Consider the following 82357-nt stretch of genomic DNA (forward strand, 5'->3'; position numbering starts at 1 on the left):
GGACCGCATCACGCATCTTCAACACCGGCGACACCGTCACCTACCAGGGCAAGAAGTACACCGCCCAATGGTGGACCCGCAACCAGACCCCGGGCGACCCCTACGGCCCGTGGAAACTCGTCGGCTGACCCGACGGTAGTGCAACCCGGGGCCGCCTTCCACGCGAAGGCGGCCCCGGTCGTCGTTACCCCCAGGTGTACGGCGCGCTGTATCGCGTGCCTCACGGCGGCGCCGCCCCGGCGACCCGCCGGCGCGGCATTCGCGCCACAATCGGGTCTTGCCGATGTCGGGTCGCCCTGATGGCACCCGATCGTTACTCCTGTTGGGACGGCTGGTTTGGCGGATGCGGTGACGCCGTGGTGGCAGGCGGTCGACGAGGCCGTCGAGTCGCTCGTCGCGGCCCTGACGGCGGCGGCCGCCCGCGCCGGCGACCGCGACGGCCGCAAACGCCCGCGGGGCGCCCCGCGGCCGAAGCGCCGTGCCAAGAGCACACGCCGCCAGCTGGCCGAGGTCATGCGCTCCCACCGCCTGGCCCCAGGGGTTACCGCGGACCGCACCACGATCGCGGCCCTGTTCGCCGGGCATCGCGGGCTCGTCACCGATCCGGTGCTCGTCGTCGCCGTGGCTCAGGCCGCCGCCATCATCGCCGGCCGCAAACTCACCACGCGGGAGGTCACCCGCCTGCGCTCGGCCAGCACCCGGATAGCCAAGCTCATCGCCCGCGCGGAGGCCGCCGACCGCGCCGCCGCCCCTTCCGCTCCGCTCTCGCCCACACCGACGCTTCCACCTCCCTCGTCCCCCTCGACGCCCACCGTGCCGGCTCCCCCGGTACCTTCACAGCGCCCGTCAGCGGCTTCCGGCGGACCTCGGCACACCCGCCCTCGCCGTCACGGCCGGCGACGCCGGCAATGGCTGGCCGCCTCGGCGGCAGTGCTGATCGCCGCCACCGTCTCCCTCGTCGCCGTCCCGGTCGCACGCTCGGGCCCGTCGAACACGTGCCAGGCCGACGGCGTCATCACCGCACCGCTCCACGGTCAGCCGGTACCGATGACTCCGGCGCTCGACTTCGACGAGGTGCACGGGTCCGTGCGGCGTGCCGACCAGCGCGGCCGCACCTACTACTGGGCCACCGCCGGCTCCGCCGCCGACCGCCCGGCATCCGGCGGCACCAGCGTGCGCTGGCGGTTCGACACCGGCGACACCTGGCACGCCTGCGCCGTCACCTTCCCGGCAACCGCCCGCGACGACGTGCGCACCGCGGCGGTCGCGACCATCCTGGCCGGCCACCCCGTACGCCTGCAGGCATGCCTGTGGCGCGACCACCCGTACCGGCAACAATGCACCACCGTCGGCGACCCGCTGCCGGCTACCGGCCCGGGCAACTGAGTGCGCTCGCCGCCCGCTCCGGCGGGAACGTCACGGCCCACGTCGGCACCTGACCGATGCCGTCGCTATGTCCGACCGGTCGTGCTGGCCGTCGCGGTCATCCGGTCAGCGAGTCCGCCTCGCCCCGCGCCGCCTCGGCTTCTGCGGTCGCGGCGGCCGCCTCGTCGTGGCGACCGGCGGCGCTCAGGTGTTCGGCGTGGCAGGCCAGCGCGCGTGCCAGATCGCGCAGGTGGGACTGCGGATACCGCTCGGCAAGGGATCGCCAGATGGGCAGCGCCTGCTCGTCCGCCGCCACCGCATCTTCCCACCGGCGTACCTTGTGCAGGCTGTCCGCCGTGCGCAGCAACGCCCGCGCGACCTCCGGGCTGGCCGAGCCATAGAGCGCCGGCGCGATCCGGCGCTCGATCTCGAGCGACTCCTCGGCCGCGGCCAACGCCTCGTCGTGCCGCCCGAGCCAGCCGTGAATCTCCGACACCGAACGCAGCGCCGCGGCGAGCCGCTGCGAGCGTTCCGCCGAGCCGGTCGACCCCGAGTCGCGACAGACATTGGCGGCCCGTCTGGCCGCGTCCAGGGCTTCGCCGTACCGGCCGAGCGTCACGAGCCCCGAGGCGAGGATGACCAGCGCCCGGCTGTACGCCGTCGTCCGGCTGCCGGCGACCTCCTTGCGTGCCGCCCGGTACAGCTCGACCGCCTCCTGCGCGGCCTGCAGCGCCTCGTCGTGACGGTCGGCCTGGGAAAGGCTGACGGACAGGTTCGTCAGCGCGTGGCCGAGCCCATCGGCTCGTCCACCCGGGTTGTTCCGGTCCACCCCGCGAAGCATCTCCACCGCCTGCCGATCGACGGCGAGGGCATCGGCGTACCGGCCGAGACGGTCGAGCTGAACCGCGAAGTTGCTGGTCGCTGTCCCCAACGCCGACCGGTACGAGCCCGGATGACGATCCTCGAGCTCGTCGTACACGTCGACCGCCTCGTCGGCGGCGCGCAGGGCCTCCTCGCGGCGGCCCAGCTGGCTCAGCCGGCGCGCCAGCGCGTCCAGCGCTGCGGCCAGCTTCGGCTGGTACGCGTCCGGCTCGGCGCTCGCCATCCGGCGCGCCAGGGCGACCTGCATGGCCTCCATGCGCGCGTCCGCCGGCTCGGCCGGAGCCGGCACTGCGCGAGCCGGCACCGCCCGGGACGGCCGCCGCGCTGCCGACTCGTCGCCACCAACGCCGACTGCGGCGGCGGCCTTCTCGCGATGACGATCTGCTCGCCGCCGCGCCGGCGCCGCGGCGGCCGGATACGCTTCCGGCTCCACGACCGTGAGCCACTCGGCCGCCCGCGGGCGGTAGCCGTGCCGCTTGAACAGGCCGTGCACAATCGCCGCCGTGTGGCCGGCACCATAGACGACGGCCACGTCGATCCGCTCCGCCGACCGGTCCCGGTCGATGGCCGACAACGCCGCGAGCAGCCGCTCGTCCCGCCTGCCGCCGAACACATCGTCGAACTGCTGCGCCAGCTCATGGTCGTCGAACGCCTCCTGCTGGGCGTCCGGAAGGTCGCTCAGCTCGACCTGCGGCCCGAGCAGATGCCGACGGCCACCGAAGAACTGCATCACGGCCACGAACGGCATGACGCACCACAGGACGATCCGCGTTCGCCAGGGAAGAGTCCGCCAGCCCTGCGCGAACTCGTCCGCGGTCACATCCGGTTTGATCAACGGCACGCCGAGCGACCCGTACGCGATATTGTCGACCACCAGGTGCGAACGCTTGTTCGCCGGCATCAACCGGTACGTCAGGGTAATCGCCCAGCCGAGCGCCGACCGCCCACTGACGCCCTCGACCACCAGCAGGTCGCAGCGCCGCAACCGTTCGGCCACGTCGGCGTAGAATCGCGGGCTCGCCACATGCAACATCGGGAACACGATGAACTGCAACTCGGCACCCGGGCGGCGCAGCCGCAGCACGGCCGACCGCGTGCCGATGACGCTGTGCTCGATGATCTGCACCCCGTCCTCCCCCGAAGATCCCGGGCCGGCCCCGCGCCGAGCCGGGTCTCAAGGACAGTGTCGCGTGCCGATGCGAGCCGGCACGTCCCGCAAGCAACGCCCGCGGCACTGTCTCCAGCTCAACGGCTGAGCCGCGCCGCACCACAAAGCCCCCGTACGCGGCCCTTTACCACGGCCGAGCCGAGCGACTCCACAATTCGCGGCGCGGCGGCGTTCTAGAAAGCGAGGGAGCCCGACGTGGGGAGCGGCCTGTGACGTTTGACGAGTTCGTCGGTGCGCAGCTGGGCGCGTTGTTGCGCTACGCGACCGTGGTGACGTGTGACCCGCACCTGGCCGAGGACATCGTGCAGGACGTCCTGGTGCGGGCGCAGTCACGGTGGGGACGCATCGGCGCCGTGGAACAGCCCGAGGCGTACGTGCGTCGGATGCTGCTCAACGAGTTCCTCTCCTGGCGACGCCGAGCGACGCGACGAGCGACGCCGGTGCGACAAGAGACGCTGGACGCCGCGGCGCCGACTGTCGAGGATCCGGCGAGTCTGCTGGTGAAGCGGGACGCTGTCGTTGCGATGATCGCGGCGCTGCCGCCACGCCAACGCGCGGTGATCGCGCTGCGGTTCTATGAGGGATCCACGGACGCCGAGATCGCAGAGATGCTCGGCTGCAGTGAGGCAACGGTACGCAGCCACGCCTCGCGAGCGTTGGCAACGCTGCGCCGCCCCGAAGCACTGGCACGGACCATCCTGGCTGGAGGAGACACAAGGTGATCACAGACAAGGAGATCCAGGCCGCTCTCGAACGTGTGGCGTCGCGCGCACCCGACCCCTCGCGGGTCCGGGCCGGACTGGACGCGCGGGCGCGGGTGCACCGGCAGCGCCGGGCATTGCTCGTGGCCGGCGGCGCCGTGGCCACGGCGAGCGTGCTCGGTCTGCCCGCAGCGGCGCTGTGGCTCGACACTGCCGGTCAGGACGCCGCGGGCGCACCCGACGACGTGCCAGTCGAGCCCGACGTGCGGACCGCCCCAAACCTTGGAGCCGCCATGCCGGAGCCGGCCGCCGCGCCGGGCAACCTACGTATCCCGCTGCGCTACCGGCCCACGTGGTTGCCGGAGGGGTACGTGGAGGCGTCCAGGGAGGCCAGCCTGCGCGGCGGTGCCCCGGACTACCAGGTGCGCGAGTGGATGCGGGCGGAGGACGCCGCCACGATGCCCGACGGCAACCACGACCGCGCCCCGTTCGTCCGGCTGATGCTGGTATCGGCGAGCGAATGGCCGATCGGCGACTGGCGGCTGCCGGTCACCGTGAACGGCGTGGCGGGCGGGTTGTCCCCCAAGGAAGGCCAGACCCCGCAGGTCGTCTGGCCGGTCGCGGAGGGGCTCCAACTGGCCACTATGGTTCAGGGAGTCGGGGACGACTCCCTGGTGGCGCAATGGGTCGCCCGCTCCGTTGAGGCCGACAGTGTGACCGCGGTCGATTCTCCGCTCGACTTCGGCTGGCTGCCCGACTCGATCCAGGGATCGCACCGCATCGCCGTTTCGTACCCGGCCGAGACGTGGACGGCGACACTGTCGGTCATCCGCGACCGTCAGCAGGTTGCCGGAGCCGTCCTCGGTCCGGCGGTCACGGCGCCGTCGGCCGACGGCAGCCCGGCGTCGGTCCGGGGGCGGCAGGGCCTCGTGCACAGCTTCGACACGGGCGGCGGATGGGCGTACGTCGAACTCGCACAGGGCATGCGACTCGCGGTGACCGTCATGCAGCCGACGAGCCGGGAGGAACTGTTGCGCGTCATCGCCGAACTCAAGATCGGTACGACGCCGTATCTCGGCTGGCTCGGCCGGCGTTAGACGGCCCCTCCCCGGTGCGACCCGGCTACGAGGCGTAGGGCTGTGAGCTGGTCAGCCGGTCGAGTCCAGCCAACGTCGCGGCGTCGGCGGATGATGCGACATCTCTTTGTGCGGACATCGCATCGCGGACGGCGGCGCCGGCTCCACCGGCGCCGCACGCAGCGCCGGATAGGTGCCGGCGATGCGGCCAATCAGGAGCCCTGCGAACGGAGCGCCCAAGACTTCGCTCACTGCCGGGCCGCCGGCGCTGTTCAACATTGCCGTCCACCGGCAACCACCACGCGACGCGGTTGCCGGTGATCGCCGATGCGCCCCGCCGGTCGTCGGCGGACGCTGAAGATTCACGCGGCGGTCAGGCGGAGGAGGACAGTGACGATGACGACCGGTACGGCGCCGGATGCCCGAGACACTCGTACGTCCGTCCGCGAAACCGCGCGAGAAGGAGCCACGATGATCAACAATAGGCTCGGCCCCGCGCTCGCGCTCGGATCCGCTGCGACGACGCAACGACCCGCTCGGGTGGCCCTTGGCCCTGACGCCGGCCCGGCAACCGCCGGACCCACAGCGATCGGCCTCGACATCGGCAGCGCCTACACGCGGATCTGGGCATCCGGCCGGCCCATGGTGCACGCCCGCACCGGCTACGGCCCCGCCGCGTACGGACCGATACGACACGGGCGGATCACCGACCCGGCCACCGTGCACACGATGCTGACCGGTCTGTGCGCCGGAGATGCCCGGCGACCGTCGCCCGGCGCGATCGTTGTCGCCTGCCGTCCTGCCCAGACTGCCGCGGGCGACGAGCAGGCATTACGCCAGACGATCGAGGCCGCGCTGGCGCCGAAGCGACTGCTGTTCATCGACACCGTTCGGGCAGCCGCCATCGGCTCAGGCGCGCCGGCTGGGCCGCTGCTGGTCGTCGACGTCGGCGTCGAGTTGGTGGAAGCCGCGGTGCTGGCCAGAGGCGTCGTCGTCGCGTTACGCCACGAATTGGATGCCGATGCCGCGACCGGGCTGAACGCCGACGACATGGTGGCAGCCGCCGTCATCGATCTCCTGCAACGCTTGCGTCGCCTGCCGTTGGGGCGGCAAGCCGCTGCGGCTGCGGAACGCCGCGGGCTGCTGCTCGTCGGTGGCGGCGCCACCAGGCCTCGGCTGGCCGCCCAGATCGCCGCCGCCGTGGATGTCCCCGTCTGCCGACCTGCCGCACCCCACCTCGTCGCCGCCCGCGGGGCCGGCCTGGCCGCGCTCGCCGCCCTTCGTCGCGCCGCGATGTGCCCCTGAGCAACACACATCCGCCCGACGACGGCGCTGTTCCGTTGTCATGAACCTCGCCCAAGTCCGATAGTCCAGAACCTCATCCGCCGTGTCGCCCCCTGGAGTACCTCGTGAACGTCGAACGCAGCTCGCTGCCCGGTATCGGACGCAGCTACCGCTTCACCACCGCACAGGGCCGCTGCGTCGGCGTCATCGTTCACCGCAACGACGGCCGATACGACCTCGCGATCAACGACCCGGACAATGCCGACCGCGGGTGCAGCATCCGGCTTACCCGCGTTGAAGCGGCCACGCTCGCCGGGTTGCTCAGCATCGTTGACCTCGCGGACATCAACATCGTCACCACCGACGCGCAAGCCTGACGCGGCCGACACGACTGGGTCCCGGCCCCAGCATCCTCGTCGGCCGCAACATCGACGTGCTTCGGCCGGCTGCCGGCGCGCGGCTCGGACTCAGCGCTGGTGTACCGCTCCGACTCAGCGCCGACGCGCGGCTCGATGTCCGTACGTATCTGTGTGCGACTGGGCCCCGGCGTCGGCGCTCGCGTTGGCGCCAGCGTCGGCATCCACCTCGGCCTCGGTGGCCGGCTCGGACGCCGTGCCAAGGTGCTGCCTCGCGCCTGTGTCGGGGTGCGATTCGGGATCGGCCCGGGCCAGGCGGGGTTCGGTCAGCAGCAGGGCCACGGCGGCGGCTGTGATGAGGGCGCCCGCGAGGGCGACGGCATGGACGCCCATGCGGTCGATGATCAAACCGCCGAGGAAGGAGCCGGTGGCGATGCCGACGTTGAAGGCGGAGCCCGTGCCGGCCGAGGCAAGGTCGGTGCTGCCGGGCGCGACCTGCAGCGTGCGGTTTTGGACGGCCGCTGCCATGGCGCTGAACGCAAAGCCGCCCAGGGCCAGGGCGGCGATCGCGGCTGGCTTCAGGGTGCCGAGGGAATACAGGGCCAGCAGGGCCACGGCGACGAGCGCCATCGGGGTGACGAGGGCCAACCATGGGTACCGATCGAGAAATCGGCCGACCACGACGGTGCCGAGGAATCCGGCTGTGCCGGTCACGAGCAGGACCGGGCCGAGCGTCGCGGGCGCGAAGCCGGTGACGTCCAGCAGATAAGGCGTCACATACGTCTGTGCGGTCACCGCGCCGGTCACGCCGATCGCGGTGCAGAGCACGAGCAGGAGATATCGCCGCGCATTGGGAGCGCCGCCGCGCGAGGCGGTCTCGGACTGGGGGGTCCTGCGGCCCGGAAGCAGGGTCACCACGACGGCGCACGTGGCGACGCCGATCGCCGCCATGACCAGGAACGCGAAGCGCCAGCCGGCCTGCTGGCCCAGCCAGGTGCCGATCGGCACGCCGAGCACCGGGGCGAGGGCGGCACCCATGGACATACGCGCCACGGTGCGGCCGCGCTGCGACGGCGGGAACAGGCCGGTGGCGGTGGAGCCGACGACGGACCAGAACAGCGCCTGGGTGAGCCCGACGACGAGCCGCGCGCCGAGCAGCACGCCGTAGCCGGGGGCGAGCGCGGTGACCAGCGTCGCGGCGGAGAACACGCCGAGCGTGACGCCGAGCAGCAGGCGGCGCGGGACCCGCTGGGTGAGCCGGGCGAGGGGCATCGACATGAGAACGACCACCGCGGCGTATCCCGTCATCAACAGGCCGACCTGTGATCTGGACCGGTGCAGGTCGTCGGCCATGAGGGTGAGTAGCCCGACGGGCAGGACCTCTGTGGTGACGAACGTGAATGTCGAGATTGACAGGGCGGCCAGGGCCAGGTTTGCGCGTCGGTGTTCGAGCATCAGAGCTCTCCCGTCCGAGGATGATTCCGACTAACCGCCGAACGGTGGTAGCATCCCACACATGGAATCGACGGACAACCCGGATCTCCGCCTCGTCGGCGGACACCCCGCGCTCGATCTGATCAACACGGTCGAGCCGCGGGTGCCGGGTGCCGCGCCGGAGAAGGAGCACCTCAACACCCCGCAGGAGCTGCTCGACTGGGCCGTGCGGGCCCGTGTCGTGCGCGCGGACGAGGTGCCCCGGATCCAGGACGCGTGGCGTGGCGAGCAGGCACTGGCCGCGGCGCTGGCGATCCGGGAGGCCCTGTATGCGGCGGTGATGATCCGCCTCGACCAGAACCTGGGTTCGAGGCTGCCGTATCAGGCATCACTGGAGCAGCTCGCGACGCGTTACGCCGCCGCGGCGGCCAGGGCGAGGCTCGCGCTGGCGTTCGGGGTGGTCGCGGCGGCCAACCTGAAGTTCGGGGAGATCGCGGAGTTCGCTGTCCAGGACCGCCTCGCGCAGGCCGCCATCGACCTGCTGACCACCGAGAACATCGACGCCTTCCGGGTGTGCCCGCTCGACGACGGCGGCTGCGGCTGGGTGTTCCTCGACCGCAGCCGCAATCATTCGCGACGATGGTGCGCGATGGCCGACTGCGGTGCGCGCGTGAAGGCCCGCCGGCTCACCAGCCGCCGGCGAGCCGCCCAGTAGGAGCAGACAGCTACCACCAAAATGCCTTACGATGGGAGCATGAGCATGGCACTCGTCCGCTGCGACTTCTTCTCCGACACACTCGGGTTCGGCACGTCCATGACCGTGCTGCTGCCGGAATCGACGACCGGGCAGATCGGCGTGGGCGGTAGCAGTCGCACCGGCGAGTTCCCGACCCTCTATCTCCTGCACGGCCTCAGCGACGACGACACGGTCTGGACGCGCCGCACCGCGCTCGAGCGATACGTGGCCGAGATGGGCCTCGCCGTCGTAATGCCCCAGGTGCAGCGAAGTTTCTACACCGACGAGGTGTGGGGCCGTCCATATTGGACGTTCGTGGCCGAGGAACTGCCGCGCGCGGCCCGCGGTTTCTTCCGGCTCTCCGACGACCCGGCGAAGACGTTCGTGGCGGGCCTTTCCATGGGTGGGTATGGTGCGCTCAAGCTCGCGCTGCGCCACCCCGACAGGTTCGGCGCCGCCGCCAGCCTCTCCGGCGTGCTCGATCTCGCCGGCCGGATCCCCGACCTGGACCGGCCCGAGGACCCGCGGATGTGGCAGCGCATCTTCGGCGACCCGCCGGCCATCGAGGGGACCGACGACGACCTGTTCCACCTGCTCGGCACGGTCTCCCAACCGCCGCCGCTCTACGTCACCTGCGGCACCGAGGACGTCCTGTATTCGTCGAACTTGCTGTTCCGCGACGCATGCGTCGAGCACGGCATCCCGCTGACGACGGACTTCTCCCCCGGAGCGCACGACTGGGCCTTCTGGGACGACAAGATCCGCGACGTCCTCGCCTGGCTGCCGCTGCAATGATCCCCTACCCCCAGCTGAGCGCCTGGCTGACAGCAACATAGACGAGCGAACCTGCAGAGCCACGCGAGTTGTAGGGCTACGCGGAGGCGCGTGGCCGAATGGCCAACTGGGATCCGAGCCGCGCGGCTGGCTCGCAGACACAGGAGTGACGTCGCCCGGCACGGTTCTGAGGCGAGGCCGGCCGGGGTGTAGCCGGCGAGGGCACAACCGAGTCGAAGGCTGGGCGGAGACGAAGGGAGCGGGGCCGCCCGGTTGGAATCTTGGGTCCAACGGTGGCGACCCCGTTGCGGGCTACGCGGCCTCGTGCACTGCGGGGGCTGGCAACAGTTCGCGCTCTCGTGAGCGAACATAGGCTGATGTGAGCGTTAGTATCGTCGGGTGAAGCTGGCCGAGTGGGCGCGCCGAGGCGGTGTGCATCGGCAGACCGCGTACCGCTGGTTTCGTGAGGGGACCATGCCGGTACCCGCTCGACGGTTCCCGTCCGGCACGATCATGGTTGATGTGGCCGGGACCGCCCCGCAGGGTCGGGTGGTCGTCTATGCCCGGGTGTCGTCGGCCGGCCGGCGAGCCGACCTGGACCGGCAGGTCGCCCGAGTGACCGCCTGGGCCACCGGGCAGGACATGCTGGTCTCGCGCGTGGTAGCTGAGGTCGGCTCGGCGCTGAACGGGCGGCGCGAGCAGTTCCTCGCGTCGCTGCGTGACCCTGGCGTGTCGACGATCGTGGTCGAGCACCGGGACCGGTTCGCCCGGTTCGGCGCCGACGACGTCGAGGCCGCGCTCGCTGCGCAGGGCCGGCGGCTGCTAGTTGTCGACCCGGCCGTGGTCGACGACGACCTGGTCGGTGACGTCACCGAGATCCTGACCGGCCGGTGTGCCCGGCTGTATGGCCGCCGGGCGGCGGCGAACCGGGCCAGCCGGGCCGTCGCGGCGGCGACGGCGACGGCGGAGGAGGACCTGTCGTGAAGCGGTACGAGCCGCCGGCCGGTTGGGTCGTGCAGGCGTACAAGTTCGCCCTCGACCCGGGCGGTACGCAGACCGGGAGCCTGCGCCGTAACACCGGCGCGGCCCGGTTCGTCTACAACCACATGCTGCGGCGGGTCTGCGCAGTAAAGTTGCAGCGCGCCGCCGAGGCCAGCTACGGGGTGCCCGAGGCCGACCGCACGCCGTGGCAGGGCTGGTCCCTGCCGGACCTGCGCCGCACCTGGAACGAGATCAAACAGTGGGTGGCGCCCTGGTGGGCAGAGTGCTCCAAGGAGGCGTTCAACACCGGCCTGGCGAACCTGTCCGCCGCCCTGGGCAACTGGCACGCCTCCCGCACCGGTGCCCGCAAGGGCCGCCGGATGGGCTGGCCGCGCCCCAAGCGGAAGCACGCCCAGCGGTCCGCCCGGTTCACCACCGGCGCGATCCGGGTCGACCCTGACTATCGGCATGTGGTGCTGCCCCGGCTGGGCCGCATCCGCACCCACGAGTCCACCCGCAAGCTGGCCCGCCGGGTGCGGGCAGGCACCGCACAGATCCTGTCCGCCACCGTCAGCGAGACCGCCGGCCGGTGGTTCTGCTCGTTCCAGGTCGCCGTGCGCCGCGACCACAGCCGCCCGGCGCACGCGCCGAGGGCCGGCCGGGTCGTCGGGGTGGACGCCGGGGTCAAGCACCTGGCGGTGCTGTCCACCGGCGAACTCGTGCCCAACCCGGCGCCGTTCAAAGCCGCGCTGCAGAAACTCGGGAAAGCACAACGCCGCGCCGCGCGCCGGATCGGACCGTACGACCCGGCCACCAGACGCAGACGCACTGCGTCGAACCGGTGGCAGCGGGCACAGGCGGCGGTGACCCGACTGCACGCCACGGTCGCGGCTGTCCGCGCGGACTCGTGGCACCAGCTCACCACCCGGCTGGCACAGCAGTTCGACACCGTCGTGGTCGAGGACCTGCACGTGGCCGGCATGGTCCGCAACCGCAAGCTGGCCAGATCCCTGGCCGACGCCGCCCCGGCGACCCTGCGCCGGCACCTCAGCTACAAGACCCGCTGGTACGGCAGCACGCTGCACGTCGCCGACCGGTGGTACCCCAGCTCCAAGACATGCTCGGCCTGCAAGACGGCGAAACCCAAGCTGTCACTGGCTGAGCGCACCTTCAACTGCACCACCTGCGGGCTGTCCTTGGACCGGGACGTCAACGCCGCACGGAACCTTGCCGCGCTCGTGCGGCACGTCGACCTGGAGTTGCCGGGCGACGCAAAAACAGGACGTGGAGCCTACGTAAGACCCGTAAGACCTGCACCCGCAGGCGGGGCAGCGTGCGACGAAACGTCAAGGCCCTCAGGGGCCAACGCCGGCCGGCAACGGACGGCTGCCGACCGTGAGCTGACATTTACTCACTGAAAGGCAACGGTGGGGGCGGGCTTCGTGGTGGTGGCCGGTTGGGGTTCCCAGGCGGGGCGGCCCGTTCGGACCAGCAGCAGGACCAGGGCGGCGCCGGCCAGGGCTACCCAGCCGGCCACGGTTACCACGTGGTTCACCGCGTCCGCGGCGGCGGCGTGGGTGGACGCCGGGGTGGTGGGGTGGTGGGCGGTCAGGCGGTTGGTGAAGATCGAGCCGAAGACTGCCACGCCCAGCGCGAAGCCCAGCTGGCGGAACGTGTTCACGGCGCCGCCGGCCATGCCGCTGCGTTCGTGGGGAACGGCGGCCAGGGCGGCCGAGGCCATCGTCGGCAGGACCGCGGCCACGCCCAAGCCTACGACCACGAGGCCGGGGATCAGGGCGGTGCCGGTGCTGGTCGGCGTCAGGCGGGCCTGCAGGAGGGCGCCGGCTCCGATGAGGATGAGGCCGAGGCCGATCGTCCAGCGAGGGGCGATCCGCTGGAAGAGGCGGCCGCCGGCGCCGCCGACCAGGAAGGAGGCTGCGGACATGGGCAGGGCGCCCAGGAGGCCGGCCTCTACGGGGCCCTTGCCCAGGAACTGCTGTAGCCAGACCGTGGTGAAGGGGAGGTAGGCGAACGCGGCGGCCTGTGCGAGTACGGCGGCGGTCATGAGGACGGCGAAGGACGGCCGGGCCAGGGAGAACAGCCGCAGGTCGAGCATGGGGTGGGCGGTGCGGCGCTCGATGGCGATGAAGGCGACCAGGGCCGCGGCGGCGACGCCGAACACGGTCAGGGTTGACGCGGACGTCCAGCCGGCGTCGCCGCCGCGGATGAGGGCGAACGTCACGGCGGCGGCGCTGATGGTGAAGGTGACGGTGCCGGGGAGGTCGAGGCAGGCGTCGGCGCGGCCGCGGGACTCGGTGACGCCGCGGAGCGTGAACCACAGGGCCAGGACGCTGACCGGGAGGTTGACCAGGAAGATCCAGCGCCAGCCCAGGTGCTCGGTGAGCAGGCCGCCGGCGATCGGGCCGGCCGCGGCGGCGGCGCCGTTGACGGCGCCCCAGATGCCGAAGGCCACGCCGCGATCGCGGCCGGTGTAGGCGACGCTGAGGATCGCCACCGTCGTGGCCAGCATCGCGGCGCCGCCGAGGCCCTGCAGGAAGCGGGCGGCGACGAGGAGCCCAGCGTTGGGGGCCAGCGCGCACAGCAACGAGGCCAGGGCGAAGACGACGGTACCGCCGAGGTAGACCCGGCGGCGGCCGTGCCGGTCGGCCAGGGCGCCGGAGGCCAGGAGCACGGCGGCGAGCGCCAGGGCGTAGCCGTCGAGGACCCACTGCAGGCCGCCGAGGGTGGCGTCCAGGTCGCGGGCGACGGCGGGCAGGGCGACGGTCACGATCGTGACGTCGACGAGGAGCATGAAGGTGCCGATGGAGACGGCGATCAGGGCAGACCACTTTCGCATGCCGTCGAATGTGGGGCTGGCGCCCGGTTCCCGGTACTCGTGGCGGCCACTCTGGCGGATTCCGACAGGCGATAGAGTCCGCTGGTGGAACTCGACACGCTCGACCTGAGTATCGTCGACGGGCTACGGCTGGACGGGCGGGTGCCGTTCAGCACGCTCGCCGAGGTGCTGGGAGTCTCCGATCAGACGGTCGCCCGGCGGTACCGCCGGCTGTGCACCGAGGCCGGTCTGCGCGTCGCGGGGCTGCCCGACGGGGCTCGGCTCGGGTACGACAGGTGGCTCATCCGGCTGCAGACCACGCCCGACAGCGCGGCCGCGATCGCCGAGGCCCTCGCCCGGCGGCCGGACACGACGTGGGTGACGCTCACCTCGGGCGGCACGGAGGTGATCTGCGTCGTGCAGAACCCGGGCACCGCCGACCGCGACGCGCTGCTGCTGCAGAAGCTGCCGCGCACCCCGCGGGTGGTGTCGGTGCGCGCGCACTGCCTGATGCACCAGTTCGCCGGTGGGGCCGAGGGTGACACGCGCATGACGCGACTGTCGGCCGAGCAGATGGACCGGCTGCGGCCGGCGCCGCCGGCCCCGGACGCGGTGCCGGCGCTGAGCGACGCCGACCGGCCGCTGCTGGCCGCGCTGAGCCGCGACGGGCGGCTCGGCTACCCGCAGCTGGCCGCGGCGACCGGCTGGTCGGAGTCGACGGTCCGCCGCCGGCTGGAGCACCTGCGCGGGACCGGCGCGGTGTTCTTCGACGTGGAGGTGGAACCGTCGCTGTTCGGGTACAACGCCCGGTTCCTGCTGTGGCTCAGCGTCGCACCGGCGCACCTGGAGGCGGTTGGCCGGGCGATGGCCGAGCACCCCGAGGTGGTCTTCGCCGCCGCGACGACCGGCGAGACCAACCTCGTGGCCACGGTGATCTGCCGCGACATGGCCGGGCTGTACGAGTACGTCACGCGTCGGGTCGGGCCACTGCCGGGCGTGGACCGGCTGGAGTCGGCGCCATCGATCCGGCACGTCAAGCAAGTCGGCGCATTACCTTGAGGCGACCGGCCGCGGAGGCGATCGCGGGATTGGCCGTACAGCAAGCGACCTGGACCATTCGTCTTCTTGCCTTTGTCAATGGGCGTGGGACGATCACCTCCCATGGAGCGCATCAGTGTGCCCTTCACGGGCGACGGCGCCGGATGCGGCGATCTGACCTGGGGCCAGCAGCAGGTGTGGCGGGCTATGGTCGAGGTGAACACGTCGATGAGCATGGGCGGTGTCGTGCCGGTCCTGGACGGGCGCACCGTCGACGACTTCGCCGGCGAGCTGCGGTTCTTCATGAGCCGGTACCCCGCGATGCGCAGCCTGCTGCGCTTCGCCCCCGACGGCGCGACGACCCAGGAGATCCTCGGCTCGGGCGAGGCCTTCCTGGAGGTGCACACCGCCGCGTCCGCCGACGGCGCCGGGGCGCTCGCCGCCGAGGTGTACGCGGGCTGGAAGGCGCGCAACTTCGACTACGCGCACGAGTGGCCGATCCGCATGGCCGTGGTCCGCGCCGGCGAGGGCGGCCCGATCACGCACGTGGTCGTCATGGTCTGCCACATCGCCGCGGACGGCAGCGGGCTGGCCATGATGGTCAGCGAGCTGGCCGAGCGGGACACGATCGGCTCGCACGCGGCGACGGGCCCGCTGGAGATCGCCGCCGCGCAGCGCGCCTCCGGACGGCACACCGACAACGCGATGCGGTACTGGGAGGCGCAGCTGCGCGCGATCGAGCCGCAGCGCTTCGCCGGGTACGCGAAGCCGGAGGGCGCACGGTTCCGCCAGGTGGTGTGGCGCTCCCCCGCGCTGTACCTGGCGAGCGAACGGCTGGCCGCCCGGCTGTCGGTCGACGCCGCGCCGGTGCTGCTGGCGGCGTACGGCGTCGCCTTCGGCCGGGTCGCCGGCGGCGGGCCGTTCGCCTCGCAGGTCATCGTGAGCAACCGGTTCCGCCCCGGCCTGGCCGACGTGGTCTCCCCGCTCGCCCAGAACGGCCTGGTCGTCTTCGACGTGCGGGGCGTCACGGCGGCCGAGGCGGTGTCCCGGGCCCGCCAGGCGTCGATGAGCGCGTCGAAGTACGCCTACTACGACCCCGGCACCCGACTGGCGCTCATCGACCGCATCGGCAAGGAGCGCGGCGAGCCGATCGACCTGGCGGTGTTCTACAACGACCGGCGGATCAGCGAACGGCCGCCGGCCGAGGCGCTGGACGAGGCCGCGCTGCCCGCCAGCGAGATGGTCTCGGAGACCCCGATGCCGTACTTCAACGAGAAGCTGATGATCAACGTCGACGACGTCCCGGACACGGTCCAGATCACCACCGAGGTCGACACCGCCTACCTGCCGATCGGGGACCTGCGCCGGCTGCTGCAGCAGATGGAGGACTTCACCGTCGCCGCCGCCCTCGACCCGGGGTCGCCCACCTTCTGACGTGCGCATCCGCCCGCGAGGGAAGATGTCTGCATGGAAGTCACCTGGTGGGGCCATGCGACCGTGGCGATCCGTGAGCGCGGGGTCACGATCCTGACCGATCCGGTGCTGCGCAACCGGCTGGCACACCTGCACCGGCGGCGCGGGCCGCGGCCGGTGCTGGCCCACCCGCCGGACGCGGTCGTCGTGTCGCACCTGCACTCCGACCACTGCGACCTGCCGTCGCTGCGGATGCTGCCGCGCGCCACCCGGCTCATCGTGCCCCGCGGTGCGGCCGCCTTCCTGCGCGCCCGGCTCGGCGAGCGCGACTTCACCGAGCTGCGCGCCGGGGAGGAGACCTCGGTCGGCGCGGTGACGGTGCGGGCGGTGCCGGCCGCGCACGACGGCGGGCGCACGCCGAAGTCGCGCATCCGTGCGGTGGCGCTCGGCTACGTGGTCGGCGGCGAGCGGTCGGCGTGGTTCGGCGGCGACACCGGGCTGTTCGACGAGATGAAGGAGATCGGGCCGGTCGACCTGGCGCTGGTACCGGTGTGGGGCTGGGGCTGGACGCTCGGGCCCGGCCACCTCGACCCGGCCGGCGCCGCCGAGGCGATGCGGCTCGTCGGGCCGGCCAAGGCGGTGCCGATCCACTGGGGCACCCTGTGGCCGGTCGGCTGCCGGAGGGTACGGCCGGACCGGTTCGTGCGGCCCGGCGACGAGTTCGCCGCGCACACCCGCACGGCCTCACCGGCGACCGACGTGCGCGTGCTCGCACCCGGCGAGAGCCTGACGCTTTGGTGATCACGTTCGGGGGGCTGGTCGCCGCGCTCGCGGTGACCTTCGCGGTGGTGGCGATCGGCTCAACGGTGCCGGTGCTGCCGACCGGCGCGGCGGTCAGCGCGACCGCCGTCCTGGCCGCGCACTACAACCCGCTGGCGCTGCCCGTCGTGGTCGCCGTGGGCGGGCTCGGGGCGTACCTTGGCGACGCCGTCACCTTCGCCATCTGCCGCGCCGGCGGCGAGGCCCTCACCCGGCGGCTGCGGCTGCTGCGCCAGCCGTGGCGGCTCGCCGGCGCGGTGCGGGAGCGGCTGCGGCGGCGGCCGGTGAGCGCCCTGCTGGTGTCCCGGCTGGTGCCCGGCGGCCGGATCCCGGTGCTGCTCACGGCGGCGATCGTGGGGCTGTCCTGGCGTACCTTCATCGTCTCCAACGTCGCCGCGTGCGCCCTGTGGGCCGGCACGTACTCCGCGATCGGACTGCTCAGCCGCAACGTGTTTCCGCAGCCGTGGCAGGGCGTGGCCGCCGCGATCGTGATCGTCCTCGCCGCCGGTCAGATCGCCGGGTGGGTCGAGCGGCGCCGGCAGAGCCGGGCCGGCGTCGGCAGCGAGGCCGACGTCAGGCCATAGTCAGGCCACAGCCTCGACGTAGATGGTCTCGTCGTTGCGCAGCACCTGGTCGAGTTCGGCGACGTCGGGGCGGGCGCCCTCGCGGAAGGCCCGCACGGCGATCGCGTCCTCGGCGAAGCCGGCCGACGTCAGCGCGTGGCGCAGCTCCTCGAGGTCGTAGAGCCAGCGGTGGCCGTACACGTAGAAGAGCTGGTTGAACATGAACGCCCCGCGCTCCGGCATGGCGGGCGCGACCCCGCTCAGCGCGCGGTTCATGCGCCGGCGGTGCTTGCCGAAGAAGCCGTCGTCGTTGACGTAGCTCTCGGCGTACACCCGCAGGTCGGGCGTGGTGAGCCGGAGCAGGCCGCCGGGGCGCAGGATGCGCCGGACCTCGGTCAGCCAGGCGATGCCGGCGTGCAGCGTCACGTGCTCGATGAGGTGCTCGGCGTAGACCCAGTCGACGGTGTCGTCGGCGACCGGCAGCGTCCCGGTGATGTCCATCTCGGCGAAGTAGGCCGCGTCGTCGATCCGGTAGACCTGCCCGGGCCCGGTGCGGGCGCCGTCCGCCGCGATCAGCGAGACGAGGTCGGTGCCCAGGGCCTGCGGGTGGCGGGTCTTGAACGCGGCGAACTCGATGCCGGTCAGGCCGAGCCGGTCGAAGTGCGAGCGGTCCAGCACCGCCGCGCTCAGCTCCAGCGACAGCTTCTCGACGCGGGCGAGGTCCTCGGTGAACCGGTCGACCGTGGCCGCGAGCTCCTGCGGGTCCTCCCAGTTCCAGGGCCGTAACGCGCCGTCAGCCATCTAGCCTGGTCCTCCTGGGGCGCGCTGGGGCAGAGTTCCAACGATCTAAACACCTCGAACTCTGCCGGACAAGGGAGGGTCCTCGTCGAGCGGCCGGAGCACGGGGGCGCGCAGCCCGAGGTCGTCGAGCCAGGCGACCAGCTGGTCGTGGATCGCGACCGGACCGCGGGGCTCGGCCGACAGCAGCGGCCAGTCGGCCGGGTGGACCAGCACCGCCTCGGTCTGCCAGCCGCCGATCCCGCCGTGCGAGCCGACGAGCTCCTCGAACGCGGCGACCTCCTCGGTGCCGGGGTCGACGCGGCTGAGCACGACCAGGTCCCCGACGTGCGCCATGGCCTGGTGGGCGAGCAGGTCGGCGGCGGCGGACGGGCCGTAGGGCACCAGCGGGTCCTCGCCCTCGACGCGCCCGTCGCGCAGCAGGTGGCGGCCGGCCGGGCCGATGGCGAGCGGGCCGTCCGGGCCTTCGGCGACGACCAGGCCGATGCCGGGGTGCTTGGCCAGGCCCTCGACCAGGCCGGGGCGCAGCGCCTCGACGGTGGCCAGGTCGGCGCGGCCGGGGACGTCGGTGAGGTACAGCATGGCCAGGTTTCCCGAGGCGATCGTGACCACCTCGCCGCGCGGGCGGTTCGCGGCCGGTCCGGAGCGGAGCGGAGGTCGCGTGACCGGGCCGCACGAGCGGGTCTGGTTCGACACCCCGGCGAGCAGCGTGTTGGCCCGGCCCCAGTCCTCGTCGTCGGGGCCGCCGGTCCTCGTCTGCAGGGCCTCACTACCGTTGCCGGCCAGGTCGGCGACGAGGCGTTCGAGCGTCACGCCGTGCCGCTGGCTGAACGTCGCACCCTGGCTCTGCCCGTGGTCGGAGAGCACGACGATCCGGTAGTCACGGCCGGCCACCCGGGCCAGCTTGTGCAGGGTGCCCAGCACCCGGTCGAGCCCTTCGAGGGTCTGCATGGCCTCGGGGCGCAGCGGCCCGGCGTGGTGCGCGACCTCGTCGTAGTCGACGAAGTCACAGTAGACGACCGGCGCGCCGCGGCTCATCTGCTCGGCGATGAGCGAGACGTTGAGGTCGCGCAGCAGCACGTTGGTGACCGCGCGCAGGGCCACGTAGGCGGCCGTGCGCGGCACCCTGGGGTACACGTTGCGAAACCGCTGCCGGCGCGCCTGCTGGATCTCCTTGAGCATCTCGCCGACCGACAGCACGATCGCGCGGGCGAAGCCGTAGGGGCTGGCCACGAACGCGAGGTAACCGCGGGCGGAGCGTCCCGGCAGGGCGGCATTGCTGAACGTCAGCAGACTCACCGGCGCATCGCCGGAGAACACGTTGCTGATGCTCACCCCGCCGTCGGCGAGCAGCCCGCGGCCGGTGGAGATGCGGGCCTCGACGTCGGCGGCGTCGCGCGGGCGGTTGGTCACGACCAGCCGGGCGCCGTCCTTCTCGTACCACCGGAACGCCGGGATCTGCGTGCGGTCGCCGTGCATGATGCCGGCCTGGCTGGCCGGAGTGGTCGCCGGCATGCCGGTGTGCCAGGGCACCATCGCGTGCGTGCCGGTGCGCAGCCACTTGCCGAGGTTGGGCAGGTTGCCGGCCTTGACCGCCCACGACAGCAGCGGCGCGGAGAGGCCGTCGATCTGGACGATGAGCAGGCCGGGCTCGGTGGCGGGGATGCCGCGGTGCCGCCGCGCCATCTGCCGCAGCGCCTGGCCGAGGAAGACGTCCTCGCTGCCGGCGTCGGCGAGCCAGTTGACCAGCGCGGTGAGCGCGGCGGCGAACCAGCTCGCGATCCAGGCGTCGGCGAACGAGTCGACGCTGACGCCCTGGCCCAGGCGCAGCGCGGTGAACAGCACGACGGCCTGGATGACCACGCCCAGGGCGAGCACGCCCACGCCGCCGACGACGACCGCGATGCCGAGCAGCACCAGGCGCATCAGCGTGCCGATGACCGCGAGCAGTATCGTGAGCTCGACGAGGGCCGCCGGGCCGCCACTGGCGCGCACGCCGGGCAGCAGCCAGAAGGTGACGGCCAGGACGACGAAGCTGGTCAGGCCGGAGCGCAGCAGCGATTTGCCCCACGCGACCGTGAGCCGCCAGTCCCGCAGCAGCCGGATCGCGAAACGCACCCGCTGCCTGACGACCCCCACGCCCCAAGATTACGGCCGCGGGGGTCACCGGTCCGATAACCGGTCGGAGTGACCCCGGTCGCACCGCATCCGATCAGACCGGCACAAGTCGGGCGTCAGGCCGGCATAAGAACCGACATGGTGACGAATTCACTGCGAGAATGGGGAGCATGGACGGGAAGCTCGAGGTGGAACGCAAGTACCGGGTGCCGGACGGCTTCGCACTGCCCGACCTGACCGGGATCGGGGGTGTCGCGACCGTCGGCGAGCCCGACGACCAGCGGCTCGACGCCGTGTACTACGACACCGAGGGCCTGCGCCTGGCCCGGGGCCGAGTCACGCTGCGCCGCCGCAGCGGCGGCAACGACGCCGGTTGGCACCTCAAGCGCCCGGTCGGCGGGGAGCGCAGCGAGCTGCAGGTCCCGGCGAAGAACCGGCACCGCACCCCGCCGCGCGCGGTGACCGACCAGGTCCGGGCGCTCGCCCGCGGCGAGGAACTGACCCCCGTGGCGCGGATCCGCACCCACCGCGTGGAGCGGGCCCTGCGCGCCGCCGACGGCAGCACCGTCGCGCTCGTCGCCGACGACCGGGTGCGCACCGAGTCGCTACGCGGCGGCGCCGCCCGCAAGTGGCACGAGCTGGAAATCGAGCTCGTCGACGGCCCCGGCGAGGCCCTCGCCCGGCTCGACGCGGCGCTGCGCAAGGCCGGCGCGCGCCCGGCGAAGAGCCCGTCGAAACTCGCCGAGGCCCTCGGCCGGGACTACCCGGCGCCGGACCACACCCGCCCGCGCGGCTCCAAGGCCCGCCGCGCGCTGGCCGCCTACCTGGCCACGCAGCGCGACGCGCTCGTCGAGCAGGACCCGCACGTGCGCGACGGCGACGCCGAGGCGGTGCACAAGATGCGCGTGGCGACCCGGCGGCTGCGCTCCACCCTGCGCTCGTTCGCCCCCGTCCTGTCCGGCGACCTCGACGCCCTGCACGACGAGATCAAGTGGGTCACCGGCCTGCTCGGCGAGGTCCGCGACTGCGACGTGATGGCCGAGCGCCTGGCCGGCCTCGTCGCCGCCGAGCCGGCCGAGCTGGTCGTCGGCCCGGTGGCGGCGCGCATCACCTCGCTGCTGGCCGAGCGGGCCGCCGAGGCGCGCCAGACGCTCACCGCGGGCCTGGACAGCGAGCGGTACACCACGCTGCTCAACGACATCGACGCGCTCGTGACGCGCACGGCCGAGCCCGACCGCATCCCGCCCCGCCGCCTCATGCGCCGCGCCCACCGGGCCCTGCGCCGCGCCGACGCCCGGCTCGCCTCGGCCACCCGCGCGCAGGCCCGGGCCGCCAAACGGCCGCCGGCGCCGGGCGAGCCGACCGCCGACCAGCTGCTACACGCGGCGCGCAAGGCCTACAAGCGGGCCAGGTATGCGGTGGAGCTGGTGGTCCCGCTGGCCGGCAAGCGCGCCACGACGCTCGCCGGCCGGCTCACCGATATGCAGGACATGCTCGGCGCCCACCAGGACGCCCTGGTCACCTGTGACCTGCTGCGCGATTACGCGCTCAGCGCCCACGGGGCCGGGGAGAACGCCTTCACGTACGGCCTGCTGCACGCCCGCACCGGCGAGCACGGCCGGCAGGCCCTGGACGCCCTGCCCAAGACCAGCCGCCGGGCCCGGCGCGCGGAGCGGGCGCTGTTCGGGTGAGCACCGGGTGACAGAAGGTGCGCGGGTTCGATAGGGTTCGAAGTCCGCGCCCTCCACAACCCCGGGTTGACCAGTGCAGCTGCAGATCCACCTCGAAGCCCTCGGCGACGGTCCGGCACCCGACATCGACACCCTGCTCAGCCTGCAGCAGTGGCTGACCGGCGAGCGCGACGTCGTGCAGTCCGAGATCGGGCTGGCGATGGCCGATCGGCCCGGCGAGCTCGGCGCCGCCGTCGAGATCATCAGCCTCGTGCTCGGCACCGGACTGTCGGTCGGGCAGCTGCTGCTCGCGGTGTCCAACTGGCGGCGCACCCGGCCGGCCGCGCCGACGGTCGTGCTGACCCGGACCGACCCCGACGGCGTGTCGGTGCGCATCGAGTCCGCCGACCCGGCGGCCGTCGCCGCCGCGGCCCGGGCGCTCGACGGCTGAGCGGTGGCGGAGCTGGCCGACCCGCGCGCGTCGCGGGCAGTGCTCGTCGGTGGGGCGCGGTACGCGTCGCTACCCGAGGTACCGGCGATCACCCGCAACCTCAACGGACTCGCCGGGGCGCTGCAGGACCCCGACCTGTGGGGGCTGGCGCCCGAGCACTGCACGGTGCTGGCCGACCCCGACGACGCCCGGGAGGTCGGCCGGGTGCTGCGGCGGGCCGCCGACGAGACCGCCGCGGAGGGGATGCTCGTCGTCTACTTCGCCGGCCACGGGCTGGTCGACCCGATCGACGGCAGCCTGGTGCTGGGCCTTCGGGACACGGATCCGGCGGTACCGTACGAGGCCGGCCTGCCCTTCGAGCACATCCGCCGGGCGGTGGCCGGCAGCCGGGCGCGGCGCCGCCTGGTGATCCTGGACTGCTGCTACGCCGGACGGGCTACCGGCCACCTCGCCGCCGACGAGACCGGCACCCGGATGGTCGCCGACCAGGCCGGCACCGACGAGACCTGCCTGCTGGTCTCGGCGCCGCGCAACCGCACCGCGCAGGCCCCGCCCGGCGAGCCGTACACGGCCTTCACCGGCGAGCTGCTGCGGGTGCTGCGCGGCGGCCTGCCCGACCGGCCCGCGGTCCTCGATGTGCGCACCGTCTGGCGGGAGGTCACCAACCGGCTGCGCGAGCGCGGGTTCGAGCTGCCCGAGCTGCGCTCCGCCGGCGACGAGCTGCTGTTGGTGCGCAACGCCGCCCGGCACCACCGCGACCTCGTCGGCCGGATCGTGGTGGCCACCGCCGCCGTCGAGGACCGCGACCTGCGCCAGGCGGCGGTGCTGATCCTGCGCCACGACCGCACCCGCGGCGCCGTCGGCGTGCGGATCAACCGGCCGACCGCCGATCCGCTGCCGGCCGACATCCCGCAGGGCTGGCGGCGGCTGCTGACCACGCCGGCGGTGCTGTTCGACGCGGGCCCGCTGAGCCGCTACGAGGGGTTCATCGCCGTCGCCCGGCTGCGCCCCGACGTGGAGCCGCCGCTGCGGTACCGGCCGGTCCGCGACCGGCTCGGCGTGATCGCGCTGTCGGCCGACCCGGAGCCGCTCGCCCCGGTGATCGCCGGGCTGCGGCTGTTCTCCGGCTACCTCGGCTGGGGCCCCGAGCAGCTGGAGGCCGACCTCGACGGCGGGCTGCTGCTGCTCAGCGACGCCGAGGTGCGCGAGGCGCTGTCGAGCCGCCCGCGCGACCTGTGGACGACCCTGCACGCCCGGGCCGGAGGGGAGTAGGTGATGGAGGGCAGGCTGATCGACGAGATCGTCTCCGCCATCCGCCACGGCGGGACGATCACGCTGATCCTGGGCGCCGGGATGACCATGCCCGCGGTGCCCGGGCTGGAGGAGCTCATCGAGCTGGCCGACCGCTACGCCGCCGGCCTCGGCGATGACGGCGAGCTGACCCAGGCGCTGCGCCAGGCCCGGGAGTCGCTGCCGCCGCATGCGCTGCCGATCGAGGTGTACCTCGCGTACCGGCGCGTCTTCACCGCCCGCCGCTCCTCCGGCGAGTTCGACGTCGTGGCGCAGCAGGCGGTCCTGGCCGGCTACCGCGCCCCCGACCTGGCCTCCTCCCCCCTGGCCACGCACGGCATCTGGCAGCGCGTCGACCTGCGCCTCGGCGAGCGGGTCGAGAACAGCCTGGACTGGTGGGAGCTGCCGGCCGGGATACGCGCCGTGGGCCGGCTGCTGGCGGGGCGCCCCGAGGAGTTCGGCAACGGCCTGCTCACCACCAACTTCGACCCGCTCTTCGAGGTCGCGGTCCGGCACACCGGCCGGCAGGCGGTGAGCGTCCCGGTCTCCCCCGACGGACGCCCGGACCGCCGCCCCGAGGGCGACGGCGCCGTGCAGGTGTTCCACCTCCACGGCTTCTGGCGCCCGGTCAGCGAGGAGACCCGCTCGCCGCTGCTGCACGACCCCGCCCCCGACGCGACGGTGCCGGAGGCCACGTCCCAGGCCCTGGCCGAGCTCATCACCGGCGACGTGGTGGTCGTCGTGGGGTACAGCGGCTGGGACGACGTCGTCACCGGCGCCCTGCGCGCGGTCGGCGCGGCCCGTCCGGTGCGGGTGCTGTGGGCGCTGCACGACGCCGCCCCGCTGCGGCTGCCCGACCGGCTGGCCGGGCTCGTCACCTTCTACAGCGACATCGACGGCGACCGCCTGTTCACCGGCCTCGCCGACCGGCTCGAGGTCCCGCCGGCCGGCCCGCGCGTAGACCCCCGCCGCCGGGTGCGGCACCTGGAGTGGGAGCGTGAGCTGTTCTCCCAGCCCGGCAACACCGCCCCGGACGGCGTACTCCCCCTGCTGCGCCAGCTGGAGCGCCGCTACGGCTGGGGCGTGGACTGGGCCAACGAGCCGCAGCGGCCCCGCCTGCTCTTCTGGCCGGTCCGGCTGCGCGCCCGCGCGTCGCTCATCAACGCCGTGCAGGCCCTCACCGCCGCCGCGCTCAGCGCCCGCGGCGTGCGCGTGGCGATCTGCCTCGACGACTTCGGCGTCACCGGCCGCGACGAGCTCATGGCCGCGTTCACCGCCGACCTTCGCCGCTGGATGCGCCGCGTCGACCCGGCGGCCGCGCCGCGGGTGGCGTCGCTGCAGGACTACGTCGACTCCGTGCCGGCCCGCTCCGCGGAGTCGCTGCTGCGCCCGACCGACCCGTGGTCGGTGGCGCGCATCTTCTACGGCGAGCGCAACCCGTCGCTGTACAGCGTCCTGGCCGCGATCAAGGTCGTGCCGCATCTCGCCCTGCACGACCTGGAGCGCAACGCCGGCACGATCGTGCAGACCCTGCTCAGCAAGGACGCCAACCGCCTGCTCACCCCGCTCACCAACTGGTCCTACCTGCACCACCTCCTGGAGACCGAGCCGGCCGCCGAGGTCATGGCCTACGCGGGCAGCGACGAGCGGCTACTGTGGGAGCAGTTCCGCGAGCACTTCGGCCTCGGCGGGACGCTGCTCTACAACCCGTACATCAAGAACCTCACGAACGAGTCGCGCATGGTCCGCTGGACCACCGCGGCGGAGCTGCGCACCTACCTGACCTCGACGCGGGGCCTGCCGGGCTGGGGCGAGGAGGGCGGCTACGTCCACTGGCTGGTCCAGAACGCCTTCCTGCTGCCGCGCTACCTGACCGGCGCCGATTTCCCGGAGGCGGGCGGGTACCGCCTGGACTCCTGGGCGGCGTTCGCCGCCGCCCTCGAAGGGGGCGTGCCCGTCCTCGACCTCCTGGCCGAGGACATCTCGGCGTTCTACCTGCCCGCGGCCTGAGCGGATATCCGGATATGTCGGGCGCTGCGCGCCGCGACATATCGGACATTTCGCATATGTGCGGATCGTCGCATCCGGCATCGCGCGTGGCACGTTCGTGGGCTCGCCGGGGCGGCCGGGTGCAGGTAGCGTTTGCGGTATGACCGTGGGGGTCCTGTCGACGAGCGGCATCGACCGTTGCGTGGCGCTGCTGGGCGAGGAGCTGACCGCGTACATCGCCGGCGCCGCCACCGTGAGCGAGTTCAACCGTTGGCGCGCCGATCGTCGCCGGCGAGCCGAGATGGCCGGCCGGCTGAACGGGGCCGTCGAGGTGGCCGATGCGTTCGCGCGGGCCAACCGGCTCGGAGCGGCCGCGGGATGGCTGCGGGAGGTCGGGGCGGCCGGGGTCGAGGGGCGCTCGCCCGCCCGGCTGCTGCGCGAGGCGACCGGGGACACGCTCAAGCGCGTGGTCGACGCCGCCGAGCGGTTCACCCGGCGCTGACGGCCCAGCGCTGACCTGCCGCACGGTTCACCCGGGCAGATAACCCCTTCGCCCCCACCGCGGAGGGGTTTCATTCGGCCGTTACACCCCGGCGCCACACCGGTGCGCGGGAGGCTGTATATGTACTTCCCGGGTGGGATACCGCGCCAAGCTTGCGAAGGACGCGCCGTGGGCAACACGCTGCTCCTGCACCGCCTCGACATCGCCGGGCTGCTCGACCGGCTCGCCGCCGACGTGCGCGCCGGACGCCCGCCGGCCGGGGCGCCCTACCGGCACGTGAACGGGTTCACGAAGATCGTCGCCGCGGAGTACGGCGACGGCAGCCGGCTCACCCTGCACTACTGGCCGGCCGAACCGCGCGCCGGCGAACACGTCTCCCGGCCGCACGACCACCGGTTCCCGTTCAGCTCGATCCTGCTCGGCGGCCACCAGCACTTCATCGAGCTCGACGAGGTGCCGATCGGGGCGGCGGAGAGCACCGAATGGCGCCGCTTCACCTACCGGCCGTACGCCGGCGGAAGAATCGCCCACGTCGCCTATTCCGGAGCAATCGCGTTACGTCCGTTCCGGCTCGTCGAGCGGGCGCCCCTCGACGGCCAGTACGTCACCACGTCCACCATCGTGCATCAGGCCGTCACCGACCGGCGGCAGGCGTGCGCCACACTGGTCCTGCGCGGACCCCGGGAACGGCTCCGCTCGCAGGTCTACTACCGGCCCGACGAGCCACCGCCGCGCGGCGGCCTGCAGCTGGGCCGTCGCCTGGACCGCGCCGAGGTGGTCCGCCAGCTCGAGGACATGGCGGCCATGATCGCGTAGGGGGCTGCCGGTGCTGTCGCCACGGTTCGAGGAGGCGCTCGCGTTCGCGGCGCGGCACCACGGCGGGCAGGTCCGGCACAACACCGGCACGCCGTACGTCTCCCACCTCCTGGCGACGTGCGCGATCGTGCTCGAGGAGGGCGGCGGCGAGACCGCCGCGATCGGCGCGCTGCTGCACGACGTGCTCGAGGACCAGCCGACCGAGCGCGGGGCGCTGCGCGAGGCGTTCGGCGACGAGGTGTACCGAATCGTCCACGATTGCACCGACGCGGACGCCGCGCAACGGCGGCACCTGACCTGGTGGGAGCGCAAGAGGGAGCATCTGGGCCGGATGCGCTCGGAGGCCGGCGCGGAGTCGCTGCTCGTCATCGCCGCCGACAAGGTGTGCAGCCTGCAGTCCCTTGTGGACGATCTGCACCGATTCGGCCCGATGTTGTTCGAGCGCAGCGCGCGCACCGCGGACGAACTGCTGTGGAACTACCGGGAGGTCCTCGGCGTGGTCGAGCGCCGCCTCGGCGACCGGCCGGTCGTGGCCCGCCTGCGCCGCCTGGTCGAGGAGTTCGCGGCGCTTGCCGTTGATCCGCGGCGGTGACAAGATCTCTCGGTGCGGCTTGACCTCTCGGCGCTTTCGTCCTTCCACGGCTCGCTCATCACGCCCTACGACCCCGGTTACGAGGGCGCGCGCGTCCTGTTCAACACCCGGGTCCGGACCCGGCCGGCGCTGATCGCGCGGTGCGCGGACGCCGGCGACGTGGCGGCCGCGATCCGGTTCGCGCGCGCCAACGGGCTGCCGCTGTCAGTGCGCGGCGGCGGGCACCACGCCAGCGGCCTGTCCCTTGTGGAGGGTGGCGTGGTCGTCGACGTCGGCGCCATGCGCGACGTGGTGTTCGATCCTTCCGGCGGTACGGTGAAGGTCGGCCCCGGCATCGGCTGGCGCGACATCGACCAGGTCACCTACGCCGGGCACTCCTTCACCGGGCCTGACGGCCTGGAATACGGGCTGGCCGGCCCCGGCGGCGAGTGCCCGACGGTGAGCAACGCAGGCTACAGCCTCGGCGGCGGATACGGGCCGCTCGGGCGCACCTACGGCCTCGGCTGCGACCACATCCTCGAGGCCGAGCTGGTCGACGCGGAGGGCAACCTGCTGCGCGCCAGCGAGACCGAGCACCCGGACCTGTTCTGGGCGCTGCGCGGCGCGGGCGGGGCCGGGTTCGGGGTGGTGACGAGCCTCACGTACCGGCTCAACCCGCTGCCGAAGACGGTCGTGGGCGGGATCATCGCCTGGCCGTACGAGCGGGCCCGGGAGATCTTCCGCGCCTACCGCGACCTCTACGCGGGCCGCACCGACGACCGGCTCGCGCTGTGCCTGCTGCTGACCACCGAGCCCTACCCGGACGGCGAGCCGGTCATCGCCATGTACGGCATGTACGTCGGGCCGCCCGCCGAGGCCGAGGCGGCCTTCGCCCCGATCCACGCGCTCGGCGAGCCGCTGTTCAGCTCGATCGGCGAGACGAGCTACCTCGACATGATGACGGTCATGGGCGAGGAGATCGTGTACGGGCTGCAGTCCAAGTGGCTCGGGGGGTACTTCTCGGAGACGGGGTTCGACGAGGACGCCTTCGAGGTGCTCGTGGAGCGCTTCCGGCAGGCACCGTCGGGCTTCTCGATGGTGCGCTTCGACCTGCTCGCCGGTGGCGCGATCGCCCGCGTGCCGGCCGACGCGACGGCGTTCGTGCACCGCTCGGCGCTGCACTACGTCTCGATCATCGCGCAGTGGCCCGGCGACGAGGAGACCGACGCCAACGTGACGTGGGTCGACGACTTCGCTGAGGCGCTCCGCCCGCATCTGACCGGCGAGGTGTACCAGAACTACGCCGACCGCGACCTGCAGGACTGGCCCGCGGCGTACTACGGCGCGAACTACCCGCGGCTGCAGGCGGTCAAGCAGGCGTACGACCCGGGCGACGTCTTCCACACGCCGCAGTCGATCAGGCTGCCGTGACCGCGACGGCCTCCAACTCGCGGGCGAAGCGCTCGACGGCGGCGGGGGCGATGGCGTGGGTGTCGGCCCAGATGCCCAGCTGCACCGCGTCTTCGGCGGCGTCGACCTGCAGGTAGAGGCGGCCGTCGTAGGTTGGCAGCTCGCGCTCCCAGCGCACGGTGGTGCGCGGCAGCGCGGCCCGGGCCTGCGCCCCGTCCGGTGCGGGGCCGGGCGCGGACGGGCCGCGGCGGTCGTTGACGAAGCACGACAGGTCGATCGTCGCGCCGCGCTCGGCGGCGAGGCCGTCGAGCATCGCGCGGTGCTCGGCCGGATCGTAGTAGCCGTGCAGATACGCCGCGGTCGCCGACTTCCACACCCGCGCGACGAGCTCGTCGAACGGCACCGGCGCCGCACCCGGCCCGGGGTCGACGACGACCAGGCCGGGCTGGGTCAGGTGGCACACCGCGTCCGCGCAGTCGGGCCGGAACCGGTTGCTCACCAGCACCTGCGCGACGACGGGGCGGATGCCGGTGACCCGCGCGAGGGCGACCGCGTACGCGGCGAGCAGCGCGTGCCCGGTCTCGGCCCGGGTCCGCGCGGCGATCGCCCGCAGGGCCAGGTGCAGCGCCGGGGAGCGGCAGACGAGCTCTCGGAAGCGCGGCGTGCGCGGGTCGTCGGAGCCCGGCAGCCGGGCGGGCGGGACGTCGGCGAGGAGGCTCCGCCAGTACCGGATGGACTTCGCACTCTGCTTCCGGCCGGCCGGCGAGTGCTGCCGGGCGGCGAGCTCGAGCGGCGCCAGCCCGGACGGCGGCGGCGGGTGCTCGGCGCCGCGGTGGGCGAGGTCGCGCACGATCGCGTCGATGCCGAAGCCGTCGACGGCGAGGTGGCTGTACTGCACGACGAGGTGCGACGGCGCGCCGTCGCGCACGACCACGCCCATCCTGATCGGGTACTCGCGCTCGAGGTCGAAGGGCGTGAACTCGTACCGGCCGCGGAGAGCCTCGGCCTCGGCTTCGGTGGGCCCGTCGACGAGGTCGAGGTGGACGGTGCCGGTGGCGTCGACGACCTGCCGGACCGGGTCCCCGCCGGCGTCGAGGACGAACCGGGTGCGCAGCGCCTGGTGGCGGCCGACGAGGTACTCCAGGAGCCCGGCGTACTCCGCCACCGTCGCCGACGGCGGGAGCGCGAGGACGCCGCCGATGTTCAGCGTGCGCCCGGTGCGCCGCATCGTATGCCAGATCTCGCGCTGCCCCCAGGTCAATTCCCCCTCGCCGGAACCCTCGCCGTGAAAGGTCACGGGCAGGCGCGTCGCGACACCCTCGAACATTGACGGGCTCCAAGCTGGACGGACGATTTGAAAGGGTGCGGGAAGGGGGCCTCAGGGCTTGTTTTCGAGCACCCGCGCCGAAGCCTATCGCCTGCCGGGCAACACGAGAAGCTTGCGGTATTGATCGACTCAATCATCGTAAGCTACCGAACGGTATGCCCGATTCTCGCCCAAATCATTGAATAGTACGAAGCCGCGACCTGCCGGTTGACACGATCCGAAAGCCGGGCGATGCTTCTTTTGGTCATCGAATACGGTAGCTCCGTGAATGGCCATCTTTCTCGGCGTGCCGCGATTACATCCGACCGGTCGGTGGAAATCGCCGCCGCCGCACGCGTGCATGCCGCACCGTCGGCGTGCGCGCCCGTCCAAGGAGGTGAACATGTCGGACACGAAGCACAAGGTCGTCTCGGGCCGCAAGGTGGTCTCGGGCCGCAAGGCGGTCTCGGGCCGCGCTGCGGTCTCGGGCCGCAAGGCCGTCTCGGGCCGCGCTGCGGTCTCGGGCCGCAAGGTCGTCTCGGGCTGACCGAATCCCCGCGGGCGGCCTCCCTCGGGGCCGCCCGCCCCCGACCCGGAGTCCACTGTGGAGGCGGCGTGAAGACCTACCCGGCCACCGTCGGCCAGCTTTCGGTCTGGCGCGACATCGAGAAGATGCCGGCCGGCCGGACCTGGGAGGCCAACCTGACCTTCGTCTGGGACCTGCCCCCGGACGCGCCGGCAGAGGAGGCGGATGTCTGGCGCGCGCTGGCCCGGCTCGCGCTGCGCCACGGATCCCTGCGCACCCGGTACGTCGTGGACGACGCCCGGATGCCGCGCCAGTGGCTGTCCGACGACGGCAAGGCGGAGCTCCTCGAGCAGATCCGGCAGGGCACCGCCGACGTCGCCGAGCGGGCCGAACTCGAGGCACGGGAGCTGCAGCGGGCCGTCGACGTCACCCGCGAGCTGCCCTGGCGGGCCTGGCTGCTGCTCGACGCCGGGCGGCCGGCGCAGGTGCTGGTCATCGTCAACCACATGGCCGCCGACGGCGCCGCGGCGCTCGTGATGCAGGAGGACTTCCTGCGCCTGCTCGGCGGCGAGGAGCTGCCGCCGGCCCCCGGGCCGCTGGAAATGGCGCTGGAGCAGCAGACGGACGGCGGCGGCGGGCGGCTGCGCACCGCCGAGCGGTACTGGCGGCGCACGCTCGCGGCGGCGCCCCGGCTCGCGGACGACGCCTGCGAACCCGAGCGGGTCGGCGCCACGCTGCACACCGGCCTGCCCATGCCGGCCGCGCACGACGCCGCCGCCAAGTTGGGCGTGAGCCTGGCCACCGTGCTGCTCACGGCGTATCACCGGGCCCTGTGCACGGCGACCGGCGAGCTCGCGCACCTGTTCTTCCCGATGTCGTCCAACCGCTACGACGAGCGGCACGCCAGCGTGGTGACGAGCCTGAACCAGTGGGTACCGCTGCTGCTGGACCTCGACCCCGCCGAGCCGTTCGACGCCGCGGCGACGAAGGCACACTTCAAGTCGTTCAACGCGCTGAAGAACGGCTTCTGCTCCCCCGACGCGATCGTGGCGATCCGCGCGGAGCACGCGGACGCCGACCCCGGCTACTACTACAACCCGATACTGGCCCCGCCCGGCTTCCCTTCCGAGGACACCCCGGCGCCGGCCACGGTGGAGTGGTACGACCCGGCCCGCACAACGGGCCCGGGCTTCTACGTGATCGCCCGGGGCCTGACTTCCCTTGACCTGATCCTGCGCGTGAACCGCCCCGGCTGGAACCGCCCGCGCGTGGCGACGTTCCTGCACGCGATCGCCCGCGAACTGTCCCCGATCGGTGTCGATTCGCCGCCTATTTGATTGCTGCCCGGCAATTCCGGAAGCAATCCGCGCGAACCGTAGGGTGACGGATAGGGTGCCCGGACTGCTTGCCCCGCAAGAGCTTCCCGGCCTGCAGTTAATTGAAATAGTGGTGGTTGACTTCGGTGCGGGCGGGGGCGATGCTGCATTCGGTCGTCGATTCGGGTGCGGATGAATGGGCGGCCGGGCACACTCGCGTGCATTCAAATGCGCGGGAGTCGCCTCTCGATCGGCCCGGCAGCCGGGCGCGCACGGTTTCGCACCGGGCGCGGTTCGGACCGGCCGCCGGCCACCGAAATATCGGATAAGCCCGGACGCGCCAGCGTCTGGACTTATCCGATATTTCGTAAATGCACCAAGACCCGGAGTCGTCGAGCGCGAGGCAAGGCTGGAACCAGCCGAGCCTCGCGCCACATCGGCGACAAAGACCTCAGTCGCGCAGCGAGCGGCCGGTCTTGGTGAGGAACACGTCGTCGAGGGTCGGGCGGTGCAGCTCGATCGTGGACAGCGGCACCCCGGCGCCCTCGAGGGCGCGCATGATCTGCGGGATCGCGGTGTCTCCGGCATCGACGTTGAGGCGCAGCTCGCCGTCGTCGCGGATCTCGACGCCGCGGGCGAAGGGCTGGTCCGTGAGCACCTCGGCGGCCTTCTCCGACAGCTCGCCGACGCCGACGGTGACCACGTCGCCGGAGATCTCGCGCTTGAGCTCGTCGGGCGTGCCCTCGGCGACGATCTCGCCGTGGTCGATGATGGCGATGCGGTCGCAGAGGGCGTCGGCCTCGTCGAGGTAGTGCGTGGTGATGAAGACCGTCATGCCCTCTTCGCGCAGCCGGCGGATCTCGTCCCACATGTGGGCGCGGCTCTGCGGGTCCAGGCCCGTGGTCGGCTCGTCGAGGAACAGCACCTGCGGGCGGTGGATGATGCCGAGGGCGATGTCGACGCGGCGGCGCTGGCCGCCGGAGTACGTCTTGCACTTGCGGTCGGCGAACTCGGTGAGGTCGAAGGCGGCGAGCGCCTCCTCGGCGCGCGTGGCGGCCTCGGCGCGGCTCATGCCGTACATGCGGGCCTGCAGGATCAGCTCCTCGCGGGCGGTGACGTCGTCGGTGGTACCGCCGCCCTGCGCCACGAAGCCGATGCTGCGCCGCACCTGGGCCTGTTCGGTGCGCAGGTTCGCCCCGGCGATGGTGGCCTCGCCGTCGTCGGGCGGGATGAGCGTGGCGAGCATGCGCAGGGTCGTGGTCTTGCCGGCGCCGTTGGGGCCGAGGAAGCCGAAGATCTCGCCCTCGGCGACGTCCAGGTCGATGCCCTTCACGGCGTCGACGCTGGTGGTCTGCCGCTTCTGCCGGGTCTTGTAGGACTTCTTGAGCCCCTTGGTCTTGATCATCGAGTGTCCCCTAACCTACTTGACCGAGCGCGCGAAGAGGCTGGCCGACCAGGCGACCGCGGCGATGACGACCGCACCGCAGAACACGAGGCTGCCCCACACGTGCGTGTCGCCGGGGTGGCCGGCGTAGAGGGCGCGCATGCCGGTGACGGCCCAGTTGAACGGGTTGTAGTCGGCGATGGTGCGCAGCCACAGCGGGGCGAGTGCGAGCGGCAGCAGGGTGCCGGACAGCAGCATCAGCGGCTGGGCCACGTTGTTGATGACCTGGCCGAGCACGTTGGGGTTGTTCACCTTGATGGCGATGCCGTACGAGATGGACGCCGCCGCCAGGCTGATCAGCGCCAGGATCGCGTAGCCGAGCAGGATGTTGCCGATGTTGGTGATGAGGCCGAACGGCAGCGACAGCACGGTGATGAGTACCGACTGCACGATGACCGTGACCACGTCGCGCAGCGCGCGGCCGAGCAGCAGCGCGACCCGGCTGACGGTGGTGACCCGGGAGCGCTCGATGACGCCGTTGGCGAGGTCGCCGAGCAGGCCGAAGCCGACGTAGAGGCCGCCGCCGATGGCGAGGGCGACCAGCATGCCGGGGACGTAGACGCGGTAGGCGTCGATCATCGAGGTGGCGCCCATCGATTGCAGGGCCGGCTTGAGCAGCGGGGCGAACAGGATGAGGTACACCACCGGCTGCGCGATGCCGAGGAAGACCCACAGCGGCGAGCGGACCATGAGCAGGATGTGGCGCTGGAAGATGAGCCAGGTGTCGCGAAGTACTTTCACTCGTATCGCCTCAATCGTTGTGGTGTGCCTCGAGGATGGCCGCGGCCGCCTCCGCTCCCCCGCCGGCCAGCAGCCGGTCGCCCTCCGCCCGGGCGGCCGCGGCGTAGGCCGGGTCGTCGAGCAGGCGCAGCAGGGCGGCCCGCAGCGCGTCCGGGCGGGTGTGGTCGAAGGAGACCCGCAGCCCGGCGCCGGCGTCCCGCACGGCGTTGGCGTTGAGCGCCTGATCGCCCTTGATCGGCGCGACGACGAGCGGGACCCCGTGCACCAGCGCCTCGGAGAGGGTGTTGAGTCCGCCGTGCGCGACGACCGCGTGCAGGTGCGGCAGCAGTTCCAGCACCGGCACGCGGCGGCGCACGAGCACGTGGCCGGCCGGCTCGGCGAGGGTGCCGTCGGGCGCGACGACGACGGCCTGCACCCGCTCGCCCAGCGGCGCGAGGGCCTCGGCGACGCGCTGGTAGAACCCCTTCGCCAGGTCCATCGACAGGGTGCCCATGGTGACCAGGACGTGCCGGCGGCCCGGGTCGAGCCAGTCGAACGGGAAGTCCGGATCGGGCGCGCGGTCGGCGATCGCCGGGCCGACGAGGTCCACATCGGACGGTAGCTCGGCCGGATCGCCGGCGAGCGCGCCGGCGGTGAACGCGATGACGCCGTGCGGGGAGAAGCGCAGGTCGTGCGGCGGAGTGCCCGGCATGCCGGCGGCGCTCCACGCGCCCGCCATCTGCTCGCCGATCCACGCCTCGACGCGGGGCAGCGCGCGGCGGAACGGTCGGGTCAGCTCCATGGTCGTCTGCGCGACGGAGACCCAGCGCAGCCCGTGCGCATGCGCGACGATCGCGCCGGCGATCGCGTGCTGGTCCACGACGAGCACGTCCGGGGCGAAATCGGCGACAGCCGCCTCGACGCCCTTCCGGGTGCTCTTCGCGTGCGGGACGATGTAGCCCTCCCACCGCGAGCGGGTCGCGTCGAGCCCACGCTCGGCCTGCCCGCGGTGCGCCCGCAGCGGGATCGGGTGGATCCGCGCGTCCTCGCCGACCAGCGGCCGCAGGAACGACTCCGAGCCGGCCCACAGCACCTCGTGGCCCCGGCGCAGCAGGGCCTCGGCGACCGCCGCCATCGGGTTGACGTGCCCGGTGAGTGGCAAGGACAAGAACAAGAACCGGCTCATGCCGGAACCTCCGCTCCGCTCCGGCAGCGGCATGAGCTGAACCTGCGCTTCCGATGAGCGGCCCCTCCGCTTCGCTCCGGACCGCTCATGGTGCACCGCCGGAAGCGTCCACATAGGACGCCACGTCGGCGACGCTCAGCGTCAGCAGCGCCTCCAGCTCCAGCCCGGACACCCACCCGGCGAGGTCGACGCCGGGGCCGAACTGGGCGGCCAGCCGCTCGCCGAGCGCGGCGAGCTCGATGCTGTCGAGGAACAGGTCGCCGTCGAGCCGGGTCGCCGGGCCGATGCCGGCCAGCCACTCCGCGTCCTCGCCGGTCACCTGGCGCAGCAGCTCGGCGACCGCCAGCTGCGTCGGCGTCGGCGTCGTCATGCTCAGTCCCCGGCCGGTAATGTCGCGGGCTTCACCGCGCGGACCGCGCCGTACGTCACCGCGCCGGTGCTGAAGCCCTTGAGCATCAGCGGCCCGGCGTAGAAGAAGCCGAGCACGTCCACGCCGCGGTCGCGGGCCAGGTCGCGCATCATGGCGCGGCCGTTGTCCAGCTCGCGCACCTGCGCGAAGGTCGGCTCCCAGGAGTTGGCCACGTTGGCGCTCCAGTCCACGATGGACACCTCGCCGAAGCCGGCCGCGCGGGCCAGCCGCTCGTGCTCCTCCAGCGAGGAGAAGCTGGGCATCACCTGGTGGCGCAGGATCTGGTCGACGACACGGTGCTCCTCGGCGCTGAGCTCGCCGTCGCGCACCGACCAGGTGGCGATGGCGAGCACGCCGCCGGGGCGCAGCAGCCGCATGGCCTCGGCGAAGAACGCGGCGCGGTCGGCGATGTGCATGAGGCTCTCGACGGCCCACAGCGCGTCGAACGACGCGTCCGGGAAGCCGTTGTCCAGCGCGTCGCGCTGGTGGAACCGCGCCCGCTCGGCGAGGCCGGCCGCGGCCGCCTTCTCGTTGGCGCGCGCGGCCTGTGCGGCGCTGAGCGTGATGCCCTCGACGGTGCAGCCGAGGGGCCCGGCGAGGTACAGCGCGGGGCCGCCGATGCCGCAGCCGACGTCGAGCACGCGCGCGCCGGACGGGATGCCCGCGAACGCGACGAGCTCGCGCACCAGCCGGTCGGTCGCGGCGTGCCGCTCCTCGTCGCTGCCGGGGCGCTCGCCGGCGTCCCAGAAACCGTGGTGGACGTGCTCGCCCCACAGGTCCTCGTACAGGTCCAGCGTGGTGTCGTAATAGCGCTCGACCGCGGCGTTGAGCCCTGGGCCGGCGGGCGCGGACGGGTATGCAGAACCGGTATCGGCTTTCACAGTCGCAAATCTCCGAAAGAAGCAGCACCCGGAATGGGGACGCGGCCGGAAAGGCGGCGAGCCCGGCCATTGTATGAACCCAGCGCCGAAGCTTGTCAATGACCCGCGGAAGTTTCACGAACGCGCTCTCCAGGCCGCGCCACCAGCACACAGCGTTCACCCGGATACCCGCGCAGTCGGTATATCCGCAGTGCAGGAACCTAACGACCGTTCGACATCCCGTTGCTGACGGTAGCGACGAACTCGACCCGTACCGTCCGAACCTGCGGCTTATGTCCGATTGTGCAGAGTTCGCATAGGGCCGTGACCCGGCCTGACCTCAGCTTTCATGGAAATGCTGACCGTATCGATCCAAACGATTTTTCCCGGGAGGTCGCGTGACAGAACGGACATCCTGTCACATGGTCAGGTTGCCCACCCTTGTAAAACGGCTTTGATTGCGTAAGGTCTATCCCTAGTCGAGGTGCCAATTTCATGCGTTAAGCAGCCGGGTACTTGTGTTCGGGCAACGTTGACCGAGCCAGGCGCCACGAGCCCTCGGCATCTTCGCAGTGTGTTCATTCGGGGGTTGTGCACGCTGATCGGCGGCCAGTGTCGGCCGGCCCGGTCGGTGCGTACAACCCTGCGCGCGTTGCCCGAAGCGGGCCTTGGCGCGCCGGTCCGCCGTGCGGCGGTCGCGGCGCCCCCGGCCCGCCGATGAGTCACGCCCGCACGAGGAAAGGGGTTGCCCGTTGACCGCACCGGCCCTCGACCCGAGCTGGGTCGACGAGGTGCTGCTGGCGGACACCGCCGGCCGCCCCGCCGACCGGCCGGCGCTCGTCTTCGACGCCCCCGTCACTCGCGCGGAGCTGCGTCGTCTCGTCGAGCAGAAGCAGGCGGTGCTGGCCGCCGCCGGCATCGGCCGCAACGGGCCGGGCGACTCCGTGGCGCTGTGCCTGGCTCCGTCGCTGGCCTTCGTCGCCAACCTGCTCGCCTGCTGGCGCCTCGGCGCCCGGGCCACGCTGCTGGACCACCGGCTCACCCCGTTCGAGATCGACGCCGCCCTGCAGCGGCTGGCCCCGCAGGCGGTGGTGTCCGCCAAGCACGCCACCGGCGGGCCGCTGCGCGGGTTTCAGGACGTGCAGGAGCGCGTCGCCACCTACCCCGGCCGCCCGGCCGACACCCCGCACGCGCTGGTGCAGCTCAGCTCCGGCTCGACCGGCCCGTCGAAGGTCATCGCGCGCACCGCGGCCAACCTCGTCGAGGAGCTGGAGCGGTACGTGGCCATCGGCGCCGGCGTGCCGCAGCCGGGCGAGCGCATCGTCTGCCTGGCCTCGATGGTGCACGTGCTCGGGCTCGTCGGCGGCCTGCTGTACGGGCTGCACGCCGGCGCGCAGCTGGTGGTACCGGCGCGGATGACGGCCGACGGGATCCTCGCCGCCGTCGCGGCCGGGCCCGAGCCGACCACGCTGCTCGGCGTGCCCTTCCACATCGAGCTGCTCTCCTCCGGGCCGCGGCCGCCGCACCTGCCGCAGCTGACCGGGATGACCACCGGCGGCGAGCTGGTGCGCGCCGAGGTGCACGAGACCTTCACGGACCGCTTCGGCATCCGCCTGGGCAACATGTACGGCATGACCGAGGTCGGGGTCATCGCGACCGACCTCTTCGGCGAGCACCGCCCCGCCCTCACCCCCGCGCCCGGCCTCCGGGTGCGCGAGGAGGACGGCGAGCTGCTGGTGTCGCTGGCCGAGTCGCCGTACCTGGGCCTGGTCGACCCGACCCGCTGGGCCGACGGCTGGCTGCACACCCGCGACGCCGGCACGGTCGACCCCGCCACCGGCCGGTTCCGCATCCACGGCCGCAACGACTCGCAGGTCTCCGTCGGCGGGCTCAAGGTCGACCTCACCGAGGTCGAGCACACCCTCGCGGCGCTGCCCGGGGTGGCGTCCGCGGTCGTGACGTACGACAAGGCGATCCGCGGCATTGAGGCCTACGTGATGCTGCGCGAGGACACCACCGCGGACCAGGTGCAGGCGCTGCTCGCGCAGCGGCTGGCCGCCTTCAAGCGCCCGCGCGTGCTGCGCGTCGTCGAGCAGCTGCCCCGCACGGCCACCGGCAAGCTCGTCCGCGACCGCGCCCTGCTGGTCGCGGCGTCCGTGAAGGAAGGAAACGCCTGAGTATGAGCGACGAGACCACCACCGAGATCCGCCAGTTCTTACTGGACTCGCTGACCGAGATGAACTACAGCACCGACGACATCGACGACGACACCGCGCTCGGCCCGGCCGGCGCCGACCTGGAGTCGCTGTCGCTGGCCGAGCTCGCGGTTCGCGTCGAGGACCGATTCGGGGTGCGCTTCGACGACGACGAGGCCGAGAAGCTCGCCGGCATGACGGTCGGTGAGTTCATCGCCGCCGTCTCCGAGCGCCGGGCCGCCGCGGCGACCGCGGGCAGCTGAGCGTGACCGCTGCACCGTCCCGCGACGAGGTCGTCGCCATGCTGGCCACCTACGGTGACCGGCGGCCCGAGGACGTCGCCGAGGGGATCGACTCGCTGGAGCTGGCATGGCTGATCCATCAGCTGGAGCAGCACTACGGCACCGCGCTCGACCTGTCCGACGACGAGCTGGCCCGGATGTCCACCGTCGGCGGCGCCGTCGAGGTGCTGGCCGGGCTGAAGGTCGAGACGGGCTCCCGGTGAGGCCGTGATGACCGAGACGACCCGGCGTACCGCGGACGTGCTGATCACCGGCGTCGCCGTGCTCAGCGCGTTCGGCCGGGGCATGGGCGCGCTCGCCGCCGGGCTGGACGCCGGCGCGCCGGCGTTCGCGCCCGTCGGCCGCTTCGACGTGACCGGCCGGCGGGTCGGCGTGGCCGCGACCCTGCCGGGCTCGCCGGACCTCGCCGCCGAGCTGGCCGCGCTCGTCGACGAGGCGTGCGACGAGGCGAAGCTGAGCACGGCCGAGCGGGCCGCCGCGCCGCTGTTCCTGGCGGTGCACGGCGACCCGCGGCTGGCCCGCTCGGCGCCCGCGGACCGGCCCCGCCACGGCGGCGCCGCGTTCGCGTCCGCCCTTGCCGCGGGCGCCGGGCTCGGCGCGCCCCGCGCGTACACCTCCGCCTGCGTCGCGGCGAGCACCGCGATCGCCGACGCGGCCGGGATCATCGCCCGCGGCGAGGCCGCGCGGGTCGTCGTCGCCGGGGGCTACCTCGTGGAGGCCGACCAGTTCGCGCTCTTCGACGCCGGCCGCGCGTTCGCCGCCGATGGGGCGGTCCGCCCGTTCAGCTCGCACCGGCGCGGCCTGCTGCTCGGCGACGGCGCCGGCGCCGTGGTCCTCGAGTCGGCCGCCGCGGCCCGCGACCGCGCCGTCGTACCGCTGGCGACCCTGGCCGGCTGGGGCCGGGCCGGGGACGCCCATCACCCGTGCCAGCCGCACCCGCAGGGGCGCGGGATGGCCCGGGCGATCGCCATGGCGCTGCGCCGCGGCGGGATCGGGCCGGACGAGGTCGGCTACGTCAACGCGCACGGCTCCGGCACCGCCCAGAGCGACGCGGCGGAGGCCGAGGCGCTGCGCGCGGCGCTGGGCGGGCACGCCGCCGCCGTGCCCGTGTCGTCCACGAAGGCCCTGCACGGCCAGGCCCTGGAGGCCTCGGGCGTGCTGGAGCTCGCGGTGACGCTGCACGCGCTGCGCGGCGGACGGCTGCCGGTCAACGCCGGCTACCTCGCCCCCGACGAGCAGTGCCCGCTCAACCTCGTGCTCGACGCCGCACGGCCCGCCGCGCCGGCCTACGCGCTGAGCCTCAACGCCGCCTTCGGCGGCGCCAACACCGCGCTGCTGCTGGGCGCAGAAGCATGAGCGGTTTAGGAGCGCGCGTGACGGCGGCCGGCCTGGAGGTGCTCGCCGCCGCGGGATGGCCCGGTCCCGGCGACGCCGAACCGCCGCGGCTGGCCGGCTTCGTCCACTCGAACTTCAACCCGATCGTCGCGGCCGTCGCCGGCCGCTGCCTGGCGGAGCTACCCGAGGGCGCCCTACCGGACGGCGACGGCTCGGGCACCGCCATCGTGCTGGTCAGCGACCTCGGCGACGTCGAGAGCGCGGCGCACGTCGCGCGGGCCGTCGACACCGGTGCCCGGGTCGGGCCGCTGTTCTTCTTCCAGTCCGTGCCCAACGCCGTGCTCGGCCACGTCGCCGCGCGCCACGCGCTGACCGGGCCGGTCGCCTGCGTGTGCGACGCCGCGTCCGGGCTGGACGTGGCCCGCGGACTGCTCGCCGACGGCGACGCCGGCCGGGTGCTGCTCATCGAACTCGACCACGACGAGACCGGCGAGACCGCGGCCGCGGTGCTCGTCGCCCACGGAGGCACATCATGAACGCTCACGCGGCGGTCACCGGCATCGGGCTGGTGACGCCGGTCGGGGGTACCGGCGCCGAGGTCTTCGACGCCATGTGCGAGGGCCGTTCCGGGCTGTCCAGGCCGCCGGCGGACCACCCCCTCGCGGGCTCGGTCGACGTGGCCGCGTTCGGCCCGCCGATCGACCCGCTCGAGGTGCTGCCCGGGCCGGACGCGCGCCTCGTCGACCGGTACATCGTGATGGCGCTGCGCGCCGCCGAGCTCGCGCTCGCCGACGCCGGGATCGAGGTCGGCCGGGACGTGGACCCGTACCGGATCGCGGTGATCCTGTCCGGCACCGGCGGCCTCGCCACGCTCGACGCCCAGGCGGTGCAGCGCGACAAGAAGGGCCGGGCCGGGGTCAGCCCCTACCTGCTGCCCGGGATGCTGCCGAACATGGGCGCGGCCCGGGTCGCCATGAAGTACGGCCTGCAGGGCTACAGCTCCTCGATCGGCACCGCCTGCGCCGCCGGCGCCCAGTCGATCGGCGAGGGCCTGCGGCTGCTGCGCGCCGGCGAGGCCGACGTCGTGGTCTGCGGGTGCAGCGAGGCACCGCTGTTCCCCACGCTCGCCGACACGTTCGGCAACGCACGCGCGCTGGCCCGCGGCTGGGCCGACCCGGCCGAGGCGAGCCGGCCGTTCGACCGGCGCCGCAACGGCCTGGTGCTCGGCGAGGGCGCCGGCGTATTCGTCCTGGAGCGGCCCGAACACGCCGACGCCCGCCGCGCCGCCCGCCACGCCGACCTGCTCGGCTGGGGCGCCACCAACGACGCGCACCACCCGACGACCCCCCGCCCCGACGGCTCCGCCGCCGCCGAGTGCATGCGCCGCGCCGTCGCCGACGCCGGGCTCGCCCCGGCCGACATCGGATACGTCAACGCGCACGGCACCTCCACGAAGCTCGGCGACGTCGCCGAGGCGCTCGCGATCCGCGCCGTGTTCGGGCCCGAGTCGCCGCCGGTCAGCTCCACCAAGGGCGTCACCGGGCACATGCTCGGCGCCTCCGGGGTGGCCGAGGCCGCGGTGACGGTGGAGGCGCTGCGCCGCGGGGTGCTGCCGCCGACGCACAACCTCGACGAGCCCGACCCGGCCTGCGACCTGGACCACCTGCGCGTGGCCCGGCCCGCACCGGTGACCCACGCGCTGTCCAACTCCTTCGGCTTCGGCGGCCACAACGTGAGCCTCGTCCTCGGACCGCCGAGCTCGCCGTGGGCCAAGGCCTGATCCGCCCGAACCACAAACCCCGAAAGGGAAGCTGGCAATGCAGATCCTCGACACGGACCACATCGAGTTGTACGTCGGCGACGCGCGCGCGGCGGCCGGCCAGCTGTGCGCATCGTACGGCTTCCACGTCTACGGGCAGGGCGGCCCGGAGACCGGCCTGACCGGCCAGCGCAGCGTGCTGCTGGGGCAGCGCGACATCCGGATCCTGCTCACGTCCGGCCTCAGCAGCGGGCACCGGGCCAGCCGGTACGTGGCGCGGCACGGCGACGGCATCGCGGTCGTCGCGTTCGGCTGCACCGACGCGGAGGCGGCCTTCGCCGAGGCGGTCGCGGCCGGAGCGACCCCGGTCGAGGCGCCGAGGCGCATCGCGCACGGCGGCGCGTCGGTCGTCGTGGCGGAGGTGTCCGGCTTCGGCGACGTGACGCACCGGCTCGTGCAGCGCGACGGCGATACGCGGTTCCTGCCGGGCCTGCTCGACACGTCGATGGCGCCGGACGGGCCGGCCGATGGGGACCTGCTGCACGCGATCGACCACGCCGCGGTGTGCCTGCCGGCCGGCGAGCTCGACGCGACCGTCGCCTACTACCAGCGGGCGTTCGGCTTCGACATGATCTTCCAGGAGTACATCGAGGTCGGCGAGCAGGGCATGCAGTCCAAGGTGGTGCAGAGCCCGTCCGGCGGCGTGACGTTCACGCTCATCCAGCCGGACATCAGCCGCCGCGCCGGGCAGATCGACGACTTCCTCGCCTGGCACGAGGGCGCCGGCGTGCAGCACATCGCCTTCAGCACCGGCGACATCGTCGCCGCGGTGCGGGCCCTCGGCGCCCGGGGCGTGGAGTTCGCGCAGACCCCGGGCAGCTACTACGACATGCTCTCGGCCCGCCTCGGCGAGGTGGACGTGCCCGTCGACGACCTGCGGCCGCTCGGCATCCTCGTCGACCGCGACCACTGGGGCCAGATGTACCAGATCTTCGCGAAGTCGACACACATTCGGCGCACGTACTTCAACGAACTCATCGACCGCCACGGCGCGCGGACGTTCGGCACGAGCAACATCCCCGCGCTGTACGCGGCGAAAGAGCGAGAGCTGGCGGCGGTGCGCGACATCACTCTTTCTGAAGGGACCGCACTGTGACCATCCCGGTGACCCAGGACTTCGCGCTGTCGGAGCAGGAGCTGGCGTTGCTGCCCACCGACGAGGAGGTCGAGGCGTACGCGCGCAGCGGGTGGTACCTCACCCGCAAGCTCTTCACCGACGAGGAAGTCGACGAGCTGACCGCGGCCAGCGAGCGCTTCTACGCCGGCGCGCGCTCGCGGACCTTACCCGCGCGCCCGCCCCGGCTGGCCTACTGGCAGCCGGAGCACGGGCCGGTGCAGCGGCACAACGACTACATCCACTACGAGAGCGACGACATCGCGCGCATCCTGCGCAAGCCGATCATCGGCGCGGTCGCGGCCCGGCTGGCGCAGGCCGCGGAGATCCGCATCTTCCAGTCGACGCTCATCTACAAGCCGCCGATCGCCGGCGAGCCCTCCAACCTCGTGCCCTGGCACTTCGACCGCCACTACTGGCAGACGTGCACGTCCGACGACATGCTCACCGCGTTCATCCCGTTCCACGACTGCGACGTCGAGATGGGCACCATCACGATGGTCGACGGCAGCCACCGCTGGTCCGAGATCGGCGCCGACGACACGACCACGCGGCACTTCGCCGAGCGCGGCCGGGAGGACCTCGAGCGCATGCTCGAGCACAACGCGGCGCACAACCAGGCCGAGGTCCGCAAGATCCCGATGCTCATCCCCAAGGGGCACATGAGCTTCCACCACTGCCGCACGTACCACGGCAGCGGCGCCAACGTCAGCGCGCGCCCGCGCCGGGCGATCTCGTTCCACCTCCAGCCGGGCACGAACGAGTACCGCCCCTTCCACCTGTCCACCGGAGACGTCGTGACCTACAACCACGACGTGCTCGTGCGCCGTACCGCCGACGGCCGGCCGGACTACGCAGACCCCGAGTTCTGCCCCGTGTTGTGGCGGAACGCCGAGCACTGAAGGAGTTCACATGTCCCGCTATGACTGGGGTCAGCGGCACCCGGGCATCGACCGGTTGGAGGCGCTGATCGCCGACGCCCGCACCGAGGTCATCACCCACCCCATCTACGCCCGCCTGGACGGCCTGCCGGCCATCCGGACCTTCCTGGAGCACCACGTCTTCGCGGTGTGGGACTTCATGTCGCTGCTGAAGTCGTTACAGCGCAACCTCACCTGCGTCGAGGTGCCCTGGATCCCGACCGGCCCGACCGGCAGCCGCCGGCTCATCAACGACATCGTGCTGGTCGAGGAGAGCGACGAGCTGCGCGGCGGCTTCATCAGCCACTTCGAGCTCTACCTGCAGGGCATGACCGAGGCCGGCGCCGACCGCACCGTCATCGACAACTTCATCGACCTGCTGCGCGCCAAGACTCCGGTGCCGGCGGCGATGGAGCAGGCCGGCGTGCCGGCCGCGGCGGCCGAGTTCGTCGGGCTGACCTGGCACCTCATCGACACCGCGCCGATCCACTGCCAGGCCGCGGCGTTCGCCTTCGGCCGCGAGGACCTGATCCCGGACATGTTCCAGCAGGTCATCAAGGTCAACGAGCAGGATGGGCAGCTCGACACGTTCGTGGACTACCTGGCCCGGCACATCGAGGTCGACGGCGAGGAGCACACGCCGATGGCCATGCAGATGGTCACCGACCTGTGCGGCAACGACGAGGACAAGTGGAACGACTGCGCCGACACGATCAACCTCGCGCTCGCCGCGCGGGCGCGGCTGTGGAGCGGCATCCTCGCCGAGATCGAGGCCCGCGCCGGCGCCGAAGCCGTTGCGGCGTAAGGGGGACGTGACGTGACGCAGGTACGGGTGGATGCCGCCGGGCTGTACCGGACGGTCCGCCTGATCCGCCGCTTCGAGGAGCGGGCCATCGAGCTCGTCCGCGACGGCACGATCGTCGGCGGCATCCATCCGTACCTCGGGCAGGAGGCCATCGCGGCCGGCACCTGCGCCGCGCTGCGGCCCGGCGACGTCATCACCAGCACCCACCGCGGCCACGGCCACGTGCTGGCCAAGGGCGCGGACCCGGCGCGCGCGATGGCCGAGCTGGCCGGCCGGGCGACCGGGCTCAACCGCGGCCGCGGCGGCTCGATGCACGCCGCGGACTTCTCGCTGGGCATCCTCGGCGCCAACGCGATCGTCGGCGCCGCCGTGCCGATCGCCACGGGCGCCGCGTGGGCCGCGCGCCGGGCCGGGCTGGACCGCGTCGCCGTCACCTACTTCGGCGACGGAGCGGTCAGCCAGGGCGTGGTGCTGGAGACCTTCAACCTGGCGGCGCTGTGGCGGCTCCCGGTCGTGTTCGTGTGCGAGAACAACGGGTTCGCCACGACCACCCGGGTGTCGGAGGCGGTCGCCGGCAGCATCGCCGGACGCGCGCACGCGTTCGGCATTCCGGCGTCCACCGTAGACGGTTCGGACCCGGAGGCGGTACTGCACGAGGCTGCGACGGCCGTCGAGCGCGCCCGGTCCGGCGGTGGGCCGTCGCTGGTGGAGTGCGTCGCGTACCGCTTCGACGCCCACCACACCTGGGAGCACGCAGCCCGGCCGCGCTACCGCACCGACGAGGAGGTGGCGGCCGGCACGGCCCGGGACCCGGTGGAGATCCAGGGCGCGCGGGTCGCACCGGACGAGCGGGCCCGCATCGACGCCGAGGTCGAGTCCACGCTGGACCAGGCGGTCGACTTCGCCCGGCAGAGCCCGCACCCGGACCCGGCCGGTGCGCTGGAACACCTGTACGCGGACGGCCTGCGGGCCAGGGCGGGGACGTGAGATGCCGATCCTGTCGTACCTCAAGGCGCTCAACCGGGCCATCGCCGCGGAGATGGAGCGCGACCCGGCGGTGTGCGTGTTCGGCGAGGACGTGCGCGTCGCGGTGAGCAACGTGACCACCGGCCTGCACAAGAAGTTCGGCCCCGAACGGGTCGTGGACATGCCGATCTCGGAGCAGGCGTTCACGAGCTTCGCCACCGGCGCGGCGCTGTGCGGGCAACGGCCCCTGATCGAGTTCCAGATCCCGGCGCTGCTGTTCCTGGCCTTCGAGCAGATCGCCAACCAGGCGCACAAGTTCTCGCTGATGACCGGCGGGCAGGCCGCCGTGCCGGTCACCTACCTGCTGCCCAGCTCCGGCTCCCGGGGCGGCTGGGCCGGGCAGCACTCCGACCACCCGTACAGCCTCTTCGCCCACGTCGGCGTGAAGACCGTCGTGCCGTCCACCCCCGCCGACGCCTACGGGCTGCTGGTCTCCGCGATCCGCGACGACGACCCGGTCGTGGTGTTCGCCCCGGCCGGCGCGGTCGGGGTGCGCGCCGACGTCGACCTGGCCGCGCTCGCCCCGATCCCGCTCGGCGTCGGCCGGGTGCACCGCCACGGCGACGACGTGACCGTGGTCGCGGTCGGCCACCTCGTCCACGACGCGCTCGCCGTCGCCGAGGAGCTCGCCGGCACCGTCTCCGTGGAGGTCTTCGACCCGCGGACCCTGCACCCGTTCGACTGGGCCGGGCTGGCCGCGTCGCTGGAGCGCACCGGCCGGCTCGTCGTCGTCGACGACTCGAATCGCTCCTGCGGCATCGCCGGGGAGATCCTCGCCTCCGCCGCGGAGGGCATGCGGCTGGTCGCGCCGCCGCGGCGGGTCACCCGCCCGGACGCCGCGGTGCTGCCCTTCGCTCGCGAGCTGGACCTGGCGCTGCAGCCCAGCCGCGCCCAGATCCGCGCCGCCATCGAGGACGTCGCCAAGTTGGGCCAGGAGGGCTGAATGAGCGTCGCACTGGTCACCGGGGGCGGCGGCGGGATCGGCGCCGCGATCTGCGCGCGGCTCGCCGCGCTCGGGCACGCCGTCGTCGTCGCCGACCTCGACCTCGACGCCGCCGAGCGGGTCGCGAAGGAGGTCGGCGGCACCGCGGTGCGCACCGACGTCGCCGACCCGGCGGACAACGCCGCCATGGTGGCGCACGCGGTCGCCGCGCACGGGTCGCTGGACGTCGTCGTGCTCGCCGCCGGCATCCAGTCCGACGTGCCGCCCGACCCCGGCATCGACCCGGCCCGGTACCGCCGCGCCCTCGGGGTGAACCTCGACGGGGTGGTGTTCGGCGTCGACGCCGCGCTGCCGGCCCTGCCGGCCGGCGGGCAGGTCGTCGTGGTCGCCTCGCTCGCCGCGCTCGGGCCGGAGCAGGCCAATCCGGTGTACGCGCTGACCAAGGCCGCCGCCGTGGCCTACGTGCGGGCGATGTCGACGCCGCTGGCCCCGCGCGGCGTGCGCATCAACGCCGTCTGCCCCGGCTTCACCGACACCCCGTTCCTCGGCATCACCGCCCGCCTGCTGCGCAAGCAGAAGATGCCGTTGCTAAGCCCGGACGAGGTCGCCGCCGCCGTCGAGACGGTCGTCACGGGCTCCGGCACCGGCGAGGCCTGGGCGTTGGTGCCCGGCCGGCCCGCGCAGCGCTACGAGTTTCCCGACCTGCCGGTCGGCCTGCACGCCGACGGCACCGAGATCGTCCTGAAGCCCTTCATGTCGGCGAAATGAGGAGAAAGACCATGGCGTCCACGAACATCCGGGCGGCGCTGGCCGGCGACCCGAGCGTCGGTGCCGGGAACGTGCTGCACAAGCTGATCGAGCACGGCGCCCCGCTGGACGGCCCCGGCATGACGTTCGACACCCCGGTCGACGGCATCCCGGCATGGCAGGGCCTGACGCTCGGCGAGCTGTACACCCGGGCCGCCGCGCGGGCCGCGTGGCTGCACGCCGCCGGCATCCGCCGCCGCGACCCGGTGGCCGTCTACGTCACCAACGCCGCGGACTGCTTCCTCAACTGGATGGGCCTGACCTGGCTCGGCGCCATCCCGGCGCTGATGAACCCGAACATCCCGGGCGAGATCGCCGCCGAGTACATCCGCAAGCTGCGCGGGGTTGCCCTGCTCACCGACGCCGCGCATCGCGACCGGCTGGCCGGGCAGGACCTCGGCGGCATCGCCGTGCACGACGTGGCCGAGACCGGCTCCGCCGACCCGGCCGCGGCCCCGGTCGCGTTCCGGCACCACCCCGACGACCCGATCGCCATCACCCACTCCTCCGGCACCACCCGCATGCCGACCGCGGTCGTGCACTCGCACGCCAGCCTGTTCCACGCCACCCGGCGGATCCGGCTCAGCGGCCCCCGCGCGCAGGGCACCGAGCGCATCCTCAGCGCGCTGCCCGCGCCGCACGCGGCCGGCATCATGACCATCAACCACGCCCTGAGCAACCGCTCGGAGTTGCTGTTCCTGTCCCGGCAGGACGACGGCGCGGCGGTGCTGGACGCGATCGAGCGGTGGAAGCCCACCGGCGTGTTCGGCTTCGCGGTCACCTGGGCGGAGCTGGCCCGCTTCGACCTCGACGCGCACGAGCTGGACTCGGTGTCGCTGTGGTTCAACACCGGCGACTGCGCGCACGAGCCGCACATCCGGCACCTGGTGAACGTGGGCAGCCGCAACGTGGTCACCCGCGAGGGCGTCACCCGGGTCAAGGGCTCCAGCTTCGTCGACGGGCTCGGCTCCACCGAGATGGGCCACTCCGCCTTCCACATCACGCACCGCAACGACACCGAGCGCTACGGCCGCTGCGTCGGCCTCCCGCACGTCTTCGCCGACGTCGCGCTGCTGGACACCGAAACCGGCGAGCAGGTGCCGGTCGGCGCCGTCGGGCACTTCGGCCTCAAGTCGCCGACGCTCGCCCCCGGCTACTGGAACGACCACGTCAACACCTACCGCAACCGGCTCGCCGGCTACTACCTCACCGGCGACCTCATGTACCGCGACGAGGAGGGCTACTACTACCACGTCGACCGGGCCGTGGACTCCGTCGACCTCGGCGGCGGCGAGTGGCTCTACACCGCCATGTCGGAGGAGCGGATCCTGCGGGCGGTACCCGACGTGCGCGACTGCACCGTCGTGTCGGTGCGCACCGCCGAGGGCAAGGTCGTCACCGACGTCCTGCTGTCCCTGCACGCGGGCGCCGACCCGTCGGCCGACCACACCGAGGAGGTCCGCGGCGCGCTCACCCCGGCCGCCGGTGCGACGCTGCGGCGGGTCGTCGTCTTCCCCGACGACGACATCGTGGTCGGCCCGACCGGCAAGGTGCGCAAGTTCCTCATGCGCCAGCGGCACCTCGCCGAGATGGCGAATGCCTAGCCTGCAGGCGCCGCCCCACGAGCTCCGGCCGGCCACGCGCATCCCGGTGCGCTTCGCCGGCGAGGGTGCGGGTCTCGGGGAGCTCTCCTGGGGCCAGCGCGAGATCTGGCTGACGATGCTGCGGCAGCGCTCCTGGCTGCCCATCGGCGGCTGGTCGCGGCTGGCCCCGGGCACCACCCTCGACGACGTGGCCGACGAGCTGCGCTGGATCATGACGCGGTACCAGCCGATGCGCACCCGGCTGCGCTTCGCCGCCGACGGCCGGCCGCTGCAGAACGTCGCCGACCGCGGCACGATCGGCCTGGACGTGTACGACTGCCCGGACGACGCCGACCCCGAGGCGTTCGTCGTCGCGCTCGACGCACGCGACCGCGCCCGCGCGTACGACTTCGTCGAGGAGTGGCCGGTGCGCATGGGCGTGGTCCGGCACCGGGGCGCACCGACGCACCTGTCCACGGTGATGACCCACCTGGTCACCGACGGCCTCGGCGGGCGGATCTTCCTGGCCGAGGTCGCCGACCGGTGCGCCATCGACCCGATCACGGCGCCGGACACCGGCACGCCGCCGCTGGAGCAGGCCCGCTGGCAGGGCGGCCCGGCCGGGCTGCGGCAGAGCGCGTCCGCGCTGCGGCACTGGGAGCGGACCGTGCACCGGGTGCCGGCAGCCCTTCGGATGTCCGATGTGGACGGTCCGCGCTTCTACCGGGGCGAGCTGGTGTCCCGGGCACTGCCCCCGGCCCTGCACGTGCTGTCCGAGCGCGCCGACGCGGACTCCTCGCAGGTGCTCATGACGCTGCTCGCCCAGGCGGCCACGGCCGGCGGCGGGCCGGCGGTGCTGCGGCCGATGGTGAGCAACCGGTTCCGGCGCGGGTTCGCCACGGTGGTGGCCATGGTCGCCCAGCGCGGGATCTGCGCGGTGGACGTGGCCGGGGAACCGTTCGCCGAGGCGCTGCGGCGGGTCGGCGCGGGCGCGATGGCCGCCTACAAGTACGCGTACCTCGACCCGGACGCGGTGGCCGGGCTCTTCGCGCGCACGGGTGCGGATCCGGAGGCGGGCGTGTGGTTCAACGACCGCCGCGTCGGCACCCGGCAGGGCTTCGCCGGGCCGATGCCCACGCCCGGCGAGCTGCGCGCCGCGCCGCCGGGAGCCTTCCGCTGGACGGTGGCGCAGGACGACCCGTTCGACCCGCTCAGCGTCGACGTGGACGACGTGCCTGAGGGGTTTCTGCTGACCGTCTTCACCGACGCGGGCCGGCTCGCCCCGGCGCGCGCCGAGGCGCTGGTGCGCTCGGTGGAGGCACGCGCGGTACAAGAGGCGATCCGGCTTCTGGAGAGCGAGGACCAATGACCGGCCCGGAGCGAAGCGGAGGGGCCGGCCATCATGGGCTCAGGTCCCAGTCATGCCGCAGCCGGAGCGAAGCGGAGGTTCCGGCATGACCGCGTTGGCCTTGGTGGGCACGTTCGTGCCCGCCGACCGGGTCCCGATCGAGTCGTTTGCCGACGCGTTCGACCTCACCCCGATGCAGATCCGCGTGTTCCGCCGCTATCACAAGCTCGGCACGGGATCGCGCTCAACCGAGCCCCTCGAGGGCCTGCTGCGCCTGGCCCTCGCGGACCTGGCGTTGACGCCGGAGCAGTCGGCGCGGGTCCGCTACGTGCTCTACGCCCGATCGTTCCCGGTCGTCGTGCCGTACCCCCGCAACCCGCTGCACGAGGTGCTCGCCGAGGCCGGGCTCGGGCACGCCCAAGCGTTCTCGGTCGGGCAGCAGGCGTGCGCCTCGGGCCTGCTCGCCGTCGACCTAGCCGGGCGCCTGCTCGCCGGCGATGGCGACGACGCCCTCGCCATCGTGCTGGCCGGGGAGAAGGCGTTCACCAACGAGGCCAGGCTGGTGGTCGAGACCTCGATGTTCGGCGAGGGCGCGGCGGCGTGCCTGGTCTCCGCCTCCGGTGAGCGGGACCGGCTGTTGTCCTTCGTCGCCCGGCTGCGCGGGGAGTTCGACGGCGGGCATGACGAGGTGGCCGTGGAGTTCCAGCGCATCTACCACGACGCGCTCGGCGAGGCGGTCACCGCCGCGGTCGCCGAGGCCGGGATCGCGCTGGAGGACGTCGCGGTGATCCTGCCGCACAACGTCAACGCCATCGCGTGGCAGCGCACCTGCAAGCGGATCGGCTTCCCGCTCGAGCGGGTGCTGCTCGACCACGTCGCCGACTACGGCCACGTGTTCTGCGCCGACGCGTTCATCAACCACCGGACCGCGACCGAGCGCGGGCTGCTGCGGCCCGGGGACCGCTACGTCATCGCCGCCGCCGGGGCCGGGCGCGGCGCCACGTTCTCCGCCATGGTCTTCGAGCACTGATTCAGCACTGAAATCCGGAGGATCTACCGTGTCCGACATCGCGACCATCGACCCGGCGCTGCGCGAGCACGTCGTGGAGACGATCTGCGCCCTGCTTCCCCGCGTGCTCAAGCGGGAGGTGCCCGACGCGTCCGAGAGCACGACGCTGATGGACGACCTCGGGATGAGCTCGACCACCGGCCTGGAACTGGTGCTGGAGCTGGAGGACCGCCTGGAGCGGGAGATCAGCGTCGAGGACCTGGGCCGCGACGACTTCGAGACGGTCGGCACCCTCGCCAGCTACGTCGCCGGCAACCTGCTGCCGGAGGAGTGACGGTGCCAGGGGTGTCATGGGGTCTGCGCCGGGCGGTGGCGCGGCGGTTCGAGGGGCCGGCCGAGCAGGCCGCCGACGCCGCGCACACCGCGCTGCTGGCGACCTACCTGACCGACCTGCTGGAGCCGTACGGCCTGGGTCCCGCCGGCGGGACGGGCGACGGGCAGTCGTACGGCGAGATGGCGGCCGCGCTGCTGCCGGACGAGCCGGTGGACGCGCTGGTCCTCGCCTACGACATCCCCGACATCGCGCCCGGGCGGGCGACGGCGACGTACCTCAGCCACCTCTGCCCGGGCAGCCCGATGGCGTTCGCGGTGTCGGACCAGGGCCGCGCCGGCGCGCACACGGCGCTGCGGCTGCTGCACGACTACGCCCGGTCCGGCACGTACCCGCGCGGGCTGCTGATCGTCGCGGAGCAGGCGTCGCTGCCGTACGACCCGGGCGTGCCGGTGGAAGTGCCGGCCGCGCACTGCGCCGTCGCCGTCCACCTCGGACCGTCCACACTGGAGGCCGCCGTGCCGCGGATCCTTCCCGGCGTCGCGCCGGAGGACGTCGCCGGGCTGCTGGGCGACGTCGGCCCGGCGACGCTGGTGCTCGGCGGCCATCTGGCCGATCTCGACGCGAAGGCCGACACGATCGTGCTCGCCGACCCCGCGCAGCCGATGACCGGCGTCTGGGAGGCGCTGGCGTCCGTCGAGGGGCCCGTGGTGCTCGCCGACTACGACCCGGCGCTGCGGTACCTGTGCATCAGTTCGTTCGGGTGACGAACGGCCCTGGGCCGGCGAGGGCGACCGCGGCCCGGAAGCCGTCCGGCGCGGCGAGATCGGCCACGGCGTAGACGACGCCGTCGTGCTCGACGGGCGGCGGCGGGTCGCCGGCCACCGGCAGGGCCAGGCCGCGGGTGAGCCGGTCGCCGGCCGCCTTCACCACGGCCTCCTTGCGGGCCCACAGCCGTGCGAACTCCCCCGCGCCCCACCGCGCCACCAGGTCCGCCTCGGCCGGCGGGAAGAAGCGGCGGGCCATGGCCGCGAAGTTCAGCCCGGGCACCAGGTCCTGCAGGTCGACGCCGACGGGCCGCTCGTCCGTGACCGCGATCAGCGCGAGGTCGCCGGCGTGGGAGAGGTTGAACTGCAGGCGCTCTCCGTCTACGGCCGGCTTGCCGTTCGGACCGCGGACCCAGCGTCCCTCGCGGCCGCCCAGGCGCTGCGTGACGATGCGGCGCAGGACCGCGCGCGCGGCGACCTGGGCGCGGTTCGCCCCGCCGGGCAGCCCGCCGGTGTCGACCTCGCGGGTGTCGACGTGCCAGATGTCGACCGTGGTCACCGCGACAGCAGGCCGGCCAGGCGGCGCACGCCCTCGTCGATCTGCTCCGGCTCCAGGGCGCTGCATGACAGCCGGATCGCGTGCGTCCCGCCGCCGCCGACGTAGAAGAAGCGCATCGGCGTCCACAGCACGCCGTGCTCGCGGGCGGAGACCTCCAGCAGCTCCTCGCTCGCGTCCACCGGCACGTCGACGACGACGAAGAAGCCGCCGGTGGGGCGGTTCCAGCGCACCGGGGTGCCGTCGAAGTGCCGCCGCAGCGCGGCCAGCAGCGTGGCGAGATTGCGCCGGTAGAAGGCGATCTTCGCCTGGTTGGCGGTGCGCAGGCTGAACCCGCAGTCGATGAGCATGCCGCCGACGACGGCCTGGGACAGTGCCGAGGTGTTGACGGTCAGCATGCTCTTGACCGTGGACAGCTCCTCGGCGAGGAGGGTGTGCCGGCCGGCGGCGTCGACGACGGGCTGGTCGGCGACGAGGTAGCCGACGCGGGCGCCGGGGAAGTACGACTTGGCGAACGAGCCGAGGTAGATGACCCGCTGGTCGGCGTCGAGCGACTTGAGCGTGGGGCGGGGCTCGTCGTCGAGGCCGAACAGGCCGTAGGGGTCGTCCTCGAGGATCAGCAGGTCCTCGTCGGCGGCCGCGGCCAGCAGCGCCCGGCGCACCGGGACCGGCAGCGACACCCCGGACGGGTTGGCGAAGTTCGGCACAAGGTACAGCGCGCGGGGCCGCTTGCCGCGCGCCCGGGTGGCGGCGGCGACCTCGCGCACGGTCTCGGGTCGCAGCCCGTCGGCGGACTCGGGCACGCCGACGACCTCGACGCCGAGGATGCGCGCGGCGCCGGTGAGCCCGACATAGCACGGCTCGGCGGCGAGGACCACGTCGTCGGGGCCGGCGCACAGGCCGCGCAGCGCGATGACCATCGCCTCCTGGCAGCCGGTCGTCACCATCACCGCGGCCGCGGGGACCTGGATGTTCTCGTCGACGTCGAGCATCCGGGCGATGAGGTCGCCGACGTGGCCGTTGGTCCGGCCGTACTGGGTCAGCAGCTGCCGGCTCTGGGCCTGGCTCAGCCCGCGCTCGCGCAGGTGCGTGAGGTAGGCCTGGATGTGCTTGTCGATGTCGCTGACCGAGTGGAACTCGTCGAACGGGCGCCCGGCGGCCAGCGAGATCGCGGCGGGGAACCGGCCGGCGATCTCGTTGAGGAAGTTCATCGACGCCGACACGGGGTCGATGACCGACACGTGCAGTTCCTCGCGCGACAACGCCACCATTCAGGCATCGCCTCCCGTCAACGACGTCATCCGAAGCACGGTGCGGTCCAGCGAGGCCAGCGCCGGCCGCCCGGCCAGCGCCATCGCGTGGGCCAGCTCCTGCGTCGCGGTGCGCAGCACACCCGCCACGCCGTCCGCGCCCCCGGCGGCCAGCCCCCACAGCGGCGGGCGGCCGAGCAGCACCATGTGCGCGCCGAGGGCGAGCGCGGCGAGGGCGTCGGCGCCGCGGCGCACCCCGCCGTCGAACAGCACCGGGCACGCGCCGCCGACCGCGTCGACGACCTCCGCCAGGGCATCGAGGCTCGCCACCGCGCCGTCGAGCTGGCGCCCGCCGTGGTTGGACACCACGATCGCGTCGGCGCCGTGCTCGACCGCCAGGGCCGCGTCCTCGGCGGTCAGGATGCCCTTGAGTACCAGCGGCAGCCGGGTGCAGCCGCGCAGCCAGGCGAGGTCGCCCCAGGACAGCGAGGGGTCGAAGGAGTCGCTGGTGTGCCGGGCGATCGCGGAGTGCCCGGCGTCGCGCTCGTGCGCCGAGGCCATCACGGCCGGGTCGATGTTGACCGCCGCCACGCCGCCGCCGATCGCGAAGCCGTTTCGCATGTCGCGCCAGCGCCGACCCATCCGCGGCACGTCGACGGTGAGCATGATGGCGCCGTAGCCCGCCTGCTCGGCGCGCTGCGCCATGGACCGCATCACGTCGCGGCGCCGTAGCCAGTACAGCTGCAGCCACGGCCCGGTCGAGGACGCCTCGGCGATGTCCTCGATCGTGCGGCTGGCGAACATGGCCACAACAAACAGCGCGCCGGCCGCGCCCGCGCCCCGGGCCGTGGCGACCTCGCCCTCGGCGTCGATGAGCCGCTGGTACGCGGTCGGCGCGATCCCGATCGGCGTGGCGTAGCGCGTGCCGAACAGTGAGACGGTGGTGTCGACATCCGAGACGCCAGCGAGCATGCGCGGGCGCAGCCGGACCCGGTCGAAGGCGCGAAGGTTGGCCGCGAGGGTGCGCTCGTCCTCGGCGCCACCCTCGATGAAGTCCCACACGCCCGGCTCGACAAGCCCTTGCGCACGGCGGCTGAAATCCGATGCGGTGAGAAGGATCGGCCCGGTCTCCAGTTCTGTCACCGCCGGACCACCATAGGCGTTAGCCTATCGGTACCCGCCCGCTTCCCGCATGAGCCGAAAGGCCTACATGGCACCGGAGTATGCGCTTCGCTCCCCTGTCGGTGGCTCCGTGGACGGTCCGCTCGCCGGCCATCCGTGGCGCCGCTACGCCGTGCTCGGTGACAGCGTCGTGCAGCAGCCGGGCGGCTTCGCCGAGCTGGTGCGCGACGAGCTCGCCGCCGCCTGGTCCGGGTCGATCGGCGCGGGGCCGGGCCTGGCGTTTCTCAATCTGGGCCGGCGCAACCTGCGCGCCGCCGAGGTCCGCGCGATGCAACTTTCACCGGCGCTCGCGTTCGCGCCCGACCTCGCGCTCGTGGTCTGCGGCGCCAACGACGCGATGCGGCCCGGCTATGAGGCCCGCGCCGACGCCGTCGACGCCGAACTGGCCGGGATCGTCCGGCCGCTGCAGGAGGCCGGGGCACGCGTGATCACGGTGTCGGTGTTTGTGATGCGCGAGTACCCGCGGCTGCCCGCCTGGCTGGGGCCGGGCTTCGCGCGGCGGATGGCGCTGCTCGCGCGGCGCACCAACGCGCTCGCCGCGGCGCTGGGCACCGTCCACGTCGACCTGTCCGACCACCCCGCCATCGGCGACGGGGAGGCCCTCACGGGTGAGGATGGGCTGCACGGAAACGCGCACAGCCATAGGATCGCCGCTACGGCCGTGATCCAGCGGCTGGCCGCCGAGCTGTAGACTCCGTCGACAGGGGGTGCGATCCATGCCGCTCGACCCGCAGGTGCAGGCGATGCGCGACCGCAAGGAGCGCGACCAGGTCGCCCCGCTGTACACGATGAGCCTCGATGCGGCCCGCGCGGCCGACCTCGCCTCGATCCGGGCCGCCGGCGGCAGCCCCGAGAAGGTGCACGAGGTCGTCGACCACTGGCTGCCCGGCCCGGACGGCAAGCTGCTGCTGCGCGTCTACCGGCCCAGCGCCGAGCAGAAACTGCCGGTGCTCATGTATTTCTTCGGCGGCGGCTGGGTGCTCGGCACCGTCGACACCGCCGACGGCGTCGCCCGCAGCCTCGCCAACGCGGCCGGCTGCATCGTGGCCGTGCCCGGCTACCGGCTCGCGCCCGAGCACCCGTTCCCGGCCGCGATCGAGGACTGCTGGGCGGCCACCGAGTGGGTCGTCGACAACGCGGAGGCGCTGGGCGCCGACCCGGAGCGGATCGCGGTCGGCGGCGACAGCGCCGGCGGCAACCTGGCGGCCGGCCTGACCCTGATGGCGCAGGAGGCCGGCGGCCCGCGCCTGGCCGGCCAGCTGCTCGTCTACCCCAACACCGACCAGGTCGCCGACGACGAGTCGATGCGCACCATCGACGACCCCTACCTGTTCAACCATCACTCGGTCGAGTGGTACCGCTCGCATTACCTCACCGACCCCGACGACGCCTACAACCCGCTCGCCTCGCCGCTGCAGGCGGAGACCCTGGTGGGGCTGCCGCCGGCGCTGGTCATCACCGCCGAATACGACCCGCTGCGCGACCAGGGCGAACGCTACGCGGCCCGGCTCGCCCACGACGGCGTCCCCGTCGCCGTGACCCGCTACGAGGGCATGATCCACGGGTTCTTCGCCATGTCGGGCACCCTGGACGCGGGCAAGGTCGCCCTCGCCCAGGCCGCGAAGCAGCTGCGGATCTGGTTCGAGGCCTGACCCGGGCGCCCGCCACCCGGCTCGACGCGGCCCTCGCGGGCGCCGGTTTCCTGGCAGGGAGGGATTGATGCGCATTCGCCGGGCCAGGCGACCGGAACGCCGGCTGACCGGTCCGGCGTGGTGGTTCGTCGCCGGATACGGCCTGTCCGCCGTCGGCACCGGGCTGTGCTATCCGTTCCTGGCCATATATCTGCACCAGTTCCGCGGCCTGTCCGCCGGCGCGACGGCGGTGCTGCTGCTTGTCCTGGCCGGCGCCGCGGTGCCGATGTCGGTCTACGGTGGCTCGCTGGTCGACCGGCACTCGCCTCGCGCGGTGGCGATCGGCGCGCTGCTGGTACAGGCCATAGGGTGGCTGGCGCTGGCCGCCGGGTCCGGGTACGGCGCCGAACTGCTGGCGCTGCTCGTCATCGGCGTCGGCACCGGGCTGTTCCTCCCCGCGGTGATCCCGATCATCGCCCGGCTCAGCCCGACCGACGAGATCAAGGTCCGCACGATGTCGCTGCGGTACCTCCTGCTCAACGTCGGGCTGGGCCTGGGCGCCGGACTCGGCGGCCTCGTGCTCGACCCGGCGACCGACGCCAGATACCGGTGGCTGTTCGCGGCCGACGGCGTCAGCTGTGCCCTGTACGCCGTGCTCATCGCCGCTCTCGTGCGACTGCCTGCCGACACCGACCGGCCGGTGCGGGAAGGGGCGCGACCCGTCCGGTTCCGGCCCGGGCTCAACTTCGCGCTGCTGCTGCTCGCGCAACTGCTGCTCGTCACGTTCGGCCTCGCACAGATGGAAAGCGGCGTGCCGCTGGCCATCCGCGGCGAACTCGCCGGCTCCACCACCCTCGTCGGCGGGCTCTACACCATCGCTACGCTCGTCGTGCTCGCCGGGCAGCTGCCCGTGTCCCGCTGGGTGGAACGGGTGCACAAGACGCGCGCCCTGATCACCATGGGGCTGGCATGGGCAGGGGCCTGGCTGCTGGGTTACGCCGCGGGCGCATTGACCGGCGGGCCACGGGTGGCGCTGCTCGTCGTCATGACGGTCACGTTCGCGCTCGGCGAGTGCGCGTACAGCCCCGCGTTCTACACGCTGGTGGAGAAACTGGCGCCGGCCGGCACCCTGGGTCGTTCCAGCGGCGCGGCCTGGGCCACGTTCCAGGTGGGCAACACCATCGGTCCGCCGGTCGCCGTATACCTGGTCGGCAGCGCCGTACCGTTCTGGCTGGTCCTCAGCGCCGCCGCGACCGCCGCGGCGGCGCTGGTCCTGGTCGTCGACCGGCGGATGCACGCCACGCCCGCACCAGCGTTCGCCCTGCGATAGCACCGCTCATCGTCCCAATACGGTTCCTCCGTTGACGCCCACCAGTTGCCCGGTGATGAACGAGGCCTCGGGCGAGGCGAGGAAATGCACGGTGGACGCCACGTCCGCGGGCGTGCCGGCGCGCCCGACCAGGGTGCGCTCGACCCTGGCCCGGTGGAATTGCGGGTTCATCCGGTCGCCGAAGAACTCGGTGTCCGGCACATACCCGGGCAACACCAGGTTGGCGGTGGCCCCAGCGGGCCCCAGCTCCGCAGCGAGCCAGAAGATCCACGCGTGCAGCGCCGCCTTCGCCGCACCGTACGAGCCGCTGTAGCCGCTGCCCAGCTGGGCGCCGATCGAGCCTATGCCGATCACCCGGCCCTGCTCGGCCAGCTTCGGCCGCAGCGCGGCCACCAGCAGCACCGCGGTCAGCACATTCTGGTCGAAGTCGGCCCGCCACTCCCGGGCGATCGCGTCCAGTTCGGACGGTACCGCCGCGCTGGTGCCCCCGGCGCCGGCCACGATCACGTGCACCCGGTCCACCGCGCGGGCCACCCGCGCGGCACCGTCCGCCGTGCTCAGGTCGGCGGCGACCCAGGTCGCCGCAGGGCCCAGCGTCTCCGCCGCGGCGCGGAGCGCCGGCTCGCGCCGGCCCACCAGCACCACCCGATCGCCGCCCTCGGCGAACGTCGCGGCGACCGCCCGGCCGATGCCGGTACCGCCACCCGATACCACCACCGTACGGCCGCTCATGGCACAAGCATCGTTTTGATGTGCGCCGACGGGCCTCGCATCAGCGTCGCGAACACCTCGACGCCGTCGGCGAGGTCCCGCAGTTCCAGCCAGTCCTCGTCGACGTCGGCGGCAAGCGGCACGGCCGCCGCGAACTCCGCGGCGGTGTAGCAGAAGCTGCCCAGGACCGCCTTCTCGCCTCGGATCATCGCTCTGCAGTCCACATCGGACTCGGCGGCATGCAGGCCGAGCCAGACCGTGACACCGCCCGGATGCAGCAGGGCGACGGAGTCGGCCCGGGTCCCGGCCGTGCCCACGGTGTCCAGGATGACGTCGAAGGTGCCGGTCAGCCGCTGCCCGGTGCGCCCGGCGCCCGCCTTGACCGCGGTCGCCAGCCGCGGTTCGGCCAGGTCGGCGACGTGGATGCCGGTCAGGCCGCGGCTGCGGAGCACCAGCAGTACCGCGATGCCCAGCATGCCGGCGCCGATCACGCCGACCCGGGCGTCCGGGGCGAGCCGGTCGGCGACCAGGTTCGCGGCGTGCACGGCGTTGGCCATGGGTTCGACGAACGCTCCGCGCTGCGCGGACACACCGGCGGGCAGCGGGTGCGCGTTGGCCCGCGGCACGGCCACGTACTCCGCGAAGCCGCCCGCCCGGTGGATGCCGAGGATGCTGCGGTTGTCGCAGATGTTCGTCTTGCCGCGCCGGCAGTTGCCGCAACGGCCGCATGCCACCAGCGGATTGACCGTGACCAGAGTGCCGTCGTCGACCCGGTGCCCGGCAAACTCGTGGCCCATCACCAGCGGCGGCTTGCGGAACGGGCTCTGGGTGGCGAAGCCCTCCACCTCGGATCCGCAGACCCCGACCGCGGCCACCCGCACCAGCACCTCGTCGTCGGCCGGAGCCGGCACGTCGAGGTCGGTGACGACGAGTTCGAGTGGCCCGGCGTAGAGCAGCGCCCTCATGCGACACGCACATCCTTCCGCGCGCCGATGCGCGCACCGCTGTTGCTGTCAAACAGGCAGGCACCGCTCAGGTCGAGCAGCACCCGGCATTCGTCGTCGACGGCGAGGCCGGCGTCACCCGGTACCTTCGCGTAGTGCAGGTCCCGCACGGCGGCCGCGCCGAACTCCTCGCTGTTGGGGGCGAGCCCGAGCCGGAAACCGACCACGGTTTCGGCGCCCAGCCGTTCCACCACCGCCACCCGGGCCGGCAGGCCGGGGCCCGTCGCGGCGATCCGCACCTTCTCCGCCCGCACGCCCAGCAGCGCCGTACCGTCGGCCACCCCGGCGGCGGGCACGGTCGCACCGCCGTCGATCGCGGCCTGTCCGCCGTGGACCGTGACCGGCAGCAGGTTCATGGGCGGCGAACCGATGAACCGGGCCACGAAGGTGTTCGCCGGCTCGTCGTAGATCTCCTGCGGGGTCCCGCTCTGCTGCACGACACCGTCGTTGAGCAGGATGACGCGGGTGCCCATGGTCATCGCCTCGACCTGATCATGCGTGACATAGATGAAGCTCGCACCTACCCGCCGGTGCAGCGCCGTGATCTCGGTGCGCATCTGCGCCCGCAGCTTGGCGTCCAGGTTGGACAGCGGCTCGTCCAGCAGGTAGACGGACGGCTCGCGCACCAGGGCCCGGGCCAGTGCGACCCGCTGCCGCTGCCCGCCGGACAACGTGCGCGGCCGACGGTCGAGGTAGGGCGTGAGCTCCATGCTGGCGGCGATCTGCTCGATCCTTCCGGCGATCGCGGGGTCGCGCATCGCGCGCCAGCGCGCCACCATGCCGACGATCGGGATGTGTTGCCACCAGCGGAAGCGACTCATCAGCAGCGGGAAGGCGATGTTGGCCCGCACCGTCTTGTGCGGGTAGAGCGCGTAGGACTGGAAGACGAACGCGATGTTGCGCTGCTTGGGTTCCAGGTCGTTGACCCGTTGGCCGTCGAAGAGCAGGTCGCCGCCGGTGATGTCGATGAGCCCGGCGATCATGCGCAGCATGGTGGACTTTCCGCACCCGGACGGGCCGAGCAGCACGAGGAACTCCCGGTCCGGGATGTCCGTGGAGAACTCGTGGATGACCGGCGTGTCGCCGTAGGACTTCTGGATGCCCCGGAACGTGATGGCCGGCATGCCTACCCCTTCACCGAGCCGGAGGTGAGACCACTCACGATCCGGCGTTGGACCAGCAGGAAGAAGACGATCGCGGGGACGGTGAACACGAGCGCCGCGGAGAACACCGTCGACAGCGGGGTGATGAACTCCCCGATGAACGACGACAGGCCCTTGCTCGCCGGCCACTTCGTCGTGTCGCGGATGAAGGTCGAGGCGAACAGGTACTCGTTCCAGCCGTCGAAGAACGTGATGACCGCGGCCGCGGCCACCGACGGCACCACTAGCGGCAGCGTGACCTGCGAGAAGATGACGAACCGGGGTGCGCCGTCGACCCGGGCCGCCTCTTCGATCTCGTAGGGGACGCCGTCCATGGCCGACTTGATGATCCATACGGCGACCGGCATGGCGAATGCGGTGTTGGCCAGCACCAGGCCGAGCAGCCCGTTGATCAGCCCCAGCGTCACGAACAGCGTGTAGAGCGGCACGATCAGCAGCGCTTCGGGCAGCATCTGGGTGGCGAAGAGCGCGAAGCCGAGCACTCCACGGCCGTGGAAGCGCCGGTACCGGGACAGGCCGTAGCCGGCCAGCACCGCCAGCGTCAGGCTGAAGAACGTGGTGCCCGTCGCGACGACGGCGCTGTTGGTGAGCCAGCGCAGCAGCGGCACCCCGCTGCTGAAGACGTCGAAGATGCCGGGGAGCCGGTCCAGCCGCGCCCACAGGCTCTGCCCGCTGAACAGTTCCTCGCGGGTGGCCAGGGCGGTGTCGAGCATCCAGTAGACCGGGAAGCCGGAGATCACGATCAGCGCCAGGATCGCGAGCCACCGGCCCGGCCCCGCCCCGGTCAGCCGCTTCACAGCGCCTCCCGCCGCGTCGAGCGCCGCTCGACGACGAAGTAGACGACGGTGACCAGCAGGGACAGGCACAGCCCGAGCATGCCCAGCGCCGCTGCCCGGCCCAGGTCGGAGTTGGCGAACGCCTCCCGGTAGACATTGATGACCAGCGTGTTGGTGGCGTCGACCGGTCCGCCGCCGGTGAGCAGGTAAATGATCTCGAACCGGCGCAGTGACCAGATGGTCATCAGCAGCGCCGCGATGCGCAGCGTCGGCGCGATGTGGGGCAGCACGATCTCCTTGACCGTGGTGAACCGGTCCGCTCCGTCCACTCTGGCCGACTCCCGCACCTCGGCGGGCACCGACTGCAGGGCGGCCAGCACGACCAGCATGATGAACGGGAACACCTTCCAGACGCTGACCGCGGTCACCGACAGCAGTCCCAGGTCTGGGTCGATGAGCCAGCCCTGTTCCCCGATGCCGAGCACGGCGAGGCCCCGATTGGCCACCCCGTCACCGACGTTGAAGATCCAGGTGAACACGAGCACGACGGCGATCGACGGCACCGCCCAGGGCATCGTCAGGATGGCCCGCGCCACCGCCCGGCCGCGGAATCCGTTGTTGACGGCGAACGCCGCCACCGTCCCGAGCACCAACGACCCCAGCACCGTGCAGGTGGTGTAGAGGACGGTGGTGAGCACCGACGACGCGAACCGCTGGTCCACCAGCAGCTCGCGGTAGTTGTCCAGGCCGACGTACTCACCGCCGTCGGGGTTGAGCAGCTTGGTGTCGGTGAAGCTGAGCAGTACCCCGCGCAGCAGCGGGGTGGCGGTGAACACCAGCAGATAGACTGCCGCGCCACCGACGAACAGATACGGCGCGAGCCGCGATCGGGTGCTCATTCCCCTCCTTCCGGTCGTTCGCGGTAGGCGCCGCGGAACGGCGCCTACCGCGTCGGGCGTGGGACCGATCAGCTCCCGACCGCCGCCTTCGCCTCTTGGGCCGCCTTGGCCAGGGCTTCCTCGGGCGGGACGTTCTGCAGCAGTACCTTCTCGACCCACTGCAGGACGATGTGGCGGATCTGCGGGGTCTTGGCCTCGAACCCGTCCACCACGGCGTCGTGTGAGTACGGCGCGTTCTCCCGGTAGGCGGTGACCCACGGGTTGGCCTTCACGAACGCCTCGGGGACGGTCGTGTCGACGGCCACTGTCGAGGCGTTGCCGATGACCTCGGAGAGCTTCTGCTGCGGCTCCGGCTGGACCAGCCAGCGCAGGAAGTCCTTGGCCAGCTCCTTGTTCTTGGAGTTCTTGTTGACGACGAAGTAGATGCCGACCTGGCTGGTGTTCTTGCCCGGGAAGGGAAGCTTCGACGACATGATGGAGGTGCCCGGCACCTTGTCGCTGATCATCGCGGTCGGCGCGCCCGTCGCGTCGATCAGCATGGCCAGCTTGCCCTCCTTGAACTTAGTCCGGAAGGTCGAGGCGTCGTCGCCCACGGCGAACGCGCCGGAGTCGTAGACGGCCTTGTACGCCTTGAGCGCGGCGACGTTCTCCGGGCGGTCGATGGTGAGGGTCTTACCGTCGGACCAGCCGCCGCCGAAGCCCTGCGGCCAGTTGTTGAAGTCGATCCACCACGGGTTCTCCTCGGCGATGCGGTGGCGCACCGCGAAGCCGGTGATGCCGGTCTTCTCCTTGATGGTCTTCGCCGCCGTGACCAGTTCCTCGGGCGTGGTCGGTGGCTGGACCCCGGCCTGGGCCAGGATGTCCTTGTTCCACAGGAACGCGTAGGGCGCGATCTGGGCGGTGACGGCCAGCTGCTTGCCACGCCACTTGCCGCCCTCGTTGGTGGCGTTGAGCTTCACGTCCGGGCCGAAGACGCCGTCGAGCGGCTCCAGCACGCCCGCCTCGGCGAGCTCGGGCAGGAACGTGTCGGCGACGGCGAATACGTCGGGTCCGCCGCCCGCGGCGATCTGCGTCTTGATGGTGGTCTCGTAGTCGGCTCGGGTGATTTCCTGCTTGGTGAGCGTCGCCTTCGGGTTCTTCTGCTGATAGCCCTGGAAGGTCTCCCACATCTTGGCGCCGTAGCTCGGAGCGAGCAGGTCCCAGTGAGTGATCTCGAGGGTTCCGCCGTCCTGGGTGGACTTGGCGGGCTCTTCGGTGCCGCCGCATGCGGCCATCAGGCTCAGCACGGCCACAATCGCGGCCGCGGAAAGTGCGCGTCGGTATCTCAACATTCCTGTCCACCTCGAGTGGCAGTCGGTGTGTCGGTGGGACCCGGGACTTGGTCCACGACTGTAGACGCGGTGGCTCGATATAGGAACCCATGTTCAGATACATGAACGAATTGCCTGTTATCACAGCTCAGAGCAGCTGTATTGCTCGTTCCCAGGCGGTATGGGAACGGGCTCGATCAAGTCGGCGGAGCGGGTCCTGCAGACCCTGGACCTGGTCGCGCGGCACCCCGACGGGATCGACGCCAGCGGCGTCCGCACCGCCCTGAAGCCGCCCTGAAGCCGCCCTGAAGCTGCCCAGGAGCAGCCTGCACGGGCTGCTGCGGGTGCTGGCGGAGCGCGGCTACCTGTTCGTGGATCCGGACTCGCGGGTCTACCGGATCGGCGCCAGGCGGAAAACAGCGCGGGGCGGTGGCGGCGCCCGCCGGGACGCCGCCACCGCGGTCAGGGGCTGACCTCAGCTGCTCGCGTCGTACGGCGCCTCGATCTGCGTGGTCACCGTCTTGCCGTCGACCGTCCCGGTGGCCTTGACGGTCACGGTGCCGGCCGGCACCGACGCGCTGCGGGTGTTGAACGACTGGTATGCGGACTTGCCCGGGGCGACGCCGGTCACCGTCCGCGAGCCGAAGGGCGTGATCAGCTCGATGGTGAGCGGCACGCTGTCGTCGTTGCGGGCGTTGACGGAGACGTAGGCGTTGGCGCCGATGCTCTGCGTGCGGGCCTGGACGTCGACGGCGAACTCGAACGCCGGCGCGAGCTCCCGGTCGGCCCGCACGGCGTCGGCGACGACGCGGTCCTTCTCCGCCGCGGTGAAGACGCCCGCCGCGACGAAGGCCTCCGCCGTGCTGGTGACGGCCGCGACGAACCGGCTGTGGGTGGTGAAGGGCGCCTGGTCCCAGACCAGGTCGAGGAAGGTCGGGCCGCCGGTGCCCGGCGAGACCACGCCCGTCACCGGTACGTCGTAGTTCGGCAGGCCGTCGTTGCGGTTGCGGTTGGGCACTCCGGTGTCGATGGACCCGAACACGATCGTCGGCTCGACCCGGCGGAAGTACGACGAGACGGGCTGCGTGTCGCTGACGTAGTACGGCCGCAGGGTGAACCCGCCCGCCGTGAAGGTCGGGTCGCCCGCCGCCGTCGTGCTCGCGAGCGTGACCGCCGCCCGGGAGTAGTCGCCGTCCCGCTTGAGGTGGCGGTAGAGGGTCAGCTCGCGGAAGTTGCCGCCGCCCGGGTTGCCCAGGATCTGCAGGAGCACCGGGCCCCAGAAGACCGCCTGCGTGTCGGGGCGGTCCAGCGCGCGCTCGGTCCGGATGCTGAAGGGCATCCGGATCTCGACGGTGTCGCCCGGCGACCAGGTCCGGCTCAGCGTCAGGTAGGTGCCGGGCCGCGCGGTGACGTTCTGCGCGACCCCGTTGACCGTGACGAAGAAGCCCTGCTGCACCCAGCCCGGCACGCGCAGCTTGAGGTCGAGCGGGCCGCTGCCGTCGATGGTCAGCTTGGTCCGGTCCGCCCGGGGGTACGTCGTCTGCTGGGTGACGGTGAAGCCCTTCTCGGCCCAGGTCAGCGTCGAGGACGCGTAGAGGTTGACCCACAGCGTGCCGCCGTCGGCGGACCTGAAGTAGATCGTCTCCTGGTACTTGGTGTGGTTCTCCAGGCCGGTGCCGCCGCAGCAGGTGCCGGTGTTGCCGTAGCTGCGGGCGGTTCCCGGCGACAGCGGCTGGAAGTAGGTGACCTGCGGGTCGCCGGTGCTCGCGGTGTCGGCGCGCGACCCGGTGATCATGTTGAGCAGGCCCCGCTCGTAGTAGTCCATGTACGCGGCGTCGTGCTCGTGCAGGAACAGGTTGCGGGCCAGCTTGATCAGGTTGTACGTCGTGCAGGTCTCCGCGCCGCTCGTGGCGATCGCGTTGCCGATGTTGTCCCGGTTCTGGAACAGCTCGAGGTTGTTGTTGGAGCCGGGGTAGTTGCCGCTGGTGCCGCCGCTGGCGAACATCCGGTGCGGGACGACCATGCCGTAGAAGTTCTTAGCGGCCTTGAAGTACTCCTCCTCGCCGCTGTGCTCGTAGACGCGCAGGTATCCGACGAACTGCGGCACGTGCGTGTTGGCGTGCAGGCGCTCCGCGCGGCGGCGGCCGGGCCGGTTCTGCGGCGTGACGACGAGGATGTCGCGGTTCTCGACGCAGGCGCCGAACAGCGACTCGCGGTTGTCGAAGCACTTGGCGGTCTCCAGGTGCTTCGCCTCGCCGGTGATCGCGTAGATCTCCGGGAAGACCTCGTTCGCGCCACCGAACTCGCCGCCGATGTAGAGGTCCCACATGTAGTTGAGGTTGTCGCGGGTGAGCGGGCCGGGGTAGCCGGGGTAGTTCTTGTCCCCGATGGTCAGCGCGAGGTGCGCCCAGTCCGCCATCTTCACGACGATGTCGAGGGCCTGCGCGTTGTCCGTGTGGTAGTACGCGTCGAGCAGGCCGCGCATGATCTTGTGCTGGGTGTACCACGGCGCCCAGGTGTTGGTGGCCGCGTTGCCGCCGTAGACGGCCCACCGCGGCGGGCCGAGCCGCAGCACCGCGTCCTCCGGGATCGCGCCGAGGTAGCCGGGGTGGGTCGGGATCCAGTCGGCGGCCCCGGCGGTCGAGGCGGCCACAACGCCGGCGTCGCGGCCGTTGGGCGAGGCGTCCTTGAGGGCGGTGCCGTCCGTCTCGTCGAACTTGTACCACGCGATGTTGCCGCCTCCGGTGCTGCCGGCCGGCGAGTCCAGCAGCGACTGGACCTCCTGCCGGCTCAGCGCCCGGTCGAAGATGTGGAACTCGTCGATGGTGGCGTCCAGGAACGGGTCGCCGTACGCCGAACGCCCGATCCACCGGTTCCCGGGGTTGCCGAGGCGCGACGGGTTGAGGGTCATGTTCGTGTTCTGGCCGACCTGCTGACCGTTGACGTACAGCGTTCCGGTGTTCTGCGTCAGCGTGACGGCCAGGTGTACCCACTGGTTGGTCGGCAGCGCGGCGGTGCCGTTGATCTGCTGTTCCTGGCCGGATCCGCCGACGGTGATGGCGAAGCGCGGAATGTTGCCGGTCACGCCGGCGCGCGGGGTCAGGAACATGTTGACGGTCGTGCTCTGCCCAAAGTCGAACAACCGGGTCCAGGTCTGGGTGGACGCGAGGTTCACCCAGGCGGCGATGGTGAAGTCGGTGAGCTGGTTGATCGCCTCCTGCGGCAGTGTCACGTACTGCGCCTTGCTGGGTCCGTTCAGGCGCAACCCGTTGCCGAAGCGGCCCTGGACCCGGCCGATCTGCGGCGGCTGCGGATCCCCGCCGCCCGGGCCACCGTTGTTCATCCGGGCGGTGATCGCGTCCTGGCAGGCGGCGAGCTCGCGGACCATCCAGTCGAGTTTGGTCTTGTACACCGCCTCGCCCTGGTCGGCGTACGCCTGCGCGAGCGACGTCATGTAGTGGCCGGCCCAGTGGCCGCTGAGCAGCCCGCCGTCCTCCCAGCCGCCCGGCACCGAGACGCCCGCCGGGTTCGTCCGGCCGGCCTGGTTGTTGAACAGCACGAGGAAGCGCCGCTCGTCGTACTGCCGCAGGAAGTTCTTCGTCCGGTCGCGCTTCTCCTGCAGCAGGCCGTTGCCCAGCTTCACGTCGCGCAGCGGGAACGGCCTGACCGGTGCGGTGGCGCCGGGCCCGAGGTCGGCCGCGGCGGGCGTGGCCGCGGTCAGGTCGAGCGCGGCCGAGTCGATGGCGGTCGCCGCGTCGGCGAGGCCCGGCGCGATCACGCCGGCGCCGGCCGCCGCGGCCGCACCGAGAGCGGAAGCTTGAAGGAATTGACGTCGGTTGAGTGGAGCCTTGCCGGATCTGGCCACTGAAGGTCGTCCTTCCACGGAGTGTGTGCCGGGGTCGGGCCGCGATTGCCCGCTGCGTCCACATCGGACGGAGGCGCCCGAAGTGCGCCCTGGTGCGGGATCACGAAAGCCGGAGTCTGTGGTCACCCGATAGACCGAGTGTGAGCGCTCACTTCAGCACCGGTCAAGATTCAATGCCATCAAATTTGAGAAATCTCTATATGGAAGCCGGCCGCAAATGTTAGCGCTAACAGTCACCCCTCCGCCTGCGCGCCACCCGCCAACGCGGCCTGCCGGCCCTCCTGCCGGGCGCGGGCGAGCATCGCCGTCAGCCGTCGGCGGCGCCTGCGGACGACGGTGCGGATCGCGAGCACGAGTGCGGCGAGGACGGCGGCGAGGACGAGCTGCGGCCACGGCACGATCCAGCCGGTCACGTCGACGACCGTCGGGGTGGCCTGCAGGCCCGGCCCGGTGTCGCCGAGCACGGCCGGCGTGAGCGTCACCGTGGTCCGCACGCGGCCGAGGCCCCAGACGCCGCTGACGCGGGTGCCGACCGTGCGGCCGCCGCCCGGCAGCAGCTCCCCCGCGTCCACGGCCGCCGTGCGCCGGTGGGCGCCGAACAGCTCGGCGACCGCGGCGTCCGCGCGGGCGTCGACCCGCACGTTGCCGGTGTTGGCCACCGAGTAGGTGACGTGGACGGCGCCGGGCCGCAGCGGGTTCCAGGAGCGCTCGAACTGGGCGGTGAGGCGCTCGGCCGACAGGGCGGCCCGGGCGGTGCCGCTGGCCCGCAGCAGGACCCGGAAGCCGACGCGGCTCTCCACCTGGACCGTGCCGGAGCTGCTGAGGATCGACGCGGCGATGCCGGCCGGATGGTCGCCTGGGGTGGCGTTGCCCGGGACGGTGACGGTGAACGGCACCACCTTGGTCTCGTTCGCGGCGACGGTGACGGTGTGCTGCACGGCGATCCAGGTGCCGCCGTCCTTCGACGGCTGGTCGGAGGGCAGCATGTTGAAGCGGCCCTTCTCGGTGAGGTAGCCGTCGGCGGCGGAGAGGGCGAAGACCGCTTCGGTCTTGCTGAGGTTGCGCACGGCCAGGTGTTCCGTGACGACCTGTCCCGGATCGAGGGTGCGCTCGATCCAGCGCCGGCCGTCGGGGCCGCCCTGATCGGCCGGCTGGACCGTCCAGGTGACGGCGCTTGGGCTGGGGTCGGCGGCCGCCGCGGTCGGGGTGAGCGGGACGGCCAGGAGCCCGGCGGCGGCGAGCACCGCCAGGGCCCGGCGGGGGCGGTTGACCATCATGGCGGGGGTCCTTCGGCGACAGTGGTGGGCGGGGGCCTTGCGACCCCCGCCCACACCGGTTACTCGAACAGGGAGATCGTCAGGGTGGCGTGGTAGGAGCCGGCCGCGACGCTCGCCGGGGTGCGTAGGTAGAGATCGGCGTTCACGGCGTACGAGCCGCCGGCCACGGCCGCCGAGTCGAACGTCGAGACCAGCAGCTCCTGGTCCTTGAGACCGACGTTGTTGCCCGGCTGGGTCGGGTCGTCCAGCACGGTCACGACCTCCTCGCCCTCGGTGACCTGGCCGGTGTCGCCGCCGTCGATGAGGTGCGGCTTCCAGCCGAGGTGGTCGGCGGTGATGGGGGCCTGCCCGGCGCTGCCGGTGAAGTCGCTGGACGTGCCCAGCACGGCCCAGCTGGCCCCGGCCGGGACCTCCTCGGCAGTGCGGGTGTCGGTGACGGTCACCGTCGGCAGGACGCCGGTGAACTGCCGCACAAGCGCGGTGGATCCGTTCTCCTGCAGCGTGACGGCGTTGCCGGCGACGCTGAGGGCGAGGACGCCGGGCTGGTGCAGCTGGGAGATGTCAACGGCCACCTGGACGTCGCTGGAGTCGCCGTCCCCGGCTAGGGCGGCCGCGGGGAAGGCGGCCGCGCCGGCGAACACGGCGGCGGCGGTGACCAGGTGCAGGCGATGGCGTGCGTTCATGTGTCGAGCTCCAATCGGGGGGTCAGACGCCGCAGTTGAGCGCGGCGTGCTCGGAGGTGATGGAGGTGGTCACGACCTTGCCGTCGACCGTGCCGGTGGCGCGGACGGTGACCGTGCCGGCCGGCACCGACGCGCCGCGCACCGCGAAGGACTGGTACGCGTTGGCGCCGGCCGCGACAGCGGTGAAGGTGCGGTTGCCGTAGGGGGTCTCGACGGCGATGTCCACCGCCGAGGTGTGGTCATTGCGCGCCTGGACGGCGAGGTACGCCGAGCCGGCGATGCAGCGGGGCTGGACGGTGACCGTGACCGGCACGGTGACCGGCTTGGTGCCGGGGTCGTCGGCGAAGACCCGCCACTCGGTGATCGCGACCGCCGAGTAGGTGGTCCCGTTGCCGTTCGCGCTGATGGTGGCGCGCAGCCTCGACGTGGTGACCGGGTTGAAGGTGACGGTGTTGAACGCCGTGGTGCTGGTGCCGTAGGCGGAGGCGCCGGTGACGTCCTGCCACGCGGTGCCGTCCCAGTACTGCAGCTTCCACCCGTCGGGCTCGGCGACGCCGTCGCCGGTGCCGCGGTTGGAGTCCCGCCAGAACTTCAGCTCGGAGCCGGTGAGCCGGATCGGGCGGGTCCAGTCGTACTGGACCCACTGGGTCGCCGGCCGGGTGCCGGACCAGGTGCCCCAGATCTGCGCCTGGGCGGGGCTGGCCGGATCGGCGTTGTCGTTGAGCGCGGTGATGCTGTTCCAGGAGGCCGTGTAGGACGCGCTCGGCACCGCGATCGGCGCGACGTTGCCGGTGAGCGGGCCGGACAGGTCGGCGGGGATGGTGACCGTCTTGGCGGTCTCGGTGTTGCCGGCGTTGTCGGTCGCGCGGAACGACACGGTGTGCTTGCTGGTGTCGGGTGCGGCGACCGGGCCGGTGTACGTGGTCCACGCGCCGGTGTCCACGGCGTACTCGATGCGGGCGACGCCGGAGGTGGCGTCGGTCGCGGTGACGGCCACCGTCCTGGCGTTGCCGTCGACGGTGCCGGTGCTGGTCGGCGCGGTGGCGTCGATGCGCACCGGCAGGCTCGCCGGCGCCGAGACGTTGCCGGCCCGGTCGGTTGCGGTGGCGGTGACCGTGTGCTGGCCGTCGCCGGTGACGGTCACGTCGGTGTACCGCACCGGCGAGGCACTGACCGGCGCCCCACCGTCCACCTTGGACTCGATCGTCATCCGGCCGCCGCGGTCGTCGACGGCGGCGACTCGGACCTTGACCGCCGAGCGGAACCAGCCACCGGTGCCGGCACTGCCGCTCGGGGTGAGCGTCAGGGTCGGCGCCGTCACGTCACCCTCGGTGTCGGTGGGCGAGACGACGGTGACCTGGGTGGAGACCTTGCCGGCCGCGTAGCCCAGCACGCTGCCCTGGATGGTGAACTGGCGCGGGGCGGCGACGTCGTCGGCGGTGACCTTGTCCCAGTAGACCGGCACCTGCAGGGTCTCGGCGCCGAACGTCACCGGCACGGTGGCCGGCAGTTCGGTCTCGCCGACCTCGACCGTGATCGGCGGCGGGGTGACGGACTGTGGCTGGGCGGCGAGCACCTTCCACTCCTCGACCGCGACGCCCGAGTAGGTGCTGCCGTTCGTCGACGCGTCGAAGATCGCGCGGACCTGCGTGGTCGTCACCGGGTCGAACGTGGTGTTCTGGAAGCCCTGCGTGGAGGTGGGATATCCGCTGGGGTTGGGTACGTCGGCCCACTGCCCGGTGGCGAGGTTCCAGTACTGGATGCGCCACTTGGCCGGCGCGGCGACGCCGATCCCGCTGCCCTGCGGCTGGTCGTTCCAGAAGTCGATCTGGGAGCCGGCGATGCGCATCGGCTGGTCCCACGTGTACTGCACCCACTGCTGCGGCGGGTTGTTGGAGGTCCAGGTGCCCCACATGTCCGGCGGGAGCGGGTTGGCGCGCACGATCTCGTCGTTGAGCGCCTTCACCCAGTACTGCGTCGGCACGGGCTCGTTGGAGACGGTGACCTTCGCCTCCTGCGCGATGTTCGCCCGCGGCGTGCGGTCGCGCTCCTTCACCGGCGTCTGGTTGACCATCTTCATCCGCGGCGGCGTGAGAGTGTCGTCCCACTCGACCTTGTCGATGGCGACCGACCGGCGGAAGTGCCCGCCGCCCACGGCGTCGGCGGTGTGGTAGGTGATGTACCACTGGCCGTTGAACTCGAGGATGCCGGGGTGGCTCGTGGTCGAGGACACCGGCGTGAGGATGGTCCCCCGGTTGGTCCACGGTCCCTGCGGCGAGTTCGCGGTGGCGTAGGCGATGCAGGCGTGATAGTTGGCCGGGGTGCACGACGAGGTCGGGCCGGCGTTGTTGCCGGCGTAGGCCAGGTAGTAGGTGCTGCCGCGCTTGAAGATCCAGGGGGCCTCGAAGAAACCGGTCAGGCCGGTGATCGACTGCTGCGTGCCGATCGGGGTCTTCATGTCCTTGCCGAGCTCGAGCATGCGCAGGTTGCCGAAGGTGCCCCAGTAGATGTAGACGCGCTGGTTCGGGGCCTGGCCGTCGATGAAGATGGTCGGGTCGATGTTCTGGATGGTGTTCGCCGTGGGCACCCGCTGGGAGATGAGCGGCGAGCCGATGTAGTCGCTCCATGGCCCGGTCGGGGTGTCGGAGACGGCCAGGCCGATGGCGAACTTGTCCGACGCCGGGCTGTTGCGCTCGCTGACGGGGAGGTACCAGTAGTAGCGGCCGTCGACGCCCTGGATCATCTGCCCGGCGTAGGCGCGGCCGGACGTGGCCCAGGAGAACACCGTCTCCGGGCGCGTCAGTGCCGGGAAGTGGGTCCACTCCCCCGACTGGACGTCGGTGGTACGGAACGCGCCCCAGTCGTTCATGATGAAGTCGTTGGTGGTGGGGCCGGCCTGGTCATGGCCGGTGTAGATGTACAGCTGGTCCTTGCCGCTGTCGTTGCCGGGCGCGCCGGCGGGCACGACGACGGGGGCCGGGTCGGCGGAGTAGTAGCTGCCGTCGGCGAGGATCGGGTTGCCGACGTGGGTGAAGGTGTACGAGTCGGCGGCGTGGGCCGGTGCCGCGGGTGCGACGAGCAGCCCTACCGCGACCAGCCCTGCGGCTGCCGCTCTGCTGAACAGTTTCAAGATGCCGTTCTCCTCATTGGGGTGTGGTGGCGGCGCCGTCCGCCGGCGCCGCCACCAAGGGGAAGGGCTAGCCGCAGCTCGAGGCGTCGAATGGTGCCTCGATCTGCGTGGTGACCTGTTTGCCGTCGACGGTGCCGGTGACCCTCACCGTCGACGTCCCGGCCGCCACCGAGCCGGCGCGGGTGTTGAACGCCTGGTAGGCGGTCTTGCCGGGGGCGACCCCGGTGACCGCTCGCGAGCCGTACGGCGTGATCAGCTCGATGGTGAGCGGCACGCTGTCGGCGTTGCGGGCGTTGATCGACACGTAGGCGTTGCCGCCGATGCACTGCGAGCGGGCCTGGACCTCGACGTCGAACCGCGGCGCCGGCTGGTTCGGCACGTCGTAGACCTCCCATTCCTGCACGCCGGGCGAGCCCTTGCCGTCCTCGGTCCCGCTCGCGGTGAGCAGGGCCCGCAGCTTCGTGGTCGTGACCGCCTTGAAGGTGACGGTGTTCCACCCGGTCGCGGAGGTGCCGTAAGCGCTGGGCTGCTCGACGTCGGCCCAGGTGCCCTGTGCGGTCCAGTACTGCAGCTTCCAGGAGCTCGGCGGCGCGACACCGAGGCCCGACGCGTCGATGTCGTCGGTGAACCAGATGCGGCTGCGGTCGACGGTGACCGGCGACGCCCAGTCGAGCTGGATCCACTGCTCCCCGACCTGCGGCCAGGTGTTCCACACGTCGGTGTTCGGCCCGACCGGCCCGGTGGGCTGCACGCCGTCGTTGAGGTTGTCGACGGTGAGCCAGCCCGGCGTGTACGACGCGGACGCCGTGGCGGTGCGGGCGACGTTCACCGGCGCCTGGCCCGCCGGAACCTGCAGGGTGCCGATGGCGGACGTGTTGCCGGCCTTGTCCACCGCCCGGTAGTCGACCGTGGTGGCCGACGACCCGATCGGCACCGCGCCGGCGGCGGTGGTCCAGTCCTGGGTCACCACGCCACTGACGGTGAGCCGGTACTGCACCGCCCCGATCCCGGACAGCGCGTCGCTGCCGGTGATGGTCACCGACCGGCTGCCCTGGTCGAGGGCCGCCGTGGCCGTCGGCGCGGTCCGGTCGATGCCGATGGTGCGCTCGGTGACCGGCGAGACGTTGCCCGAGGCGTCGGTGGCCCGGGCCCGCACCAGCGTCGAGCCCTCCGCCGAGATCGTGACCGGTCCGGTGTACGCCTGGAACGTGCCGGTGCCGACGGCGATCTCGATGCGCGGTGACGGGTCCTTGTTGTCGGTCGCCGCGGCGGTCACGGTCACGTTGGAGCTGGTCCAGCCGCTCGCCGGGGACGGGTCGGCGGTCAGCGTAGTCACCGGCGGGGCGGTGTCCTGCGAGCCGCCGGCGCCGACCACAACCGTCGCGGTGGCCGTCTTGTCGGTGCCGGCCACCTGGCCGGTCACGTCGAAGGTGCCCTCCGCGGCGTACTTCGCCGGGTCGATCGCCGCCCAGGTGACCGCGATGCCGCTCTGCCGCGAGCCGTCGTTGTACCCGACGGTGACGCCGTTCGGCAGCACCGGCTTGACGCCCACCTTCGTGGTCACCGACACCGGGTCGATGGTGTTGATCTGCACCGGGTCGCCGCCGCGGACCCACACGTGGGCGGTGGCGGTCAGCGTGGTGCCGGTGACGAAGCCGGAGACGGTGAAGTCGCCGACGGCCGTCACCCTGACCGGGTCGATCGCGCCCCACGCCACCGCGACCGGCAGCCGGGTGCCGTCGGCGTAGGTGACGTCCACAGTGGACGGCAGGGTCGGCACGACGCCGACCTGGGTCCGCGCGTCGACGCCCTGGACCGAGCTGGCCGCGGCGGCGAAGACCCGCCACTCGGAGACGCCGACTGCCGAGTAGGCCGTGCCGGCGGCGTTGGGCAGGGCGTTGAACGTGGCCCGGAGCCGGGTCGTGGTGACCGGGTCGAACGAGACCTGGTTGGTGCGCCCGCGCACGGCCGGGTCGAAGCCCGTCGCGCCGGTCACGTCCCGCCAGGCCGCGCCGTCCCAGTACTGCAGCTTCCACGACTTCGGCACCGCGACGCCGCTGCCGCCGGTGGTGCTGTCCGACCAGAAGTCGATCGACGCGTGGTCGACGCGCACGGCCGACGGGAAGTCGTACTGCAGCCAGCGGGTGGCCGGCTCGTTGCCGGTCCAGGTGCCCCACAGGTCGGTCTGCGCGCCGCCGGTGAAGAACGCCGGCTTGCCGTCGTTGACCGCCTTGACGTCGTTCCACCCGGCGGTGTAGCTCGCCGACGGGGTCGCCGTGCCGGCCACGTTGATCTCGCCCTCGGACAGCGCGGTCGCGTCGACCACGACGTCCTTTGTGGACGTCGCCTGGCCGTTGCCGACCGTGAGCCGCAGGGTGTACCGGCCGGACCTGGTGAACCGGGCCACCGTGCTCGGCGAGTTCGCCGGGTCGAACGCGACCGACCCGCCGGCCGGCGCGTCGACGACCGACCAGGCGGACGTCAGCGGGGTGCCGGGGTCGCCGTCGTCCTGGGCGAGGCCGATGAGGCGGGCCGAGCCGGCCTGGCTGTACGAGGAGTCCAGCCACGCGTCGGCCAGCGGCGGGTTGTTGACCGCGGCGGGCGCCGCGACGCCGGTGCCGAACGCCTGGACCTCCTTGATGCCGGTCTTCGCGCCGGGGCTGTGCTGCACGGTGATGCGCAGCTTCTTGGCCTTGACGGAGGGGAACCGGACCTGGTTGAGGTTGCCGCGCGGGTAGGCTGGCGCCCGGTACTCGTTCGGCACCAGCTTCCAGCCGGAGCCGTCGTCGTAGGAGACCGTGAACTGGGCCGGCGGGGCGTAGCCCGGGACCGTCGCGGTCGTGGTGGTGTTGTAGAAGTACACCCGGACGTCGTCGATCTGCCGGTCGCCCTGCAGGTCGATGTCGATCGAGTCGGACGCGTTGGGCGAGCCGGCGGCACCCCAGAACGGCTCGTTGATGGTCGTGCCGTTGACGGCGCCGGCCGGTCCGCGGCCCGAGGCCGAGAATGTCGCGGTGGCCGGGCGGCCCTGGGCGAAGTTCTCCGAGCCGGTGCTGGCCGGGGCGATGTCGGCGCCCGCCTTGGCCATCACGTCGACGATCCGCGCGTCGGCGGGGTACGTGACGTCCTGCGGCGCCCGCACCGACAGCGCGGTGTGCGACAGGATCTGCACGCCGGGCGCGGCCTCGACGGTGCCGGTGGCCGGGTCGTACACGACCTTGCCGAGCTTGTCCGCGGTGAACGCGAGCTGCCCGTCGAGGTAGACGGAGTAGCCCTCGGGGACGTCGTTGCCGTAGTACCGTGTGCCGCCGGGCGCGTCCCACACGATCGTGAGGTCGCGGTCGCGGTAGCGGATGTTGTTGGCGGTGAAGTGATCCCAGCCGATGTTGATCGGGTCGAGCTCCACCTTCGCGTCGGAGCGCGGGCGCAGGCCCATCGCGTCCTCGATGACGGTGAAGTTCGTCGCGCCCAGGATCGTGTGGTGGATCCAGGAGCGGTAGCCGATGCTCTGCCCGGTGGCGGAGCCGTCGGCCCAGAACTCGTTCTGGTCCGGGTAGCGGTTGTCGCCGTTGTTCTGGTACTGCGCCCAGGCGTTCCAGTACAGCAGCTTCTTGTACCACTCGGCGTCGATGTAGCTCGTCGGGTAGTTGCGCAGCACCGACGAGAGCATCCGGAACGTCACGGTCGAGTTGATGACCGAGAAGTTGTTGCTGCCCGGATGGCCCGCCGCGGCCGCGGCCGCCTTGTCGGCCTGGTTGGCCGTGGTGAACGGGAAGATCGGGTACTGGGCGCTGTCGGCGAACAGCCGCAGGGCCTCGACGTAGGGCTGCGTGTAGTCGGGGTCGCCGGGCTTGGGCATCAGCCCGACCGAGAACGGGTAGTAGTTGTTGATCTCCTTCCACGGCACGAGCGTGTTGGAGGAGACCAGGCGGTGCTTGAGCAGGTTGCCGTAGAGCCCCATCTCGTCCGGGGTGCTGCGGACCGGCTCCCACAGGTACTGCAGGACCGCCGTCTTGATCCGCGCGGCGAGCGCCTCCATCTCGTCGGCCTTCGCCGTGTTGCCGGCGGTGCGGTACGCGGCCGCCGCGGCCTTGGCGTTTGAGTAGAGGTACGCGTTCTCGGCGCGGTCCATGTTCCCGGAGCGCCAGTCGAACGACACCGCGTCGGCGTCGTTGCCGGTCATCGCGCCCCAGTTGTACTCGATGAGACCGTTGCCGTCGGTGTCGTACGCCTGCTGCAGGCCCTTGACGTCGGCCTCGGCGTACTGGCCGAGGTTCTGCGCGATCGCCTTCGGCCCGCCGTGCAGCTGGTAGGAGCGCCAGGCGGCCTCGGAGATGTACTCCGTGTAGCTGTTCGACCAGTTCGCCGGGTCGCCGGGGTTGTCGACGTACTTCGAGCTCTTCGACACCTCACCCGCCGACACCCACGGCCCGTAGGAGAAGACCGGGTCACGGAAGTACTTGAGGTCGTCCACGAACATGCCGACGGTCAGCACGATCGCGTTGTTGTAGCCGAGCACGCCCTCCATCGACGTCGGGAACTGGTAGTCATTGCCCGGCAGGTCGGCGTCGAGGAAGTTGAACCGCATGAGCCACCAGCGGTAGAACAACGTCTTGTCGATGTTGTTCTCGGGCGTGTCCAGGTAGGGCACATTGTCCGCCCACCACTTGTTGTAGGCGGTGACGTGCTCGGTGTAGGCGGCCGCCGGGGACAGGCCGCGGTAGTGCTCGTACTCGGTGGCCGCGGCCGGCTGCTCCTTGGTGACGAAGCCCAGCTGCACCTTGGTCTTCACCGACCCGGACGCCGGCACCGCGACCGTCTGCCGCAGCGCGCCGTCGACCGGCGCGAACCCGTCGCCGGAGAAGCGCGGGAAGATCGTGGTGAGCTGGTTGAAGGCGCGCACCGCGCCGGTCAGCTCGCCGTTGTCCGTCGCGATCGTCCGCGCGAAGGGCGAGTTCGCGGTGAGGGTCACGTTCTTCGCGGCGCCGTTGGTGCTGGACACCTCGAGGTTGGTCACGGCGACGTTGGCGTCGGTGATGAACTTGGTCTCGATGATGCGCAGCCCGGCGGAGGTGTTGTTGAAGACGCCGCGGAAGTAGCTCGGCGTCTGCCTGCGCTGGGTGGCGTCCTCGGTGAGCGTGACGTCCGCGCCGTTCACCGACGCGGTGATGGTGTACGCCCCCTGCCCGCCGGCGATGGTCTCGATGTAGGCGACCTCGCCGCCGAAGCCCAGCGTGGCGGGCTGGTGGGTCTTCATGAACACGGCGCGGCCGCGGCTGAACAGGTACTGGTTCGCGTCCCCGTTCGACCCGCCCGGCTGGTTGCCGGTGCGGGCGAGCATGCGGTCGATCCAGAAGTCGTTGTCGGTGCTGGAGCCGGCGCCGGCGGCGACATCGGCGTCGAAGATGGCCTGGAGCTGGTTGCGGACGTGGTAGCCGGTGCGCTCGTCGGGAATCGGGTTCGCGGTGCCGGTGAAGACCGGATATGGGGTGTTGGCGTTCGGCGCCGCGTATGCGGGCACCTGGACGAGGGCGGTCAGCAGCAGGCCGGCGGCCGCGGCGGCGGCCGCGACGCGGGGCCGGACCCGAACGCGTTCGGGTATCGGTACCGCTGGCGTTCTCACGAACGGACACCTCTTCTCGGGATGTGTGCGCGATGCCGGCGTACCGGCGTTCATCGGCCTGCCGCTGATGGGGCGGGTGAGTTGGGCGGCGGGGCCGATGCGAACTCGTTGTCCGACAGGTCGCCGCGGGCGACCGGGTTGCCGTTGCGGGCCAGCACCTGCACCTGCGCCTCGTCGGACAGCAGCCAGAACAGGAAGCTCCACGCCTGGTCGGCCTTCTTGGAGTCCCGGCCGATGCCGATGTCGTCGCCGCCGTCCTCGTCGACGACGAACGGCAGCGCGTGCTTGGCGCCGTCGCGGGTGCCGGCCCGCACGGACCGCTGGTCGATGCGGGCGGCGAAGGGCAGCCGATCGACCCGGCCGGTGATGTCCTGGTACAGGCCCCGGCTGGTCCAGCCCGGCACGTCGGCGATGCCGCCGGTGAGTAGGTCGGGCAGCGCACCGGTGCGGGCCGCGGCGTCGATGCGCCCCGGGAACTCCGCGGCCGGGACGAGCGTCAGCTCGACCTGGTTGGCGTGGGTGGCGTTGTAGGCGTCGACCAGCAGGGTCGCGGGTACCTCGAGCGTGGCGGGGGTCCACAGCAACAGCCGGCCGCCGCTGTCGGCCCCGTCGACGGGGGCCGACCGCGGCTTGGGTGACCCGGTGCACGCCGCGGCGGCGAACGCGAACATTCCAACGACAATGATCGATGCGAACGGGCGTTGCCAGCGCGTCACACGGCCCTCCGGAGGCAGCACGGTACCGTCGGGCCGTCCACTGTGGACGGTCCGTGGGTGGTGCGGGTATGGATCAGCCGCGCAGCGCGCCGGACATGAAGCCGCGGACGTAACTGCGCTGGAGGATGAGGAACAGGATCAGGCAGGGCACGGCCATGAACGTCACGCCGGCCTCGAGGGCGGGGTAGTCGATGGCGCCGAAGGTGGCGGTGCGCATGTTCGCCACAGTCAGCATCATGGTGAACTTGTCGGTCGAGTTGAGCAGGATCAGCGGGGCGAAGAACTCGCCCCACGAGGTGAGGAACGCGAACAGCCCGACGGTGATCAGGCCGGGCTTCACGGCGGGCAGCATGATCCGGATGAGGGCACGGAGGCTGCCGCAGCCGTCCAGCAGCGCGGCCTCCTCCAGTTCCTTGGGCACGGCCTCGAACGAGTTGCGCATCATGAAGATGGAGAACGGCAGCTGGAACATGATGAGCACCAGGCTGAGCCCGACGAGGGAGTCCTCCAGGCCGATCCAGCCCAGCAACACGTACAGCGCGATGAGGATGGTGGCGTAGGGCACCATGAGGATGGCGAGGGTGAGCAGGAACAGCACGTTCTTGCCGGGGAAACTGAACCGGCCGAAGGCGTAGCCGCCGAGCGTGCTCACCAGCAGCGTGCCGCCGACGGTGAGGGCGCTGACGGCGATGCTGTTGAACACGTGCTCGAGGCGGATGCCGTTGTCGGCGGTGAACAGCCGGGCGTAGTTCTCCAGGCCGAAGCCGGTCGGGGTGCGTACCGAGGCGAAGGCGCTCCAGGCGAGGGGGAACACGAACAGGATGGCGAGCGCTGCGCCGGTGAGCCGTCGCATGTCAGTCCCTTCTGCGCAGCACGCCGAGCTGCACGATGTTGAACACAACGAGGACGGCGAGGAGCACGACCGAGATCGCCGCGGCGGAGCCGAGGTCGAGCTCGATGAACGCCTTGCGGTAGATGACCATGACGAGGGAGGTGGTGCTGTTGTCGGGGCCGCCGCGGGTGAGGATCCAGAACTGGTCGAAGGCCAGCAGCGAGCCGGTGACCATCATGGTGAGGACGAGGGCGATGGTGGTGCGCATCAGCGGTACCGTGATCTGCCGGAACGTCTTCCAGCGCGACGCGCCGTCGAGGCGGGCGGCCTCGTATACCTCGACCGGGATCGACTGCAGACCGGTGAGCAGGATCAGCATGTTGAACCCGGCGAAGCGCCACAGCACCAGACCGACCGCGGAGCCCAGCGCGCTGCTTGGGCTGCCGCTGGTCCACGACACGTAGCCGTGCAGCAGGCCCAGCGACTCGAGGATCCGGTTGACCGGCCCGATCTCGTCGCTGAGCATGCCCAGGAACAGCAGCGAGGCGCTGGCGAAGCCGACCGCGGCGGGGATGAAGTACGCGGTGCGCAGCAGTCCGACGCCGCGGCCCGGGTGCTGTACCAGCAGGGCCAGCCCGAAGGACAGCGCGAAGAGCAGCACCGTGACGACCAGCGTGTACTTGAGGGTGAACCAGGCCGCCGTGCGCAGCAGCTCGCTGTCGCTGAGGTTGGCGTAGTTCTCCGGGGCGTTGAGCTCCGGCGCGCCGAGCAGCGGCCAGTGGTGCAGCGACATCCAGGCCACGAGGCCCAGCGGGACGAGGAAGAACATGCCGACCATGAAGGCGGTGGGGGCGGCGTAGAGGGCGCCGACCCATCGCCGTCCACGGGGGCGCCGGGGCCGTGCGGCCGGCGGGGACTCCGCCGGCCGCTCGGGGGCGAGCAAGGTCATTGCGACTCGAATCTCTTCGGGATCACTTCTGCAGCGAGGCGGTCAGTGCCGCGGCGCCGTCGTCGAGGGACTTCTTCGCGTCGCCGAACAGCGCGCCGCGGAAGGCGGTGACCCACGGGCTCTGCGGGTCGTTGTAGGTGGCGTTGAAGTTCTTCGCGTACGGGGTCTTGCCCTTGCCCATCAGGCTGTTGATCTTCACAACCCGCGGGTCGGCCGAGGAGTACTTGTTCTCCGCCAGGTCGGTGCGCACCGGCACACCCTTGCCCTTGGCCACCACCTCGACCTGCGCCTCATCACCCAGGGTCCAGGACAGGAAGTCCCACGCCTCCGTCGCGTGCTTGCTCGTCGCGCCGATCCC

73 protein-coding genes and 1 pseudogene are annotated in these 82357 nt (G+C 72.3%); 45 read left to right on the top strand and 29 right to left on the bottom strand.

Annotated features, from left to right (window positions below; translation table 11 throughout):
• The first annotated feature begins 14 nt into the window (after nucleotides 1–14).
• Nucleotides 15–128, top strand: a complete 114-nt coding sequence (locus ACGFI8_RS39890) for a carbohydrate-binding protein (protein WP_392812778.1) — start codon at nucleotides 15–17, stop codon at nucleotides 126–128.
• 208 nt (nucleotides 129–336) lie between these two features.
• Nucleotides 337–1386, top strand: coding sequence for a hypothetical protein (locus tag ACGFI8_RS39895; RefSeq protein WP_392812679.1), 1050 nt, complete (start codon nucleotides 337–339; stop codon nucleotides 1384–1386).
• Nucleotides 1387–1483: 97 nt separating this feature from the next.
• On the opposite strand, the gene ACGFI8_RS39900 is transcribed toward ACGFI8_RS39895, so the two are convergent.
• Nucleotides 1484–3373 (bottom strand): tetratricopeptide repeat protein, encoded by a 1890-nt coding sequence (locus ACGFI8_RS39900; RefSeq protein WP_392812680.1) that lies wholly within the window; start codon nucleotides 3371–3373, stop codon nucleotides 1484–1486.
• Nucleotides 3374–3624: 251 nt separating this feature from the next.
• Between ACGFI8_RS39900 and ACGFI8_RS39905 the strand changes: the two genes are divergently transcribed.
• From ACGFI8_RS39905 to ACGFI8_RS39920, 4 genes are all read left to right on the top strand, one after another.
• Entirely contained in the window at nucleotides 3625–4137 is a 513-nt protein-coding gene (locus ACGFI8_RS39905; RefSeq protein WP_392812682.1) for a SigE family RNA polymerase sigma factor, read from the top strand.
• Nucleotides 4134–5213 carry a hypothetical protein gene (locus tag ACGFI8_RS39910; RefSeq protein ID WP_392812683.1) on the top strand — a complete coding sequence of 360 codons (1080 nt, stop codon included), beginning with the start codon at nucleotides 4134–4136 and terminating at the stop codon, nucleotides 5211–5213. Before ACGFI8_RS39905 ends, ACGFI8_RS39910 begins: the two co-directional genes overlap by 4 nt.
• A 375-nt stretch (nucleotides 5214–5588) precedes the next feature.
• Nucleotides 5589–6497: a rod shape-determining protein gene (locus ACGFI8_RS39915; RefSeq protein ID WP_392812685.1), complete on the top strand. Its 909-nt coding sequence runs from the start codon at nucleotides 5589–5591 to the stop codon at nucleotides 6495–6497.
• Between the two features lie 104 nt (nucleotides 6498–6601).
• The gene (locus tag ACGFI8_RS39920; RefSeq protein WP_392812686.1) at nucleotides 6602–6853 is read left to right on the top strand and encodes a potassium transporter TrkA; all 252 of its coding nucleotides are present in this window, start codon (nucleotides 6602–6604) and stop codon (nucleotides 6851–6853) included.
• 114 nt (nucleotides 6854–6967) lie between these two features.
• Here the strand turns inward: ACGFI8_RS39920 and ACGFI8_RS39925 are convergent, their stop codons facing one another.
• Nucleotides 6968–8287, bottom strand: coding sequence for an MFS transporter (locus ACGFI8_RS39925; protein WP_392812687.1), 1320 nt, complete (start codon nucleotides 8285–8287; stop codon nucleotides 6968–6970).
• 61 nt (nucleotides 8288–8348) lie between these two features.
• On the opposite strand from ACGFI8_RS39925, the gene ACGFI8_RS39930 reads away from it, so the two are divergent.
• The 4 genes from ACGFI8_RS39930 to tnpB all read left to right on the top strand — a co-directional run bounded on the left by ACGFI8_RS39930 (nucleotide 8349) and on the right by tnpB (nucleotide 12175).
• Complete coding sequence (locus ACGFI8_RS39930) at nucleotides 8349–8981, top strand: CGNR zinc finger domain-containing protein (RefSeq protein ID WP_392812688.1); 633 nt, start codon at nucleotides 8349–8351, stop codon at nucleotides 8979–8981.
• A 45-nt stretch (nucleotides 8982–9026) separates the two neighbouring features.
• Nucleotides 9027–9797 (top strand): alpha/beta hydrolase, encoded by a 771-nt coding sequence (locus tag ACGFI8_RS39935; RefSeq protein WP_392812779.1) that lies wholly within the window; start codon nucleotides 9027–9029, stop codon nucleotides 9795–9797.
• Nucleotides 9798–10175: 378 nt separating this feature from the next.
• A complete protein-coding gene (locus ACGFI8_RS39940) occupies nucleotides 10176–10760 on the top strand; it encodes an IS607 family transposase (protein WP_392812689.1) in 585 nt (194 codons plus the stop codon).
• Nucleotides 10757–12175 (top strand): IS607 family element RNA-guided endonuclease TnpB, encoded by a 1419-nt coding sequence (gene tnpB / locus ACGFI8_RS39945; RefSeq protein ID WP_392812691.1) that lies wholly within the window; start codon nucleotides 10757–10759, stop codon nucleotides 12173–12175. The genes ACGFI8_RS39940 and tnpB overlap by 4 nt, the downstream gene beginning before the upstream one ends.
• On the opposite strand, the gene ACGFI8_RS39950 is transcribed toward tnpB, so the two are convergent.
• Nucleotides 12169–13614, bottom strand: coding sequence for an MFS transporter (locus tag ACGFI8_RS39950; RefSeq protein ID WP_392812693.1), 1446 nt, complete (start codon nucleotides 13612–13614; stop codon nucleotides 12169–12171). The genes tnpB and ACGFI8_RS39950 overlap by 7 nt on opposite strands.
• A gap of 84 nt (nucleotides 13615–13698) precedes the next feature.
• Between ACGFI8_RS39950 and ACGFI8_RS39955 the strand changes: the two genes are divergently transcribed.
• From ACGFI8_RS39955 to ACGFI8_RS39970, 4 genes are all read left to right on the top strand, one after another.
• On the top strand, nucleotides 13699–14652 hold the full coding sequence (locus tag ACGFI8_RS39955; protein WP_392812694.1) for an Lrp/AsnC family transcriptional regulator: 954 nt from the start codon (nucleotides 13699–13701) through the stop codon (nucleotides 14650–14652).
• A gap of 102 nt (nucleotides 14653–14754) precedes the next feature.
• Nucleotides 14755–16065 carry a condensation domain-containing protein gene (locus ACGFI8_RS39960; protein ID WP_392812695.1) on the top strand — a complete coding sequence of 437 codons (1311 nt, stop codon included), beginning with the start codon at nucleotides 14755–14757 and terminating at the stop codon, nucleotides 16063–16065.
• Nucleotides 16066–16098: 33 nt separating this feature from the next.
• Nucleotides 16099–16845 carry an MBL fold metallo-hydrolase gene (locus ACGFI8_RS39965; RefSeq protein ID WP_392812697.1) on the top strand — a complete coding sequence of 249 codons (747 nt, stop codon included), beginning with the start codon at nucleotides 16099–16101 and terminating at the stop codon, nucleotides 16843–16845.
• Entirely contained in the window at nucleotides 16842–17447 is a 606-nt protein-coding gene (locus ACGFI8_RS39970) for a DedA family protein (RefSeq protein WP_392812781.1), read from the top strand. The genes ACGFI8_RS39965 and ACGFI8_RS39970 overlap by 4 nt, the downstream gene beginning before the upstream one ends.
• Here the strand turns inward: ACGFI8_RS39970 and ACGFI8_RS39975 are convergent, their stop codons facing one another.
• Both ACGFI8_RS39975 and ACGFI8_RS39980 read right to left on the bottom strand, forming a co-directional pair.
• Nucleotides 17448–18227: a class I SAM-dependent methyltransferase gene (locus ACGFI8_RS39975; protein WP_392812699.1), complete on the bottom strand. Its 780-nt coding sequence runs from the start codon at nucleotides 18225–18227 to the stop codon at nucleotides 17448–17450.
• 45 nt (nucleotides 18228–18272) lie between these two features.
• The gene (locus ACGFI8_RS39980; RefSeq protein WP_392812700.1) at nucleotides 18273–20363 is read right to left on the bottom strand and encodes an alkaline phosphatase family protein; all 2091 of its coding nucleotides are present in this window, start codon (nucleotides 20361–20363) and stop codon (nucleotides 18273–18275) included.
• 149 nt (nucleotides 20364–20512) lie between these two features.
• Between ACGFI8_RS39980 and ACGFI8_RS39985 the strand changes: the two genes are divergently transcribed.
• From ACGFI8_RS39985 to ACGFI8_RS40020, 8 genes are all read left to right on the top strand, one after another.
• Entirely contained in the window at nucleotides 20513–22033 is a 1521-nt protein-coding gene (locus ACGFI8_RS39985; RefSeq protein WP_392812702.1) for a CHAD domain-containing protein, read from the top strand.
• Between the two features lie 73 nt (nucleotides 22034–22106).
• The gene (locus ACGFI8_RS39990) at nucleotides 22107–22463 is read left to right on the top strand and encodes a hypothetical protein (protein ID WP_392812703.1); all 357 of its coding nucleotides are present in this window, start codon (nucleotides 22107–22109) and stop codon (nucleotides 22461–22463) included.
• A 3-nt stretch (nucleotides 22464–22466) separates the two neighbouring features.
• Complete coding sequence (locus ACGFI8_RS39995; protein WP_392812704.1) at nucleotides 22467–23735, top strand: YqgE/AlgH family protein; 1269 nt, start codon at nucleotides 22467–22469, stop codon at nucleotides 23733–23735.
• Nucleotides 23736–23738: 3 nt separating this feature from the next.
• Complete coding sequence (locus ACGFI8_RS40000) at nucleotides 23739–25763, top strand: SIR2 family protein (protein WP_392812705.1); 2025 nt, start codon at nucleotides 23739–23741, stop codon at nucleotides 25761–25763.
• Nucleotides 25764–25902: 139 nt separating this feature from the next.
• Nucleotides 25903–26244: a hypothetical protein gene (locus ACGFI8_RS40005; RefSeq protein WP_392812706.1), complete on the top strand. Its 342-nt coding sequence runs from the start codon at nucleotides 25903–25905 to the stop codon at nucleotides 26242–26244.
• 168 nt (nucleotides 26245–26412) lie between these two features.
• Nucleotides 26413–27060, top strand: coding sequence for a hypothetical protein (locus ACGFI8_RS40010; RefSeq protein ID WP_392812707.1), 648 nt, complete (start codon nucleotides 26413–26415; stop codon nucleotides 27058–27060).
• 10 nt (nucleotides 27061–27070) lie between these two features.
• Nucleotides 27071–27652 carry an HD domain-containing protein gene (locus ACGFI8_RS40015; RefSeq protein WP_392812708.1) on the top strand — a complete coding sequence of 194 codons (582 nt, stop codon included), beginning with the start codon at nucleotides 27071–27073 and terminating at the stop codon, nucleotides 27650–27652.
• Between the two features lie 12 nt (nucleotides 27653–27664).
• Nucleotides 27665–29062 (top strand): FAD-binding oxidoreductase, encoded by a 1398-nt coding sequence (locus ACGFI8_RS40020; RefSeq protein ID WP_392812709.1) that lies wholly within the window; start codon nucleotides 27665–27667, stop codon nucleotides 29060–29062.
• On the opposite strand, the gene ACGFI8_RS40025 is transcribed toward ACGFI8_RS40020, so the two are convergent.
• Nucleotides 29049–30368 (bottom strand): condensation domain-containing protein, encoded by a 1320-nt coding sequence (locus tag ACGFI8_RS40025; protein ID WP_392812710.1) that lies wholly within the window; start codon nucleotides 30366–30368, stop codon nucleotides 29049–29051. The genes ACGFI8_RS40020 and ACGFI8_RS40025 overlap by 14 nt on opposite strands.
• A gap of 382 nt (nucleotides 30369–30750) precedes the next feature.
• Between ACGFI8_RS40025 and ACGFI8_RS40030 the strand changes: the two genes are divergently transcribed.
• Together ACGFI8_RS40030 and ACGFI8_RS40035 are read left to right on the top strand one after the other, a co-directional pair.
• On the top strand, nucleotides 30751–30894 hold the full coding sequence (locus ACGFI8_RS40030; RefSeq protein ID WP_392812711.1) for a hypothetical protein: 144 nt from the start codon (nucleotides 30751–30753) through the stop codon (nucleotides 30892–30894).
• Nucleotides 30895–30962: 68 nt separating this feature from the next.
• Nucleotides 30963–32210, top strand: a complete 1248-nt coding sequence (locus tag ACGFI8_RS40035; protein WP_392812713.1) for a condensation domain-containing protein — start codon at nucleotides 30963–30965, stop codon at nucleotides 32208–32210.
• A 430-nt stretch (nucleotides 32211–32640) separates the two neighbouring features.
• On the opposite strand, the gene ACGFI8_RS40040 is transcribed toward ACGFI8_RS40035, so the two are convergent.
• The 5 genes from ACGFI8_RS40040 to ACGFI8_RS40060 form a co-directional block, all read right to left on the bottom strand.
• A complete protein-coding gene (locus ACGFI8_RS40040; protein ID WP_392812714.1) occupies nucleotides 32641–33594 on the bottom strand; it encodes an ATP-binding cassette domain-containing protein in 954 nt (317 codons plus the stop codon).
• A 15-nt stretch (nucleotides 33595–33609) separates the two neighbouring features.
• A complete protein-coding gene (locus tag ACGFI8_RS40045) occupies nucleotides 33610–34374 on the bottom strand; it encodes an ABC transporter permease (RefSeq protein ID WP_392812715.1) in 765 nt (254 codons plus the stop codon).
• Nucleotides 34375–34384: 10 nt separating this feature from the next.
• Nucleotides 34385–35539 (bottom strand): glycosyltransferase, encoded by a 1155-nt coding sequence (locus ACGFI8_RS40050; RefSeq protein ID WP_392812717.1) that lies wholly within the window; start codon nucleotides 35537–35539, stop codon nucleotides 34385–34387.
• An 85-nt stretch (nucleotides 35540–35624) separates the two neighbouring features.
• Complete coding sequence (locus ACGFI8_RS40055) at nucleotides 35625–35909, bottom strand: hypothetical protein (RefSeq protein WP_392812718.1); 285 nt, start codon at nucleotides 35907–35909, stop codon at nucleotides 35625–35627.
• Nucleotides 35910–35911: 2 nt separating this feature from the next.
• Entirely contained in the window at nucleotides 35912–36829 is a 918-nt protein-coding gene (locus ACGFI8_RS40060; RefSeq protein ID WP_392812720.1) for a methyltransferase domain-containing protein, read from the bottom strand.
• 731 nt (nucleotides 36830–37560) lie between these two features.
• Between ACGFI8_RS40060 and ACGFI8_RS40065 the strand changes: the two genes are divergently transcribed.
• The 17 genes from ACGFI8_RS40065 to ACGFI8_RS40145 all read left to right on the top strand — a co-directional run bounded on the left by ACGFI8_RS40065 (nucleotide 37561) and on the right by ACGFI8_RS40145 (nucleotide 53112).
• Complete coding sequence (locus tag ACGFI8_RS40065; RefSeq protein WP_392812721.1) at nucleotides 37561–38985, top strand: class I adenylate-forming enzyme family protein; 1425 nt, start codon at nucleotides 37561–37563, stop codon at nucleotides 38983–38985.
• A 2-nt stretch (nucleotides 38986–38987) separates the two neighbouring features.
• Nucleotides 38988–39266 carry an acyl carrier protein gene (locus ACGFI8_RS40070; protein ID WP_392812723.1) on the top strand — a complete coding sequence of 93 codons (279 nt, stop codon included), beginning with the start codon at nucleotides 38988–38990 and terminating at the stop codon, nucleotides 39264–39266.
• 38 nt (nucleotides 39267–39304) lie between these two features.
• A complete protein-coding gene (locus ACGFI8_RS40075) occupies nucleotides 39305–39508 on the top strand; it encodes a phosphopantetheine-binding protein (protein ID WP_392812783.1) in 204 nt (67 codons plus the stop codon).
• 7 nt (nucleotides 39509–39515) lie between these two features.
• Nucleotides 39516–40661: a beta-ketoacyl synthase N-terminal-like domain-containing protein gene (locus ACGFI8_RS40080; RefSeq protein WP_392812725.1), complete on the top strand. Its 1146-nt coding sequence runs from the start codon at nucleotides 39516–39518 to the stop codon at nucleotides 40659–40661.
• A gap of 17 nt (nucleotides 40662–40678) precedes the next feature.
• Nucleotides 40679–41176, top strand: coding sequence for a hypothetical protein (locus ACGFI8_RS40085; RefSeq protein WP_392812726.1), 498 nt, complete (start codon nucleotides 40679–40681; stop codon nucleotides 41174–41176).
• Nucleotides 41173–42420, top strand: coding sequence for a beta-ketoacyl-[acyl-carrier-protein] synthase family protein (locus ACGFI8_RS40090; protein ID WP_392812728.1), 1248 nt, complete (start codon nucleotides 41173–41175; stop codon nucleotides 42418–42420). The genes ACGFI8_RS40085 and ACGFI8_RS40090 overlap by 4 nt, the downstream gene beginning before the upstream one ends.
• Nucleotides 42421–42457: 37 nt before the next feature.
• Complete coding sequence (hppD, locus tag ACGFI8_RS40095) at nucleotides 42458–43555, top strand: 4-hydroxyphenylpyruvate dioxygenase (RefSeq protein ID WP_392812729.1); 1098 nt, start codon at nucleotides 42458–42460, stop codon at nucleotides 43553–43555.
• A gap of 2 nt (nucleotides 43556–43557) precedes the next feature.
• Nucleotides 43558–44475, top strand: a complete 918-nt coding sequence (locus tag ACGFI8_RS40100; RefSeq protein ID WP_392812784.1) for a phytanoyl-CoA dioxygenase family protein — start codon at nucleotides 43558–43560, stop codon at nucleotides 44473–44475.
• A gap of 10 nt (nucleotides 44476–44485) precedes the next feature.
• A complete protein-coding gene (locus tag ACGFI8_RS40105) occupies nucleotides 44486–45298 on the top strand; it encodes a DUF3050 domain-containing protein (RefSeq protein WP_392812730.1) in 813 nt (270 codons plus the stop codon).
• A gap of 12 nt (nucleotides 45299–45310) precedes the next feature.
• Entirely contained in the window at nucleotides 45311–46285 is a 975-nt protein-coding gene (locus ACGFI8_RS40110; RefSeq protein ID WP_392812732.1) for a thiamine pyrophosphate-dependent dehydrogenase E1 component subunit alpha, read from the top strand.
• A gap of 1 nt (nucleotide 46286) precedes the next feature.
• Entirely contained in the window at nucleotides 46287–47267 is a 981-nt protein-coding gene (locus ACGFI8_RS40115) for an alpha-ketoacid dehydrogenase subunit beta (protein WP_392812734.1), read from the top strand.
• Nucleotides 47268–48035, top strand: coding sequence for an SDR family NAD(P)-dependent oxidoreductase (locus ACGFI8_RS40120; protein WP_392812736.1), 768 nt, complete (start codon nucleotides 47268–47270; stop codon nucleotides 48033–48035).
• Nucleotides 48036–48046: 11 nt separating this feature from the next.
• Entirely contained in the window at nucleotides 48047–49678 is a 1632-nt protein-coding gene (locus tag ACGFI8_RS40125) for a class I adenylate-forming enzyme family protein (protein ID WP_392812738.1), read from the top strand.
• Nucleotides 49671–51026: a condensation domain-containing protein gene (locus tag ACGFI8_RS40130; protein WP_392812740.1), complete on the top strand. Its 1356-nt coding sequence runs from the start codon at nucleotides 49671–49673 to the stop codon at nucleotides 51024–51026. Before ACGFI8_RS40125 ends, ACGFI8_RS40130 begins: the two co-directional genes overlap by 8 nt.
• A gap of 85 nt (nucleotides 51027–51111) precedes the next feature.
• A complete protein-coding gene (locus tag ACGFI8_RS40135; RefSeq protein ID WP_392812742.1) occupies nucleotides 51112–52035 on the top strand; it encodes a 3-oxoacyl-[acyl-carrier-protein] synthase III C-terminal domain-containing protein in 924 nt (307 codons plus the stop codon).
• Between the two features lie 28 nt (nucleotides 52036–52063).
• Complete coding sequence (locus ACGFI8_RS40140; RefSeq protein ID WP_392812743.1) at nucleotides 52064–52348, top strand: acyl carrier protein; 285 nt, start codon at nucleotides 52064–52066, stop codon at nucleotides 52346–52348.
• A 2-nt stretch (nucleotides 52349–52350) separates the two neighbouring features.
• Nucleotides 52351–53112 (top strand): 2-hydroxy-acid oxidase, encoded by a 762-nt coding sequence (locus tag ACGFI8_RS40145; protein WP_392812745.1) that lies wholly within the window; start codon nucleotides 52351–52353, stop codon nucleotides 53110–53112.
• On the opposite strand, the gene ACGFI8_RS40150 is transcribed toward ACGFI8_RS40145, so the two are convergent.
• Genes ACGFI8_RS40150 through ACGFI8_RS40160 form a run of 3 tightly spaced genes read right to left on the bottom strand, consistent with a single transcriptional unit; the run spans nucleotide 53096 to nucleotide 56061 of the window.
• The gene (locus ACGFI8_RS40150) at nucleotides 53096–53671 is read right to left on the bottom strand and encodes a 4'-phosphopantetheinyl transferase family protein (protein WP_392812747.1); all 576 of its coding nucleotides are present in this window, start codon (nucleotides 53669–53671) and stop codon (nucleotides 53096–53098) included. The two genes, ACGFI8_RS40145 and ACGFI8_RS40150, sit on opposite strands and share 17 nt — an antisense overlap.
• Nucleotides 53668–54939: a PLP-dependent aminotransferase family protein gene (locus ACGFI8_RS40155; protein ID WP_392812748.1), complete on the bottom strand. Its 1272-nt coding sequence runs from the start codon at nucleotides 54937–54939 to the stop codon at nucleotides 53668–53670. Before ACGFI8_RS40155 ends, ACGFI8_RS40150 begins: the two co-directional genes overlap by 4 nt.
• Nucleotides 54940–56061, bottom strand: coding sequence for an alpha-hydroxy acid oxidase (locus tag ACGFI8_RS40160; protein ID WP_392812749.1), 1122 nt, complete (start codon nucleotides 56059–56061; stop codon nucleotides 54940–54942).
• Between the two features lie 109 nt (nucleotides 56062–56170).
• Here ACGFI8_RS40160 and ACGFI8_RS40165 point away from each other — a divergent pair, with 109 nt between their 5' ends.
• The 3 genes from ACGFI8_RS40165 to ACGFI8_RS40175 all read left to right on the top strand — a co-directional run bounded on the left by ACGFI8_RS40165 (nucleotide 56171) and on the right by ACGFI8_RS40175 (nucleotide 59061).
• Nucleotides 56171–56791 carry a GDSL-type esterase/lipase family protein gene (locus ACGFI8_RS40165; RefSeq protein ID WP_392812751.1) on the top strand — a complete coding sequence of 207 codons (621 nt, stop codon included), beginning with the start codon at nucleotides 56171–56173 and terminating at the stop codon, nucleotides 56789–56791.
• A gap of 25 nt (nucleotides 56792–56816) precedes the next feature.
• Nucleotides 56817–57752 carry an alpha/beta hydrolase gene (locus tag ACGFI8_RS40170; RefSeq protein WP_392812753.1) on the top strand — a complete coding sequence of 312 codons (936 nt, stop codon included), beginning with the start codon at nucleotides 56817–56819 and terminating at the stop codon, nucleotides 57750–57752.
• Nucleotides 57753–57819: 67 nt separating this feature from the next.
• Entirely contained in the window at nucleotides 57820–59061 is a 1242-nt protein-coding gene (locus ACGFI8_RS40175) for an MFS transporter (protein ID WP_392812755.1), read from the top strand.
• 6 nt (nucleotides 59062–59067) lie between these two features.
• Here ACGFI8_RS40175 and ACGFI8_RS40180 read toward each other — a convergent pair whose 3' ends face one another.
• From ACGFI8_RS40180 to ACGFI8_RS40205, 6 genes are all read right to left on the bottom strand, one after another.
• On the bottom strand, nucleotides 59068–59793 hold the full coding sequence (locus ACGFI8_RS40180; protein WP_392812757.1) for an SDR family NAD(P)-dependent oxidoreductase: 726 nt from the start codon (nucleotides 59791–59793) through the stop codon (nucleotides 59068–59070).
• A complete protein-coding gene (locus ACGFI8_RS40185; protein WP_392812758.1) occupies nucleotides 59790–60737 on the bottom strand; it encodes a zinc-binding dehydrogenase in 948 nt (315 codons plus the stop codon). Before ACGFI8_RS40185 ends, ACGFI8_RS40180 begins: the two co-directional genes overlap by 4 nt.
• Nucleotides 60734–61900, bottom strand: coding sequence for an ABC transporter ATP-binding protein (locus ACGFI8_RS40190; protein ID WP_392812759.1), 1167 nt, complete (start codon nucleotides 61898–61900; stop codon nucleotides 60734–60736). The genes ACGFI8_RS40185 and ACGFI8_RS40190 overlap by 4 nt, the downstream gene beginning before the upstream one ends.
• Before the next feature lie 2 nt (nucleotides 61901–61902).
• A complete protein-coding gene (locus ACGFI8_RS40195) occupies nucleotides 61903–62736 on the bottom strand; it encodes a carbohydrate ABC transporter permease (RefSeq protein WP_392812760.1) in 834 nt (277 codons plus the stop codon).
• Nucleotides 62733–63614, bottom strand: a complete 882-nt coding sequence (locus ACGFI8_RS40200) for a carbohydrate ABC transporter permease (RefSeq protein WP_392812762.1) — start codon at nucleotides 63612–63614, stop codon at nucleotides 62733–62735. Before ACGFI8_RS40200 ends, ACGFI8_RS40195 begins: the two co-directional genes overlap by 4 nt.
• Before the next feature lie 68 nt (nucleotides 63615–63682).
• Nucleotides 63683–64945, bottom strand: a complete 1263-nt coding sequence (locus ACGFI8_RS40205; protein ID WP_392812764.1) for an ABC transporter substrate-binding protein — start codon at nucleotides 64943–64945, stop codon at nucleotides 63683–63685.
• Between the two features lie 284 nt (nucleotides 64946–65229).
• Here ACGFI8_RS40205 and ACGFI8_RS40210 point away from each other — a divergent pair, with 284 nt between their 5' ends.
• A complete protein-coding gene (locus ACGFI8_RS40210; RefSeq protein WP_392812785.1) occupies nucleotides 65230–65397 on the top strand; it encodes a hypothetical protein in 168 nt (55 codons plus the stop codon).
• Between the two features lie 2 nt (nucleotides 65398–65399).
• On the opposite strand, the gene ACGFI8_RS40215 is transcribed toward ACGFI8_RS40210, so the two are convergent.
• From ACGFI8_RS40215 to ACGFI8_RS40255, 9 genes and pseudogenes are all read right to left on the bottom strand, one after another.
• On the bottom strand, nucleotides 65400–68702 hold the full coding sequence (locus ACGFI8_RS40215; RefSeq protein ID WP_392812765.1) for a beta-L-arabinofuranosidase domain-containing protein: 3303 nt from the start codon (nucleotides 68700–68702) through the stop codon (nucleotides 65400–65402).
• 320 nt (nucleotides 68703–69022) lie between these two features.
• Nucleotides 69023–70066 carry a hypothetical protein gene (locus ACGFI8_RS40220; protein ID WP_392812767.1) on the bottom strand — a complete coding sequence of 348 codons (1044 nt, stop codon included), beginning with the start codon at nucleotides 70064–70066 and terminating at the stop codon, nucleotides 69023–69025.
• A 59-nt stretch (nucleotides 70067–70125) separates the two neighbouring features.
• On the bottom strand, nucleotides 70126–70749 hold the full coding sequence (locus tag ACGFI8_RS40225; RefSeq protein ID WP_392812768.1) for a hypothetical protein: 624 nt from the start codon (nucleotides 70747–70749) through the stop codon (nucleotides 70126–70128).
• Between the two features lie 22 nt (nucleotides 70750–70771).
• Complete coding sequence (locus tag ACGFI8_RS40230) at nucleotides 70772–73879, bottom strand: OmpL47-type beta-barrel domain-containing protein (RefSeq protein ID WP_392812770.1); 3108 nt, start codon at nucleotides 73877–73879, stop codon at nucleotides 70772–70774.
• Nucleotides 73880–73946: 67 nt separating this feature from the next.
• Complete coding sequence (locus tag ACGFI8_RS40235; RefSeq protein WP_392812771.1) at nucleotides 73947–79502, bottom strand: OmpL47-type beta-barrel domain-containing protein; 5556 nt, start codon at nucleotides 79500–79502, stop codon at nucleotides 73947–73949.
• A 50-nt stretch (nucleotides 79503–79552) separates the two neighbouring features.
• Nucleotides 79553–80173, bottom strand: a complete 621-nt coding sequence (locus ACGFI8_RS40240; RefSeq protein ID WP_392812773.1) for a hypothetical protein — start codon at nucleotides 80171–80173, stop codon at nucleotides 79553–79555.
• 118 nt (nucleotides 80174–80291) lie between these two features.
• A complete protein-coding gene (locus tag ACGFI8_RS40245) occupies nucleotides 80292–81071 on the bottom strand; it encodes a carbohydrate ABC transporter permease (RefSeq protein WP_392812775.1) in 780 nt (259 codons plus the stop codon).
• A gap of 1 nt (nucleotide 81072) precedes the next feature.
• Entirely contained in the window at nucleotides 81073–81999 is a 927-nt protein-coding gene (locus ACGFI8_RS40250) for a carbohydrate ABC transporter permease (RefSeq protein ID WP_392812777.1), read from the bottom strand.
• A 22-nt stretch (nucleotides 82000–82021) separates the two neighbouring features.
• Nucleotides 82022–82357: pseudogene (locus tag ACGFI8_RS40255) on the bottom strand (sugar ABC transporter substrate-binding protein); the annotation flags it as partial.

It is taken from the genome of Dactylosporangium sp. NPDC048998 (assembly GCF_043197855.1).
Classification (GTDB): domain Bacteria; phylum Actinomycetota; class Actinomycetes; order Mycobacteriales; family Micromonosporaceae; genus Dactylosporangium.

Coding starts and splice junctions, on each gene's coding strand:
- ACGFI8_RS39915 (WP_392812685.1), top strand. CDS start 5,589: ATGACGACCGGTACGGCGCCGGATGCCCGAGACACTCGTACGTCCGTC.
- ACGFI8_RS39925 (WP_392812687.1), bottom strand. CDS start 8,287: ATGCTCGAACACCGACGCGCAAACCTGGCCCTGGCCGCCCTGTCAATC.
- ACGFI8_RS39930 (WP_392812688.1), top strand. CDS start 8,349: ATGGAATCGACGGACAACCCGGATCTCCGCCTCGTCGGCGGACACCCC.
- ACGFI8_RS39935 (WP_392812779.1), top strand. CDS start 9,027: ATGGCACTCGTCCGCTGCGACTTCTTCTCCGACACACTCGGGTTCGGC.
- ACGFI8_RS39950 (WP_392812693.1), bottom strand. CDS start 13,614: ATGCGAAAGTGGTCTGCCCTGATCGCCGTCTCCATCGGCACCTTCATG.
- ACGFI8_RS39960 (WP_392812695.1), top strand. CDS start 14,755: ATGGAGCGCATCAGTGTGCCCTTCACGGGCGACGGCGCCGGATGCGGC.
- ACGFI8_RS39965 (WP_392812697.1), top strand. CDS start 16,099: ATGGAAGTCACCTGGTGGGGCCATGCGACCGTGGCGATCCGTGAGCGC.
- ACGFI8_RS39975 (WP_392812699.1), bottom strand. CDS start 18,227: ATGGCTGACGGCGCGTTACGGCCCTGGAACTGGGAGGACCCGCAGGAG.
- ACGFI8_RS39985 (WP_392812702.1), top strand. CDS start 20,513: ATGGACGGGAAGCTCGAGGTGGAACGCAAGTACCGGGTGCCGGACGGC.
- ACGFI8_RS40000 (WP_392812705.1), top strand. CDS start 23,739: ATGGAGGGCAGGCTGATCGACGAGATCGTCTCCGCCATCCGCCACGGC.
- ACGFI8_RS40005 (WP_392812706.1), top strand. CDS start 25,903: ATGACCGTGGGGGTCCTGTCGACGAGCGGCATCGACCGTTGCGTGGCG.
- ACGFI8_RS40025 (WP_392812710.1), bottom strand. CDS start 30,368: ATGTTCGAGGGTGTCGCGACGCGCCTGCCCGTGACCTTTCACGGCGAG.
- ACGFI8_RS40030 (WP_392812711.1), top strand. CDS start 30,751: ATGTCGGACACGAAGCACAAGGTCGTCTCGGGCCGCAAGGTGGTCTCG.
- ACGFI8_RS40040 (WP_392812714.1), bottom strand. CDS start 33,594: ATGATCAAGACCAAGGGGCTCAAGAAGTCCTACAAGACCCGGCAGAAG.
- ACGFI8_RS40050 (WP_392812717.1), bottom strand. CDS start 35,539: ATGAGCCGGTTCTTGTTCTTGTCCTTGCCACTCACCGGGCACGTCAAC.
- ACGFI8_RS40055 (WP_392812718.1), bottom strand. CDS start 35,909: ATGACGACGCCGACGCCGACGCAGCTGGCGGTCGCCGAGCTGCTGCGC.
- ACGFI8_RS40070 (WP_392812723.1), top strand. CDS start 38,988: ATGAGCGACGAGACCACCACCGAGATCCGCCAGTTCTTACTGGACTCG.
- ACGFI8_RS40075 (WP_392812783.1), top strand. CDS start 39,305: ATGCTGGCCACCTACGGTGACCGGCGGCCCGAGGACGTCGCCGAGGGG.
- ACGFI8_RS40080 (WP_392812725.1), top strand. CDS start 39,516: ATGACCGAGACGACCCGGCGTACCGCGGACGTGCTGATCACCGGCGTC.
- ACGFI8_RS40090 (WP_392812728.1), top strand. CDS start 41,173: ATGAACGCTCACGCGGCGGTCACCGGCATCGGGCTGGTGACGCCGGTC.
- hppD (WP_392812729.1), top strand. CDS start 42,458: ATGCAGATCCTCGACACGGACCACATCGAGTTGTACGTCGGCGACGCG.
- ACGFI8_RS40105 (WP_392812730.1), top strand. CDS start 44,486: ATGTCCCGCTATGACTGGGGTCAGCGGCACCCGGGCATCGACCGGTTG.
- ACGFI8_RS40115 (WP_392812734.1), top strand. CDS start 46,287: ATGCCGATCCTGTCGTACCTCAAGGCGCTCAACCGGGCCATCGCCGCG.
- ACGFI8_RS40120 (WP_392812736.1), top strand. CDS start 47,268: ATGAGCGTCGCACTGGTCACCGGGGGCGGCGGCGGGATCGGCGCCGCG.
- ACGFI8_RS40125 (WP_392812738.1), top strand. CDS start 48,047: ATGGCGTCCACGAACATCCGGGCGGCGCTGGCCGGCGACCCGAGCGTC.
- ACGFI8_RS40130 (WP_392812740.1), top strand. CDS start 49,671: ATGCCTAGCCTGCAGGCGCCGCCCCACGAGCTCCGGCCGGCCACGCGC.
- ACGFI8_RS40135 (WP_392812742.1), top strand. CDS start 51,112: ATGACCGCGTTGGCCTTGGTGGGCACGTTCGTGCCCGCCGACCGGGTC.
- ACGFI8_RS40155 (WP_392812748.1), bottom strand. CDS start 54,939: ATGGTGGCGTTGTCGCGCGAGGAACTGCACGTGTCGGTCATCGACCCC.
- ACGFI8_RS40170 (WP_392812753.1), top strand. CDS start 56,817: ATGCCGCTCGACCCGCAGGTGCAGGCGATGCGCGACCGCAAGGAGCGC.
- ACGFI8_RS40175 (WP_392812755.1), top strand. CDS start 57,820: ATGCGCATTCGCCGGGCCAGGCGACCGGAACGCCGGCTGACCGGTCCG.
- ACGFI8_RS40180 (WP_392812757.1), bottom strand. CDS start 59,793: ATGAGCGGCCGTACGGTGGTGGTATCGGGTGGCGGTACCGGCATCGGC.
- ACGFI8_RS40185 (WP_392812758.1), bottom strand. CDS start 60,737: ATGAGGGCGCTGCTCTACGCCGGGCCACTCGAACTCGTCGTCACCGAC.
- ACGFI8_RS40190 (WP_392812759.1), bottom strand. CDS start 61,900: ATGCCGGCCATCACGTTCCGGGGCATCCAGAAGTCCTACGGCGACACG.
- ACGFI8_RS40200 (WP_392812762.1), bottom strand. CDS start 63,614: ATGAGCACCCGATCGCGGCTCGCGCCGTATCTGTTCGTCGGTGGCGCG.
- ACGFI8_RS40205 (WP_392812764.1), bottom strand. CDS start 64,945: ATGTTGAGATACCGACGCGCACTTTCCGCGGCCGCGATTGTGGCCGTG.
- ACGFI8_RS40220 (WP_392812767.1), bottom strand. CDS start 70,066: ATGATGGTCAACCGCCCCCGCCGGGCCCTGGCGGTGCTCGCCGCCGCC.
- ACGFI8_RS40225 (WP_392812768.1), bottom strand. CDS start 70,749: ATGAACGCACGCCATCGCCTGCACCTGGTCACCGCCGCCGCCGTGTTC.
- ACGFI8_RS40240 (WP_392812773.1), bottom strand. CDS start 80,173: ATGTTCGCGTTCGCCGCCGCGGCGTGCACCGGGTCACCCAAGCCGCGG.
- ACGFI8_RS40245 (WP_392812775.1), bottom strand. CDS start 81,071: ATGCGACGGCTCACCGGCGCAGCGCTCGCCATCCTGTTCGTGTTCCCC.
- ACGFI8_RS40250 (WP_392812777.1), bottom strand. CDS start 81,999: ATGACCTTGCTCGCCCCCGAGCGGCCGGCGGAGTCCCCGCCGGCCGCA.